Consider the following 115,343-nt stretch of genomic DNA (forward strand, 5'->3'; position numbering starts at 1 on the left):
GGTCTACTACCGGGCGCGAACCGAGGCGCTGGAAAACCTGGCCGCCCTGATCGGGGGCCAGGCGAAGTGACAGTACTGATGCGCAGGGCCGGTGCGGAATTCGTTGGCACGGCGTTCCTGGTCATGGCCGTCGTCGGCTCCGGCGTGATGGCGTCCCGGCTTTCCCCGGACGACGTCGGCCTGCAGCTTTTGCAGAACAGCCTCGCCACGGGTGCCGCCCTGGTGACGCTGATCCTGGCGCTGCAGCCCGTCTCGGCGTCGTTCAATCCGGTGGTGACGCTGGTCGAGCGCGCCCTGGGCATGATCGACACCGGCGCTGCCCTGGGCCTGATCGCCGCGCAGTTCCTCGGCGGCCTGGCCGGGACGGTGCTGGCGAACCTGATGTTCGGCGTCGGCCCCGTCACGTTCGCCAGCCACGAGCGCTCCGGCGCCGGTCTTTGGCTCGGCGAGGTCATTGCCACAGCCGGGCTGCTGCTCATCGTGTTCGGCACGGTCCGCTCCGGCAGGGCGGACCGGGTGGCATTCGCCGTCGGCGGATACATCACCGCCGCGTACTGGTTCACCAGCTCCACCAGCTTCGCCAACCCGGCCGTGACGGTCGCCCGGACCATCACCGATACCTTCGCCGGGATCGCGCCGGCCTCCGCGCCCGGCTTCATCCTGGCCCAGCTCCTCGGCGGCGCCGTCGGTTACGTCCTGGTCCGCCTTCTCTACCCGACACTTGTCCCAGCCACCGCCACGTCCGCCGCGGAAGCGGCCAACCGAAAGGTCCTCTCATGACCGGAAAGCCCTCCGTCCTGTTCGTCTGCGTCCACAACGCCGGCCGGTCCCAGATGGCCGCCGCGTTCCTCACCACGCTGTCGCACGGCGGCATCGAGGTCCGCTCCGCCGGATCCCAGCCGGCGGAGAAGGTCAACCCGTCCGCTGTCGAGGCCATGGCCGAGGTCGGCATCGACATGTCCGCGGAGATACCGAAAGTCCTCACCACCGAGGCCGTCAAGGAGTCCGACGTCGTCATCACCATGGGCTGCGGCGATGAATGCCCGTACTTCCCCGGCAAGCGCTACGAGGACTGGGTCCTGGAAGATCCGGCCGGCAAGGGCGTGGACTCCGTCCGCCCTATCCGGGACGAGATCAAGACCCGTGTGGAGGCCCTGATCGCCTCCCTGATCCCGGCCTCCGCATAAGCAAAACCGTAAGGGGAGGGGGTGACATTGATGAACACAGGCTGCTGCGACGACAACTGCTGCGACGACGATCAGGACTGCTGCTGACCTCCCACTCCGTATCCAACCTGCCCGCCCACCCGGCGGGCAGGTTGGACAGCCGGCCTCGCCCGAACAAGGAAGAATCACCCTCATGACGGCGAATACCCCAAGCCGGTCACCGACGACGTTATCGGCGGCGTGGATGTCGTCGTCGTCCTCGGCACCGAAGCCAGGATCGAACCGCGGGATGGCACCCGGCTTGAACTCTGGGTGCCGGACGAACCCTCAGAACGCGGCATCGACGGCATGGAACGGCGTTGCCGATCCCACTCAGCGCGGCGGCGGGAGTTCAGCTCCGGACCGGACCGGTCCGGCAGTGAGCGCGCCGAGCTGGATGGCGCCCATCTGTAAGGCGCTGGCAACCACGATGAGGAAGATGCCCATGGCCAGCAGCGGCCAGTCGACGGGCAGGAACGGGATGGTCAGGGTTTCCCGGACGTCGGACTGCTCCGGGCCGGGCAGGCCCAGTTCCTGGGCGGTGGTGACCGTGGCGACGGATTCCAGGATCCCGGGGAGCATCCCCGCCAGGAAAACCGCGACGCCGGCCCCCGCCACCGCGTACATGCCGGCCTTTGCCAGGGGCCGGTAGCGGAGCAGTTGACGGCAGAGGAGCGCCATCACCAGGCAGACGGCCACCACGGGCAGGTGGCGCAGCAGCGCGGCGACGGTCAGCATCAGCCGGGCCGGGAGCGGAATGTAGCTGAGGGTCAGGGACGCGGTTTCGTACTGGCCGGCCAGGACGCCGCGGCTGCCCTCGCCAATATCAGGAAAGAAGCTGTTCAGCAGGGAGACGGAGAGGACCGGATCGCCCACCCAGATCCCGTAGATCTGCACTCCGGCCAGGCACCACGCAATAACTGCCACGGTCAGGGCACCCCACAAAATGCCGTGCAGCATCCCGCGTTCGGCCCCGGACAGCCTGCCGGTCGACGTCAGTCCGGCCATGAAATTCCCCCGATAGTCCCGTAGCGTGCGCGGTCGCGCGTACCCACGGGGAAGCATATCCGTTGGGCGGCCGAAAAGTTCGACGGCGGGGCGGTGCCGGCGGCTTTGGGTGCACCACCGCGAATCAGACGGCCGCGGCTCTATCCCCGGACCCGCACAGGCCATAGGCTCCGAGCATGTCATCAGTCATCGTTTGCAGCGGCCCCCACGACGGCCACGTATCGCCCATGCTCGGAGTCGCTGGCCACCTGATTGACTGCGGTCACCGGGTGCGGTTCCTCACCGGCCCCGACTACGAGGCCGCGGTGAAGGCCGTCGGAGCCGAGTTCCTGCCGCTGGGGCCGGGCGCCGAGTACTCGGCCGAGCCCAGCTCGGCCACCGGCGTGCAGGCGATCCGCGAGGGCATCCGCGGGCTGGTGATCGAGCCGGCCCGCGGCCAGTACCTGCCGCTCGAGGCCGCCATCGCCGCGGAGCACACGGACGCCGTCCTGGCAGAAGTCACCTTCATGGGCGCCGCCACGCTGTCCCGGCTTCCGCGCAGCCAGCGCCCCGCCGTCATCGCCTGCGGGATCCTGCCGCTGACGCTGTCCAGTCCGGACTGCGCGCCCTATGGTTCGGGCCTGGCCCCGGGCAAGGGGAAAGCAGCGCGCCTGCGGAACCGCGTGCTGAACTGGATGGTTGAGGATGTGGTGCTGAAGGACAGCCAGCAGCAGGTGGACGACCTCACCCGCGAACTCGTGGGCGTGGGGCTGGACGGGCTGTTCATCCTCGACTGGGCCCGCCGCGCCGAACTCATCGCCCAGTTCACTGTGGAGGAATTCGAGTACCCGCGCTCGGACGCGCCGGACAACCTGCGCTTCTTCGGGCCGATGTCCCGGCACGCCGCGTCCGCCTCCGTGACGCCGAAGCCCGACTGGTGGGGCGAGCTGGATGGCTCCCGCCCGGTGGTCTACGTGACGCAGGGGACCGTCTCCAACGAGGACTTCACCGCGCTGGTGGGTCCCACCCTCGAAGGCCTTGCGGAGGAGGACGTCACCGTCGTCGTCAGCACCGGCCGCCGCCCGCTGTCGGCGCTGCCGCCGCTCCCGGCCAACGCCCGCGCCGCCGAATTCCTCCCGGACGCGGAGCTCCTGCCGAAGGTGGCCGTCTACGTCACCAATGGCGGCTACGGCGGCCTCCACTACGCCATGGAAAACGGCGTGCCCATCGTGGTGGCGGGGGACACCGAGGATAAACCGGAGGGAGCCGCCCGGGTTGCCTGGGCCGGCGTCGGAATCAATCTCAAAACCGGACGGCCCAAGCCGGCGGCCATCCGCCACGCCGTCAAAAAGGTGCTGAGTGACGGCCACTACTGCGACGGGAGCCAGCGGATCGGCAGGGCGATCGCCGCATCGCCGGGCGTGGCCGGCCTCATCGACGAGATGGAAGCGATGCTGCGTAAGGAGTGAACGGTATGGACAGCGGTGCGGACCAGGGCGGCGCCCAGGCGCTGACGCACCTCCAGCATCCGCGCTTCGCCCGTGCCTACGCACGTGCGGTCGGGCGGATGAACAGCCGCGGCGCCACCGAACACCGCCGCCGCCTGCTGGCCGGACTGTCCGGGGCGGTCATCGAGATCGGCGCGGGGGACGGATCGGCCTTCGCGCTCTACCCGCTGGCGGTCACCCACGTCCTGGCCCTGGAGCCCGACGACTACCTCAGAGGCCTCGCCGCGAAACGTGCCGCCACGTCCGCCGTGCCGGTGACCGTGAAGGCTGCCGCCGCCGAACGCATCCCGGCCGACGACGGCAGTGCGGATGCCGTCGTCGCCAGCCTCGTACTGTGCAGCGTCGCGGACCAGGCTGCCGCGCTCGCGGAAATCCGCCGCGTCCTCCGCCCCGGCGGCACCCTTGCCTACTACGAGCACGTCCGCTCCGGCCGCCCCGTCCTGGCCGCCGTCGAAGACCTGCTCACCCCCGCTTGGCAGCGCCTGGCCGGCGGATGCCACCCCAACCGCGACACCCTCGGCGCCATCACCAAGGCAGGGTTCACTGTCCGGGACAACCAGCGTTTCGGCTTTGCCGTCCAGTCGTTGACCCCGCCCGTGGCGCACATCCTGGGCCACGCCACCAGCCCGGGACCGCCCGGGGATTGACGACGGCGGCCGTGGGTTAGGCGCCGCCGCCGGGGTGTCCGTCACTTGTCAGGTGTCAGCGCCAGGAGTGAAGTAGTTGTGCACTTCGTGATAGGTAATTTTCGGTTGCTCCGGTATCCCGGCCTCTGCACTGTAGGGACCGATCTGGTCCCGCGCGAAGGCCTCGTACTGCTCGCGGGATTGCCAGAGGTCCGTGACGAGCAGCCCATCGTCCGTTGCCGCCACCCAGTGCCCAAGGGCGCCGGCCGGACCGGGGCCGCCCTTGGTCAGGTTCATTTTTTCGATGACCTGATCGTATTGCGCCAGCGTGGCGCCCTTGAATTCCATAATGACCGCGACTGCCATCTCCTGCTCCTCATACACCTCGTTGTGCAACGGCCCGCATCTGGACCGATACGGCTGGTTGTACGCGCAGGAGGTAGCCCCGTCAAGAAGCAGTAAGAAGGGGTCAGCCCAGGTTTTCCTTCAGCAGCGCGCGGTGTTCGACGGCGGCTGCCTGGTGGAGCTTGCGGCCCGCCGCCGTGAGCTTGAGGTACAGCGACCGGCGGTCGTCGGCACAGGACTCGCGGGTCAGCAGCCCGGCCTTCTCCAGCCGGTCCACCACCTTGGAGACGGCGCTCTGGCTCATGGGGGTCCGCTCGCCGAGTTCCTTCATCCGGCACGAGGACTTGCTGTTCTCGGCCACCAGGTCCAGGATCTCGAACTCGTTCAGGCCAATGTCGAACTTGGCGTCCAGCGCCCGGTCGAGGGCGCACGAAGTGCGGAAGTACGCGTCCTGGATGCTGCGCCATTGCTCAACCAGCAGGCGGTCCGTCGTCGAAGCCATGCCCCGATTTTACCCGACAGACAAACTCAAGTCCACGTCATAATATTCCGTGTCATATTCCTTGTCATTGAATGACGCGTCATATAGATTTTCAACCATGACATCACCCACCACCCTCGAACGATCTGCCGGCCCCATCGCCACGGCTGTCCGCTGGACCCGCGCCCAGTGGCTCCTGCTCATGGTTGTCTGCACCGTGCTGGCCCTGGACGGCCTGGACGTGTCCATGGTGGGCGTGGCCCTGCCGTCCATCGGGCGCGAACTGAACCTCGGCACGGACGCCCTGCAGTGGATTGTCTCCGCCTACGTCCTCGGCTACGGCAGCCTGCTGCTGCTGGGCGGCCGGCTCGCCGACCTCCTGGGCCGCCGCCGGATCTTCCTCATCGCCCTCTCGGTCTTCGCCGCCGCCTCCCTGCTGGGCGGACTCGTGGACGACCCCGCCATCCTCATCGCCACCCGGTTCGTGAAGGGCCTTGCCGCCGCCTTCACCGCGCCCACCGGCTTTTCCATCATCACCACCAACTTCGCCGAGGGCCGCCACCGCAACAAGGCCCTCTCGATCTTCACCACGTTCGGTGCCAGCGGCTTCTCCCTGGGGCTCGTCGTCGGCGGTCTCATGACCAGCCTCAGCTGGCGCTGGACCTTCCTGGTTTCCGTGCCGATCGCCATCGCGGTGGTCATCCTGGGCGCCCGCTTCATCCCGCGGGACAGGCCCGACGCCGCGGACAGCGGCCATGACATCTGGGGTGCCGTCACCCTGGCGCTGGGCATGCTGGGACTCGTGTACACGCTGGTGTCCGCGCCGGAACGGGGCTGGGGATCTGTGGCAACAATCGCCGGATTCATCATCTCCGCCGCGGTGCTGGCGGCCTTCGCCGTCATCGAAAACAAGGTCAGGCACCCGCTCATCCGCTTCGGCATCCTGCGCGAGGGCTGGGTGGCGCGGGCCAACCTCAGCGCGGTGGGGCTGTTCGGCTCCTACCTCAGCTTCCAGTTCATCGTGACGCTGTTCCTGCAGACCGCCCTGGGCTGGAGCCCGCTGGCCATGGCCCTGGCCCTGCTGCCGACGGGACTGATCGTGGCCACCAGCGCGCCGTTCGCCGACCGCCTGATCAACGTGTTCGGTGCCACCCGGCTGATTCTGGCCGGCCTGGTCTCCATGGGCCTCGGCTACGTCCTGTTCCTCCGGGTGGGCACCATGCCCAACTACGCCCTGGACATCCTGCCCTCGATCATCCTGCTGGGCATCGGCTTCGCCCTGGCCTTCCCGTCCATCAACGTCCAGGCCACCGCGGGCATCAGGGACTCCGAGCAGGGCCTGGCCGCCGGGCTCATCCAGACCAGCACCCAGGTGGGGGCCGCGCTGGTTCTGGCGGTTACCACGGCAATGGTCAGCGGCGGGCATTCCGACGGCGGTACCGTCCGAAGTGCGGCCGCCATGCTTGAGCAGTACCGGCCGGGGCTGGTGCTGAGTGCCGCCGTCGCCATCGCCGCGCTGCTGGTTGCGGCTCTGCCGGCACGACGGCGGGCGGCCGCCCTGCCTGCGTAGGCCACTCAGGCCTGGGCTGACGGGCGCTCATGCCGCCGGCTCCGTGTGGTTCGGCGCATACGCGTCCGGAACCCACGGTGATGCCGGCGGCCTGAGTCGGGGCCTCAACACTATCCGCCCACATACACTCAACACCCTGTGCGCCGTTTTGAAACGAGTGGCCGCTACCTGTTTTTCGCCAGCCGCGGCCACCCGTCTGCACAGGCGAATCAGTTTCGGCGCACCCCCAAAACTGGTGGCCTAGGGCAACTTAAATAGGGAAGTCCGAGGTTTTTCCAAGGGCTGACTATCAGTATTGAAATGTCCCGGTGGTGAGGCCCCGCCAAACCGAACCCCGGGACGGCCGGGCCCGGCAGCTCCCCCTCCAGAAAGCGCCGGGCCCGGCTATCCGCAGGACGGGAACAGGTACCGTCAGCGAACGCGCAGGGTTTGCACAGGATCGCCCTGAGACACCACCGCGGCGGGGCCTTGGACCCTAGCCTTGAAATGTGCCCAGAACACCCGCCACCGCTGCCACTGAGGAACCGGCCCCCAAGGGGGAGGAGCCACACCTTTTCCGTCTGCCCGGACGCCCGGCCGACGTGGCCGGCGGCAGCCGCGCGCCTGGTCCCGTGGTGTGGGTGGACGCGGAGGTACTGCGGGACCTCGAGGAGCAGCTCGCCGGACCCGCGGTTGTCCAGCGCTTCATTCATGACTACGTCTCGCTGTGGCCGCGGCGCCATGAGACCCTGGCTGACGCCATCGAACGGCAGGATGCCGAGGCCGCGCTGGATGCGGCCATCAGCCTGAAAGTCTCGTCGTCCATGGTAGGAGGCACCCCCTTGGCACACCTCGCGCAGACGCTGCAGGAAACCATCCAGGCAGGAAACTTTCCGGCCGGCGGGGAACTGCTGACCGCCGTCGGTGTCTGCGGGCGCGCGACAGTCAACGAGCTCGTCGCCGGCCACGCGAGGCCGGGGGCGATTCGGTCAGCTACACCGCATGGTGAACCGGCCCCGCGGTTCCGGCGGCCAGCATCGCCTCGATCCGGGTCCGCAGCTCACGGGGACGGAACGGCTTCGTGATGTACTCGTCGGCCCCGCAGTGCAGCGCTTCCTCGATGTCCGCTTCGTCGGCGCGACCCGTGAGCATCACGGCCCGGGCGGCGCTGAAGGGCCGGATGCGCCGCAGGACTTCGAAACCGTCGATGTCCGGAAGCCCGACGTCGACAGTCACCACACGGGGAAGCCGGCGCCGCACGAGGTCCACCCCCTCAAGCCCGCTGGCCGCGGTGTAGACGGCAAATCCCGTCTGTTCCAGGACTGCCCGCAGCAGATTGCGCATATCGGCGTCGTCCTCAATGACGACTGCCACTCCCAATCCGGTCATGGTCAAACTCCACGTCTGGCGGGTGCTTGAGCCGGCCCAGCACCAACTCCAAGTTCACCGCCCACACCACACGCTACAAGTCTTGGGGCCGTTTTTCAGCATAAAATTTGCTGGATTCAAGAGAGCGGCCAAATGACGGGTCAGGACAGCACCAGCAACACGCCCAGTGCGCCGAGCGCAACGCAGGCGCCGGCGGTCCAGAAGACGGCCGCGATGTCCGGTGACAGTTGCCCCGCCCGGATGCCTCTAACGCTGCGCCGGTAGCGCCGCCGCTGGGTGGCGTAGATGCCGGTTCCGGCGGCGACGGTGAGGCCGAACATCGCCAGCACGAACGGTCCCTGGTCCGGCAGCCAGCGCAGGCACACTGCGCTGGCGGCGATCAGTGTCAGGACCGTCCGGCCCCATGCCAACGCGGTGCGTTCGGGCTGCAGCCCGGGGTCGCCGTCGAGCGGTCCATGGATTTGCTGGGGGCCGTCGCCGGGCAGGGGAGCGGTGGCCGGGTTTTCGTCCATGGTTCAGGCCAGGACGACGACGGCGATCACCACCGCCGCCGCGACGGCGCAGCCGGCGGCGAGCAGCGGGCCGATCAACGGCAGGGGCAGCGGCCGGTTGGACCGCAGGCTGGCTTCAACCCGCAGCCAGCGGATGGCGGATCCGGCGCTCAGCAGCATTCCCAGGAGAAGGAGCAGGACTGACAGCGCGCGGCGGATGGGCTCGGGAAAGACGTCGGTGGTGAAGGCCTCCACCGCGATGCCGCCGGCGAGCAGCGCCAGGGATGTGCGGATCCAGGCCAGGAACGTCCGCTCATTGGCCAGGGTGAAGCGCGGATCAGGCTCGGTGCCGCCGGGCAGGAGCTTCTCGGCGAACCGGCTTCTGCGGGAGTCGGGGCCGGGCGGCGGGGTGGGGGTGGACGGCACCGTCACAGTCTAGCCAGTGCCGCTGTTAACAGGTTTGTGAAATTCCTGTCACAGACGTGTCAAGACGGCTCAGCTGCGTTTATGATGCATCCGAAGGCAGGAAGTCCAGCCAGCGGCCAGCTGCCCGGAACCAGAGGAGTGCCCCTTGGACAACACCCGGTTCCCTGATGACGACAGCTGGCCGGAGGATGACGGGGCCGCTGCCGAAATACCGCTGGTGCGCGAGCAGGCCTACGAGATTATCGACGCGGTCCTGTCCGGCACGGATCCGGAAGGGGCCGAGATCCGGGACCGGCTGCGGGAGCACGTGGCAGCGCATCCCGGCAACCCGGAAGCAGCGCTCCATGAGCACCTGGTCTTCACCCGCTCCCTGGCCCGGCAAGCCGACAACGGGCCCAACCCCGGAAACCAGGATGTGCACCGGCATCCGGCCGAGGGGCAGATCAGTGTCCCCGGCCACGGCCAGGCGGCCATCGAGGCGGTCCTGCACGGCGGCATGCTGGTCACGGCTTACCAGCCGATCCACGATCTGCGCCGCGGCGGCGTCATCGGCGCTGAAGCCCTGACGCGTTTTTTGTGGGAGCCGGACGGCGACGGTGCGGGTTCCTGGTTCAAGAATGCCGCCGCCGTCGGGCTGGGCGCTGACCTGGAGTTCTCAGCGCTGCAGGCGGCTGTGGCCGCGGCGCAGGATTTGCCGCCCGGGCTGGTTGTGGCGTTGAACCTCTCCCCGGCCGTGTGCCTGGATCCCCGGCTGCCGGGGTTCCTGGCACGCGCGTCCCTGGAACCCTCGGGGATCATGCTGGAACTCACCGAACCGCTCCAGCCCGAGCAACTGGGTCCGCTGCTGGACGTCCTGACGCCGCTGCGCAGTTCCGGCATGGGGCTGGCGGTCGATGAGGCGGGCACGGACGCAGCCTCGATGCGCCACATCCGGTCCCTCCGGCCTGATGTCATCAAGATCGGGCGCTGCCTGGTCACAGGGATCGAGGCCGATCCCAGCCGCCAGTACCTGGTCGCGGACCTGGTTGAATTCGGACGCCAGACCGGGGCCGCGCTGGCCGCCGTCGGAATCGAAACCCCCGACGAACTTGCGGTTCTGACCCGGCTGGCAGTGGCCGCCGGCCAAGGCCATTTCCTGGGCCAGCCCACGGTCGATGTGAAGGAATGGGCCACCTGGGCCGGTCCCGCCTCGGCGAACGGCCAAAGCGGACACGGGCGCCACACGGCAGCCGGGCCGGAACAGCTGAACGGACGTTGACGCTTCCCGGATAGCCGCGGGCCTGGCATGTCCTGCCGGGTCCTGCTGGTGCCGTATGTCAGGACATGCCGCCTTACAGATGGAACCCCAAGATTTCCCTAGGCTGCCCCCGGCACCATCAATGCCTGTCTGAAAATCGCAATTGGGGGCGACATGGACCTGTGTTTCTCATCTAATCCCGGTCTCCAATACACAGGAGGCCGGCAATGGCAGTACTAGACGTGCACATCAACGACGGATTCGTTCCGATGGTGGACGGTTCACTCGTTTACCACCGGGGATTCGGGGACCGCCGCACTGCGGTCAATGATCCGACCCCGGCGCTGGCACTGAGCCCGCGGGTCATCACCGCCAACGGCCGCGTTGTGGCCAGCCGGACCTATCCGCTGGGAGCTCCTGTACCGCCGCACGGCAGGCCCCAGCCGCTGCGGCCGGATCCTGCAATAACCCGGAACGTCCTCGCCCGGCGTGGTTACTGGGCCAGCTTTTTCCCGCCGCGGACGCTGATCGCGGAAACCGGCAGCACCATCGAGATCATGGTGCACAACAACGTCGCCCAGCCGCACGAGATCCGGTTCCACCGTGCCGGACCGGGCGGTGCGGACATCGGCTCCGGTCCGGTGGCACCGGGAAAAACGAAACTGCTGCGCTTTCCGGCACCGCGGCCGGGGACCTACGTGTATACGGACCCGGGCAACCAGCCCGTGGAGCGAACCCTCGGCCTGTACGGCGGCCTGGTGGTGATCGATCCCCGCAACGCGTGGCGGCTTGCCCCGGGCGCGGCGGAGTTCGAACGCCAGTGGCTGTGGCTGTGCCACGACGTGGACTCCAACTGGGCCCGGATCGCATCGAGGGGGCAGACGGTCGATCCCCTCGCCGTCCCGGCGGTGCCGAACTATTTCACGATCAACGGGTTCTCCGGTTTCCAGTCCCTGGCGGTCACCACTGACCCGGCGTTCAACGACCGGCGGCACGAGGACACGCTGCCCTCCGGCCATCCGCGCGAGACGGATGTGCGCAATTTCAGCGCCACGCCTTCCGCCGGGGCCATCCGTACCGGGCACCTCATGCGGATGCTCAACGCAGGCATCGTGGACCACCAGCTCCACTACCATGGCAACCACGTCTGGACGGTCCGGGCGAACGGCATTGACTTTCCCCGCTCCAACGGCCGCGTTTCTCCCCAGGGCGACGTGCAGTTGCAGCAGTGGGAGGACACCATCCAGCTGCAGCCGCTGGAGCGGAAGGAGGCGATGCTTCCGGTCAGGCGGCCGCCGGAAACCGTTGACCAGGTGTGGAACGCAAGGAACGAGGACTGGACTTATCCCATGCACTGCCACGCGGAGCCGTCCCAGACAGCCCGCGGCGGGCTGTACCCGGGCGGGCTCGTGGCGGACTGGGTGCTGGCAGCCCAGCCGGCCCCTGCGGAGGGGACGCCGCCGACGGCCGCTGATCCGCACCACACGTTCCGGAGCCAGGTGGACTTCTCGTCCGACCAGCCGCATGAGGGCAGTCCTAAAACCGAGTTCCCGCTGAAGCCGGACGTCTTCCTCCTGATGGACTTCTTCAACAGGAAGTTCGTGTACCCGGACGGCTCCGAGCATGAGATGTGGAGCTTCGAGGGCAACAAGTTCGGCCGCCAGATCCCCGGAACCACTGTGCGGATGCAGGAGGGGCAGCTGTTCCAGGCCACGATCAAGCCCAGCAAGAGGGTTCACACCATCCACTGGCATGGCATTGAACCGGACCCGAGGAACGACGGCGTGGGCCACACGTCCTTCGAAGTCACGGGGCACTACACATACCAGTGGAGGCCGGACGTCGCCGAGCGGGGCAACCCCAACAGGGGCGCGGCGGGCACCTACTTCTACCACTGCCACGTCAACACCCCGCTCCACGTTCAGATGGGCATGTTCGGCGCGATCGTCGTCGATCCCCGGCCCAATCCCGCTTTGCCGGCGCCCGCCGGAACCCGGCGTCACTCGTTTGAAGGTCCGCTGTATGACGCCGCCACCGAAACGCTGATTGCGCCGTACTCCCTGGATCCGCGGTGGCACGAACTGAACCACGCCGCGGGACTCAACGGTGAGGATGTGGGGCTGAACCGATTCGAGCCCAAGCACTTTTTCCTCCTCGGCGGCAACATCCCCAACCGTCCGCGGGGCGACGACATAGTCTGGGCCGTCTCCCAGATGCGGGCCAACGTTGCTGGAAACGGCAGGTACCCCACGCTGGTGCGCATGGTGAACGTGGACTACTTTCCCACGCTGACCAGGATCACGGATGCAGCGGGAAGGCCGGCCAAGATCGCAGAGTTGATCGCCCATGACGGGCGGCCGTTCTGGACCACGCCGAACCCGACAGGCCCGGCGGTACAGCCGTCCATGGCCGGCCAGCCGCTCCTGACCGACATCATCAAGTCCGGCGCGGCGGAGAAGTTCGACTTCCTGCTGCGTCCGCCGGCGCCGGGGAAGTACACCATCAGCATCAGCTTCCTGCATTGGGTCACTTCGGAGGTGCTCGCCACCCGCACCGTGACAGTCAACGCCGCCTGACCAATACCCGCCGGCCGGCCCGAAAGGGCCGGCCTGGCGGGCCTCTTACCTCGGTGCGGGACGCGAGCCTGCATCCTTGCCGGGCCCGGACGTTGGAACGAAGCCCCAGACAAACGAGCCGTCGTCCCGGAGTGTCATCCGAAGGAAACCATGCGTGTCACTGAACCGCTTCACGATGTACGTCGGACTGCTGGTGAAGGAACGGAGCCCTATGCCTCCGGTGGAAACCTGGAATGCTGTTATCCCGTCGCTGACGCACTGGTCAGCGTTATTCACCGGACATGAGCGTTCGTAGTTGTGTTGTGACCCGGACAGGGTGAACCGCACCCGGTGCTTCCACATCACGTCGATCCACGGCTTGAGTTCGGTGGACCGTCCATGTTCGCTGGTGTCCGACGTGAAGTACGGGTCATGGTGCACCACCGCCAGGTGCCTGCCCGCTGCCTTGGCGGCAGCTAGGTCCCTGTCCAGCCAGGCCGTCAAGGCCCGGGCCTGTGCCGGGTTGTACTGCCACTGCGCGGAGGACAGGAACGCGATGTGCCACTTCCCGAAGTCCTTCGAGTACGGTGTCCCGTTCCCGATTAACCCGCGCTGCTGGTTGATCGCCGCCTTCGCGGGGGCACCCGGGCATTGGCCGTTCATAAAGTTGTCGAGGTCTTCGTTCCGTCCGGGTTGCCAGTCATGGTTGGGCGCGGACACCCAGTACAGCTTGGGCTTCGTGCCGCCCCAAAGCCGCGTCCAGTACTTCACGTAGTCATCGCAGTACCCGGTGTCGTACTGGAAATCCCCGAGCCCCAGGAACGCGTCAACCTGGTTGTTCCGCACCAGCGCGGAAATGGCCGCGCCGTTGCGCCCGGAGTGGCTGTCGGCTGCCAGGTTCGCCGGGCCGTTCATGTCGCCTACAGCCGCGATCCTCACGCCACCCCCACGTGACGTGATGTCGCCGGATGACAGCGTGCGTGACGGAGCCACAGCCGCGGTCGGTTCCGGGACCTCCGCAGCGCTGTTCCCGCCGCTGGCGGCGAGGGTGAAGGCCCAGAGGCCGGCGACGCCCAGGAGGACCGAAGACGTTCCGGCGACAAGACGGTTGCGGCGCATGGGGTGCAGGTCTCCCTTCGCGGGGTGCGGTGTTCCTGCTTCGGGCCAACCGGGGGTCGACGGCCACGGCCGGCCCCATCCAATCGTCGGTCTTCGTCCTTGGAATAAGTATGAAGCAGGGGAGGCTCCCGCGTCAGGGCAGAGTTCAGGGGATTACCCCTGCTGCGCCGCCCACTCCTCGACGCGGCGGTTGCTTTCCTCCTCGGAGAGGTCTTCCACCCGGGTCATGATGGACCATCGGACGCCGAAGGGATCCCGGATGCTGGCGTACCGGTCGCCGGAGACGAAGGTGGTCGGCGGCTCGCGGATGGTGGCTCCGGCCTGTTCGGCGCGGTGCACGAGGGCGTCCACATCCGCGCAGTAGAGGCCGAGGGAGTAGCAGTCGTTTTCACCCTCCGGCGCCGGAACCAGGTGGTACTCGGGGCTGGGTTCGCCGAGCTGGAGGTGGCCGTTGCCGAAGTCGAGTTCGGCGTGGACCACCACTCCGCGCATCTCTGTGGCACCGACAACGCGGGCGCCGAACACGTCCTTGTAGAAGGCGATCGCTTCCCGGGCGCCGGTCACGGCAAGGAACGGCGTGAGGCTCGTCAGGCCGTTCGGAATCCCGTGGGTGGTGTGCTTTCCGTGGGCAGCGGTGGTCGATTGGGTGCTTGTAGTATCTGTCATGTCTATGACGCTACGTGCCCGGCCGGCGGCGGCGCTTGGAGATTCGCGACAGTCTGAGGGGACCGATGGAGAGTTCGTTCAAGGGGATTCTGTACCCCGCCAGGCTTCCCACTTTCCACCGCCTTCCGGCGCCGGCGTCCGTGGCGGACCTGGTCCAGTGGTTCTGGATTCCCGAGTGGGACATCGAGCCCGGCCGCACCTCCCGCCAGCACCTGATCGCGTACCCGGGCTCCAACCTCGTGGTGCAGCCAGGCGGCGTGGTCTTCTCCGGCCCGACCACCCGGGCCGCCCATCAGGACCTGGCCGGACGGGGCTGGGCCGTCGGTGCACTGCTGCGGCCGGCCGCCGTGCGGCTGTTCACAGACAGTCCGGCCAGCCTGCAGGACACGGAAACGCCTGTGGCCGCGGAAGCACTGCACTGTTCCGTCGCGGAGGCCATGAACGCGTACGACGGCGATACCCGCCGTGGGCGGGCAGCGGACGCCTTTGCGGGGTGGCTGGCGTGCCTTGGAGGGCAGGGGGTGTCCGGGGAAGCGCTGCTGGCCAACCGGCTGATGGACGTCATCGGTTCGGACGCCTCGGTGGTCCAAGTGGAGGATGCGGCGTCTCTTCTGGCGGTTTCGCAGCGGACCCTGCAGCGTGTGGCAAAGAAGTACATCGGCCTTAGCCCTGCCGCGCTGATCCGCCGTCGAAGGCTTCAGGACGCTGCCGAACGGACCCGCCTGGACCCGACGGCGGACCTGGCAGCTCTAGCTGCCGAGCTAGGGTACGCCGACCACGCGCACCTGACGAATGACTTTCAGAAGTACCTGGGTTTCACACCGAGCACATACCGGCGGGCGGTTGCCGGGGACGGATCCTAGAATGGGCGCCATGAGTTCCCCTGGTCCCGCCGAAAACCGCAAGCCCAAAACACTGCTGGGCCGCGCCGTTCAGGTGGTGCTGGCCGTTGTCCTGGTCTTGGTGGGGCCGGTGATGATCGGTGTCGGTTCCCGCATGGCTGATGCGCACGAGGACCTCGCGCGGACGGGTGTGCACACCACCGGAACCATTGTTGACTTCAACGACGGGAGGAGGGCTTCGCAGCGGGACATCAGGGTCAGGTATACGTCCGCGGACGGGACGGAGCGCGTCACTTCCGCCACTGTGGGCCATGGCCAGCAACCTGCGGGCGGCACTGAAGTTACGGTGGTGTACCGCGAGGAGGAGCCCGGCAAGGCTATGGTGCTGGGGTATGAGAGTGACGGCGTCACCGTCCGGGGAATTGGCACTGTCCTGACGATGATTTTCATCCCCATCGTTCTCCTCGTCGTATTTTCGAAGCGAGGGAAGGGACCCGGAAACCGGCGTGGCTAGGTTCCTGCTCCGGTGCTGGTGCCGGCGGGGCCGCGATCGCCTGACAACCCTCCAAACGAAGGCGCCGGGTCCGGGGAGAACCCCTCCGGACCCGGCGCCATACCGGCTTCAGCGCTGGCAGGTGCATTAACCGGCAAATCCATTGTCAGCGGAGCAGCTTGAGAAAACCTTGGAAGAGCCGGGGCATGCAGGCGTGAGCGGTGGGATGGGGGGAACGACGGCCCCAAGCAACTCTGGGAATTTCCTAGGAGGCGCCTGTCAGTATGCCGGTACCTGGCCGGGGTTTCCGGCCAAGCCGCCGGTGCCAAGCAACAAGGTAGCCCCTGTTGCAGCGGCAAGGCGGACTGACGGGTGAAGAAGGTAGGTAACTCGCATGCCCATTACAGGCAGCGTGGCGTGGGACGGGCGCCTCGTGTCCTTCAAAGGCAGGGACACCACGCAATACGTCACCAGTGCAGCAGACTTCGCCAAGACGTGCGGTGCTTGCCGGCGCCCGCTGGCAGCGGGTGATCCTCGTTCCCTCATCGTGGAAATCACGCAGAGCATCTCACCCGATGGGGGCGAGCACCTCACCTTCACCGACTACGTCTGCCACCGCCAGTGCAGTGCTCCAGCCCTGACGGTCCAGCAGACACCATGGACGCCGGACGAGTTCCATCCGGTTGCCGCCCGCGTGGTCTTTGCCCGGAAATCCGCCGCCGGCCGTACGCGGGTTGTCCCCGTGCTGGCCTACACCCTGGACCAGGTGGTCAGCTTCCAGGAAGACGGAGGCGAACCGGTCTCGGCCCTGGTCTCACTCCTGCTGACCCATGGCTTCCAACTGGCCATGAGTCCTGACTGCTCCGACATCCTGCACCAGGCCCGGCAAACCCCAGCCCACTGTCAGTTCACCGTCGCAGCCAAGGGTCTACTCCAACTCAGCATTGCCGGCGAAGTCCTCTACCGTGAACAGCTCGACCCCAGCAACGACGACGATGCGGAATGGCTGCACCTGGCAGCCCACAGCGGCCGGATCCTCGTGATCAGCGGAGACAACCTGGAGATCACGCCCGCAGGCCTCGACTTCCGCACTGCCGCCAAGCAAGGCACGCTGGTCGTGGGCACCGTCCCGCTCACCGCCGTCGGGCAGTCATGAGCTGAAACGTTGATCTGCCCGCAGATTCGGTCCAGGGCCTCGTTGAGTGTGGACTCGATCTGGCCGTTCAGGAGCTCCCGTTTGTTCTGGGCGGACTCGTCCTCGAACTCGGTGGGCAGCGGTGGCGTGGTGACGGTCATCGCGGCCTGGTAGCGCCCGTCGCCGCTGCTGACGGCAACGGTCTGGTAGTCCCAGAAGCTGCCGCGGGCCTCGTGCCGCGACTGGACCGAGCATCCGTCCGCGTGCTCCCACAGGCCCAGCCCGTAGGGGGCGAAACCGGGACTCGTCTTCATCTCCCGCAGCGTCGCCGCAGAGAGCGCCCGCCCCTGGAAGAGGCCGGCCATGAAGCGGTTCATGTCCGCCACTGTCGACACGGCCCCGCCCGCCGGATTGCCGACACCGGAGATATTGTCTGTGGTGTCGATGCGTTCACCGCGGAGGGTGACGTAGCCATGCAAAAGACCGGTCTCGTGCAGGTCGATGCGGTCCAGGCTGGTGTTCTTCAGACCGAGCGGCTCGAAGACCTGCTCCTGCATGACTTGGACGAAGGGCTTGTGCCGCAGTGTCTGGACCAGGAGGCCGAGCGCGAGGTAATTCGTGTTCGAGTACTTGAAGGACCCAACACTGAACGCGGTCCAGGGGAGGGTCCCGGCCAACTGCAACCCCCGCTCCATCGTCATCGGCCGGGAGAGAACGGGACGGAAATCAATATCGTGGGGCAGGGCATCATTGACCTCGGGCATCCCGGACGTGTGGCTTAGCAGCTGCCTTACGGTGACCGGCCCCGGAGGCTTGAGCGCGGCTTTGAACCCGGGGATGACGTCGTTGACGGGGTCGTCGAGGCCGATGAGGTGGTCGTCGACGAGCTTCAGCACCGCCACGGCTGTCATCGTTTTGGTGACGCTTGCGATCTGCACCCGGTCAGTCGTTTGCGCCGGGGTTCTTGACTCGAGGTCGCGCACACCGTAAGCCTTGGACCACTCGCCCTGCGGCCACCGGATTTGTACGACGGCGGCCACCGCGCCTTCGTCCATGAACAGCCGGACCTGCGTCTCCAAGGGTGCCAGGGGATCCGGTGAGACTGGCGACGGGGAGGGTTCGTCTGTGGTGTAGGTGCAGCCGGTGGCAGCGAGGACGACGGCGAAGGCCGCTCGCCTCCAGACGTGGTTCTTCGTGCTCATTGCGGGCCGCCCGCTCGGGACGAGATGACAGATGCTTGGCCGCGTGCGGCACCACGTGCGGCCAGACCTGCGACGGCGCCGTCGCCCCAGCACCTCAATGGTAAGGCGGGCTCACCCGGCGGGGAAGGAGCCTGACGGACCTTCCGCAACAGGTGTACTCTGCACCAGAGCGTGGCACTGACCTGCCCCACGTGTGAAAGGAACAGCATGTCTGTTGTGAAGATCAACGCCATCCACGTCCCCGAAGGCAAGGGCGCCGAGCTTGAGAAGCGCTTCGCGGCCCGGGCGCGCGCCGTCGATGGGCACCCCGGATTCGAGGGGTTCCAGCTGCTCCGCCCGGTCAAGGGCGAGAGCCGTTACTTCGTGGTCACCACCTGGGCCACCGAGGAGGATTTCCAGAACTGGCGGAGCGGCCAGGCCCGCGAAGCACACGGCGGCGACCGCCAGCCGGTCGCCACCGGTGCGGACCTCCTCGAATTCGAAGTCGTGGAACTCTGATGCACGCTTCTTAGAGATTTCTTGGCAGTCCCCTTCCACACTGGGATGGCAGGCATAAGGCCTGCCAGGCGACAGAAGGGGCGGCCAATGGGCGGGGCGGAAACAACCAGGGCGGAAACAAGTGGGATAACGGCGGAACGCACGCGGTTGGCGAGGCTGCCGCAGCTGCGCCACTGGATTGCGCTGCCGCTGGTTTTCGCCGTCCTGATTGTGGCCGCGGGGCTGACCATGCGGTCCCAGCCCGCCTTCACGGCAACCGATTTCTCCGTCGATGCCGTGCTAAGCCACCACCACACGCCCCCGCGGACCGCGATCGCGCTCTTCGTCAACGTCGTGTTCAGCCCCGTGGGCGGGGTGGTGATGATCGCCGGGATCTGCCTGTTCCTGCTGCTGGTGCGCCGGAGCCCGGTGAACGCCGTCGCCACGGGGCTGGTGGCGGCCGGCTCGTGGGTCAGCAGTGAACTGTTCAAACTGGTTGTCGCGCGGCACCGGCCCGACGCCGCCGCACTCTTTGATCCAATTACGCCCGAGCCCGGCACGGACAGCTTCCCGAGCGGGCATACAGCCCTCGCCGTTGCCCTGGCCATCGCCCTGTTCCTGCTGGCGCGGGGTACGCGCTGGCAATGGCCCGTCGCGGTGGTGGGAGCGGCCGTGGCCGTAACGGTGGCCCTGTCCCGCATCTACCTGGGCGTTCATTACCCGACTGACGTGGCGGCGTCGTTCCTTACCTCCCTGACCGGGGCCTCCTTCATCACGGGGCTGTGGAACAAAGTGGGGCTGGCGGTGCTGGCACGCCTGCCGTTCCTGGCCCGGCTGGGACCGGTTCCGGCCCAGGCCCCCTGACGCCGCATCCGGAACAGCGCCGCCCTAGACGGATTGGGACAGAATGGCAGTCATGGAGGCGAACCTGAAGAAGCGCGTGCTGCTGGTGGAGGACGACCGGCAGCTCGGACCCCTCATCGCCGAACTCATCGGGGACGACTTCGACGTGACCCTGGCCCGGGACGGCCAGCAGGGACTGCACCTGGGGCTCACGCGGGAGTGGGATGCCCTGGTGGTGGACCGCGGGATTCCTCTTCTCGACGGCGCGGCGCTGGTCACCGCGCTGCGGGACAAGGGCGTTGCCGCGCCGGTGCTGATGCTCACAGCGCTCGGCACCGTCCAGGACAAGGTGGACGGCCTGGACGCCGGCGCCAACGACTACCTGGTAAAACCGTTCGACGCCGCCGAGCTCGCCGCCCGGCTCCGCGCCCTGACCCGGACCTTCCGTCCGCCGCTGCGGACCCTGCCGCTTGGGGATTGGACGTACGACGCCGGCACCCGGCTCCTGCTCTCGCCTTACGGTGAGCGCGTGTCGCTGTCCCCGAGGGAGGGGTCGCTGCTCGAGGTCCTGGCCGCCGAGCCCGAGAGGGTCTTCTCCCGCGCTGAACTCCTTGACAGGGTGTTCTCGGCAGCGGACCAGCCGGGCGCCGTGGACACCTATGTCCACTACCTCCGCCGGAAGGCGGGCCGCGACATCATCCGCACCGTGCACGGCGCCGGCTACCAGTTGGGAGACCCATCGTGAATGCCCCGGACGCCGACCGGCTGATCCTTCGGACCGCCGCCCGGAAGGTGAGCACCCAGATCGCGCTCGTGTGCGCCGCGAGCCTCGCCGTCGTGATCCTGGCGCTGGTGCTGTTTGCGCTCTACCGTTCCCAGCCCGCCGAACTCGTGCAGCACCCCGCCGGGGCCGGTCGGATCTACATTGACGAAGCCGACGGCCTGCTGGCCCTGATCCTTGGCGGCGCCCTTGCCGTCGTGCTGGCCGCAGCCGCCGGCCTGGTCAGCGCCAGGAGCGCCGTGAAGCCGCTGGGCGAGGCACTGGCCGTCCAGCGGCGCTTCGTCCAGGATGCCAGCCACGAGCTGCGGACCCCGCTGGCAGTGCTCGACGCCCGGCTGCAGCTCGCCCAGCGCAAAGCCGGCCCGGACTGCCCCGCCGCCCCGACCCTGGCCCGGCTGCGCCAGGACAGCGCCGGGCTCGCAGAACTGGTGGACGACCTCCTGCTCATGTCCGCGCCGGCATCGGCCGAAAAACTGGACCAGACGGATGTTGCCGCGCTGGTCCCGGCCGTGACGGACGATCTTCGGCTCCTCGCAGCGGATGCCGGCATCGGCCTGGAGTGCTCGGTTGCCGGCGGGGCCGCGCGACCGCCGCGCGTGCGCATTCCCGCGCACCTGCTGCGGCGGATGGTCACGGCGCTCGTGGAGAATGCCATCTCGCACACTCCCGAAGCCGGCCGGATCGACGTCACCGTCTCGGCCGCCGGCCGGAAAGTCCGGATCATGGTCCGGGACACGGGCCCCGGCATCATTGGCATCGATCCCCACCGGGTCTTCGAGCGGTTTGCGCGCGGAGGGGCTGCCGGGGACAACCCGGCACGGACCAGCTACGGAATCGGCCTGGCCCTGGTCAAGGATGCCGCCCTGCGCCACGGCGGGGACGTGACCGTGGCCGAAACCGGGGCCGAAGGAACAGTGCTCAGCCTGGAACTCCCGGCTGCCTGAAAGACCCAGCCGGAACGGAGCCAGGCACATGAGCGGACTCATCGACGGCATTCTGGGCGTCAGCCCGGCACTGGCCTACACCCTGGTGGCCCTTCTCGTGTTCGCCGAGGATGCCCTTTTTATCGGGTTCGTCATTCCGGGCGAAACGGCCGCGGTGCTCGGCGGCGTGGTGGCCAGCCGGGGCCAGGTGCAGCTGGGGCCCATGGTCGGCCTGGTGGTCCTGGCCGCAGTCGTCGGCGACACCGTCGGGTACGAAGTGGGCAAACACGCCGGACCGAAACTGCTGGACACCAAAGGACTGAAGCGCCACCGCGACAAGCTGGGCAAGGCACAGGACTTCCTGCGCCGGCGCGGCGGTTCGGCCGTTTTTCTTGGCCGCTTCATCGCCTTCTTCCGCGCCGTGATGCCAGCTCTGGCCGGCATGTCCCGCATGCATTATCCGCGGTTCCTGGCCTTTAATGCCGCCGGCGGGCTGGCCTGGGGTGTGGGGTTTGTGCTTCTTGGCTACGTGGCCGGCAATTCCTACGAGGCCGTGGCCAAAACCGTTGGCAGGGACATCACCGCCGCCGTGGTGGTCGTCGCGATTATCGGTGCAGCCGTGTGGCACGTCCGGACGGCGCGAAGAAAACGGAGAGCGGCCGCGGACTGATTCCCCGTGAGACGATGTCAACTGTGCGGGTCCTGCTTGTGGAAGACGAGGTCCTGCTGGCTGAGACCATCCGGCAGGGGCTGAAAGCCGCGGGTTTCGTGGTGGACGTTGCCCATGACGGTGTTGATGGGCTCTGGGCGGCGACCGAGAACCCGTATGACGTCGTCGTGCTGGACGTGATGCTGCCGGGCATGCACGGCTACGCGGTGCTGCAACAGCTGCGCGAGCGGCGGAACTGGGTGCCGGTGATCATGCTGACGGCCAAGGACGGCGAATATGACCAGACGGACGCCTTCGACCTGGGGGCGGACGACTACCTGACCAAGCCGTTCAGCTTCCCGGTGCTGATCGCGAGGCTGCGGGCACTTATCAGGCGGGGAGCCCCGGAGCGGCCGGTGGTCCTGACCGTCGGTTCGCTCAGCCTGGACCCGGCAAACCGGCAGGTCACACGGGACGGGCAGGCCATCACGCTGACGGCCCGGGAGTTCGGTCTGCTCGAATACCTGATGCGCCGGCCGGGCCAGGTCGTGTCGAAGGCCCAGATCCTGGACAACGTCTGGGACCCCGATTTCCGCGGCGGCGACAACGTGGTTGAGGTGTATGTCGGGTACCTGCGCAGGAAAATTGATGAGCCGTTCGGCCTCAGCACGCTCGGGACGGTGCGAGGCATGGGGTACAGGCTCAGCCCGGATTAGGGTTTCCGACGACGGACGTCGGCAGGGGAGCGGACGGTCACCATTGGCGGCAGACTGATTTCAAAGCGGCACCAGCCCTGTGGTGTCTCGGTTGCGGTGACGCGGCCGCCGTGGGCCTCCACAATGCCGCGGGTGATCGCCAGGCCCAGGCCGCTGCCGCCCTGCTGGCGTGACCGGCTCCCATCCAGGCGGACGAAACGCCCGAAGATCCGTTCCCTGTCGGCCACCGGGACAGGAGGGCCGTCGTCGTCGATGGTCACCACCACTGCCTGGACCGACGCCGACAGACTCACGGAAACGGTGGTTGCCGCGTGGCGGTCGGCGTTGTCCAGGACGTTCCGGAAGGCCTGTCCAAGCCGGACTTCGTCCCCCAGAATCTTGGCCGGAACGAGGTCCGCGGCGAGGCGGTGCCGGCTGGTCGCTTTGAGCCCGCGCAATTCGGCGGCCAGGACATCATCGACGTCGACTTCCTCACGCCGGACGGGCAGCCCCTGATCGTCCGCTTTGGACAATGTCAGGAGGTCCTCCACGAGGCCCTGCAGCCGGCGCGTCTGTTCGGCGAGGACCGGGCTCATGTCCCGCCACGTCCCGCCGCCGGGGTCGGAGCCGGCGATCTCCAGGCCCGTGCGGAGGGTGGTGATGGGGCCCCGCAGTTCGTGGCTCGCGTCGGAGACGAACTGCCGCTGCCGCTGGTCGGCCTCTTCAATCCGGCCAAGCATCGAATTCATCGTGGTGGCCAGGGCCTGCAGCTCGTCACCCGTGGCGGGGACGTCCACGCGTTGACCCAGCCTTCCGGCGCCGATGTGGCTGACCTGCGTCCGGATCCTTTCCACCCGCCGCAGTGAGCGGCCAACGAGGAAATGCACGGACCACGCCACCACGCCCAGCAGCACCGGCATGGCAACCAGCAGGTACCAGGCGACGATCCGGACGGTGTCCGCCTGGGGCTGAATGGTGCGTCCGGCCAGAACCCAATACTTGCTGCCCTCATCGTCGACGCCGAGCACCACCAGATAACGTTCGTCGCCGTCCCCCAGGAGGGCGGGCGCGGTTGCCTTGTCTGTGGCGCTCTGGCCGGCGGCGGGCCGCAGCGGACTGAGCGGAGTCGTCAAGAGCCTGGGTTCCGAGGCCCCGATCACCTTGCCGGTCCCGTCGAGAATCTGCACCAGAGGGTCTTTTTTGGCGGTCGCTGCCACCGCAATGCTGGCTTCCTCTGCGTCCTGGCTCTGGATCAAGGCTGCGACATCCTGAACCTTGGTCCGCAGGAAGCTGTCTGTTCCGGCAACGAGGTCTGATTCCAGCGTCACGAGCAGCAGCAGCCCGCCGGCCAGCAGGGCGACGGCCACAACGGCGACCGCAGCCAGGGTGGACTGCCAGCGCAGTCCGCGGGGCAGAGGCACCCACCGTCCCGGCTGTGTTTGCTTCGCTGCCTGAACCGGGAGCCCGGCAGCGGACGGCACTTCCGGGTGGTCCATGATTCAAGCATTGAGGCTGAACCTGCCCGGCGCAATGGGGGACGTGCCGGTCTCAGACTCCTCTCAGGAGCCTTACGGCATGATTGAAAGCAGCTGGGTATGGGGTACCACCATGCAACGAAAGCTTCGGACCATGAGCGACATCGGCAATTGGCCAGACCCAATGTGAAGGCACGGCACCGCACCAGCAGGTGCGGCGCCGGCGCCGCACACCCTTGCTGGGAAAACGCTGGAGCAGCGCACCCCCACACCCCCTGATGAAGGGGCTGGATCCCGGTCAGATTCCACGCTTGCGGCAGTGTCACGGGTGGATACTCATCAGGTCCCTGAAGCCGAAGGTTGCCGCGAACCTTAACTTCAGAGCAGCCGGGTCCGGAGCATACTCCCCCTAGAAGTATCCGGACCCGGCCGGACATGGCGCAGCGCAAGGCAATCATGCAGACCGATGATTTCCGTTATTGCCGCCCCCGCCAGGGGCTACTACGATGTGCAGCATCTTGAGGCCAAAGGAGGCCACCGCCATGTCATTCATCACGGTTAAGATTCCCGGTGATACGAACGCCTTCACCAAATCACTCGAGGAACGCGCCGACGAGTACCGCGAGATCTCCGGACGCGGCCGGACGGCGGGCGCCATCCATCATCAGTTCGCCGTCGGGGATGGCTTCATTCTCGTGGTCGACGAGTGGGAGTCCGCGGAGGCATTCCAGAAGTTCTTCAGCGACCCCGAGCTGAAGAACTTCATTGGATCCGTCGGCGGTGACCCCAACGCGGCCCCGGAAGTCACGGTCGGGCAGGCCATCGACTCTCCTGACAAGTTCTGACCGGGCGCCGGTCGCCGGGCGATGAAAGACGTACGACGGCGATAGCCGCCGTGCGCGGTTAGTGGATGCCTTTGAAGGGTGGCTGGCGTGAGCCGCGGGGCGGAGGGTGCACCAGCTCGACGTTCCTCCTGATGGCCAAGCGTCCGATCGCTGCTGCAGCGCCGACGGTGGCCCAGAAGCCCAGCGATTCAATGGTCCAGCCGAACTGCAGCAGGCCTCCGAGAACCCAGAAAACCAGCGTCGGAACGGCAAAAAAGACGGCAACGTGGATCCACTGATTAGGCACGGGCCGCAGCACATAGCCGAGGATCCAGGCCAGCGGGGCTGCGAAGACAAGAGCAATTCCGAAGCCGTACCACAGCACCATGATCGCGATGCCCGGCGCAGGGCTCGGCCCGCTCTCGGACGGGACCGCGGCAGTCAGCTCCTGCACAACCACGATCACGCATACAGGTACGAGCCACAGGACCGTCGAAATGAACCATCCCTTGATGAAGGCAGAGGACCGGAGGACTACTCGATGGCGTTCCTTCGGGTTCGGCGGCGGCGCAGCTTTAATACCTGGGTCGCTGTTGTTCACGTGGAGACACCCCCTTTCGGCTCCCGTGACCACACTAGCCTGACCGACAAAAGGATGGCTTCATTCTCGTGGCCCACGAGTGGGAGTGCGCGGTCAGGGTTCTGACTCAGGAACGAAAGGCGGCGCGGCCTCAAACCATGCCCTGCCGTGCCTATACCGGAACGCGGATCCGGTATAGCCGGCCGCTTGGAGGTCGATGGTGTCCTGTACTCCTGCCTCCGGGCGCAGTGGGTTATCCCACCATGGGCCGAAGTCTTCCGGATCGGCTTCATGGGCGGGGCGGACTCCCGGGAAATCCGCGTCGATCCGGCCTCGGAGTTTCCGGACGGGAATTCCGCCAAAGGTGTGCCCGGCAAAGCTGTACAGGAGCAATCGCTTGGCATCGGGGTCTGCAGGTTCCGGCAAGCGTGTGCCCCCTTCCCACAGCCAGGTTTCCTCACTCATTGTGATGAACTCTGCCGCAGTCAGTTCGTTGATGCGGTCGATGCCATGCGCTCGGCAGTACGCCGACGCGGGCACGCCTTCACCCATCCTGAGATCGCCCTCACCGTCGGGGTAGGCCCGGCGGAACTCCGCCAGGCAACTGCAGCCGGGTGCTTCGGCGGCCTCAATCGGCACCGTCCCGGCGTCGTTTCTCGCGTACGGCCACCACGGCGCTACGCCGCGGCCGGCCGGTATCTCCCAGACCAAGCGCCGACCCACCTGGCCCAGCGCCAACACATGCCACCCCTGTCTGACGGCCTCGGCGACTGTCATGATGCTCGCCGCGATTCCCGCCGCCGCGAAGACGTTCGAGGCCGACTGTTCGCCCAACTCCGCGTAGGTTCGGCCCAGCTCCGAGGGCAGCACCCCGACGGCCATGGCCCAGCCGCCGCATGCCACAGTCAGCAACAGCAGCAGCCTCAGCAGGCCACGCCGAAACGACCGGTTTACCGCCCGGACGGCATTGGGGCCCACCATCGTCGTACGTCCCGTGATGGAAGCCTGCGCGAGGCGCCGGACTGCGCGCAACTGATGCCACAACCGGGCGGCCACACTGACGGCCCACAGGACGGCGACGGCGGTGCCAAGCCACCACACAGCGGCCGACGCATAGCCGTCAAGGGTGTGCGGAATGGCAGCTGCCAGCAGCACCAAGGGTGCAGCCAGAGGCGCATACCTCCGGAGCAGCACGCCGAAAACAGAAAAACCCAGGGCGAGGGCGATGCTCGCCATCCCGAACATGTCGATGACGCGGTAGGCGCCGGTCCAGGCAGGATCATCAAAGCTCTCCCACCCGCGATCCGCGATGAATGCACCGGCCGTCGTCAGCAGTCCGATGAGCCACGCGACGGTTCCTTGCCGACGGACGCCAGCCCGCCGCGGAAGTGCCGCCCACGCCCCGACGCTCGGCCTAACGATGGTGGTGGTCAAAGCCCACTGCTCCTCCTCATCTAGGTTTGTCATTGGCCCGGGCTATTGTCTGTCAGCCGGGTCTTCCACCGATGAAGCTGGTACAGCAGCCAGATGGTGCCGGCGATTGGCAGCAGTGGAATTGCCGTCCGCCCGCTCGCCACGAGGAATCCGAAAGCGGTCCAGACAACGCCGACTATCACCGCATTGCCGATGAGTGATTTGCGGGTGACGGGATAGGACGGAAGGTCAATGCCTTCGGCACGGAGTTGCCGGGTTTCCTGCACAGCTCCGCGGATCAGGGGGCCAAAAACTGCGACCACGGCAATTGCGGTGAGCAGTGAACTCCAGGGCTCCGGGATCCCAGCTGCTTCCAGGACGGTGGCCACCAGCCAGCTCATGAACAGGAACCACAGGAGCCCCCATCCAACCAGCCGCCTGCGCTTGGGCGGCATGCCTTCGAGCGAATCCGGCGGCCAGGATTGCCACTCGTATTCGTTGCTGCCTTGCTCGTCCCCCATAGCCAAAGGGTAGCTGCCTCCCGCGTGGCTCAGGCGGGGCCGATGAGTTGGATGAGGTAGCCGCAGGTGTCATCGAGCACCGCAACCATCAGATCGTCGGTCGGTGACTGTCGCGTTTTAGCGGGTGGGGCGGGGGTCGTTCGCCGGGTCCGGCACAAGGCTGGGACATACTTCCCGGACCCGGCGAGCTGAAGCTGCGGTTAGCGGCTACCTGTGCTTCAGTGACACAACACAGTCTGTGCCGGGCACATTATGAAATACCGGTCGACCTGAGAGCCGGAGCCCAATTTACCCCCCTTTTTGAGGGGGCCGGCGTTTGCCTGCAAGGTTTTCCCAAGCTCGTCCCACCGCCATCTTTCGTGGTGCTTTCCGGTTTCCCAGAGAAGCATCTGCCCTTGGTGACGAGTGTTACTTGCCTGGAGCTAGGCTTTGGTGCGGCGGCGAACCACTGCTGCGGATGCTGCACTGGCGGCCAAGGCGCCTGCACCGACCAGCGCCCACAGAACCAGGTTGGAATCGCCATCGGTGTTGGCATGGCCGGTGCCGGCGGCGGTAACGCTGGAAACGGCAGCGAAATCGGAGTTGCCCTTGCCCTTGCCCAGGCCGTGGTTACCTCCGCCGTTGTTGTTGCCTCCGCCGTTGCCGGAATTCACTACCACGGCTGCCGAGCGGGTGGTGCCGGAGGTGGCACCGACGGCTTTGATAATGTAGTTGCCGCCCTCCGTGAAGGTGATGGTGGTCGAGAAGGCGCCGCTGCGGTCAGCGGACACGCTGAAGTTGGATGGAGCGGGCCGCCGGCCTTCTGAATCCTTCTTGCCGCCGGTCCGCTGGAATGAAATGTTGATCGTTTCGCCGGCGATGTAGCCACTCCCGGAAAACGTGATGGATTCGCCGCGAGCGATGGTGCCGTCGGAAACGAGCCCCTGCTCACTGCCGGGCGCCGGGTAGGTGGTTGCCACGGCCGGAGCGGTGCCAGCCAGTGCGATTATTCCTGCAAGTGCAAGCGCTGCAATAGACTTCTTCATTTGTCCCCCCTGAGACGAAAAACGAAAATTCCCGTGATGATGGGGACTCGGATCCCCCATGCGGTATCGTGCTGAAAATCCCAAATGTCTAGCCAGCGATGACGCTATCACTCACAGCTTGCTCCCAACGAAGCCAGTCCAGAGAAGTAACAAAGGGTTAACCTACGGTCTATCTGACCGGTTGAAATCCAAGGCTAAGGAAAGTCCTGGATAGCGAGGTGACGCCGCTGGCTGAATTTTCCGCGGCGGGAGGGCTCAGGGCGTTGCCTCGGGAGGAGTGCAGATATGTCCGCCGGCGTCTACGGGGTAACCGCAGAGCGGGCATAGGGGACGCCCGGCGTCTACGACCTCACGTGTGCGCTTGGCGAATGCGCGGGCGGCGCCTACCGGCATCCGCACCAACAGCATTTCTGGTACTTCATCGCCGTCCTGATCAACGGATTCGCCGTTGTCACCAGCGTCGACATCGGTGATGGGGTAAGCCTCTATGACCACATGCGCCGTCGTCGGATCCCAACCTAGGCTCATTGCGCCGGTTCGAAACTGCTCCTGAACGGCCTCGAGTGGATCATTGTCGACCAATTCGATGGGAGTCCCGGTGGGAACACTGAAGCGGTTGCCTTCGACGGTGATGAGCTGATCGAGAATCTCGTCAATTTTCTCGGCGAGCAGAGATGACTGCTGCTTCTCCAGAGCGATAGAAACAATTTGCGACCCTGCACGTACCTGCAAATAGAACGTGCGCGCACCGGGAACGCCGACGGTGCCGATAACGACGCGATCAGGCCAGACAAACTCGTGAACACGTGTAGGCATGGCAGTATTTTAGGCGCATTAGACGTTCCATTGGCCCGGTGGGAGTGCAGGGCCCGGTTAAAAGACCGACTCACCCTTGCGCTTGTGGTGCAGGGGTGAGTCGGCTTTACGATGATCGGCTATCGGGTGCGGGAGGAGACAACCTGCTTGGTCATGGCGCCTGCGCTGCCGAGGTAGCCTGCAGGGTCGCAGAGTTGGGCCATGCGCTCTGGTCCGAGGTGGTGGACCACTGATCTCCGAGGACTCCCGGATCGAGCCGCGCGACTGGATGTCGGCCGCCTACCTCAAGACCCTCCTGCGCCAGATCTCACAGCACGCGCACTCGGAGATCATCGGCATGCAGCCGGAGGCAAACTGGATCACCCGCGCCCCTAGCCCGAAGCACAAGGCCAGCCTCATGGCCAAGGTGCAGGACGAGGCCGGCCACGGGCCCTACCTTTACTCGGCCGCGGAAACCCTTGGCCAGACGAGGGACAAGATGATGGACGACCTCATCGCCGGCAAGGCCCGCTACTCCTCGATCTTCAACTACCGGCCCTCAACTGGGAGGACATGGGTGCCAGCGGCTGCCTCGTGAACGGCGCCGCCATCCGCAAACCTGGGGCCCCTGTGACGACTAGATACCGATGCCGTGCCGGGGCGGTCCTCTTCGTCTCTGCGGTCGATGCCGCAGAAACTTACCCTGAAGTAGACCGTAGACGTCCAGACCCCACGTGAAGGACCAGCCGACGACAGTAGGCCCAATTCGTATGGCCTTGGACTGCCTGGCCTGCCGAGGTGAACCTAGCCAGTTACAGGAGGGAAAGCGCCAGCCGCTCGGGGTTTTCCGCAGCGTCCTCGGCGAGCAGGTCCAGCAGGTACTTGCCGTAGCCGCTCTTGCCGAGGGGTTCCGCACGTTCACGCAGCTCATCGTCGCTGAGGAAGCCGAGCCGCCACGCGATCTCTTCGGGGCAGCCAATGGAGAGGCCCTGGCGCTTCTGGACCGTGCGTACAAACTCCGACGCCTCGTTGAGGGAATCGAAGGTTCCGGTATCTAGCCAGGCGGTGCCGCGGGGGAGGATCTCCACCTGGAGTTTGCCCCGCTCCAGGTATTCGCGGTTCACGTCGGTAATTTCGAGTTCGCCACGTGGCGAGGGCTTCAGATTGCGAGCAATTTCGACAACGTCGTTATCGTAAAAGTAGAGCCCGGGGACGGCGTAATGACTTTTCGGTTTCTCAGGCTTTTCCTCGAGGGAAATAACTTTGCCAGTGACGTCGAACTCCACGACGCCGTACGCGGTCGGGTCCGCAACGCGGTACCCGAAGATGGCGCCGCCATCGATGTCGGAGAATCGGCGGAGCTGTGTACCCATGCCCGGGCCATAGAAGATGTTGTCACCGAGGACCAGCGCCACCGGTCCGTCGCCAATGTGATCTGCACCCAGGACGAACGCCTGCGCGAGTCCGTCGGGGGAGGGCTGCTGCGCATAGGTGATGTTGACGCCAAGCTGGCTGCCGTCGCCCAGCAGGCGCTGGAACTGGTCCGCGTCATGTGGAGTGGTGATGATGAGGATGTCCCGGATTCCGGCCAGCATCAGAGTCGACAGCGGATAGTAGATCATCGGCTTGTCATAGACGGGGACTAGCTGCTTGCTGATGCCCTGTGTAATCGGATGAAGTCTTGAACCGGTCCCCCCGGCGAGGATAATCCCGCGCATGGAGTCTAGTTTCGACGTTGTTGCTGGTTCAAACAAATCGGCGCCGCTATGGAAATATGGAAATCATGCAGAAATTCCTCGTGACCGGTGGCGCCGGTTTCATCGGTTCCAATTTTGTGCACTATGTCCTGAACCACACGGACAACGCGGTCACCGTTTTGGACAAGCTGACTTACGCGGGAAACCGGGCCTCGCTTGTCGGGTTGCCAGCGGACCGCTTTCAGCTAGTCGTTGGAGACATCGCCGACCCCGCGCTGGTTGACGGCCTGGTTGCCGACTGTGATGTTGTGGTTCATTACGCAGCCGAGTCACACAACGACAATTCCCTGCATGATCCGCGGCCCTTCCTCGACACAAACATCATCGGCACTTACACGCTGATTGAGGCGGCCCGGAAGCACGCCAAGCGATTCCATCACATCTCCACTGACGAGGTGTACGGCGACCTGGAGTTGGACGATCCGGAGCGTTTCACAGAGAGCACGCCGTACAACCCCTCCAGTCCTTACTCCTCGACAAAGGCCGGTTCTGATTTGCTGGTCAGGGCCTGGGTACGTTCCTTCGGGCTGCAGGCAACCATCAGTAACTGCTCCAACAACTACGGCCCTTACCAGCACGTGGAGAAGTTCATACCGCGCCAGATCACCAACGTCATTGAGGGCATCCGGCCGAAGCTCTACGGCAAGGGCGAAAACGTTCGCGACTGGATCCATGCCAACGACCACTCGTCGGCAGTGCTGGCCATTATCGCCAAGGGCCGCATAGGCGAGACCTACCTGATTGGCGCCGACGGCGAGAAGAACAACAAAGACGTCGTTGAACTGATCCTGAAGCACATGGGCGAGGCTCCGGACTCTTATGACCACGTGGTGGATCGCGCCGGCCATGACCTGCGGTACGCCATCGATTCCTCGAAGCTCCGCACAGAGCTGGGCTGGCAGCCCGAGTTCTCCGATTTCGATGCCGGTATTGAGGACACGATTGCCTGGTACCGGGACAACGAGGCGTGGTGGCGCCCCCAGAAGGCGGCCACCGAGGCGAAGTACAAGGAACAGGGCCAATAGCGTCATGACGATCGAGTTTTCGAAGCCGCTTGGTGTCCGGGAAACGCCAATCCCTGGCGTGGTCCTCTACGACCTTCCGGTGCACGGGGACAACCGCGGATGGTTCAAGGAAAACTGGCAGCGCGAGAAGATGATTGCGTTGGGCCTGCCCGATTTTCGCCCGGTCCAGAACAACATCTCCTTCAACGAGAAGGCAGGAACCACCCGCGGCATACATGCGGAGCCTTGGGATAAGTTCATCTCGGTGGCCACCGGCAGGATCTTCGGCGCCTGGGTCGATCTGCGCGAAGGCCCGTCTTTTGGAGCTGTGTTCACGGCTGAGCTGGACGCCAGTCAGGCCATCTTCATTCCCCGGGGTGTCGGCAACGCATTCCAGACACTTGAGGACAACACGGCCTACACGTACTTGGTGAACGATCACTGGTCGGCAGATGCTCAAGGCCAATACACGTTCCTGAATCTCGCCGACGAAAGCGCCTCCATTCAGTGGCCCATTTCCCTCGACGAGGCAGAGCTTTCGGACAAGGACAAGGCGCACCCTCGGCTGGCTGATGTGGTGCCGATGGCGCCGAAGAAAACGCTGGTGCTGGGTGCCGACGGGCAGCTCGGCAGGGCCTTGCGAGCCGCCTATGACGGCGTGGACTCGGTTGAATTCGCGAACCGCGCGGAGTTCGACCTGGCCAGCGCCGCTTCGTACAGCAGTCGGAACTGGAAGAACTACTCGACGATCATCAACGCGGCGGCTTACACCGCGGTGGATGCGGCTGAAACCGAAGAAGGGCGTGCCGCAGCATGGGAGATTAACGTCAATGCAGTGGCCCGCCTCGCCCGCATCGCCGTCGAGTACGACCTGACACTGGTCCACATCTCGTCGGACTACGTTTTCGACGGCGGTCGGGACGTTCATGACGAGAGCGAGGCGTTCACCCCGCTTGGCGTGTATGGCCAGACGAAAGCCGCCGGCGACGCCGTCGTCAGCGTCGTCCCGAGGCACTACATCGTGCGGACCAGCTGGGTCATCGGAGAAGGAAACAACTTCGTCCGCACCATGGCATCGCTGGCGAAACGCGGGATCAAGCCGTCGGTAGTCAACGACCAGGTTGGACGGCTGTCCTTCACGCAGGACATCGCGGCCGGCATCCAGCACCTCCTTCACAGTGGTGCCGCATATGGCACCTACAACCTCAGCAACAACGGAAACCCTCAATCGTGGGCCGATATTGCTGCCGATGTCTTCGAACTGGCGGGATCATCCAGGGATGACGTGACTGGAGTCAGCACGGCTGAGTACTTCGAGGGTAAGGCCGCTGCTCCCAGGCCCCTGAACAGCGCCCTGGACCTGGGCAAGATCCGCGCTGCGGGATTCTCCCCCCGGCATTCACGCGATGCCCTGAGTGAGTATCTGCAGTAGAAATTCACTGGACACGCAGTCCCAAAAGCGCCGCCGACTTCGCCCGAAGTCGGCGGCGCTTTTCTGTGTGCCCTGCTTGACGTTGGAGTTTTCCTCCGCATATCCTGAACGAACGGTCGGTAAATAATCTTTCCGGTACGGACAGAGGTCCGGTACGGACGTGAATGCATAGGAGCAACCATGGCAGCGCAGAACCTGCAGTCAGTGCCTGACCAGCCGGCAGCCCCCCAGGAAGCCACTAGGGAACAAGTCCTGGAGGCCGAAGGCCAGGCGTATTTTGACCGCGTGATCGCCGACGACTCGCGCATTGAACCCAAAGACTGGATGCCGGCCGCCTACCGCAAGACCCTCCTGCGCCAGATCTCGCAGCACGCGCACTCGGAGATCATCGGCATGCAGCCGGAGGCCAACTGGATCAGCCGCGCCCCCAGCCTGAAGCGCAAGGCCATCCTCATGGCCAAGGTGCAGGACGAGGCCGGCCACGGGCTCTACCTCTACTCGGCCGCCGAAACCCTTGGCCAGACGAGGGACCAGATGATGGACGACCTCATCGCCGGCAAGGCCCGCTACTCCTCGATCTTCAACTACCCGGCCCTGACCTGGGCGGACATGGGCGCCATCGGCTGGCTCGTCGACGGCGCCGCGATCTGCAACCAGGTGCCGCTGTGCCGTGCCTCGTACGGTCCGTACGGCCGGGCCATGGTGCGCATCTGCAAGGAGGAGTCCTTCCACCAGCGCCAGGGCTTCGAGATCCTGCTGGAACTCTCCAACGGAACGCCCGCACAGAAGCAGATGGCCCAGGACGCCGTGACCCGCTGGTACGCCCCGGCCCTGATGATGTTCGGCCCGCCGGACGACGATTCGCCCAACTCCAAGCAGTCCATGGCCTGGAACATCAAGCGCTTCAGCAACGATGAGCTGCGCTCGCGGTTCGTCGGCATGATGGTGGAGCAGGTCAGGGTCCTGGGCCTCACGCTCCCTGACAGCGAGGTCCGCTTCAACGAGGACACCAAGAAGTGGGAGCACGGCCCGCTGGACTGGAACGAATTCAAGGAAGTCCTGGCAGGACGCGGCCCCTGCAACTCGCAGCGGCTTGAGCGCCGCCGGGAAGCGCACGACGACGGCGCCTGGGTCCGCGAGGCAGCCTCTGCTTACGCAGAAAAACAGATGGCGAAACAGGTTAACAAGCAGAAGGAATACGCAGCATGACACCCCATGGCAACCCGGAAGTACCGGCCAGCTCCGGCGGAGCAGTAGAAAGCTCGGCTGCCAAGGTGCCTGTGGCCGATGCACAGGCCAGCGAGACGCCGCACCGCAGCGTCTGGCCGCTCTGGGAGGTCTTTGTCCGGTCCAGCCGCGGGCTCTCCCACGTGCACGCCGGCAGCCTGCACGCGCCGGACGCCGCCATGGCCCTGCGCAACGCCCGCGACCTGTACACCCGCCGCAACGAGGGCGTGTCCATCTGGGTGGTCCCGGCGGACGCCATTGCCTCGAGCGACCCGGACGCCAAGGGCTCGTTCTTCGAGTCGCCGCAGGGCAAGGACTACCGGCACGCCACGTACTACACCAAGAGCGAGGGAGTGAAGCACCTGTGACGGCTCCCGAGACCCAGGAAACAACAGGCCACGGCGACATCTCTGTCGGCGTCGCCGGCGCAGGCGCCTCGGGCGATGGAAGCGCCAGCGCCACCCGCATCACCCCGGGCAACGCGCTTCGCCCGGAGGACATCGCGCTCGAGGTCCGCACCGGCCTGGCCAAGCCCACCGAGGACGTGGCCGAGTACGCGCTGCGCCTGGGCGACGACGCCCTGATCCTCGCCCAGCGTCTGGGCCACTGGATCTCCCGCGCCCCCGAGCTGGAGGAGGACGTGGCCCTGGGCAACATCGCCCTGGACCAGCTGGGCCACGCCCGCAGCTTCCTCAGCTACGCCGGCGGCGCCTGGGACAAGTCCGAGGACGACCTCGCCTACTTCCGCCGCGAGCACGAGTTCCGCTCCGCGCACCTGTTCGAGCAGCCCAACGGGGACTTCGCGGTCACCATCGCCCGGCAGTTCGTGGTGAGCTACTACCAGTTCGAGCTGTACCGCCGGCTCACCGAATCCACGGACGCCACCATCGCCGCCATCGCGGCCAAGGCCGTGAAGGAAGTGGACTACCACCGCGACCACAGCGCCCAGTGGGTCCTCCGTCTCGCGCAAGGCACGGACGAGTCCCGCCGCCGCATGATCAACGGCCTCAAGCTGATCTGGCCGTATGTGGGGGAGCTCTTCGTGGATGACGAGCTGACTACGCGCCTGGCTGAAGCCGGCGCCGCCGTCGAGCCTTCCAGCCTGCGGGCTGACTTTGACCGCCTCACCGGCGAGGTCCTCAAGGAGGCCGAGCTGGAGGTGCCGGACGTCCCGGCAGCGCCGGGCGGCGGCCGCCGCGGCCGGCACTCCGAACACCTGGGCTACGTCCTGGCCGAGATGCAGGTGCTGGCCCGGGAGCATCCCGGAGCGGGCTGGTGACCATGTACGTCGCCGACTTCGAGGCCCGGACGGCGGAGACCGCCGAGCAGAAGGCGTGGGCCGTCGCCGCCACGGTGTGCGATCCCGAGATCCCGGTGCTCACCATCGAGGACCTGGGCATCCTGCGCAGTGTGAACCTGTTCGACGACGGCGGGCCGGTGCCCGCCGTCCAGGTCACCATCACGCCCACGTACTCGGGCTGCCCGGCGATGGACGCCATCCGCGACGACCTCAAAAAGGCCTTCCACAAGGAGGGCTACCCCAGCGTGCACGTGGAACTGGTCCTCGCGCCGGCGTGGACCACGGACTGGATGACCGAGTCCGGCAAGGCCAAGCTGCGCGAGTACGGCATCGCCCCTCCCACCGGCCGCGCGGCCCTGGGCCACAACGGACCGGTCAGGCTGAGCCTGGCCGTGAAGTGCCCGCAGTGCTCGTCGCTGAACACCAAGGAACTCACCCGCTTTGGTTCCACCTCCTGCAAGGCGCTGTACGTATGCCAGGACTGCAAGGAACCGTTCGACTACTTCAAAGTCCTGTAAGGAAAAAGCCCATGCCCGTTGTCCGCCAGACCGCAGCCGAATCGGCGCAGGCCACCGGCCGCCGTCGTCCGTCCTTTCATTCCCTCACCGTGGCCGAGGTGCGCCGGCTGACGGAGGACGCCATTGAGGTGACCTTCGCAGTGCCGGCGGAGCTGGCCGGGCAGTTCGACTACCTGCCGGGCCAGTACGTGGCTCTGCGCACCACGCTCCCGGATGAGACCGGCGAGCCGAAGGAGATCCGCCGCAGCTACTCCATCTGCGCCGAGCCGCGCAGCTTCGCGGATGGCAGCAGCGAGATCCGTGTGGCCGTGAAGAAGGACCTGGGAGGGTTGTTCTCCACGTGGGCCAATGCCGAGCTGAAGGCCGGGGACACCCTGGACGTGATGAGCCCCATGGGCGCGTTCGTGTCCAAGCACGGCCGGGACGGGCAGGCGGTGGAGCAGAACGTCATGAATTCCATGAACCACCCGGAGGACTTGGCGGGGGAGCCGGGGAACTTCGTGGCGATCGCCGCTGGCTCGGGCATCACGCCGGTGATCGCGATCGCCCGGACGCTGCTGGCCGCCAACCCGGACACCCGGTTTGACCTGATCTACGCCAACAAGGCCGCCATGGACGTGATGTTCCTGGAGGAGCTCGCGGACCTGAAGGACAAGTACCCGCAGCGCCTGGCGCTGCACCACGTGCTGTCCCGCGAGCAGCGGATCGCGCCGCTGCTGAGCGGCCGGATCGACGCCGAGAAGCTGCAGAAGCTGCTGGGCACCGCCATCCACGCGGACGACGTGGACGAGTGGTTCCTGTGCGGGCCGTTCGAGCTGGTGCAGCTGTGCCGGGACACCCTGGCCGAGCGCGGCGTGAAGCCGGAGCACGTCAGGTTCGAGCTGTTCACCTCCGGCAAGCCGGACCGGCCCGAGGGCAACGCCGGACGGCCCGTCATTGAGGACGAGTCCCAGGAGACGTACAAGATCACGTTCAAGCTGGACGGCCTGCAGGGCGACGTCGCCAGCCCCACGCACGCCCGCGAGTCCATCCTCAACGCCGCGCTGCGGGTCCGCCCGGACGTGCCGTTCGCGTGCGCCGGGGGAGTGTGCGGCACCTGCCGCGCCAAGGTGGTCACCGGCACCGTGACCATGGACGAAAACTACGCGCTGGAGCAGGATGAGCTGGACAAGGGCTACGTCCTGACCTGCCAGTCGCACCCCACCAGCAAGGAAGTCACCGTCGACTTTGACGTCTAAGTCTTTCCCGGCCTCAACTCTTAGGAGCCTCCATGATCTCCCTCTCCATTGCCGACGGCGTCGCCGAGGTCGTCCTCAACGCGCCGCACAAGCTGAACTCGCTGGACGAACAGGCGCTGGCGGAGCTGTCTAAGGCGTACGACGACGCCGCTGCCGCCGCCTCCCGCGGTGAGGTGCGGGCGCTGCTGCTGAGGGGAGAGGGACGCGCCTTCTGCGCGGGCCGGGACATCGCCGGCGTCACGCCGGAGAACGACGACGCCGGAGCGTACCTGGGCGGGCTGGTCCAGCCGCTGCTGCAGAAGATGAGTTCCTTCCCGGCACCCACCTTCGCGGCGGCGCAGGGGGCCTGCCTCGGGGTGGGGCTCGGGCTGCTGCTGGCCACGGACGTGGTGTACGTGGCGGAGAACGCAAAGTTCGGCTCGCCGTTCGCCAAGCTGGGGGCCACGCTGGACTCGGGCGGGCACTGGTACTTCACCGAGCGGCTCGGGATGCACCGCACGCTGGACCTGATTTACACGGCGGAGCTGATCTCAGGCGCCGAAGCCGTGGCCCAGGGGATGTTCAGCCGGGCTCTGCCTGCGGACGAGTTGCTGGACACCACCCGTTCCATCGTGGCGAAGGTGGCCACCGGTGCGACGGGTGCCTTCAAGGCCAGCAAGGAACTGGTGGCGCACATCCGCGACCAGCGCCTGGGCCTGTGGGCGTCCATGCAGGAGGAGAACGCCGAGCAGGCGCGGCTGTGCAAGAGCGAGGACTACGCGGAGGGCTTCAAGGCGTTCCAGGAGAAGCGGGAGCCAGAATTCAAGGGCTAACCGATCTTCGGAGGCCGGGCTGGTTTACGTGGCAGCCCTGGTTGAGCCTGTCGAAACCACTCCTCCACCATGCCCAGCACCCAGACCCCCAGCATCGCCCCGGCCGAATTGGCCACGATGTCCATCGCGCTGGGAAACCGGTCGTGCAGAAACAGCTTCTGCCCCAGCTCGATGCAACACGAAGCCAAGAAAGCGCTCAGCACGATTCGTCCGCGATGGAAGGCCGGGAAGGCTAGAGCTGCGAGCATGCCAATCGGTGTGAACATCAGGATGTTGGACGCGAATTCCACGAAGCTGTAGTTGATCAGTTCGGGAACTCCCGAGTGGTGAAGGGCAAACAGCACCGCCTGCAGCCGCCCGGCCACAGGACGGTCAACCGGGGTCGGCCAGAATGCCACGAACGCCAGGGCTGACAGATACAGGACCAGCAGGGCACGCGCATGTCCCGCGACGTCGGCCCGGCTCCATTTCCCCATACGGAAAACGCTACGGGAGCCCCTTCCCATCCCGAAATCTGGTCCTGGAAATTTCTCTTTCCGCAAGTCAATTTGTAAGGTTCGATCATGACCATGGGGAAATCAGTACGTAAAGCAGTTATTCCGGCGGCCGGACTGGGCACACGCTTCCTGCCCGCCACCAAGGCGATGCCGAAGGAGATGCTGCCGGTGGTGGATGCGCCGGCCATTCAGTACGTGGTGGAGGAGGCCGTGAACGCCGGCCTGGACGACGTCCTGATGATCACCGGCCGCAGCAAGCGGGCGCTGGAGGACCATTTTGATAGTGCGCCTGCTTTGGAGCGCACACTCGAACTCAAGGGCGATCAGGCGCGCCTGGATTCCGTGCAGCACGCGTCGGGCCTGGGGCCCATCCACTACGTCCGGCAGGGCGAGCCCAAGGGACTTGGACACGCGGTGCTGTGCGGCCGCCAGCACGTCGGTGACGAGCCTTTCGCCGTTCTGCTGGGCGATGACCTCATCGACGAGCGGGACGAGCTCCTGACCACCATGATCGAGGTCCAGGCCAAGACAGGTGGCTCCGTGATTGCCCTCATCGAGGTGGAGCCGTCCCAGATCAGTGCCTACGGCTGCGCGGACATCACGCCGATTGACGGCGAAGGCTACGTCCGGGTGAACAGCCTGGTGGAGAAGCCGTCTGTGGGCGAGGCACCGTCAAACCTGGCTGTTATCGGCCGCTACGTGCTGCACCCGGCCGTGTTCGATGTCCTTGAGAAGACCGAGCCCGGCCGCGGCGGTGAGATCCAGCTTACCGATGCTCTTCAGACCCTCGCTGCGGCTGAGGGGGAGGGGGCCGGCGTTTACGGTGTTGTCTTCCGGGGTCGCCGTTACGATACGGGGGACAAGCTCAGCTACTTGAAGGCTGTCATCACCTTAGCTTCCGAGCGTGCCGAATTCGGTGAAGACCTGAAGAGCTGGATGAAGGAATTCAACGGGTAGCCCTGCTGCAAGCCAAGACAGGAAAGGCCCCTACCTCGGTCGGGGCCTTTCACGTCTGCTCTCGTCCTTCAGAAAACAAGAAAGCGGGCTAGATCCGGATCTCCGGACCTGGCCCGCTTCATTGAAGCGTGGTGCTTAGTGCTTAGGCAGATGCCTCGGCGTTGGCACGGCGGCGAACGACGACCACCGAAGCGGCGCCGGCGGCGAGTGCACCTGCACCAACGAGGGACCACAGCACCAGGCTGGAGTCAGCACCCGTGTTGGCAAGGCCGTTACCGCCGGTGTTAGCCAGACCAGCGCCGTTGCCGCCGGTGTTGGAGAGGCCGGTTCCGGTGCCCGTGCCTGCAGCTTCGGCAACTGTGACGCTCTGTGAGACCGTCTTACCCGAAGTGGCGCCCACTGCGGTCAGTGTGTAGGTGCCCGGCTCGCTGAGGCTCAGCGGGAAGGCGAACGAGCCGTCAGCAGCAGCTGTCGTTGTGAATGTCTGCGGAGCAGCCAGCACATTGATCTTGGACGGAACCGACATTGCAGCACCACCCGAGAAGCCGCCACCCAGAGCCTGAGGAGTGCTGGTGATCGTAACGGTGATGGTGACGAGTTCGCCAGCCAGGAATCCGGTTCCCGAGAAGGTGAACACTTCACCCGGCGTAACGGTGCCGTCGGAGACGGTTCCCGTTCCCGTTCCCGGCGCCGGGTAAGTGGCTAGTGCCGGTGCAGCACCGGCAAGTGCGATGGTTCCTGCAAGCGCGAGCGCAGCAATAGACTTCTTCATTTGTCCCCCCTGAGACCTTTTCAACACGGATGTCACATAATTGTGGAGATTCCCCATCCCCATGTGACCGTGGGGCGAATCTCGTGGTGTTACCCAAGGAGAGATTAGCACCCTCTGAGCTATGTCTCCAAAGTGAATCCAAACACTTTACATACTGTTAATGAGCTGGCTACGAGGAGGGAGCGCATGTCGCCGACTTAGTGTCCAAGACGACGTCACTGAGCTTTTGTACCGTTGGAGTCACGGCCACCACAGGGTCTGTATGCTGCACTATCTTGCCAAACGTAAATTCAACGGTTTTGCTCTGACCTGGAGCTAGACGGACTGTGATGGTACCCACCGGGCGCCCGGCGTGGCGCTGCGAGGCGAAGCCAATCTTTTGGCCCGCCACCGAGGTCGATTCCACGTTCGATTGCACCGGACCGTACGCGGTGATATTGGTCTGCACGCTGCCGGCGGGGACACCGAATACACCCCCTCCTGTCACGTATTCAGGCAAGGAGGTGGCAGCATCTATGGGAGCCGTGTTTGTACTAGTTACTCGAACCCTTATCTCGCCGTAGCCACCTGCCGGACACTCCTCGACAAGCTGCACGGTTCGATGGACGTAATAATCCATTTTGGCGCCGGTGCCGTCGTTAAAATACACGCCGAATTGTGCGGGCGAGATGCTGGCGCCAACGATTGAGCCGCTCAACGGATACTTCGCAATGACCGCTTGTTCCGCTGACTTGCCAGACCAAACCAGCACGCGGCCTTCTTCTGTTCCACGAGCGATGCCTTCGGTGAGAGCTTTGGCATTGCCTGCTCCGCTAGACAGGGTCGCGAAGATTTCTTTTGCGACGCCAGCAAAGTAGGCGTCTTGTAGCCGTGGTTGGTCAATTTTTGCGTACACATCCGAAAGGAGCGTTCGCACGACGTTCTTGCCGGTTAGCTCGGTTGGCAACCCACCGCTGGCCAAGTCAGTACTACCTAATTTCACCGAGCCCGTTGCATCAAGAATGTATCCCAGGGCCACCGGGTCCACTGAGATCACGCCGTCAACGCGCTTTCCGGTCTTTCTCTCCCACATCAGTTGGGCTGTGCTTGCTGTCGTGGGGAAATCAGGGGTCAGATTGACGTCCTGCATAAATTTACCGAGTCGACCAGAGTAGATCTGCTGCTGTTCAACGTCCACGGGCAACACGGGGGACATTACGCCAATGTCCCCAGCGGTGCTTTGCGTGCCTAGCGTTAGCCTGCCCTCGTCCAGAGTAAGTTCCGCAAGCGCTCCGGGAATACCGCCGGACGCGCGGACTTCCGCGTTGTTCTGGATCATGAGCAAGTAACTGCGGGGTCCTTCGGCCCCGAGCATCTCCGGTGCGACCTGTGACATGTCGGCTGCGGCATCTAGCGCTCCCGTCACGGTATGCAGTTGCTCGCGAACTTGTGTTAACGGCCCAGAAATCTGAGGCAGCAGTGCGTTGGAGTCGATTCTCTCTAGTCGCTCTGAAGATTCGCGAACTGCGTGAGCCGCTGCCGTGACGCTAGGGGACGCTTTGCGGAGTGGAGTCAAATTCGACCCGGCATCGTTTGGCAGCAGACTGTCCCACTTGAGAGAACTGAATACCTTGACCAAAGGCGCCACGCCCAAGTTTGAGACATCGTCAGCTGATCGCGCAATCTCAGCGACGGCGCTGAAGTTTGCACCGAGGCCTGGTATCGCTGCCGCCAGTGTCCACAACGGGTCTCCGGCGGCCTCGCGTGCGGCGGCCGTGTGTGAGCGAAGCTTTTCCGCGGACGCGCTTGCCTCTTGGGGCTTATTGCCGGCAATGCTAGCTTTTATGGCCGGAACCAGTTGACTTGCGGATTCGAGGTCGGCCCGGATTGAGGATGCTCGAAAGGCAAGCCATCCGGCACAAGCGGTGGCCGTCAGTGCAAGGGCAGCCACCCAAATGCACGCTAGCAGGCGACGCCGACGGACTCTTCGTTTGGCCGATAAGCCGCCGGACCGATTGCTGTTGTCCGATTTGCTAGGTTCAATCATGAAGCGGCTCTTTCTTTAGCCCATTTGGGACAATGAAACCTTCTACGTTTTTTAATATGCGCCTGTGCTGTGGAAGACGGCGCGGGCAGTCTTCAGGAGGATAACGACGTCGCCGGCCAGCGACCAATTTTCCACGTAGTAAAGATCGAGCCTCACGGAGTCCTGCCACGACAGATTGGATCGACCGCTGACCTGCCAAAGTCCGGTTAGTCCTGGTTTGACCAATAGTCTTCGCCTCACGTCCTTTTCGTATGCTTCAACCTCTCGTGGGAGAGGCGGGCGGGGACCGACGAGACTCATCGAACCGCCAAGGATGTTGAATAACTGCGGCAGCTCGTCAAGGCTGTACTTTCTCAAGAATTTTCCAATTGGAGTGATTCGAGGATCGTTCTTGATCTTGAATAGGACGCCGCTGCCTTCGTTTCGGTCCTCCAGCTCGATTAGGCGTTGCTCAGCGTCCACCACCATCGATCGGAACTTGAGCATCTTGAAATGTGCGCCTTCGATGCCCACGCGTTCTTGTCGGAATAGGATGGGCCCGCGTCCTTCCAGCTTGATTGTCAGTGCGATGACGACCATTACTGGCGCGGCTAGCGCTAGCAAGACGGCGGAAGCGGCAATATCGAAGAGCCGCTTTGCGACGCGCTGGCCCCCCTCAAGAGTTGGCGTGGTCACATGTATGAGCGGGAGTCCTGCGACCTGTTGAGTGTGGATGCGGGGACCTGCGATGTCAGTTAGGGCCGGCGCCATTATCAGACCGACATTGCGCGAAGCCAATGCCCATCCCAAGTGTCGAAGAGTCTGCGGGTGTAATTGAACTCCCGCCGAGACAGCCACCGCATCGGCGCCACATCGGTCTATGGCCTCCATTATGGTCTGTGTTTCTGGGGCATTGCCGAGCACTGGTAGACCAGACTCTGGCTCCGTTGTCTGTCTGTCATCCGCTCCCGGCATGTAAGCAGCGATGGGCAAGTACCCTGCATGTTTGGCTTCGATCAGCGTAGAGGCCAGGTGTGATACTGCGCTGGGCCCTCCCACCAACATCAGGCGTGACATGCTGGCGCCGCTCTGACGGTTGATGCTCAGATGTTGCCTCAGCAGCCAGCGTGCAAGTAGTAGACCGATCAACCCGACGGGCAGTGCAATCCCAACGTAGCCACGTGCAGTTTCAATCCGTAGTACATAGGAAAATATGGCAACAAGACCGAACAACCAGAGCGAGGCCGCGGCGACTCTCTTATATTCGTCACTGCCGGATCCAAGGATTCGGCTCTGCCGACTGTTCCAGGCCTCCAGCATTAGCCACCAGGCCACACACAGGGCACCAGAGAGCCACAAATAATTAGGTTCCTGCCCGGATGCATCAGGTGCAGGCTCCAAGCCGAACCTGATTACGTATGCGCCTGCAACCGCCCAGATCACTACGAAGGCATCTACAAACCGCAAAGTTCGTGAAGTGCGAACCCGCCAATCCACCACGGCGCTCACTCCGATGTCCCCCAAAAAAGTAGTAAATTCATGCAATGGGAGATCCCCGTGGATAGGATACCGCCGGTTGTGAGTTCGCCCGTAATGTGTCAGATTTCCAGCGCGAGCGTCCTCCAGGAGGACCATGCTGCGGAAAACAAGACTTTCACGGAAAAGGATCGTCCGCCAAGTAGCATGAACGTCGATGAGGGTCATCCAACGGCTAATGGACCCCGTTGACCAGCAGCGTCATGGCAGGACCGATTTTTGTGGCCAAGGGACTAGGGCGTGTCTCCTAAAGATGTCAGCCAGATGCTGATTGCCCGGAGAACGGCTCCGCCGCGGTAGGTGAGTGTGAGTTTGTCGTAGCGGGTTGCCAGGGCTCGCCAATGCTTGAAGATGTTGAAGTTGCGTTCGACGACGTTGCGACCTTTGTAGTCCTCCTTATCGAAGGCCGGCGGTCGGCCCCCGGCGGAGCCCCGGCGCTTTCGGTGACCGATCTGATCGGAAGGCTGCGGGATGACCGCCACAATGCCGCGATCGCGGAGGTGGGTCCGGATTGCCCGGGATGAGTAGGCCTTGTCGCCGCGGACTCGATCCGGGCGGGTTCGTGGCCTGCCCGGGCCGGGCCGAGTGATCTTCAATTGGTCCATCAGGTGGGTGAACATTGGCGCATCCCCGCCCTGCCCCGGAGCGACCAGCAGCACTAGTGGCCTGCCCTTACCGTCGACGAGGGCGTGAATCTTGGTGCTCAGTCCCCCGCGGGACCGCCCAATTGCATGGTCGTCTGGTGCAGCAAACAGATTCATGTAATTCGAGCGGGCCCCCTGTGGTGCGGGGAAGGTTGGTGCCGTGCTGGTGGGCGCGGTTCACCCTCGAGTCAACCGAAACAGACCAATCCAATTCACCGCGGGCATCCGCGACCGTGAGCAGTGCCGACAGGATGCTGTCCCAGGTTCCGTCACCGCTGTAGCGGCGGTGACGCTTCCAGATGGTCTGCCAAGGACCGAATTCGGCCGGCACATCCCGCCAGGCGATCCCGCACCGGTACCGGTAGATGATGCCCTCGACCACCCGGTGGTCGTCCCGGAAAGGACGACCCCGGCGCCCGGAAGAGGACGGCAGCAACGGCTGGATGCGGGCCCACTGCCCGTCAAAACAGAAGTACGAGACACCCATCAAGCATCGCGGCTAAGGAACCCAGGATTTAGGAGACACGCCGTAGCCCGAGGGGCGCTTAGTCCGCTGGTACGGACGATCCGCGCTTCTCGCGTCGTCTCGTAGCGGGGTTAAGGACTCCCAATCACGAATGATAATCTCTAGTCCGGCACTGTGTCGGGGCCTGAGGGTGTCAAATGATGGGGGTATACGTGAAGCGTTCTGTGGCGATCATCGGAACAAGGGGCTATCCGAGTTACTATGGCGGGTTTGAAACCGCAGTTCGCAAACTTGCTCCGTTTTTGGCTGAGAACAATTGGGATGTGACTGTGTATGGTCGGTCTGCGGAGCAGAGGGGCGATGAAGGTCGAGATCCTCGTGTCAATGTAGTCACAACCCGTGGAATTGAAAATAAATCCCTCAGCACCTTGTCTTACGGGCTGACGGCCTGCCTGCATGCCGCGTGGAAAAAGCCGGACGTAGCATTAGTAATGAATGTTGCTAATGGTTTCTGGCTTCCCCTACTTGCGATACGTGGGATACCGACCGTTGTGAACGTGGATGGAATCGAATGGGAGCGCGCGAAATGGGGACGAGTCGCAAAACTTGTCTTCCGTGTCGGCGCTAAGTTCACTGCAAAATTTGGAACGGTGCTCATCGCTGATTCGAAAGAAATTGCGCGTCGCTGGCACACCGAATTCGCTCGGTCATCACTGTTCATTCCGTACGGAGGGGACTCTGGACAGGAGCTTGGAACGGACTCCTTCTTACGTCGGAAATATATCCTTGCTGTGGCTCGTTTTGTCCCGGAGAACACCATCCCAGAATTTCTCCAGGCGGCCAAGGCCCTGTCTGCTGATTACGAGATTGTCATCGTAGGTTCCTCCGGATATGGAGGTCCGCTGGAAGATGAGGTCAAGGAACTGGTGGCCGCGAATTCCAACGTCCACTGGCTAGGTCACATCGCCGATGACCAACGACTGCTGGCGCTATGGAAGAACTGCGGCGCCTATTTTCACGGGCACAGCGTCGGGGGAACAAATCCAGCTTTGGTCCAAGCCATGGCAAATGGCGCTCCGGTTGTAGCCCGAGACACAGTGTACAACCGTGAGGTACTCAGCAACGAGGGCTCATTCTGCGAACCGCAACCACAGAGCATCGAAGCTGCAATACGGCAAGTCATGGAATCTTCCCTCGAACAGGATCGGCTAGAGCAGGTCTCGCTTCGACGAGTAGAAGAGGGCTACACATGGCAAGCAGTTTGTGCAGCTTACGACGAGGCTCTGAGCCAGCGGGTCTCGATTGGCAGGGAAGCTGAGGCGCCATTATGAGCCGTGATCGCGGGCATACCCGCGAAGGTGCTGAGGAGGCGATGATTCCTTTATGCCGAGAGTTGCCAGGCGGTATCGTCTTCATGCATTCGTCCAATGAGATGTACGGTGCTGACAAGATCCTTCTTGAGGTTTTGCGTAGCCTATCCGAAAAAGATCGAGCTCGATCCACGGTATGGCTTCCAAACGATTTGCCTGTTGAGCAAAATCGTCTGGGTGACGAGCTCGACGCAAGGGATATAGCCAACCAGGCTTTAACGTTGCCAGTGCTTCGGCGAAGGTATCTATCAGCTTCAGGCATTTTGCCTCTGCTCAGGAGGCTATGGAAAACCTTCCGTAATCTCAGAGAGCGTCGGCCCGGTGTTGTGTACTGCACCACTTCAGCCATGGTCTTATGCCTAGGTCTTGCGCGGGCAGCCGGAGTGCGGCGGGTTGTCCTCCATGTACAGGAAATATGGTCACCCCGTGAGGCGGTTATTCTCGGCTTGTTGGCCAGGGGGGCGCATCGCATTTTTTGTATATCCGCCGCCGCCAGAGACTCCTTACCCGCCCACCTGCGGTCGCGGGCTGAGGTTCTGCTAAACGCGCATCACGAGTCAGGGGCCGAGCTGCTTCCCATCTTAGATGACGGGGGACCACTGAGATTTGTGGTGGCCAGCCGATGGAATTCCTGGAAGGGGCACACTTCTCTGCTCGCTGCATGGAACGAAGACCCTTGCCCGGGGGAGTTGGTGATCTTGGGTGGTCCCCCGGCGATGGGTATCGGCGTCGATGTGCCGGAACTCGTCAGTGGCCTGAAACACCGTAATTGCGTTTCCGTCGTCGGCGAAGTTCAGGAAATTATTCCTCATATAGATGCTGCCGACTTTCTCATTCTGCCCTCAGAAAAACCCGAACCATTCGGGCTCGTCCTTTTAGAGGCATTTGCCAGAGGGCGGGCTGTCGTCGCAAGTGACGCAGGTGGCGTGTTGGATGTTGTGACCGACGGGACAGATGGCCGGCTTTATCCCATTGGCAATGCCGCTTATTTAGGGAAGGTATTGAGGTCAGTAGACAGAAAAATGGCACAGGAATTGGGAATTAACGCCCGGCGCACATACGAGGAGAGATTCTCGATTGATGCGTACCGCGAGCGATTCCAAGATCTCTGGAGATCATTACAAATGGACGTCGACGGGTGCGAACGCGTTTAAAGCTAAAAACTTCTGCTGTTATGACAGGGGCCTGAGATGCCTCGGAACGGTGGTGGACTCGGCGCTCTTGCGTGTCATGACACGTTCACGGACCTCGACTATTTGGCCCAGCGAGCGACGTGGCAAATTTCTTACTCGGCTGTTGACGCGGTCACTGTCCGTATCCAACACAGCGGTGGAATCAAAGTTAAAGCGGTGGAGATGATGGTTCACGGGGCCTGTCTAGGCCACTGACATGTCCGTCGTGGCTTTGACCAGAGCTCTTGGCCATACGTTGGCGGCGTCGATGACTTCATGAACGGACGGGCGGATGGCACGCTCGCGGCTCCACTTGAGGCTATGCAGGCAAAGTTTAGTAAACTGAGTTTCCGGAACAGCGTTCAGGAACTGCTTCGGCGTTCTGGCTTTTAGGCCTCGCCCGATCATCGGGACGTGGCTATTCGAATCTGGCCTCAAGCTCACATGTTGTCATGAAAGGCAAAACTGTGGTGACCGTCGCTCTCATCCTGCTCGCAATCGCCGGATTATACGTATTTCACACTTTCGCTGGAACTGTAAACACCATTATGGCGATTGCCATTTCCACGATGTGCTTCTTGCCGAAGGTACTGTACGGCTCGACGATCGCCGACATGACTCGTAGTGGAATTTCAGGATCCGAGCCGAGAATAATGACCTACACCGTAGGTATTGCTGTTATTGCGGCCATGGGCGCATTGCTAGCCCGGCAGTCTAGGGCTAACCGGCTGCTGTTTCCCTTCGTAGCTTTTTTGGTTTTCTGTTACAGCTTCGTTTGGGAACCAACTGGTGAGGTTCAAGCCGGAATGATTCACTTCCTGACTGCCGCAGCCGCATGGACCGCGGGGCTGTTTGCTTCGACCTGTATTAAAAGAGACGAGCGCTCGGGTCGGCAGTTCATCTATTGGATTTTGGCGGCTGTACTCGTTCAGCTCCTGATCTCACTACTGCAGTTTGCCGGTTTTCCCTTGTTTCCGACCAACACTGTCACTTCGGAGCTTGTAGGAAGTCGTGTCAACGGTTCGTTTGGCCATCCAACAACTTTGGGTAAGGTTCTCTTGCTGTTCCAGATGGTTAGCCTGCCATTCACCAGGTCTTCGGAAGCAGGGACGCGTCGGGTGGCGTGGCTATCCGTGGTTGCGTCTTTCCCGATGTTGGTCCTTTCAGGAGGCCGAGCGAACTTCTTTTCGGCAATCGTAATGGTCCTGCTTTGGACCCTTCTGCTGCCGAGGGGTCGGGCGCTGGCAAGCAAGATCGCAATTCCCCTGATCGTCGCCACCGTGGGTTTTGCATCGGCGGGCGTTTGGATCGCAAGGTTCGAGGAGGATCCAGAGGGGTCGACAAGACAGCATTTTAACGCGGTGGCGATGGCTCTCATCCCAGGAAACCCTATCGCCGGGACGGGACCCAATACGTATATAACAACGGCCGCACCGACGGATGCGCTGACCGCCCAAGGATGGCCTGTGCACAATTCCGTCCTTCTGGCTTCAGTTGAAATCGGTGTCCTGGGCGCTGCCTTGCTTTTCCTGCCGCTGCTTGTGGCGCTCTTTGTTGCTTGGCGCAGGCGGCGGGACGACACGCAAGCAGGCGACTTCGCGAGAGCCTATGTGGCGTCATCACCAGGCATCGCGCTCGTTGCCCTGACCGGTTGGGGCATGATGAGCGATGTCCTCGTACTGTGGCTTTTCCTTGCAGCATTCTCTTATCAACAGCAGTTAGATTTTCCGTTTCGTTCTGGGGCTACCCCGACGGCCGGTGGTTCGCTCTGGAGTCATAGGGATTCAACGGTATATTCAGGTGGCGCTTTTGGTCGATAGAGTGCGCAGGGTGACGCTTTGTCCATCTCTGCGCCACGGAATCGTTATGCGCTCGCTCACTGGGCCTACTCCGGACTTCTCAGCAGTGGTCGGTTTGCCTAGAAACGCGGGCCGTCGCGCCTAGGTATGGTTGAGATAGCTAGTTCAGAATGGGCGCGCGGCTGCCGACCGCGAGTACGTGACCGCGGCCTACTACAAATCCGGCGGGTCATCCGCAGCACCAACGCCATCGTATCCGTCAGCGCCGCAACCGGCGCGCGATCAGGGCACGCGTGTCAATGGCCAGTAGTTTCTGCCGACCGGCTGCCAGTTAATGTGTCCGCTGGTGGCCAGTAAAACTGCCCGGTGATGGCCAACAGATCTGCCCACTGAAGGTTTCGGCGGGTTGGCCATCGTGGGGGTCGTGTCAGTTCAGTTGGGTGACTCCTTTTCCCGCGAGGGCCTGGGTGAGGCGGATGGAATCGCCGCTGATCTGGCAGACATGGGCGTGGTGCAGGAGCCGGTCCACGGTGGCGGTGGCCAGGGTTTTGGGCATGAGCTCGTCAAAGCCTGCCGGGTGCAGGTTCGATGAGATCGCGACGGAGCGCTTTTCGTAGGCTGCGTCCACGACCGGTAGAGGCCTTCGGCGGCGTCGGTGGCCACCGGCAGGAGCCCGATGTCATCGATCACGACGAGTTCGGCGCGCAGAATCCTGGCCACTGCTCGGGTGATGCTATCGTCGGTGCGGTGGGCCCGGATCAGGGCTCCGAGATCCTCGAGCCTGAACCAGGCCACGCGCATGCCGGCTTCGACGGCTTGCTGGCCGAGCGCTTCGAGGAAGAATGTTTTCCCCGTGCCGGACGGTCCGCAGACGACCAGGTTCTCACGCCGGCCGATCCATTCCAGGGTCCGCAGGGCCTGCTGGGTCGGAGCCGGGATCGACGAGACAGCCGGGTCCCAGGCGTCGAAGGTCTTCCCGGTCGGGAAGCCTGCTGCCTTGCGCCGAGTGGCGAGCATGGACCGAGCCCGGCCGGCTGCTTCCTCGGCGAACAGTGCCTTGATGATCTCTGCCTGTTCCCAGCGCTGGGCGCGTGCGGTCGCGATCAGTTCCGGTGCCAGGGCACGGGCGTGGGGCATTTTCAGCTGCCGCATGAGCGCTTCCAGCTCGGCCGGCACCGGCGGTGCGGTGGTGTTTGTGGTGCTGACCGGGCTCATCGGCTCTGCTCCTTCACGGCTGCGGGTTCAGCGCCCAGACCAGCCCAGGCACCGGTGCCCTGGGTCAGGGACCGGGTCTCGTCCGCGGCGTGGGTGGTCGTGCGCCTGACGTTCGCGTTCAGGATCGAGGGCAGGTCCCCGTGGGCGAAGCGGCCATGGAACGCGGCGTCGCCCAGGGCCCGGTCCACCGCCTCGGCGCCGGCGATTTTGGCCAGCGTCACGGCCTCAGCCATTTTCACGTTCATCCGGGCCGTCCCGGTCCCGGCGGCTTCCACGAGCCAGGTCCTCGCGCCCTCGCCGATGGCCAGGAACTCGGCCTCACCGGCGTTGCGGGCCTTCACTGCGTAGTCGCCCGGGATCCTGGTCCTGGCCCCGGGAAAGTGCTCTTCGATGATCGCGGGGCTACCGGCCTGGCCCGGCCGTGGCGGGCGACCTCGACCGGACCGGCGGAGCCGTGGTGGACGATGATGACCTGTCCGTCGGGCCCGGTGCCGTGGGAGCGGACGAACACCCTCGCGCCGAGCAGATGCGCGGGAACGGAGTACTGGGCGTTCTCGAAGGTGACCATCGGGGTGTTCTCCGGGACCGTGCGGGCCCGTCCGAACGCGACCGTGTGCGCGGTCTCCGGGATCCGGTGCAGCCGGAGCTGCTCCTCTGCCAGCACCGCTGCCAACGGGCAGAATCGCCCGCGGCTTCCGCAACTTCATCAACTACAGACTCAGATGCCTGCCGCCGCCGGCGGCCACCGCCTCTACCGGATCAAAACGACAAACCATGCCTAAATGCGAAGGACCCCTTTAGGAGATGCCAGCCAGATGAGCCTGTAAATTGCTACCGACTAAGGTGGCTGGGTATGACGGGCCGGCGCAGGCCGTTACTCGTGCTCGAAGTTGATCTGACAGAGCGCCCGAACGGCAGGCAGGCTTGAACTCACTTTGTCCAGAATTTCCTCACGATTTCTCTCCACTCCCACCAGGAGGCGAGCAATTCGTCGACCAAATCCAACAGTGGGCTCCACGCAATGATCTGGTATACCGAAGAGCTTCATAAGGCCAGATACTTTGCCCTGCGTCGCCAGCACGATCACGGGGGTACACGTGGAGAGAGCGAGGATTGATAGATGCATTCGACCTGTAACTACGACGTCGGCCTTCCGCACGATTTCCAAGACATCGGTCGGAGACATGAGCTCCTCCTGAAACCGAGCCCGACTAGCGACAGCGCTCCGAGCACGGAGGCTTGAAATGGCGGCAATATCGTCTACGTTGGAGTGGCTCACGTGGGGCAATAGCAAGCAGGAATATCCGAGATCCTCCAGTGTCTCGAGCACGTGCTCGTATTCGACGTTCTGCTCGATTCGGCTGCCGATGAGTCCGCTCACGTTCACCACGGCCATCTTCTTCTCAGCATTTGTATCGGTGTTCATGATGGGACGCGAAGAAGACGTGACTGAACTGCTAGGAAAAGCGAAGACCATGTCCGAAGCCTGAGTTACACTCGAAACATTATCTTTCAGCAGGCGTTCGCATGAATCAGGATCGCGGGGAAGGATTCGTACGCCTGATAGACCCGCTTCGCGGGCTTGTCTGACGATTTCAGGGTGGGCCTTTCCATTCCAACTAAAGCCCAGAATACGTGCCGGAATCCCGGCATCTTGAATCGTTCTCGCGATATTCCATTCGACCATTGAAGAGTGGACGCCGTAGCCACCATCCATTATGTCTGCACCCATAACTGAAAAGCTCGTCGCATTCCTTATGGAGCGTCCCAAGATCCAGATGTCGCGGTAATGCGCAGCAAACTTGGAATAAACCAGTCTTGGAAGTACGAGGAAGCTCACTCTCGAACTGAGAGAGGAGCTTGGCAGGGAGTAGGCATCAGTCGACCTAACAATAGCGACGATTTCATCCTGCACATTTGCAATAAAACTTTCGAACATTGCTTGATCGCCGATATTGCCACTACCTGGCGAGTTGAGTATCACGTGCTTCGATCCGGATGTATCGGTCCGATAGAGGGCTAACCGGAGAAGAGCCCGGTCAGCAACCATCATTACCCGAAGAGGAAATGGCTGCTCGAGTAACTTAGACGCGATACCGCGTAGACTTGTTATCAAGTTTTGACCTGATCGCGCTTTCCAGAGCATCTTCATTTAGGTCCCCCGAGGTTTGTTTTCGACTGTCTTATGTTCTTCAAAGTTCTTGTAGTTAGCCGCAGATCAGCTCTTACCTGAGGGAAAGCCAATGCCAGGCTTAGGCCCAATGCCCATCCAAGCGCCGACGCGCCTAGGGGATCTATCGAGACAAATATCCTTGGTGCGAGCAGGCCTGCCGTGGCTCCTGCAGCACCGACGCCGATGAAGCGAATTCCACCATACAACAAGGCTTCGATAGGAACGCCCAGAGTGCGCATCCAAAGTAGGGAAATCGGCCACGATGTGATCAGCCCTACTGAGTATCCCCAGACCATGCCGTGCGCCCCCCATATGGTACCGATGATTGTTAGGGTCAAGACAATTCCCTTGGTCACTAGGTTGTAGCGGAGGAGGGAAGCCGTTCGGCTCGTTGCGAGGAAAACCCAGTAGGAGACGTAGGTTGTGGCCTGGAAGGTCGTACCCACTGCAAGTATTTGCAGTAGCGGGCTCGCCGAACTCCATTGGTCACCAAGCAGCAATTTGACTATATTTGGGGCAAAGACGATGGCGAATGAAAAGCCGATCGATGCCACGTAGCCCAGTAGGAGCTGCATTACGCGTATCGCCCGATTGAACTTGCGGCGGTCTAGCAGTGGAACAAGTGTTGTGAGGGCGACATTCGTTAAAGGGCCGAATACTTGGTTTACAGGTAGGGATGCTATCTGAGAGGCGCGCGAATAAGCTCCTAGGGCCCCGGGCCCAAACGCGTAGCCAATTAAAACGCTGGGAGCATTAGCGCTCAAATAGTTTACAAACTGTGCGAAACCTAGGTTTCCACCGTAGCGAAGAAAGTCCGTGATGGATCCTTGTCTATCGGGTAGCCCCGGAATCCATTTAGTGAACGTGACTCGACTAAGAAGCAGGAAGGCTGCAGTGCTTAGTTGCATGAATATTAGTGACCAATAGCCAGCTCCCAGCATAGCTGTGATTACGGCGATGCACAGGCCGGTCGCATTTGAAGCGACATCTGTGATGGTCAGCGTCTTGAACCGGAGTAGGCGTGTCAACTCAACCTGATACTGCGCTTGGACTCCGTTGAGAATGAAAATACCTGAAAATGCAAGCGTAATTGCCTGCAGTCTGGCATCACCGTAGAAGGCGGCCAGCGGCTGACTAAGAAGAGCGGCAGCGCCAGCCAATAAAAGCCCGAGGGTGACGTTAGTCCAGAACAGATTGTTTTTCTGACTTCGCGATAAATATTTGACCTGAATGCTGGCAGTAGTTATTCCAAAATCGCGAACTAGCTCCGCGACACCTACGACGGCAGTGACCATGGCTACGAGACCGAAATCCAGGGGAGTCAGCAGTCGGCCCAAGACCACGAGATTCAGGAGTAGGAGCGCCAGCTTGGCCGCCTGTCCAGCAAGCGTGATCAGGCCTCCACGAGCAGCTCTGCGGGCTGTTGATACCGTCATTTTTCGGGGCAGTCCCTTTCTTTGCTCGTGGTCGCAGAGCGGCTCGTTCCGACAGAACTTGCTATAACTCCGAAGTAGTCATGAAGGCTGTGCCACTCAGCAGTGCCAATGGTCTCCACCGACCGCCATTGGTCTAAATCTGCAGATAATACGCTACTGGCCTGTTAGTTCCCCAGAGGTGACGGTGATCGCTGCGTTCGGGCACCACCTGCAGTTGCGAGATCTTCACTATCCTAGCCGACGCACTTTAGGGAAGAGCCTCATGGCGGAACCACCGTGTTACCTGGGTGGCAAAATGGACTTGAGGCAGGCATCCGTCGACTAGAATTTACTGTGCCTCAACGTGCAGGCGCAGCTAGCCTAGGGGGAGATTCAGCGTGGCCAATACTAAGCAGCTTTTCAAGAGAGTCGTCCCAAAGGGACTGTATCGTTCACTCAAGATACGCTACCGGCAATACTCGGTACTCCTGGAGGCCAACCTAGACGCTCTTCGGCATATCAAGTACGGCGCTGAGGAGGACGATCTCTTTTCGGGCGCGGGATCGATGCGAAATGTTGAATGTCAGCTGACAAAGGACTATCACCGGATCGAAAAGGGCTTGGCGCTACGGAATCCAAAGCGACCCTTTGGGGAGGCCGTCAAGCAGAGAATTACGTCGGGTTTGGACGTTCCCGCAGTTGCATCCCAGTTGCCTCTGGTTGCCGTTCACGCGCAGACAGCGTTGTCGGCATTGGCCGATTGGAACGATTCGGAGGAGATCGGTGCGCATGTAAGTCCCACCGTCGATGCCCCGTTAGTCTGGGATCCAATCCTTAGCGCCGAATCGCAAGCGCTGTTGGAACACTTCTTCTCGTCGCGCCGGAGCGTTCGGGCGTTTGATTCGGCTCGCGAAGTAAATGTTGAGGATATCCGAAAGTCAGTCGCTACAGCGATTTCGACGCCTTCAGTCTGCAACCGTCAGGCGTGGCGGGTGCATCTCTTTACCCAAAGTGATGACGTCTCCCGAGTTATCGCTCATCAGAACGGCAATGCGGGCTTTGGTGATACCGTTCCGGCCGTTGCCGTGATTACTGTTGACACTAGATTGTTTGCTGGGGCCAACGAGCGACACCAACGGTGGATTGACGGAGGGCTGTTCGCCATGAGCTTCGCTTATGGCCTCCATTCCAGGGGACTTGCCGCGTGCATGCTTAATTGGTCCATGAAGAACGACGCGTCGGAGCGACTTCGAGCAAGTGCCGGCATTGCAGCCTACGAGGACATTGTAATGCTCGTAGCCATTGGCTACACCGAGAAGTCCTTTCGTATCGCGCGATCACCTAGGCGGCCAATTGACACTGTCCTCGAGGTGCACTGACGACAGTGCTGGATCGGCACTGAACTGAGCAAAGGGGCGAACGATGTATGGGGGCAGTCCGGCGTTCGCAGGCTGATGCCATGTCGTCCGGCGATGCTATCACTGCTCGAGGAGGCGGTAGACAACTTCAGGGAGCGGGTAGAGTAGCGTCGCATTTCATTGCTGGTGGGCACCTGCGTTGCTAGCCATGATTTTCTGCCCCGCAGCGACCAGCTGGTCTGTTCGCTGTTGGGCAGTAATACAGTCCGGACATGTGACTTATGGACCCGCACTCGCAGCCTGGCCGCGTAGCCCTCTTCTGCAGTCTTGGGCAAGTGTCCGTGGACCGACGCCCTGCCCCGGCATCCCGCCCCGGCGGGTTCCGCCAGCAGCCGGCTGGCAGGCCGCGCCACGATGTGTCTGGCCGAACTGTGGTGCGAACAGCCCGTGAGGCTGCCGCTGCCCGGAATGATCGGCCGGACCGTACTCAGTGCGACTCTTTGATGATTTTGTCAGGTCACCGGGCGGCCGCGTTCCGAGCTTGGACCCGCATCCCGAGGGCGAGCGTTTCGATGCCGTAGCTGAACAGTTCCGGGTAACCAGGGTCCGTTCGAAGAACCTCGATATGGTCGCGTTTGAGCGAACCGCGCCCGAAAACTCCGGGTAACCCCGCAGGGTGTCCAGATCGGAGACGTTTTCGCCTCCTGCGGCCAGTGTTGCCGCCAGCGAGCCGAACATAAGTCCGGGGCGATGCGTCGCGCAGGAGGGGAACGAACCGACCCAAACCAGCGGCCGGAATCCCACCGCGTCCATGAAGCCGTTAATGTCCTTCAACTCTGCGTGGACGACGAGCGACTGGCCGGTGAAAGCGACTGGAATCCCACCGCGTCCATGAAGCCGTTAATGTCCTTCAACTCTGCGTGGACGACGAGCGACTGGCCGGTGAAAGCGACTGGAATCCACCGACTGCCGGCAGACTCTTGCAGCGAAAGGGTGCTAATTTGTCAATGGCCAGTAGTTTCTGCCGACCGGCTGCCAGTTAATGTGTCCGCTGGTGGCCAGTAAAACTGCCCGGTGATGGCCAACAGATCTGCCCACTGAAGGTTTCGGCGGGGTTGGCCATCGTGGGGTCGTGTCAGTTCAGTTGGGTGACTCCTTTTCCCGCGAGGGCCTGGGTGAGGCGGATGGAATCGCCGCTGGTCTGGCAGACATGGGCGTGGTGCAGGAGCCGGTCCACGGTGGCGGTGGCCAGGGTTTTGGGCATGAGCTCGTCAAAGCCTGCCGGGTGAAGGTTCGATGAGATCGCGACGGAGCGCTTTTCGTAGGCTGCGTCCACGACCGGTAGAGGCCTTCGGCGGCGTCGGTGGCCACCGGCAGGAGCCCGATGTCATCGATCACGACGAGTTCGGCGCGCAGGATTCTGGCCACTGCTCGGGTGACGCTGTCGTCGGTGCGGTGGGCCCGGATCAGGGCGCCGAGGTCCTCGAGCCTGAACCAGGCCACGCGCATGCCGGCTTCGACGGCTTGCTGGCCGAGGGCTTCGAGGAAGAATGTTTTCCCCGTGCCGGACGGTCCGCAGACGACCAGGTTCTCACGCCGGCCGATCCATTCCAGGGTCCGCAGGGCCTGCTGGGTCGGAGCCGGGATCGACGAGACAGCCGGGTCCCAGGCGTCGAAGGTCTTCCCGGTCGGGAAGCCTGCTGCCTTGCGCCGAGTGGCGAGCATGGACCGAGCCCGGCCGGCTGTTTCCTCGGTGAACAGTGCCTTGATGATCTCTGCCGGTTCCCAGCGCTGGGCGCGTGCGGTCGCGATCAGTTCCGGTGCCAGGGCACGGGCGTGGGGCATTTTCAGCTGCCGCATGAGCGCTTCCAGCTCGGCCGGCACCGGCGGGGCGGTCGTGTTCGTGGTGCTGACAGGGCTCATCGGCTCTGCTCCTTCACAGGGGCGGGTTCAGCGCCCAGACCAGCCTAGGCACCGGTGCCCTGGGTCAGGGACCGGGTCTCGTCCGCGGCGTGGGTGGTCGTGCGCCTGACGTTCGCGTTCAGGATCGAGGCCAGGTCCCCGTGGGCGAAGCGGCCATGGAACGCGGCGTCACCCAGGGCCCGGTCCACCGCCTCGGCGCCGGCGATTTTGGCCAGCGTCACGGCCTCAGCCATTTTCACGTTCATCCGGGCCGTCCCGGTCCCGGCGGCTTCCACGAGCCAGGTCCTCGCGCCCTCGCCGATGGCAAGGAACTCGGCCTCACCGGCGTTGCGGGCCTTCACGGCGTAGTCGCCCGGGATCCTGGTCCTGGTTCCGGGAAAGTGCTCTTCGATGATCGCGGGGCTGCCGGGCCTGGCCCGGTGATGACGGGCGACCTCGACCGGACCGGCGGAGCCGTGGTGGACGATGATGACCTGTTCATCGGGCCCGGTGCCGTGGGAGCGGACGAACACCCTCGCGCCGAGCAGATGCGCGGGCACGGAGTACTGGGCGTTCTCGAAGGTGACCATCGGGGTGTTCTCCGGGACGGTGCGGGCCAGTCCGAACGCGACCGTGTGCGCGGTCTCCGGGATCCGGTGCAGCCGGAGCTGTTCCTCTGCCAGCACCGCTGCCGGTTTGCGCCGGATGGTCCGGTGCTCCCGGTTGTTCACCTCGTCCATGAATGCCTCGCAGGCCGCCTCGAGAGCGGTGAAGGAACCGTAGTCCGCCCGCAGGTTGGTCTCTTTTGGGACGATATCGGCCTTGGCTAGCTTCACGGACGCTTCGACGCCTCCCTTCGTGGCGGGGTCCGCCGGCTGGCAGGTCAGCACTGTGACCCCGTAGTGCCGGGCGAAGTCCAGGGTTTGCTGGTTCCGCACCGGCACCCCGGCCACGTGGGCGGTGGTCACGGTTTTCTCGTTGTCCGTCAGGACATAGGTCGGTGCCCCGCCCAGGATCCGGAAGCAGCGGTCCAGGGCGGCGAACACGCTCGGCGCGGTCCGGTCCCGCAACGGGATCACGATCCGGAACCTCGAGAACGCCAGCCAGGCCACGAACAGGATGGTCTTCACCCCGCCGATCCGTGGTCCGTCGCCGAAGTCGTACTGCAGCCACATTCCTGGCTCGGTGATCCACGGTCGGTGAAGGCGGGTGTGGCCCAGCCGCCACGCGGCCTTGACCTGCGCGATCGCCCGGCGGGTGGATCGCTCGGACCCCGCGTAACCCATGGCGAGGAGCTTCGCGTGGGCTTTATCGGCACGGATCCGTCCTTTGGACGCCTCGACCCATTCCTCGATCTTGGGCAGGTAAGTGTCCGTGACCCGGGGCCTGGGCGCGGGTTCGGCGATCGGCCGGCCGGCGTCCCATGCCGCTACATGCCTGGCTACAGTGTGGTGCGAACAGCCCGTGAGCTCGGCCGTGGCGCGCAACGATCCGGTCAGATCGTAGGCAGCAAGAATTTCCATGATTTCTCCGTCATGCTTCATACAGGGCCTCTTCCTGGGACGACATTTGGTGCGACTAGACACCGTCATCAAATCCCGGGGAGAGGCCCCCACCGCTTAAGACGCGGCAGGTTCAGTAAGGAAGTGGGCAGATCTCATGGCCACCAACGGGCAGTTCTACTGGCCGTCACTTGAATTCCAGGGGTCGTTGCAACACCCGTGCTTAGCTGGCTATCAGTAAATCACGAAGACGCTCCGCTGGGGTGTCCCAGCCCAGTGTTTTGCGTGGTCGTCCGTTGAGTTCCTGCGCGACGTGTTCGAGGTCCTCGGGGCTGTAGGCGTTCAGATCGGTGCCTTTGGGGAAGTATTGGCGCAGCAGCCCATTGGTATTCTCGTTGGATCCTCGTTGCCAAGGGCTGGCGGGGTCGCAGAAGTAGACGTCCATATCGGTGGCGATGCTGAAGGCCTGGTGCTTGGCCATTTCAGCGCCCTGGTCCCAGGTGAGAGATCCGCGCAGGTGCGCCGGCAGGGTCGCCATGGTTTTGATCAGCCCGTCATGGACCGATTCGGCGGTGTGGTCCACCGGCAGATGCACCAGCATCACGTAGCGGGTGGTGCGTTCGACCAGCGTTGCGATTGCCGACTGGTTGTAGGCTCCGGTTATCAGGTCCCCCTCCCAGTGGCCCGGGACGGCGCGGTCTTCGATCTCCGCGGGGCGTTCGGAAATGTTGATCATCGGGTCCCGGAAACGACTGGTGCGTTCCTCTGGATTCCTGTGCTGTTTGCGGCGTGTCCGGCCGGTGCGCAGGGCCTCTTTGACCTCGCGTTTGAGTCCGCCGCGGGCTTGGAAGTAGAGGGCCTGGTAGATCGTTTCGGGGCTCACGCGCATCTGCTCGTCATCGGGGAATTCCTTGATCAGCAGCTTCGAAATCTGTTGCGGAGACCATCGTGTCAGGAGCTTGCTCTTGACGTAGTCGTGCAGTTCTCCGGGTTCTGCCAGCTTACTGGCCTTGGGCCGGGCCCGGGCAGCGGTGGCGGCCCGGTGGGCGCCATAGGGCAGGTAGCCGAGTATCGGGTGGCTGTTGCGTTTGATTTCCCGGCTGATGGTTCCCACGGACCGGCCCAGTTCTCTGCCGATCGCCTGCATCGAGGTCCCGTGGGAGCGCAGGTCCGCGATCCTCTCCCGCTCCTGCAGGGACAGGTAGCGGGCACTGACGCGCTGTTCCAGGGCTTCCAGCGCCACCAGGGCGGGTACTGGCTCCGACGCTGCCGGCCGTTCAGGTGCCGCTGCCGGGGCTGAGGGTTCCGCGAGAGTAGTTGTCACTTCCTGTTTATACGGCAGATCCACGCCAGGGACTTCGGCAGCGGCCGTGTCCCTTGCGGCCAGTTGTCGATCCCAAACATAGGAGCTCTGTTTGCTGGCCCCAACGGCGAGAGCGGCGTCCCTCCGGCCGGCTCCTTCTTGACGCAAGCGCAGATACTGGGCCTGTTTCTCTGATGGCCGTCGCAGGCAAGTAGAGGCCATGCCGGCACCGATAGCCCAGTTCGAGCAGGTGGAGCGGTTCAGGCCCAACTGCGCCGCTGCTGCACTCACGCTGCCGACTTCGCGGAGCACGCTGAGGAACTCCTCAACCATCGCCGGTGAGTAGCGCTGCGGCGGACCGGTCTTTACTGACCGGGCGGTCCCTGGCTTCCTCGCCGCCGGATTGATTCGGCCGGCCCAGGTGTGCGCGGTGCCGATATTCAGCCCCAATTCCGTGGCCGTGGCCACGATGCTGCCGGTCCGATCAAGGACGGCATAGAACTGCTCCTTCTCGGCCTGGGTGTACTGGCGCTTGCGCCTAATCCCGGCAGCGTTGGCCCACTTCTGGCACGTGCTCCTGTTCAGTCCGAGTTCCTTGGCCGCCTCGGCGACGGTTCCCAGACGCGCCAGGGCGGAAAGAAAATCCTGTCGTTGAGCCCGGCTATGGGACTGCTGATGGCGCTTCACCACAGCAATAGCCAAAGGCGCGGATCGCTCCGTTGAACGAGACTTTTTCTTTAAGGACGAACTATTTCTTGATGATGCTTCCATGGGTGTTGCAACTCCGGATTGTCGGAGGTGTTGCAACGATCGCTAGAACCCACCCCAGTGGGCATTTCCGTGGCCGCCTACGGGCAGTTTTTCATGGCCGCTAACACTAATTACCACTTCGCAAAATGTAGGTCTCGACAACCACTATTTTCCCAGTTCAGGACCCTTTCCGTGCTTGAACACACGGCATCAACAGCCGCGCACCATGAAATCCCCGGGCAAACGAACACCCCGATGTTAAGGCCACTTCAAGTTCGTGCAGTTTCCAGTTCTCGTGGTCCTGGTGCTGACCGCGAGCGGGTCGTGCCCGCTGCAGAAGAGGAGACTGGTCGTACTGGCAACTTGAGGCTCTTGGCCCTAATGGCCATTAGCTTGCGTCGAGTTAGCAGGTGCAGCCGGGTTCATACGTCAGCGCGGGCGCACGGATCTTTGAGTTGTCCGGCTGCGTTTCGACCACTAGGAAGAGCTGCTCAATGCAACGTCCAGCCCAGTGATTATCTGTCGCCTCCAAGGCCTGATAACGACGTCATATGGCTTAGGTGTCCGGAGGAGAAGACGCGGCCGGCCTTTACTTGCGGAACCGACCAGCAGGAAAGGACTTCGCGGCTGGCTCCTCGCCACCCATCAGCGTTTTCTCGAAGTCACTTACGCTCTCGCTATACCCCATGTCGCGGTCGGGCGTGCGCTTCTTTCGACCGAGCGTCTTCGTCGGAGTTAGAGCGGTGGACTGGGTCTTCTCATCGTGCGAGTAATAGCTGTATGCATATGCGTCTGGCCCTTTGACTGGAAGGCGATTGAGGACCACGCCTAGGAGGTTGGCCCCAACCAGCTCTAGGGCACTGAGCGATTTTTCCAGATCGTGTCGGCGGAGTTTCTGGGAACCGACCACGAGGACGACGCCCCCTACATGTTGTGAGAGGACTGCCGCATCTGTGACAGGGAGAAGAGGCGGTGCATCGATGATGACTGTGTCGAATGCCTGCTCAAGCCTCTGAACGAGGCGCTTCATCTCGTCGGAGCCCAAGAGTTCGCTTGGATTGGGAGGAATTTGCCCTGACGTGAGTACATAAAGATTGTCACTTCCCCACGGCTGAAGTAAGTCGTTAAGGTCTCCAGCCCCAACCAAAGCCGTCGTCAATCCTGCGTTTCGGTCGAGACCCAAGTACTCGTTTACCATGGGGCGCCGAAGATCAGCGTCTACCAAGCATACAGACTGGCCAGCGTGGGCCAGAGCGATTGCCAGGTTAGTTGCAGTCGTGCTTTTTCCTTCACCGGGTACAGAAGAAGTGAGGAGAACGGTTTGTGCTTGCCCTGAGACATTGGCGAATTGCAGATTAGTGCGGAGCTGACGGAATGATTCGGCCCGGGGACTCTGCGGGGCAGCCTGCGTCAATAGAGGCTTCTTTGTTGCATCTTGATCGAATGAGATCCCGCCAAGGAGGGGTGTGTCTGTTACCTGACGCAGATCAGCTTCACCGCGAATGCGACTGTCAAGGGTCGTTCTTAGGATCGACGCTGCCACGCCAAGCGCCAGCCCGACCAGGAAGCCGAGCAGGAGGTTTAGCTTTGTACTTGGCGCAGAAGGTTCTAATGGGGCCTTGGCGGGTTTGATGACTGAAAGACTAACCGGCGAAGACCCTCCCGTCCTCGGTCTTTCCAACGTGTCAACAACTTTAATGAGGCTGTCCGCCACAGCCTGAGACATGGCTGCAGCCTGCACTGCCGAAGTGTCCGACACCGCGATATTGATGAGCACGGTACTGGTTTCTGTCGTGGCTTTTACATGCGTTGCCAGCTCTTCGGCTGTGACCGGTAGGCCAAGAGAGTCAATGGCCGGTTGGAGCACGGCCGGGGACTCGACCGTCTTGACGTATGACTGAACGCGCGCCTGACTGAAGTTGTTACCTAGTTGGAGGTCCTGGGCGGAACCGGAGCTCTGGATTGCAACGAACAACTGTGTTTCGGCGGTATATGTCGGTTTCGTTAGCACGGACGCGGCCCCACTTACAAGTATGCCGGCCAGTGTCGACGCCACAATGAGTATCCAATGACGTCGTACTAGGCGCATGAAATCGCGTAAGTCCAAACCGGTGTCCCCCTGTGTTGTCGCCGGGGCACCTCGACCGTGTGCCACCAGTACGGCAGTTTTCTGTAGTTCAGCTCATTGTACCCGCGAATGACGCGCCTCATTTCGCTCTGAAATATGGGTTTCCTTTTCAGGTAATAGGGTTTAGCCAGCTCGGGTGATGATCGGCGCGTCTCTACCGTCGGACCGCTAGCAGGCAGAATCAACACTCATCGCGTATCAACGTCCTCGAACACCAGAAACGTCTGGGTGTCCAGCACGCCCGGCATGGACTGAAGTTGATCGAAAATAACTCGGCGCAGGTGCACGTTGTCCACAGCGCGCACGAGCAAGATGACATCGAAGTCCCCGCCAACCAAGGCGATGTGGTGAACCTCGGGGATCGCCCGTAGTTGCTCCCGTAGCTCGCGCCAAGAATGTTGCCGTACTTTCAACGTAACGTAGGCCGATGACTTCAGACCGGCCTTAATCGGATCAACCAGGACCGTGAACTTCGTCAGCACCCCCTGGCCAGTGAGCCGGCCAATCCGCGTGTAGGCGTGCGCCCGGGAAATGTGGACGTTCTCGGCAACCTGCGTCACAGACATCCGACCATCCTTTGTCAGCTCCGCAATGATGTTGCGGTCAACATCGTCCAGAGGCACCGCTGACTGCTCCTCGTCGTCCGGTTCAGCCATTCGTCTACAACTCCCACCCTTTTCACAGCTCACAATTGCGGTTTGTCTTTCACGATATGGCAGATGAACGTACTTCTCCACGATTTACGGTGGCACTGGATACGAAACATTGTCCGGGACGATACTGAAAGTGAATAGTGGCGACAGAAGGACGGACCAATGACGATCTCCGCAAACCACACTGGCCCCGGGACGGCGCAGGTTCAACCCGCACCTGAGCAGACCGAGGACGTGCACCTGCCGGGCGCTGCCGCCGAGGCTGTGCGCAAATTCGGCATCACCGCCGAGGACTACATGCTGCCGGCCCGCCACCAGATCCAGATGGTGGACCAAAACGGCAACCTGAAGCACCATTCCGAACAGGGCACTGAATCCGGCCACGAATACCCGCTGCCCGGCGATGAGGAACTCCTCGCCGCCTATGAGCAGCTCGTTGTAGGGCGCCGGGTCAATGACCAGAACTCCGCGCTGGTACGGCAGGGCCGCATGGCTGTCTACCCTTCCAGCCACGGCCAGGAGGCCTGCCAAGTGGCAGCTGCCCTGTGCCTCGCCGCCGGCGACTGGATGTTCCCCACATACCGCGACGCAGTGGCTGTCATGGCCCGCGGGGTGGATCCAGTCGAGGCCATGACCATCTTCCGCGGCGACTGGCACGGCGGCTACGACCCGCTGAAACACAATGTCGGCATCCAATGCACGCCACTCACCACCCAGCTACTCCATGCGGTCGGCGTCGCCCATGCCGCCAAGCTCCGCGGTGAGGACACTGTGGTCCTGGCCATGTGCGGTGACGGTGCCACCAGCGAAGGCGACTTCCATGAGGCCCTGAACTTCGCCGCCGTCTTCCACCTCCCGGTGATCTTCTTCGTGCAGAACAACCAGTACGCCATCTCCGTGCCGCTGGCCCACCAGTCCGTCGCTCCTTCGCTTGCGCACAAGGCAGTCGGTTACGGCATGGCCGGCGAACGGGTGGACGGCAACGACGTCGTCGCGCTCCTCGCCGTCCTGGACCGCGCGGTCAAGCTCGCCCGCGAGGGTTCCGGCCCGCTTCTGGTGGAGGCGCACACTTACCGCGTGCAGGCCCACACCAACGCCGACGACGCCACCCGCTATCGGCAGGACAGCGAAGTGGCCCAGTGGATGGCCCGGGATCCACTCTCTCGGATGAGGACGTACCTCACCGATAAGGGACTGCTGGACGACGACGGCGAAGCCCGCATTGCGGAAAAGGCCGAGTCGGTTGCGGCGCAACTCCGTAACGGCCTCGGCGAAGAGGTTCCAGTCGATCCCCAGGACCTGTTCAAGTACGTCTTCTCCAGCCCGACACCGCAACTCAAGGAACAGTCGGCCCTGCTTGCCGACGAACTCGCCCGCGAAGCCGCCGGCGCATCAATGACAGCGGAGGCCGCAGAATGAGCCCAACAATTACCACCTCGTCAGAGGCCAACGGCAACGTCAGCTCCGCTACGGCCCGGGCAGCCGCTTCGGCTGCGGCCACAGTGGAAGCGGCAGGACCGCAACCGGTCACCATGGCCAAGGCGCTGAACACCGCGATGGCCGATGCCATGCGTACGGATAAGTTAGTTCTGGTGTTCGGTGAGGACGTCGGCAAACTGGGCGGCGTCTTCCGCATCACCGACGGCCTCATGGCCGCCTTCGGAGAGCAGCGCTGCTTCGACACGCCCTTGGCGGAGTCGGGCATCGTCGGAATGGCTGTGGGTATGGCCATCAACGGCATGCGCCCCGTCGTCGAGATGCAGTTTGACGCCTTCGCCTACCCTGCATTCGAGCAGATCGTCAGCCACGTCGCCAAGATGCATAACCGCACCAAGGGGCGGCTGAAGCTGCCCATGGTCATCCGTGTTCCCTACGCCGGCGGCATCGGGGGAGTGGAGCACCACTGCGACTCCTCCGAGTCCTACTACGCCCACACCGCGGGGCTGAAGGTCTACACGCCGGCCACCGTGGCGGATGCCTACCTCATGCTCCGTGAGGCCATAGACTCGGATGACCCCGTGATGTTCATGGAGCCCAAGAAGCTCTACTGGTCCAAGGACCTGGTGGACCTGGACGCACTGCGCGGGGAGTATGAGGCGAAGGCCGACGGTCGGAGCTCCACCGAAGGCCGGGCGGCTGTAGCCCGCTCCGGCACTGATGCGACGCTGATCGCCTATGGACCGTCCGTTCCCGTAGCCCTTGCAGCAGCGGCGGCAGCCGCGGAAGAGGGACGCTCGCTCGAGGTCATCGACATCCGAACCATTGTTCCGTTCGACGACGAAACCGTCGCCGCCTCCGTTCGGAAGACCGGCCGTGCCGTGGTGATCGCCGAGGCGCACGGGTTCGCGTCGGTGTCGTCGGAGATCGTGGCGCGGGTCCAGGAACGCTGCTTCCACCATCTCGCGGCACCTATCCGCCGCGTCACCGGATTCGATGTCCCGTACCCCGCGCCCAAACTTGAGCACTATTACCTACCCGGCGTGGACCGCATCCTCGACGCCGTTGATGACCTCCAGTGGGAAGACTGATCAGATGACCGAAACCAAGGTATTCCGCCTACCCGACCTTGGCGAAGGACTGACCGAAGCTGAACTCGTCAACTGGCTCGTAGCCGTCGGCGACGAGATCCGCGTGGACCAGCCCATCGCCGAAGTGGAGACAGCCAAGTCAGTCGTCGAGGTTCCATCACCATATGCCGGCACTGTAGCCGAGTTGCACGGCGAGCCTGGCCAGACCCTGGACGTAGGCAAGCCGCTCATCTCGGTGACCCTGCTGGTTGAGCTTAGCGAACCTAATGTCCCGGTGGTTGAGCTTGTCGAAACCCCCGTCGAAACTAAAGCCGCAGAAACTGCAGCAGCAGAAGCCTACCGCGCAGAAGAAAAAGCAGGCTCCGGCAACGTCCTCATCGGCTATGGAACGCCGGGAGGGACTGCAACGGTCCGCCGAACCCGTCCCCGACGTGCCTCCGCGGTCTCGATAGGCTCAATCAGCGGCGCGCCTACGGGCGACCCTGTCGAGACCCCGCGAAGCGAAATGAAGGACCAGAGCGCCAAGCTGACCACCTCACCAGACGACCTCCTTCTCCAGAGCACCCGGGTCCCCGGAAAACTAGGCGCCGTTATCTCACCTCTCGTCCGCCGCATGGCTAAGGAACACGGCGTGGACCTCGGCCATTTGCACGGCTCTGGGGAGAGCGGATTGATCATGCGCCGCGACGTTGAAGCGGCGATCACGAAGCCAGCCGAGGTTGAGCCTGCCCAAACAGAGCCACCGCCACTGGCTGAACCCGTCGAAACCGAGCCTGCCGACAGCCATGTCTCGACAAGCTCGACAAGCCGCGGGCTCGACGCCCGCACTGGCCTGGGAATCACCAGCCGCACCCCTGTCCGAGGCGTCCGTAGGGCTGTCGCCGCCAACATGTCCCGTAGTCGCACCGAGATTCCCGAAGCCACCGTCTGGGTGGACGTCGACGCCACTGCCCTCGTTGAGCTGCGCGCAAGCCTCAAGAAATCCGACCCTCACAACACACCCGGACTGCTGGCTTTCATCGCCCGTTTTGTCACCGCAGGCTTGAACAAGTATCCGGCGCTGAACACGCGGTTCGTCAGCGGCGATGACGCCTCAGGCGGGGAGTCTCAGGAGATCGTGGAGTTCGACGGGGTTAACCTCGGATTCGCAGCGCAAACGGATCGAGGATTGGTGGTGCCGTCGATCCGTAACGCAGGCAAGCTCAGTGCTAAGCAGCTGGACACAGAAATCAAGCGGCTGACCGCCCGCGCTCGCGACGGTAAGGCAACACCGACTGAACTGGGCAGCGGCACCTTCACGTTGAACAACTACGGAGTGTTCGGGGTCGACGGTTCCGCGGCGATTATCAATTACCCCGAGGTGGCGATTCTGGGCATCGGGCGGATCATAGACAAGCCGTGGGTGGCCGACGGTGAACTCGCCGTCCGCAAGGTAACGGAACTGACGCTGACGTTTGATCATCGTGTATGTGATGGCGGAACAGCTGCCGGGTTCCTTCGCTTCGTGGCCGGCGCAATCGAGGCACCTACTTCCTTACTGGCCGACTTGTAGACGAAAGCAGCGATATTCCTTCTCGGACCTTCGCCGTCGCATATTGATTCCGGCGGCGAAGGTCGAGGCATCCTATGGCTTTGTATCCGAATGATCACTGCAGTGGACAGAGGCCATCAGTCGGCCGCCGTCGTCGCTATACGACGTGACATGGTTGGTCATCGCGTTGCAGATGTCACAGTAGTGCCTGTGTTGTTTTGTCCCCATGTGCAGACCATACCAAGTAGGGCATTTCCAATGAGTAAATTCCGACTTGGGGCCGGGGGCGCCGGGTAGAGCGGCAAACCAGTTCCCTGATATTCATCTGCCAGATGGGTAGAATCGAGGCCTGAAGACCGCAGATGCTCCCCAGACGTACGGAGAACGAATGTCACGATGGCTCGACGTCGGCACGGACAACTATGTGCTGGTAACTGAAGGTTCCAACCTCAATACAGGCCTCATCGTGGGGACCGAACGGGCCATGGTCATCGATACCGGCTGCGGGCCGCGGCAGGGCCAAGAAGTCCTGGACGCCGTCCGCGAGAAGACGCCGCTTCCCCTCGTCGTGGTCAACACCCACTCCCACTACGACCACTTCTTCGGCAACGCCGTCTTCGCTGACGCCGGTGTCGAGGAGTTCTGGGCGCACGAAAATTGCGCCGAGGAGATCGGCGAAGACGGCGACGCCCAGCGCAGCGAGGTCACGGACATCGAGCCCGAAATGGCCGCCGGTGAGGGGGAGAACGTGGAGCTCGTGGTCCCCAACGCCATTGTCCGCGATCAACCCGTGCTTGTTGACCTCGGCGGTCAGGCCGTCACCCTCTTCTATCTGGGCCGCGGGCACACCGATGGTGACCTCCTGGTGGGAACCACCACGACCCTGTTCGCCGGCGACCTCGTGGAGCAGGGATCGCACCCCTCATTCGAGGACTCCTACCCCGAAGAGTGGGCTGACGTGCTGCGCCACCTCTCCGCCCTCCGGCACCGCTACGAATTCCTGGTCCCTGGACATGGGGAGCCTTGCAGCGACCGGTTCGTCAAAACCATGGCCGACACCATGACCACGGCCGTCCGGCAGGCGCGGCAGTCCATCCGCGATACCCCGGCAGACGCCACCAAGGCCATTCCCGTGCTGCCCTACGGGCCTGAGCAGTCGCGCTGGTTCATCAAGCGGCTGCAGGAAACCCGTCCGCAGCATTAAACCGAGTAGCCCTTGTGCTCTGAGTACCTGGCACCCGAAAAGACAGGTAGTGACTACGCTATTGGCTGCCCCCAGACGTCCCTAGTTTTGGGTCATGAAGACAGGAATCAGCGCCGCCATCCGCCGCTTCATCGAGCAACACATCGTTGCCGATGACCCGATGCCCGAGCGGTCCTGGCTGGACGTGCAGGACATGCCGCGCGTGCAGGACCATTTGAGGTCAGCTGTGGCGGGCCTGCCCGTGGAACCGCTGCCGCCGCTTAGTGGCCCACACCCCGGCCGCGGCAGGCATCCGCAGCGACTTCGCCGCCGGCTCCGTGGTCATAGTGCTGGCACCCACCGCGGCGACGGAAGCTAGAGCTCGCGTAAGCGGATTGTGGGTGTTGTCTTGCGCATTTCTTGAGGAAACGCTGAGCTTTTCTTGATCTGCCGTACATAGCATCTCCCGCATGGGATGTCGTGGGGGAGTCCGGTACCACAGGGACTCGCGGCGGGAGGCCCGCCGCACTCAGATTCGCCTGCTGTCTTATGCAGGGCTCACAGTCCTGGCAGTGACGACTGCTGTGGTGGTGATGCTGGCCCTACGGGTATAGGGGGTAGTAACAAAGCGTACAAGTGAATATGTCGCTGAAGTTGTTAAAGGGCGTGTCCAGTTGGACAGCGCCCTAGACTGCTAAGTAGGCTGGCGATCGATCCAAAACTGGGGGTCCATTTCCAGCCCCTTTGCCGCACCCGGAGCATGGTCGCACTGATGGCGTCGAAGGAGCTGCCGCTTACGGAGGTCTCAACCGTGGCTGTCACCGATTTTGTACTCGCGCTATCCGCCCTGATGGGGAGCCTGCTGGTTCCGTTCGCCGGGCTCTACTGGATGCTGCGGCGCAAGCGCCGGGCCGCCGCGCCTGCCGCAGTTTACGTTCCTGAGGTTGCCCAGGGGCGTGTGAATTAGCGTGCCATACATCGACATCAACCCGCACCGCAGCAGGCCCAAATGGTGGGGATACGTGGTGCTGGCCGTCCTCCTGGTGGCCACCATCGCCGTCGTGTCAGCAGCACTGACGCACAGTTGACGGATGCCGCTCCGGGCACTACGAGGGGTGTCGCAAGGGTGTTGACCGTTCGGGCAGTTGCCAGCATCTAGAATAGATGCTTGAACCAAGCCAATCGACCACCGCAGCGGGACGCCGCTGTGAGTCCCGGGGGACCGAATCATGCCTGAACCAGCGGATAACCGATTAGCCGAGGCCGATATCGACGAGGCGCAGCCCGAGCTGCGCCGCCGCTTCCGTCGTCGCAATGCCGACGGCTCCGACGCTTGGACAGGAACTTTTCCCGCCGTGACACCTGAGCCCACCGCACCGCCCCGTCCCATCCGCAGCTCCTCTTGGGCGGAAGCAGCCGCGGCCGCCGACGCTCTATCCGACTCGCCGCCCGCCGCAGCTGCTCCGCCGACGCCGGAACGCCAACCAGCGGGAGCACCACCGTCGCGCGTTCCGGAAAGCCTCCTGGAACGGGAGGTGCCGGCGGCGCCCGCCACCGCCATGCCGACCTCGTTCGTCCGCGAGCAGAAGCCGCGACCCAAGAAGGGCTTCCGTGGCTTCCTGTACCGGGCCACTGGCGGGGCCTGGAATCTCGGACTGAGCGCGCTGGAACGTGAGGAGGACGAGCTGGCCCGCCGGATCTCGTGCCAGCTGCAAGGCAGCTTCAACACCGCCGTACTCAGCCTCAAGGGCGGCATCGGCAAGACCTCCACCACCGTGGGCGTCGGCCTTACGCTGGCTGAGTTCCGTGGTGACCCGCCCTGTGCCATCGATGCGAACCCGGACTCCGGTGACCTCGTGGAGCGCGCCCTCGGCGAGGGTATCTACCAGAAGGCCACGCCGCGGACCATCACGGACCTGCTGAGAAACATCGACTCCGTCGACTCGCTAACTGAGCTGTCCCGCTACATGCACCACTCGGGCCGGCTGCACCTCATCGCCGGCGAGCAGGACCCCGAGGTGTCCGACTCGCTGACGGCCGAGGAGTACCTGCGGATCCGCAAGCTCATCTCCAGCTACTACTCTGTGGCTCTGACCGACTGCGGCACCGGTGTGACGCACAACGCGATGAGTGGGATCCTGCAGTCCGCCGACAACCTGATCATCGCGGCCGGCTACGCGGTTAGCGGCGCCAAGCGCGCCCGCAGCACCCTGCAATGGCTGGCAGGCCACGGCTACGAGGAGCTGGCGCGCAACGCGATTGTGGTGATCACGGACAAGGACGAGGTATCCAACCGTGTGGACAAGGACGCCATTGAGGAGCACCTGGCCGGGATGTGCCGGGAGCTCATCGCCGTGCCGCACGACAGGGGAGTGGCGGACGGCGACCTGGTGACCTTGGACCACCTGAAGCCGGAGACCCGGCGAGCGTACAAGGAGATAGCGGCTGCGATCGTGGATGGGTACCGGTAGGCGCGAGGTTCGCGAACTGTCCACTGCATTGCGTCTAGCACGGAGGGCCGCGTTCCAGGGCTCATTGCCGGGGGAACTCAACGATCCTTGTGGACCCCTGCACGAGCATAACCTTGCACTATGATTCTCAGGGGAAATGATCGATTTTAGGGGGATGCGTGGGCAGGACCGCGGCCGTTGTTTATTGGTTCGATGAGGCCGGGACCATCCGGGATGGCGGAGGGATACGCGCCTTTGCCTGGCGCGACGCTCTCCACTCCCTCGGATTCGACGTCAACTTCGTCGGTATCCTGCCCGCGCCGGCCGAAGGAGACTCCGCAAAGGGAAGATTGTCGTCGATAAAACGGTCAATCATGCCGCTCCCCTTCGAGCGGAAGCTTCCCGCGTTTGAACGGGCAAACTTAACCGTTCTCACCGTCCCCGGCGTGTTCCGTTCGGGAGCCCGCCAGCTGAGAGGGAGGCCCGTGATCCTTGACTGGATGGACCTTTGGAGCGACTTCGCCGCATCATCAGGCGACGGGCTCCTAGCAAAGGCGGGCGGCTACTATCAGTCAGGCGTGTGGCGAAAGCGCGAGCGGCTAATCCCCGGGTCCGCCACATACAACACGTATGCCGGTCATCATGATTACCTCATGCAGTCAGGGCGTTCTCAGGCAGCGTCGTCTTGGCTGCCGACACCCCAGCCCCTCAGGACCCCACGTGATGTGCACGGGCGTCCCAGGAGGCTTGGATTCATAGGCAACATGAACTACGCCCCGAACGAACTGGACCTCCGCGCTTTCCTTGCAGAGAATGCCGCAAGGCTCACGGCTGCAGGATACGAGATCGTGGTGGCCGGATTCGGTTCCGAAAAGGTTTCCAGATGGGGTTTCCCCATTGAGGTCGTCGGGCCGGTGGCGGATACCGCTTCATTCTACGAAAAGGTCGACGCGGCCATTGTGCCAGTCTCCAGCGGAAGCGGGATCAAGGCCAAGGCCGTAGAGGCGCTGTCCTTCGGGGTCCCAGTTCTCGGTACCCATCACGTCCGCAACGGTTTCGCACCTGAATTCTCGCCGTACATTCTGGACATCAGCATGCTCTTGGATAGCCGCCCGGAGGAACTCCCGGTCGTTCCCCGTGAACTCTATGCCGGGCGGTTATCCCCAGCTGCTTTCACGCGTCACGTGGACATGATCACCCGTTTGATGACGTAGGCCGGATACAGGCTCTCAATAGGTGTCGTAGCCGGTCCGGATAGAATATGCCTTGTCTCGGGTCTCAAAATGGGGGAAATATGGCCGTGTCCATGCTCAAAAGCCGGGCCTCAGTGGTAGCGCCGTCGAAGAAAAACCTACGCGCCGATATCCAAGGCCTTCGGGCCTTCGCTGTCCTCGCAGTCATTGCCAGCCATCTGGTGGGATGGCCAACTGGCGGCTTTGTGGGCGTGGATGTCTTCTTCGTGATTTCCGGCTTCATCATCACTTCCCAGCTCCTGCGTGAGAAGGAGAAGACCGGAAGCATCTCGTTTGCAGACTTTTACCAGCGCCGCGTGCGGCGCATTCTCCCCGCCTCGCTGACTGTTCTGGTGGTCACCGTTGCTGCTGCCTTCGCTTTCCTCCCTAGGGGGCGGGCGGCCGAGACGCTGACAGACAGCGTCTGGGCGCTCCTGTTCTCTGGGAACTGGCGGTTCGCTGTGGCGGGCACAGACTACTTCCAAGAGGGCCAGCCGCCTTCGCCTATCCAGCACTTCTGGTCCCTAGGTGTTGAGGAGCAGTTCTACTTCGTGTGGCCGTGGTTGATGTTGCTGATCTTCTGGGTAGTGTCCAAACGTGGCAACGCTGCTAACGGGCGCGTTTTGGTTGGTTGGGTCATGGTCGCGATCATAATCGGCTCGTTCGCATGGGCCGTTTATGAAACGGCGACCAATCCGGCGTGGGCGTACTTCTCTACGACCTCCCGCGCTTGGGAGCTTGGAGCCGGAGCTTTCGTAGCTGTTGTCTCGCCAGTCCTAACTCGCATTCCTACGGCACTCCGTCCAATCATCGCGTGGACTGGCTTTGCCGGGATGGTGGCTTCCGTCTTCATAGTCACCGCAACTCCGGGATTCCCTGCCCCCTTCGCGGCGCTTCCGGTGCTATCGACGGTGACTGTAATCATCGCCGGCACTGGCGGGCCAACTAGGTTCCTTTGGCCCCTCACGAACCCCATCAGCGGTTACATCGGGGACATTTCGTACTCTCTCTACCTATGGCACTGGCCCGCAATCGTTCTGCTGGTCGCGTTTATCCCGGCGGGAAACCTCACATATTATGTGACAGCGGGAGCCATCAGCCTGGCTCTTTCCGTGGCGTCGTATCACTTCATCGAAAACCGGTTCAGAAATGCACCGAAATCGAAGCGTGGACGCCGCCAAACATCTTTTGACCCAAACGGGCAGGCCGTCGCCATCGCCATGGTTTCTTTAGCCGTACTTGCCGCCGCGGTTTCCGGCGCTGCCCTAGTCAAGAACCAGCCGACTGGTGAACCTCAGGCGGACGTCCCATTTGTACTCAAGTCGGCCGCGGATGCCAAGAGTGCTGAAACCGCAACGACCACCCCCACGGCCAAAGCCGCACCGAAATGCCTGGGAGCTGGCTTCCTGAACCCGTTAAACGGCTGTAAGCCAGGCGTGCTGGGTGGCACCCTCATGCCATCAATAGACACATTCGCCCGCGACAACGGGGACTCCTTCAAATGCTGGCGTGAACAGAGTAAGCCCCTGAACGCGTGCAGTATCGGATCGGTCAAGCCCAACGCAGTTCCGATTGCGCTGATCGGTGACAGTCACGCGGCTTCCCTGATTCCAGCGATCCAAGAATTTGCCGTGGCTAACAACTGGAAAGTCGACGTATTCGTTGGTTACAGCTGCCAGTGGATGGAGCAGCGCCCCGGATATGACTGCTATGACGTGATGAATGAGATACGCGGAAAAGTGGAAGGCGGTAAGCCTTACATGGCGGTGCTCACCACTGCGGCCCGCGGCAAGACGGGCACTGACGTCGGATATGCGGCCAGCATGTTCGCTAACGCTTGGCGGCCAGTGGCTGACCGGGGCACTAAGGTGATTGCCATTGCCGATGTGCCGTCTGTGGATCCCGAGGCGCTCTCCTGTATCACCCGTATCGGCTTCAACGTAGACAACAACGACTGCTCAACGACCCTGGAAGACGCATCTCAGACTGCCGATCCGCTGGTACAGGCCGTGGAACTGGTGCCAGGCGCGGTCCTTGTTGACCTTGCGTCGCAATTCTGTACCGACATCGAATGCCCGGCAGTCATCGGCAACGCCATCGTCTACCGTGATTCGGCAGCCCACATCACTGCCACCTATGCGAAGTCGCTGGCCCCGTACCTGAACAAGCAATTGACGGCGGCGCTTAAGTAATCGCCGCCATCGTGGGCGTCAGGGACTTCAATCGTGGCGGCCGGAACGACGTCCTTGCCATCGAAAAGACGGGCACGCTTGGGTGTACCGGGGAAGCGGAGCCGGCGCCTGGCTCGGACGCTCGCAGGTAGGAACCGGCTCCGATCTGACGGTGGGTCTACTGACGACCCTTTTGTAGTGAAAGGGCTGTTGCGAGGTTCGCAAAGCTCGTCCGGGAGACCGAGAAGCAGATCGGCGACCTGAAAAAGAAAATCGACGGCACCATGCGGTCTCTTGACTGGGATGATCCGATCAAACGCCGTATCGACTCATCGTTGTCGTCGATACTCTCCAGCATCACGGCGTCCTCCAAACAGCTGGACGGCCAGGCCAAAGAGATAGACAAGAAGGCCCAGCAACTGCGTGTATTCCTAGGTAAGTAATGGCGACAGCCCACGCCAGTAGATCGGCGATCGCCGATGCCAACCGGGCCCACAGAAGATACGTGGAAGTCGCCGGGAGGGCAATGGCCGAGTTCCGATCGACCTTGTCCGCACAACTTGCGGCAGCAGAGTCAGACTGCACGAGGCGCCGTTTCGCATTCGAGCGGGCTTGTGATGACTATCGGGAGGCGACAGATGTGGAAAGGCACCATCGGGGCGTTCTGCGCGATGCCGCCTCCCGAAGACTTCAGTCTTCCCGCCAAGCAGTGACGGACATACAGGATGCCATTTCCAGATTCTCAATGGTTTCATCACGCTTCAACGAGACAAACGCCCAGCTTCGGGGTCCGCGCGAACCAAAGATTGACGTTCTTGGATGAGGCCATCGCAGCATATGGAATGGTCGCCAGCGGGGGAAGCGCTGTGGAATCGGCGGTTCCGGGCATTCGAGATTCGGGCACCTCAGAACTCGACTCCTTTCTGGCCCAGAAGGGTATGCGCAAGGTCCAGATAGAAGCCGCGACATTCGCCGATAATCCCATCCTTTCCTGGCGGGCGTCACCTGCTGACTATGCATGGGCGTGCGAGAAATGGGACCGGGTGGTGTCGAAAGCGATATCCCAGGGACAGGGCAGGGACGACCTAGTTCAGCGTGACAACTCAAGCGGTGCGACCCCTGACTCGATGCGTAACCTTGCCGACGTTTGGGACATTTTTCTTGGCTCGGAGGCGATCCGGCTGGATGCCAAAGCCGACGGCAGCTATGAGGTGATTAACGGGCGGCATCGCCTGCAGATCGCCCGGAATCTGGGAATCACGCATCTCCCAGCCCTAGTGAGCGAGCGGGATGCGGCATGAGCGGGTTAGATGCAGTCATTACAGAGCTCGAACAAGCGACCGCCCAGCTGCGCCGCACCTGGGATGGCACGGAACAGCATTGGCAAGACAGCCGCCGTCGACAGACTGAAGTCGAATTTATGGAACCCACATTCGAACTAGCGAAAATACCGTCAACACAATGAACACCATTGCAGAGCAAGTCCATCGCGCATTGGCTTCGCTGCGCCTACCTTGAACATTGGAAAATGAAGTGCCAGAATCTCGAACTCAACGCTATCGGCAACTAGGAAACAACGGCCCGACAGGCGCAAACCCGGAGGAAAGGCGCCGGTATAAGAAGATTTTCTGGATCGTCTTGTGGTCCGCCGTGGGTATTGTTGTACTTTCCCCGATCATCTCCGCAGCCACAGCGCCCAGAATGGGGAGCGTCACAGCACGTCCTCCCGCCACCGCGGAGCCTGCCATTCCCCAACCTCTTCCGGCAATTCAGTCGGACTCGCCAGTGCCAACCCAAGCGGCGGCCCAGAGCAACGGGAATCCAGCCGGCGGTAGCTACTCTTCCGCGGACCTTGCCTACTGCAAGACGAGCGGGAAGGTCGTGAAAGTGGCGGCGTCTGGTTCCTTTAGGGCGGCCATTTGTTTGGAGGGTAGCCAGATGGTCTACTACGGGCTGAGCAAGAAGACAGGGGGCACGATCAAGCTCAGCGCCGTTCAAGACGCAGATGAATTCGTGGCCGCGAACAACGGGACAACCTACCGGCTCGGAAAGACAGTATTCGTAATCACTGACGACGCCGGGAACCACGACAGCGAACCAATGACCTACTGGCTAAGTCCTGGCGATGCAGAATTGGAACATCCGGGGGACTTGGGAATCAGTCGCAGCATCTCTTACCCAGCGTGCGATGGGGCCGGGGTGGTCATTCTTGGAACGGCCTGTGAGCCAAAGAACTATGCCAGGGATGTTGGGGCGCTCTTGGCCGCCAACCCGGTTCCGAGTATCTCCGCACCGATCTGTCCTGGTGTGACAACTTCAGGGGTCCTTCTGTGGAGAATAGTGGTGGGAGCTACATCTACGCCGTCTACCGCGTTGTCGGTCGTGATCAAAGCGATGTCTGTGCGGCGATCAAGGGCGCTGGGACGTACGGAGACTGGCTTGAAAATAACGTCGATCCCGCAGACAGGATCAATTGCTCCTAGCTGCGTGTGGGATTCGGCTGGAATTGACGCCTGCAACTGCAGGATCCTGTGGTCATGAACTGCTGCTGAAGGCACTCGCGTCCCTGCAGCAGCAGTTTCTGCATATGCCGGCACCAAGGTGGGCGCTACCAAAAACTGGCCCACTCGAGGCCCCAAAGGGGCAGAGCGCGCCGTTACCTTTTTGTGATAATTACATTTTTCGTGGGTAGAGTAGACGGTTCATTGCCGTCACCCAAGGAGGAAAAACCATTTCACGCGCCCGGCTCGATTCACTGACAGGACTTCGGTTCATCGCCGCCATGCTCGTGGTCCTGTACCACGCGTCCGTGACGCTGGTGCCCGAGATGTACCCGCTCGTGTCCATGGGACAGACCGGCGTGACGTTCTTCTTCATGCTGTCCGGGTTCGTGCTCGCCTGGTCCATGAACCCCGACACGACCAAACGCCAATTCTACTGGCGCCGGTTCGCCCGGATCTGGCCGCTGCACGCGCTCACGGCGATTGCCGCCGTCGTTCTTGCCCTCATCACGCAGGGCGATCAGTCCCTGCCACGGTTCCTGGCCTCCCTGTTCCTTGCGCAGGCCTGGCTCGGCGACCAGCACTGGGTCTACGCCTACAACGGGGTGTCCTGGTCGCTCTCCTGCGAAGCGTTCTTCTACGCGGTGTTCCCATTCCTGGCGGTACGGCTGTCACGAATTGAACCGGGCAAGCTGTTCCGCGTCGGCGCCGCGGTCTTCGTTGCCGCTGTCACCCTCATTTCCGTCCTGCTTGCATTCCTCCGCGGGTTCGACTGGGGCGCCCTGTTCTACACGTTCCCCGCGTTCCGGCTCGCCGAGTTCATTGTGGGTGTCTGCCTGGCCATCGCCATGAAGAAAGGCTGGAAGCCCAGGTTCGGTGTGGGCACCGGCGCGGCTGCGGCCATCGGCTCCTTCGTCATTCTCGAGGTTGTCGATGCCATCGCGCCCTGGCGCACCGCAGGGCCGCTGGCCGGCGCGCTCTGCATTCCCGGCTACGCCCTTCTGATTGCGGCGTATGCGGTCCGTGACCGCTGCGGAGGCCGACCCACCTTCGCCAGCGCCCCTGCAATGGTGAAACTGGGCGAATGGTCCTTCGCCCTCTACCTGGTCCACGAGCTCGTGCTGCGGACAGCCCTGGAACTCGGCCCGGAGAGCCTTGCGCAGCGCGCCGTGTTTGCCGCCGTCGGAATTGCCATAGCCATACCGCTCGCCGGCGCCGCCTACACCTTCTTCGAGCGTCCCGTTGAGGCGCGGCTGCGGAACCGGGGCTCGCGCGGAGGCCCCGTGGCGGACACGCGACCCGCAGAGGAGATTGGCACCTTCGCCGAGCCGCAGGCAGAGCCGGCTACCGCCGGGGCATCTGCACGAGGGTGACCATTTTCCCTCTATTGCCCCGCTGGGAATGTACGCCCTCTGTCAGGAAGGTTAGAAAGCGATGGGGCTTCCCATGAATCCGACGGGAACATCTGCGACGGCCCCGACGGGACGTCCAGAGTCCGGACCACGGAAAATGATGTCAAAAGCTGTTGCGATGCTGTGCCGGGTGCAGACCTCGTGTCCAAATCTTGATCCAACACGCTGGATTCCTTCTGCGAGGTGCCCGGTTCGCGCGGGTAGTGTCGCCGCAACACAACTGGAAGGTGTGTCCGATGACTATCTTTGAATACGCATCAGCACTAGCACTAATGCTTGGATATCTGGCCGCGGCAAGTGGTCTTTCAGCCGTGATTATCCGGTCCAGGTCCAGACACTAAACGCCGCACGCGGGCAGCCGGCAGGGCCGCTCATGGAAAGCCGCTGGGCTGCCCGCGGTCGGCTGCAACATGGGAGTTGGATTCTCCATCCCGATCAACGTGGCGAAACGCGTGTCCCAGGAGATCAGCGTCAACGGATCGGCACGGCTCGAGCCAGCAGTTTCTCACCGGATATTGAAAAGGATGCTGGGAATCACTGTTCAGGAAGGCCTATGCTGGTGCCAGCCGTCGGGGCCTCTAAACTCCGAAGTTTCCCGATGCGGTGTTTGCCGACGACTGCCGGACAGGTCCGTGAGAGAAGGACACGATGGGCTGGAAGGTCAGGCGGAGGCCGCGCGAAGGGACCCGCCGCGGCGCCCAGTGGCTCGCACTTGCCGTCGCCGTAGCAGTGTCAAGCGGGACCAGCCAGCCGCCGTCGCCGCCGCAGAACGCACCACCTCCCGTCACCACGGCCGCGCCGGCCGTCGCGGCGGCGGTGCCGGATGCAACTGCGGTGACCCGGGCAGCGAGGCCCGGCCACGTCTTTGTGATCAACCTCGAGAACAAGGGCTATGGCACGGTCTGGGGTCCGGCGTCGAAAGCCCCTTATCTGTCCAAGTTTCTGCGCGCCCGGGGTGTCCTGCTGTCCCAGTACTACGCGATCGCCCACCATTCGCTGCCGAACTATCTGGCGCAGATTTCCGGGCAGCCATCGAACGCGAAGACCCGTGCCGACTGCGGGACCTATGCGCGGTTCAGGCCCGCCGGTCCTCCGTACCGCGGCGTCTTCAGGGGCACCGGCTGCCTTTACCCACGGTCCGTTCCCACGGTTGCCGGGCAGCTGACTGCGGCCAGGAAGAGCTGGAGGGCCTACATGGAGGACATGCGTATCCCGTGCCGGCATCCGCGGCCCGGCGCCAAAGACGGGAGCCGAGGGGCCAGGCGCGGTGACCAGTACGCGACGCGTCACAACCCCTTCGTGTATTTCGAAGCGATCACTGCCTCGCCGGACTGCCCGCGGCGGGTGGTTGATTTCAGGGCGCTCGACACCGATCTCAGGTCAGCCGCGACGACGCCCAACCTCTCCTACATCACGCCCAACCTGTGCCACGACGGCCACGACAGCCCCTGCGTCGACGGGCGGCGCGGCGGCCTGGCCACCGCGGACGCCTGGCTCCGGCAACAGGTGCCGGCCATTCTGCGTTCCCCGGCGTTCCAGCGCGACGGGGTCCTGGTCATCACCTTCGACGAAGCCGAAGGGCGAACGGCCGGCCCTCCCGGCAGACCCGGCGGGACCGCCGGCGGACGGGTGGGTGCGCTGGTGCTCTCGCCGTTCGTCCGGGGCGGCACAACCTCCAACCGCTTCTACAACCACTACAGCCTGCTGGCCAGCATCGAGGACATCTTCCGGGTGCCCCGCCTCGGTGTTGCCCGCGCCGCCGGAGTGAACAGCTTCGGACCCGACGTCTTCAACGCCCGGTAGACAAACGGGAGCCCTTTGCCCGAGCCATGAAAACCCGACCGCCTACATGGGGGATAGGCAGCCAAGATGTCCCCAAGGTCTCGCCGCTAGCGTGTATGCATGGAAGACCCATATTCGCCGGCGTCTCCGCCCTAACCGGCCGAATTCCTTGCCCGGGGAGACCCCGGCTGCCACGTCGCGCCTGCATAACTATTTCGGGAAGGCCGGTCCCCTGATACCGTGCCCGAGGCCACTGCCGCTAGACTCGTCCTGAACGCGGCGGGGGCCGCGCCCCACAACTGCGTCCCGGCACCAGCGGCTGAGCGGCGCCGCACAGGATGGTCTCGATGTCTCTTACGCGCCGAACTCGTTTCTCTGCTGCCATCATGTCCGCCGGCATCGCCGGCCTGGTGGCATCGGCCCTCGTAGTGCCTTCCGCGTCGGCGGCCGACGGCGACCCCCACCTGCCGTCCATCCCGCGCCGTCCGTCCGTGGCCAGTCCCGCCACTGACCAGTTCATCGTCAAGTTCAAGGATCCGGCCCGCTCCGGTTCGGCACTCCGCGCCCAGTCCTTCACCCGGGCCGCCGCCAAGCTCGGCGCCACCGCGAAGGACCTGCGCGCCACCACCAGCGGCGCCCGCGTGATCCGCACCAGCAAGGAACTGGGCGATGGCGACACGGCCAAGATGCTCGCCTCGCTGCGCGCCGATCCCGCCGTCGCCTACGCCGAGCCAGACCTGAAGCTGCAGGCCAAGTCCGCCGACCCGAGTGACCAGTTCTTCCCCTGGCAGTGGAACCTGTCCGCCGAAACCGGCGGCATCCGGGCCACCCGCGCCTGGGACGTCACCCAGGGCGCCGGCCAGGTGGTGGCTGTCATCGACACCGGCAAGACCAACCACGTCGACCTCAACGCCAACATGCTCCCCGGGTACGACATGATCACCAACGCCGACGACGCCCGGGACGGGGACGGCCGCGACTCCGACGCCACGGACGAGGGCGACTGGTCCGCCGCGGGCCAGTGCGTGGACGGCTCGGCGGAAATGTCGTCCTCCTGGCACGGCACGTACGTGGCCGGCATCGTCGCCGCCGTCGCCAACAACGGCAGCGAAGGCGTCGCCGGCATCGCCCCGAAGGCCAAGATTCTGCCCGTCCGCGTGCTGGGCCCCTGCGGCGGCCAGCTCTCCGACGTCGCCGACGCCATCGTCTGGGCCTCCGGGGCTCCCGTGGAGGGACTGCCGCTCAACCCGAACCCCGCCCGGGTAATCAACCTGAGCCTTGGCGGCACGGACCCCGAGAACCCCACGTGCCCGCAAACGTTCCAGACCGCCATCGACACGGCAGTCGCCCGCGGCTCGGTCGTGGTGGCGGCCGCCGGCAACGAGATGACGCAGGCCTCCACCTCCAGCCCCGCCAACTGCCGGAACGTCATCGCCGTCGCGGCCAGCGGCCGCACCGGCGCCCTGGCGCCGTACTCCAACTTCGGACCCGCCGTCGACATCACCGCCCCCGGCGGCGACATGACGCCCACCAGCGCAGCAGAACCGGACAGCGGCGTCCAAAACGGCATCCTCTCCACCCTGAACGACGGCCCCCAGACCTTCGGCACGGAAGCCTACTTCTTCGCCGAAGGCACGTCCGCCGCGGCACCCCACGTGTCCGGCGCAGCTGCGCTGCTCATGGCCCAGATGGGCCCGACGGCGACACCCGCCGCCGTCGAAGCCCGCCTTAAGCGCACCGCACGTCCCATGACCGGCGGCTGCCCGCAGGGCTGCGGCGCCGGCCGGCTGGACGCGGCCGGCGCCGTTCTGCACTTCAACGCGGTCCTCGCCGCCGGCGACTTCAACGGCGACGGCAAGGCCGACGTCCTGGCCCGGGAGAACTCCGGCTTCCTCTGGCTGTACCCGGGCAACGGCAAGGGCGGCTGGCTTGCCCGCAGGCAGGTGGGCTCCGGCTGGAACGGCTTCACCTCCCTGATCACCCCCGGCGACTTCAACGGCGACCGGCGCGCGGACGTCCTGGCCCGCGACACCACCGGCGCGCTCTGGCTCTACCCGGGCAACGGCGCCGGCGGTTGGCTGACCCGCGTCAAGGTGGGCTCGGGCTGGAACGGCTTCAACGCCATCACCGGAGCGGGCGACATCAACGGCGACGGCAAGGCTGACGTCCTGGCCCGCGACACCACCGGCACCCTCTGGCTGTACCCCGGCAACGGCCGCGGGGGCTGGCTCGCCCGGACCAAGGTGGGCTCGGGCTGGAACCCGATGACCGCCGTCGTCGGCCCCGGCGACATCACGGGCGACCGCAAGGCCGACCTGCTGGCCCGCGACGCCGCCGGCGTCCTGTACCGCTACCCTGGCAACGGCCGCGGCGGCTTCGGCGCGAAGGTCCCGGTGGGCTCCGGCTGGAATTCCATGTCCACCATCACGGGCCGCGGCGACTACACCGGCGACGCCAAGACGGACGTCCTGTCCGTGGACGGTAATGGCGCGCTCTGGATGTACTGGGGCAACGGCATCGGCGGCTTCTCCGGCCGCACCGCCGCCGGCTCCGGCTGGAACTAACCCTCCACCCCCCGGACCCTCTATCACTACCTGCCGCTTCCACCCGGACGCTCTATCACTACCTGCCGCTTCCACCCGGACGCTCTATCACTACCTGCCGCTTCCACCCGGACGCTCTATCACTACCTGCGGCTGTTAGACCGACGCTCTATCGGGTTCTACCGATTTTTGACGAACGCTCTATCAGGTCCAGCGCGAACGAACAGTTGTGGCCCCAGCCGTGCACGTCTTCCTGAATTAGACGATTTGCGATGTTGCGGTGGGTGGAAGCAGTAAACCCGCTGGTGACGGGGCACACGGGTAGCCAAGTAGCGCGCGCGGCCGAAATTCGAGTACTCCCAAAGGGTGCGCTCACGTTGCACATCCCCTAGGGTTGGTATTCCCAAAAAGTCCTCTAGCCACAGGGGCACAATCGCGGCAGATTGGCTGGGTCCTCTGCACGCCCACCCCCGTTAGGACATTCGCGCCTCTCTCTTTGGCGGTCGCATGCGCACCGAACCGCAGTCACAATCAAAGCAAAAACAGCTGAAATCCTAACTTAGGACAGCTGGGACCTTCTCTCTCTGCCCTGCTTGGGCTACGCGGAAAGTGCGAATGAATTTCTCCGCGTCTAGAATCAGGAATAAACAGGCGGCGAATAGGCTTTTCAGACTTCGCTCCATTGAAATACCCTGTGTCGACCGGTTAATTATGTTCCGCCAGGGTATGTCTTTTTAGTGGCCGGTTGTTTAAGAGCAGCTCCGGACGAGAACGGACGTTCGCAGTCAGCATCATTATCAGCTAAGCGTTGCCTGGTTGGCCCAGCCGGCCGCCTGGTTTGGCTTTATACAGATGCATCCCCTCGGCCGACCAGGCACGAGGCGCTCGGCACGGGCCATCCCTGTCTGTGTCTGGGATTCCTGAGCACATTCTCATGAATTTCTAGTTGATGAGAAATCCCTCATAAATAGCGAGCATTGCCTTAATGGAAATTTCTTCTTTTCAGCATTGATGTAGTTTGATAATGTTGTTGTTATACCGCTTTTACCGAACGAAAACGGAAGGCGTGGGAGCGGAGTGTTTAACCTCATCAATTTGAGCCACTATTGAGCACTCCAGTGCTCTTCACCGGATTCTTGGCCGGGCACACGAGTGCGTCCGTTCGTAGTCGCTGCCCACTACAGCGGGTCGTGAAACAAACAAGCTAATCCCGTCTACCCGCACGACAGGTCTTGCGATCGAACTAGCGGGCGCGGGAGCCATTGGTTCCGAAGGCGTTCTCACCACCGTCTTCCGGGATCAATAAAGGAGCGGTCCCTTGCGCGCCTGCAGGGACCGCTTCCGACGTTCGGATCACCTCAGGAAGGGTCGCAGGGCATGGGATGGTTCTCTGAGGACCGCCAGCACGAAGGTTGGGCCGCGCGCGTGGCTGCGGATGAGCGGTCATCTTCCGCTTCCGGTGACGTACGGATTTTATCCGATGGGGCATCCGCCGGTCGCCCCCGGGATGCATACCCATCCAATCAGAACCTAGAACCCGACAAAGAGATCATAGGCTGGCGGGGAGCATGTACGTGTGGGTGGGTGGGCAGTCTGTGGGATCGAGACGCTAACCCGGTCGACGTAAATTCCCAGGGTAAGCGGGACGGGATTTGTCTTGACGGTGTCGCGAATGCGTCTCCAAAGATTGAGGACGCGATCCACGATGAGTGGCGCGCCCACCTGCCACCGCAGGATCCTACCGCAGCTGCTGCACTCGCCGCTGTGCAGGCGGCCGCGCGAGAATACGAGCAGGCAATCGAACGATTGGATGCAACGGTGGCGGACGCCAGGACAGCAGGTGCGTCCTGGGCCAAGGTGGGCGAAGCGGCCGGCTTCAGCCGCCAGGGCGCGTACAAGCGGTGGGCAGAATCGAATTCCTCGGGGTCCAGCTGAAAATACTTCCGATCGGTTCCCCCGAGCCATCTCTCGTAGACTCCGTCCGCATGTAGCGCAGCGGGACGGCCGACTGTAACGTTCACCTTGGGTCCACAGAGCCGGTGAAGAGGCAGATGCCGAATGCGGAAAATAGTCGTACCCACGGGGTTTATTTCCCTGATCCTGATGGTCTCCGCATGCGAGGGTACGCCGCCCACGCCACCTTCCGGGGAGAAGGTTGTGGCCGATGTGTATATGACGGCCTACACCTGGTTCGACAACACGCCCGCAGGTTCCCCCGACATCAGCCACCCTGTATTGCATCGCGAAGCTGGCGGAACCGGGACCTACGAGGATCCGGTGACGGTCGCCGTCGGGCACTCTTTGGAGACGGGAAAGGATGTCCTGGACATTCCCGCGGGTACGCGGATCTATGTCCCGCATTTACGGCGATATTTCATCGTGGAAGACACGTGCGGTGACGGACCTACTCCGGAGGACGGCCCCTGTCACTCGGGGGCGGAGAAGTACGGTGGGGCGTCTGTCTGGATCGACTTATGGATCAGTGGGGAGGGCGGAAGTAGGTCGGCTGCCCGGAGCTGTGCCCGGAAAGTAACAGGTGTGAGGACTGCGGTGTTTAATCCGCGTGCCGACTACGTCGTGGCCCCCGGAGAGGGCGTGATCCACGATGGAAAATGTGACACAGGCTATGGAGATGAACCGATCACCAAATAGACCAGGCCCACTCTTTGTGGGGACGGTCACCAAAGCTCGCCGCACTGGGCCGAGCCTCGCGCGACACGCCGCCTAATTGGCCTCTCTTTTCCGGACAATGTAACGTTTGGGTCACCGGTTGGCTCACGCGCCCGTCAGAACCTTCTGAATCGAGTTGCATGTGGTAAGTCCCGAGGTCGCATTGCCTTGCTTTGCTTCAGACCGTGACCCACTTCGGGCAGTACTTGTTTCCCTTCGGACTGCCCGTTTCGCACCCCCGAAGAGGATTTAATTCCCATGCGCAGGAAATATCTGCTGTCCGCGGCCATGTTCTCGGTTCTGTTTGCCACCTCGGCGTGTGGAGCAGCAACCGTTGCTCCAAGCTCATCCCCGCAGCCTGCCCGCCTGGCCAACGCCGGCGTTGAGGCCAGCTCCACCAGCGCACCCGAAATCGGCACGTCGCAGAGGGCAGCGGCTGCGGATGCCAAGGCCGCCAAGGCTAAGGCGGGTGCGGCAGCCAAGGCTAAAGCGGTGGCATCAGCCAAGGCCAAAGTGGTGGCCGGAGCCAAAGCCAAGGCCGACGCAGCAGCGAAGGCAGCGGCAAGCAAGGTTGCCGCCGCCGAGAAGGTGGCCGTAGCCAGGGGCGCCGCAATCAAGAAGACAGCGGAGCAGTCCGCGGCAAAGTCGTCTTCAGCGGCCGCCGCAGCGAAGCGTGTCACGCCGGTCCCTGCCGTCCCCAAACCGGCGCCTGCGCCTGTTCAGCCGGCGTCTTCCGAAAAGATTGTCAACACTGCGTACACCACGGCCTACACGTGGCACGACAACACCCCGGTAGGGTCGGCGTCAATCAGTCATCCGGTGCTGCACCGGACCGCCGGTGGAACAGGCACATATGCTGACCCGATCACCATCGCGGTAGGACACTCCTTGGCAACCGGCAAGGACGTTCTCGACTTCCCCGCCGGAACGCGGATCTACCTGCCGGATGTTCGCCGATATTTCATCGTCGAGGACACATGCGGTGACGGTAACGATCCCGAGAATGGCCCCTGCCATCAGGGGACGAACGCTCAGGGTACGAACTCCACTCTCTGGATTGACATGTGGATCGGTGGCCAGAGCGTGGATGCCGCGGGTGCAGACAATTGCGCCGGCCGCGTGACTGACGTCCACACGGCGGTCTTCAACCCGGCGAGCAACTATGTGGTGGCGCCCGGTGCCGGCGTAATCCACGACGGCAAGTGCGACGCCGGATACGGAAACTCACTCGTTAGGAAGTAGCCGCCGGAGGTGCCATCCCCCCAAGATGGGGGGAATTGCACCGCTCATCCCAAGGAAACTCCAAGGAAAACCGGCCACGGTGGATCAGTGAGTTCTGAACATCCCGACTCACCGCTTGGCCCCTTGATTGATTCCCATCCGGTGAAAGTGGCCGTGACCTCCGACGTGGTGGTGGACGTACATCCATTCGACTTCCATGCCCTCGGCCTCGCAGGAGTTATCGATCGACTCGCCGCCAGAATGCGGTCGGTTGGACTCAAGGTTGCGCTCGAGGTGGGGCATGCCGAGGCCGAGATTGATAGGCGAATTGCCATCCTGCTTTACCGTGTCACAGATGAATTGTTCCGCAACATTGTGGCTCATGCCCTCGCGCAAGAGGTGAAGATCCTCTTGCAGGTTGCGCCCGGCGCCATTGAGCTCAGCGTCCAGGACGACGGTACAGGCTTTCATGGGAATCGACTGCTCTCCACAGAAGCCGCGGAAGGCGGCCTTCGCAAGTTGCACCGCGCCGTCGGCCGGGCAGGCGGCTACCTGGACGTGCGGTCTAGTGAGGAAACCGGTACGTGCGTCACTGTCCAGTTGCCTCTCGATTGACTCCTGCGCACATTTGTCGGCACAGCTACGTAGCATATCCGTGTCCCAAAAGTTGTCCGAACATCCCGTTCTTCTGCTGGACTCCGCTGCACGTTGCTGAGGCGGCAGAGGGCGCTTCGTTGTGGTCAGACGGTGTGCAGGCCCTGTCGCGGTTGAGGGACCACATGGACATCCGCCCCAGACCGTGATCCAAGGCAAAGCTGTTCAGTCCTTCGGCATCCTGCAGACTCAGTACCTGTCCGCTGACATCATTTTGGCCCAACATCGGGGTGAGCCCGATCTTTTTCCACAGCAAGGCCGGGTCGAGTTGCCGGCCTGCCCGCCCGTAGAGGGCGGCCATTTGGCGGTGCGTTGCCTCGGCAGCGCTGATGGAGACGTCCAGCATGGTTTGCCCGGATCGGAGCGGCTCGAAGTTCATCGTCATGATGTTGACCCCGGCAAGCTCCACGCCGGCGCCAAGCATGGTGGCAACCGTTGATTCTCCCTCGGGGGTCAGTCCGTTGGCGTCAACCGGGAGGGTGAGCCAGACGTTCAGGGGGTTGCCGGGCTGCCGGCCCGCCTGCAGCCCGGCAACGGCCGCGGCGCGCCTTTTTGCGGCCTTAGAGTCCTGCAGCGCCCCGCCTTCGACGTCCAGGTCAACGACGTCCAGCCCGTAGCGGCTGATGACGGCGGCGTAGGCCTTACGCAGGGCCTGGGTGTCGGTGCAGGCATTGGACAGTTCCTTCCCTAACTGCCCCCCGAAGGAAACGGCAACGTCATTGCCGTCCAGACGGTGACGTTCTACCTGGCCGTCCAGGTCCAGCTTGTCGCTCGCTTGCTCGAGGCTGTAGAGGCCGCCCCAGGAGGCTTCGCAGGGGTGGGCGGGATTGGCGACGATAAAGGAAAGCAGCGTGGTGACCTGGCCGTGCTGGGGCCAATTAGCGAGCCGCTTGGCGGGATCGAGGGTGAGATCGAAATAGGCTCCGAACCACGGCGGATCGGCGCTCTCTACGGGGGACGCTTCAGTGCTGGGACTCGGCTGGCTCACATCCTGTTCCCCACCCCTGATGCCAGAAAGTATCAGCGCAAGGATAATCAACGTAGCCGCGGTTGCCCCCACGGCAAGAAGTTTTAATCCGCTCGCTAGACGCAAGGTGCCTCCGTCCACAGACGTAGGGCCTATCTTAGTGGCTTGGCACTGTTTCGGGGCCGCATTCGGGGATGCGGTCCGGTTCGGCGGCTCCGGTGAATGTGCGGACTTTTTCTATGAAGGCCCTCGCTTGGCCGTCCTTTGCAAGTTGGGCGTATACGGGGCCCACAGCGGCCATGAAGGCCGCCACCTGCTGTTCTGTGGCGTTTACGATCGTGCCGCCGTTCTGGCAGTAGGCCGAGGCTTCGTCCGCGGTGTGCATGGCTCCTTTGGCGGTCTCACGCGTCTGCGAGGCTGCTTCCTGCAGAATTCGTCGCTCATTTGCGGTCAGGCGGCCGTAAGTTGCGCTGTTGATGACGAGCGTATTTATTTTCGGGTACAGCGGCAGGTTGCCGGTGGTTATTGACCCTTTGGGATAGGACGCTGCCCGGAGGAAGGAGGATTCCGCCGCCTGCACCGTGCCACTAGCCAATGCTTCGGCGAACAGGTCTCCTGTCAGAGCCCGAGGATCGGCCCCCAACGAAGTCAGCGTTAGGTACGTGGCCGCGGACCGCGGCGCCCGCACCACCTTCCCTGCCAAGTCGGACGGCGTGAAAACCGGTCCGGCGAAGGAAAACAGCCTCCGCTGCGAATCAGGAAAGAGCGCGAGCCCGGTGACGCCGATTTGCTTGAGGTCGTCCAACATACCACCGGCGGTATCCGGTGCGACCACCTGGGTGACGAGTTCGTCTGATGCGATGAGGAACGGAGCGGACAGCACATCGAATGACGTTATGCCTTCGGACGCCCAAGTCCGTGTGGGAATGAGGCCCATGTCGAAGTCGCCGCCCTCGGTCGACTGCGCAACCGCCTGATTCCATGCGTCTGCCTCGTCAGCAGCGGCTTTCAGCACGGGTTCGACGCGGAGGGCAGCGGAGGACAGGGTGGTGACGCGTCGCGCGAACTCCTGAACTTGGCTGGCGGCGCGGCTACCCGGTCCTGCCGCGGTCGCCACGGTCAGGACTGTCGCCTCGTCCTGGTCCTGCCGGCCACCCTGCACCGGCGGCGCTTGGCATCCGGACGCCCCAAGAAGGACGACTATCGCCGCCGCTGCCGCACTACGCAAATGGGACATTTTCGGCTTCTTCCGACTACTGCGGCCCTCCGCTTCGCGCCGCGTCAAGCTCAAGGATGGTGTCCTCTATTTCGAAAGATACGCCTCGCCGCGGACCCCACAAAGAAAGGCGCCACAACTGACAGGAAATTCGCAGGCTAAGATCCGACGGCGAACGGCCCGCTCTTTGGCAGCGAGGAGCGTGGGTTGCTGTGTAAGCAAGTAGTAGGCAGGTACAGGATTCGAGTAGTCACCACTCGTGCGCTCCCCGCCCCGGCATTCATAGGCTCGAATTACGCAGAAGCCGACAGAAGTCGGTACCTAGGCCGAGGCTGGGGACGGCCCAACTGAAACTCAAATACCGGAAGTCTCATACCGGAACTCTTTAGTTGGGTTGAGTACGCGCATGTCACAACCGAGTTCAAAACCCCTCCATGCCTCCGCGCCCGTTTTCTTCGATCCGAGCGGCAAACGATGGCGACGAATCCTGCACAGCGTTGTGGCAGGGATCATGCTAATCGTCTTTTCCGTCGTCTGGATCCTGCCCGGTGCCACGGCCCCGCTGTGGAAGGCGCAACTGAACCAGTCCCCCGACTACCCGCGCAAGCTCCTGGCCACCGGGGACCTGAAAAACATTCCGACGCTGGGCAACGACACAGATTTCGTCTTCGACCGGATAGCGCTCGTTCAGCACAGCGGCGCCAAGGTTCTGCTCAAAGATCCTTTCAGCGACACCGTGTACCGGGAAGCAAACGCCGAAGAAAAGGAGCTGATCGGGAATTACCCGTACGTCATCGACAGCTACGGCCATCCTGCAGACCGCCAACTAATGTTGACCTTTGACGACGGACCCGACGCCCGCTTCACGCCGGAGCTCCTCGACCTGCTTTCGAAGGAGGCCGTGCCGGCAACGTTCTTCACGATCGGCAGCAACATTGTCAAGAATCCGGACATCCTCAGACGGATAATCCGCGAGGGGCACATGGTTGGCAACCACACCATGTTCCACTCAGACTTCTGGGCGCACGACGATACGTATAACCGGGAAGCAATCATAGGAACCGATCGAGTCCTACGCGCGACGGACAACTACGCCACCAGGCTCTTCCGCATCCCCACAGGGGACCCCGAAAATAACACGCTGGCCCTCCTCCAGGCCCAGCAGCTGGGCTTCCTCCACATCAACATGGACCTGGACACGCGGGACTGGGACCACCCGCCGGGCGAACCGGTGCCTGTGCCTCAACTCGATGGTAAAGGCCACGTGGTCCTCCTGCACGATGGGGGCGGTGACCGCAGCGCAACGATCAACATGCTCAAAACGCTGATACATCAAGCGAAGGAAAAGGGCTACACCTTTACCACCGTCCAGCCACTGCTGCCCAGCGAATACGTGCCGCAGCGGATCACACCCGGCGTGGGCGATCATTTGACCCTGACCACCTATGCCGGCATCCTCGTGGCCCCCAATGTATTGATCACATGGTTGTTCTGGTTCGGTATCGGGTCCCTGACCCTCCTGACGTTCCTCTACGTGGTGTTGGCGCTGATCAACAACCGCCGTCAAAAACGTCGTCAATGGGACACTATCCGGGAGGAGGACTGGCCGTTCGTCAGTGTCGTCCTGCCCGTGTATAACGAGGAGCGCGTAGTAGAAAAGACTTTGGCAGCCCTCCAAGTCAGCGACTACCCGCGCTTTGAGGTGGTTGCTGTTAATGACGGATCCACCGACAACACTCTGGCCGTTCTCAGGGAATACGCCCTGTCCTGGCCGCAACTACGCGTGCTGGACCAACCCAACGGGGGCAAGTCCGAAGCCAGTAATAACGGCATTTTCCACTCCAAAGGCGAGGTCGTAGTTACCTTGGACGGCGATACCCTGTTCGAACGTCAGACCATAAAAATGTTCGCACGGCATTTCTGCGCAGACGGGGGCCGTAAAAAGATTGGCGCCGTTGCTGGCCACGTGAAGGTCGGCAATAGGCGGAGCCTGCTCACCGCTTGGCAAAGCCTTGAATACCTTTCTGGCATTTGCGTCACCCGCATGGCAGAAGGGCTCATGGGAGCGATCGCGATCGTCCCAGGCGCATGTGCTGCCTGGAGAAGGGAAGCGCTCATCCAGGCTGGCGGTTACTCTACCGACACGCTCGCCGAAGACGCTGACTTAACGCTGACGCTGCAACAATTCGGCTACAGGATCGTCCAGGAGAACAAGGCGGTCGCCTGGACGGAAGCCCCGATGACCCTGACAGGTCTGGCCAAGCAGCGGCTTCGATGGACATATGGCAACATCCAGACAATCTACAAACACCGCGGAATGATATTGAATCCTCGGTACGGGGCGCTGGGACTCCTCACCCTGCCATATGCCGTTCTCTCAGTAGTCATTCCTCTGCTGTTCATGCCGATGACGATCGTTGTCGCAGCCATCAACCTTGCCCACGGTGAATGGCAAGCTATCGCCATCTTTGCGGTCATCGTCGCGGGGACCCACATGGTCATCTCGACCGTGGCTGTAATCATGGTCCGGGAAGACCCGAGCCACCTGCTCATCGTCCCGATCTACCGGCTGATCTACGAACCGCTACGTGCCTATGTGATCTTTGGTGCGACGCTCCAGGCCCTGCGAGGGCGGGTCGTCGGCTGGTACAGGCCAGAGCGCACTAACAGTGTGCTGCTCTCCATAACCACCGAAGCAGGCGAGATGGCCGCCGGGGGTTTCCCCTTTGCGGCAGGCCCGGAGCGAACTCCGAGCGCCGTATGACAGGCTGCTGCACTATTTGGTTCGCTCATATGGCGCCCACCGGTCCAGCACTTCAACGAGGGTGGACGCCGCCTCGTCAATTTGATCCACGGCCTTGGCGCAGGGGTCGCTCGTCGCGTCCTGACACAAGGCTGGTGCGTTGGACTTGCTGAGTGGTGCGAGGGCATGGAGCGTGTCAGCTACCAGCACGGTGAGCTCCGGCGGCGGGGACCCAAGCGCAACGATCGCGCTGGTGGCACTCCGGGCCCGGTTTGCGGCATCCTGGGCGTTCTTGATGCACCCCATGGCCTGTATGTAATTGTCCGGTGTGAGACCTTGGGCGGCTTTGTTGCATGAATCAATGTCCGCCTCGTAGTCGCGCCAGGCTTTTTCATTTTCACTGATGATGCCCGCCAACAGATCGGCCGAGGCTGCTACGCGTGGGGAGGGCGGAGGGGTCGGTTTCACCGTCGGCCGGCCCACTGGTTGGTGGGTCGGCGTCGTTTGCGGAGATGGCGATGTGCAGCCGGACAAAAGTAGGGCCGTTATGGCCAGTAGCGTAACGGGCTGCTTCAACAGGTTCACCTCTCATGTCCTGATCCCGCCGGCACCCGGAACCTGGCCGCTCCGGTTCTTCCGGGAACTGTCGAAGCTCCGGGTGTGGGCCGGTGGCCTTTGAGGGGAACCGGCGGGCCACAATTGCGGAGAACGCTGGGCGGCGACGTCTTCGACGCAGCCAATGGTTAGGAACATGATTGCCAGAAGTAGCCACACGGCGATGAACTGAGTCCATTCGCTGTCGAGAATCCAAGGAATGGCCGTGGCGAGTCCATCGACTTCGTAAAGCCTGTTGATTACGACCACCGTGATCACCAGCAGAAGGTTGTGCCAGAGATAGATCGTGATGGCCCGGTTGTTAATGAGGGCGATGGGCTTGTCCAAGAACCGAATCGGCCGAGGCAGTGCCTGCCACGACGGCGAAATCCGGAGCAGCATCGCACAGAAGCCCAGGGACCACAGGGCCTGGGCAAACGGTATGTTATTGAGGTCCCATCCGTTGTCATCCAGATGGTAGGCCGCCCACACCAGTCCAAGCGCCATGAGGACCAGCCCGGCAGGGAAGACCACCCGTCGGGGCATCTTGAACAACAGGCCGTTGTAATGGGCGAAACCGAGGATCCAACAGGAACCGTAGGTGGCGAAGTCGGTGATGCCGCTGTTTGCCCAGTCCGGTAGCGGGATGATTCCCATGCTGAGGACTGCCATTAGGCCCAGCGGCGCCAACAGCGTTGCCCACGGCAGCCGATGAAAGGCTCTGAGTAGCAGCGGAGACAGCAGCATGAACCAGAAATACGCCCGGATGTACCACATTCCCTCTTCCGCCTGCAGCGCCCAAGAAGATTCGACGAGACCCGCATCCGTCCCGATGCTTGGCGGAAAGGGCGGGTCCCCCAAGGGTATAAACCACAAAAGCGGTTCGAACCAAGAACCGCCGGCGCGAACAGCTGGGTTCCAACCTTGCCAGAGGAGTAGGACCAAAACTGTCGCACTGTACACCCACAGCGGCAGCAACAGACGCCGGCTACGACTCTTGAGCACTCCAAACGTGGGGCGCTCCAGGGAGCGTGCCATCAGTGAACCGGCGAGTGCGAACATCACGCCCATCGAAGGGAAAGCCACGCTCAACCAGCCGGCGCTGGCGAACGTATGGTAGGCGACAACACGAACCAGGGCGATCGCACGCAAGAGATCCAAGTACCGGTCTCGGGAGGAAACGCGTGCAGGGAAGTCCGGGGCCACGCGGGAGCCGCTGCCCAGCTTGGCCTTCTCTGCCGTTCCCTCCAAAGGGGACGTACGTGCCACCACGAGTCGCCGCCTTTCCGGAGCGTTTGCGTGTGCGCCAGGAGACAGTCGGGTGAGCGTAATTTGCGCCCTGCACCACCGAGGACACAGGGCAGCACACGCGATTCGTCCCGTGAAAACAACATCGGCAGCACTGAACCAATGCTAGGACGGCCCTCCCGTGAAATCATCCGTGACAATTACTCAGGTTTGGGTAGGAGCGAATACCTAAGTACTTGTAGGGGGAAGAAGCCTGGCCCTGCGTTGCAGTCGCACACGGCCTGGCCGGGGCAGCTGACCCCTCCGCATTTAGCGGGCCCTACACGCCGGCCTTGATCAGTAGCGCATCGACCATCATGAAGAAGTGGTCGCGGTGATCGGTGGCCTTCGGGTCGGTCATGTACTGGAGGACCGCGCCGTCGTAGATCATCAGGAAGGTCCTGGCCAGCGTCGGGATGCTGAGGCGGCACTCCTCACCACTGCTTTCGGCCGCGGCGGAGAACAGGTTGCCCAACTCCACCTCATAGGCGGGATAGATTTTCGCGGCCAGCGGGCTTTCGGACCTGTTGCGCGTTGCCCACAGAATGAGTTCGATTTCGGCGAGCAGGTTGCCCGGCTCTTCCTCCAGCAAACGCCAGTAGTCCTCCGCCACCTGTTCCACGGCCTTGCGAAGGCCCAGGTGGACAGGGACGTCGCCGGACAGGCTGTTCAGGTTCTTCAGCCATGCCTCGGCGGCCGCATCCATGAGCTCGCTCTTGTCGCTGAAGCAATAGTGTGCCGCGGCCAGGGGCGCGTTGGCCTCCTTGGCGATGGCCCGCATGGTCACATACTGGACACCTTCACGCCGCATCAGTTCCACGGTGGCGGCAATCAGCTGTTCTTTTCGATCGGCTGAGGATATCCGCATAGCTCACTCTCCAGGCTCCCGGTTCTGCCCAACAGGGACATTTCCTTAAGACTATTGCTTGGATAAATGTTACACACCATTGTCCAAAACAATTGACTGGAACGGGTGATGCACTGAGGAGTGCGGCACGGGGCGGGTTAAACCGGTACTGCCCGGCCCCTGGCCGCGCCACTCCCTGGGGGAGCGTGCGCGGTCCAGGGCGCCAGGCAGTGCGCCCGTTGGCGGTTCAGCCAGGAATTACCGGGCGGCCATGATGTCCGGGACGGTGGTGCCCTTGTCCACGTCCTGCGACGGGCCGTTGAGGTAGCGCTCCATGGAGTCATCCATGGCGTTCAGCCAGCGGGTGTGGTGCTTGGTGGCCATGGTTCCGGTGACCACGGAGCGGTGCAGCATGTCGCGGTAGCCCAGGATGTCGTCGTGCTTGTGGCGCATCCAGTCCTTGAACAGCTGGGACACGGCGTCCAGGTCGAACGGCGGGTAGTCCGTGGCGGCGATGAGCTCCCGCAGGTAGTCCGTCTGGAAATCGGCTTCCGCGTCGTGGTCCGGCAGGGCTGCCTGGCGCTCGAGCCAGAGCTGGATGTCCGCCTCGCGCTCGGCAAGGGACGGCAGGTCAATCGCCCCGGTCATGACGTCGCGGGCAAACCACGCCTGGCCGTCGAACATGTTGAACGTGTAGTACTGGTCCTGCGCGCCCAAGTAGAACAGGTTGGTGTTCTGCTGCCACACCACGCCCTTGTAGAGGTTGCCCGGGTACAGCACGTTGGGCGACTTCAGCGACAGCTCACTGGGCAGGAACGGGTACTTGTGCTGGTATCCGGTGCAAAGTACGACGGCGTCAAAGTCACCTTGGGTGCCGTCGCTGAAGTGTGCGGTGGGTCCCCGGAAGTGGGTGACAAGCGGGCGCTCCACCGTGTTGTCCGGCCAGTGGTAGCCCATCGGTGCCGAGCGGTAGCTGAGGGTGATGGACGCGGCGCCCATCTTGTGGGCCTGCATGCCGATGTCCTCGGCGGAGTAGCTGCTGCCGATCATGAGCAGGTTCTTCCCGTAGAAGCGCTCGGCTCCGCGGAAGTCGTGGGCGTGCAGGACCTCGCCCGGGAAGGTGTTGATGCCCTTGAATTCGGGGACCGATGGGACGGAGAAGTGGCCGGTGGCCACCACGAGCTTGTCGAACACGTGGGTCTCGGTGCGGTTGGTTTTGAGGTCCTCAACCGTCAGCGTGAATTCCTGCGTGGCCTCGTTGTAGCTGGTGTGGCGGGCAACGCTGTTGAACCGGACATACTTGCGGACGTCGGACTTTTCCACGCGGCCCTTGATGTAGTCGAAGAGGACCTCGCGGGGCGGGAAAGACGAGATGGGGCGGCCAAAGTGCTCGTCGAAGGAGTAGTCCGAGAACTCGAGGCACTCCTTGGGCCCGTTGGACCACAGGTGGCGGTACATGCTGGAGTGGACCGGCTCGCCCTGGGCGTCCAGGCCGATCCGCCAGCTGTTGTTCCACTGGCCGCCCCAGTCCTCACGCTTCTCAAAGCACACGATCTGGGGGATGTCGGCGCCTTTTTGCCGTGCTGATTCGAAGGCCCGCAGTTGTGCCATGCCGCTGGGGCCGGCGCCGATGATTCCTACTCGTAGTGTCATGCTTCTCTCCTCTTCAAATAAGTCTTTTTTTGGGGGCGTCGGGGCCGTGCTTACGGGGCGAAGGAGCGCTCGCCGGTGAAGAAGCCCAGGCCGTACTCGGGGGTCTCGAACTTGACGGTGGTGCCCTTGGGGAAGAACAGAACGTCGCGCTCCTTGGCGTGCGTGACTTCCCCGGTGCTCTCGTCGGTGAGGATGAACTCGCCCTTGATGACCACCTTCATTTCGTCGTAGGTGTACGTGTACACCAGGGGCTCGGAGGCCTTCAGCTCGAAGAAACCGGCGCTCATGACCGAGCCGGTGGGGTTGTGGAGGGAGTCGCCGATCGCGGCGACGGTGCCGGGTTCGTCCATAGGCGGCAGGCCGAGGTAGCCGCCTACAACCTTGTGGATGGATCCGGCCTTGGTGAGGGTTCCGACGAGGGTTTCCATGGGTTTCTCCTATACATGGGGGTGGTGGGGGATTGATCAGGCTGATCGTTGGTGCCGAGGACATTTGGTGCAGCTAAGGCAGAGCCCATTAGGGCGCAGTGCAGACAGTGCGTTAGATAGTGCGTGCTGTGCAGATGACGCTTGATCCAGGTAAAGCGTGGTGCAGGTGGAGCTGCGCTGAGATCGACTGGAACCGCGGGGTGGGGCTCCGGGGATCGTCCGCGAACGCGACATGCTCTGTGTCCAGAGAGTGGGCCTGGCGGGCTCCGCGTCGAGGCCGCCAGTGTGGTGCCGGTCACGTACTTCGTGTTCCAAAACCTTCACATGAACAGCTGTATCAGTCAAGCGTTCAAGATGAAGTTTTTTCTGCCGCTACCCCCAGCGGCCCTATTTCGGGATGGCTCCGGATCTTTCGTTCTGAACCATTGACTCGAACAAGCGTCCCTGTCACTGTATTGAAAGTGCCGTGACGCAGATCACGATGATGCGGTCTGATCCAGATTTTCCCGAAGCAATACCCGCCAAGCAGATTCCCTACTTAAGAAACGGGTAAGACAATGACCACAACCACCCCCCAGCCGCCAGCAACGACCCAGCCCCCGACGTCGACGACGGGGGAAGCGATCGACTTCTGGCCGGCGAAGTCCTTGACGCCTATGAAGGACGAATGGCCGCGACTGCGCTGCAGGTTCATCAACTCCAAGCCCATCGGCGCCTGGGACGATTTCATCCTCTCGGAGTGGGAGCTGGAGTCCTGCGGCTGGCAGGACTTCCACCCGCACTCCGAGACCAACTTCGTGCTGGAAGGCGAACTCCACATCGAGTGTGACGGCCAGACCGTCATCCTCCGGCCGGGCGACTCCGCACGCGTAAATCCTGGACGGACCGGCCGGTACTGGGCGCCCGTCTACGCGCGCATGGTCACCGTGTACGGACCCAACCCCGACGGTGCGGAGTCCCACTCCTTCCGCTACTCCGAAATCTAAGGCGGGTCCAACGTGAGCACTCTTGAAAAGCAGTACGCGGAAGAACTCAACGCCAGACTGGCCGAGTGGCAGTCCAGCACTCTGGAACCGCCCGCCGGGCTCGCTGACATGCGAACGCTCCTCGCAGTGACCATTGCCCTTCCCATCGTGGCTTTGGTCGTGGGGTGGTTCCTGTGAGCACGGCCACGGACGGGATCTCCACCTCGGGAACCGAAGGATCGCTGCCCCTTCTGAGCCACGAGCGGAACTGGAGCCCCAAGGCACTGTTCTTCAGTTCCGCCCAGGCTGCGGTGGCCACATGGTGCTTCATCATCGGCGGCTACGTGGCCTTCTACCTGCCGGCGGTGCAGGGGTCGGTGGTGATGATCGCAGCCATGCTGGCCGGAATGTTTCTGGTGTTCCTGGCCACGGTGCCCATGGCAACGCGGTACGGGCTGGAGGCGGTACGTTCAACGCGGCCTGTCTTCGGCACCCGCGGTTCGCTCTTCACCGTCGCCCTGACCTTCCTCTTCACGATCGGATGGGGCACCACGCTGATGATTTTCAGCGGAAAGTCCGCTGCCCTGCTCCTGGTGACTCTCGGCGTCGTAAGTGAGGCCAACGCGTCCATCGCCCAGACGGTGAGCAGCCTCGTGTGCTGTTTGGTGGTGTGGGCGCTTATCAGCCGGGGCCCCGGCATTCTCCGACGGGTGGGGGTGATTGTTGCCTGCTCGGTCCTTGCGCTCGGGGTGATGGTCGTCGTCGTGATTGTTGCCAAGGTGGGCTGGCATGCCCTCCTGGACGCCAAGCCAAGCGCCGCCACCGGCAACAAGCTCCTGGACTACACGACGGCGATCGAACTCATGCTCGCCACGGCCCTGTCCTGGTGGCCGTACGTCGGCGGCATGACGCGGTTCTCCAAGAGCACCAGGAAGTCGGTGCTGCCGGTGACGCTGGGCCTTGGCCTCGCGCTCGCGGTCATCTGCCTGATTGGCCTGTACACCGGGCTGGTCTTCCCGGATTCCGGCGGGGATCCGCTGCCCGGGCTGCTGGAAATCGGCGGCGTGTGGCTGGCACTGCCGGCGTTCGCGTTCATCATCATTGCCAACGTGGGCACGGCGATGGTGGGCACCTACACCGCAGCGCTTTCCCTCAAGCAGCAGCCGGCCATCGACGCCCGCCTCAGCTGGCGGGGGTCCACCACCGTGGCAGGACTGACCGTAGCCCTGGTGATCGTGTTCCTGGCGGAACCTTTCTATGCCAACTTCGGCACGTTCCTCACCTTCTCCGCCGTCGTCTTCGGACCGCTGTGCGGGCTCCAGATCGCCGACTACTTCATCCTCCGGAAGCAGCGCCTGGACCTGGACGGTCTGTATAACGACGGCGCCGGCTCGGCGTATTGGTACTGGAAGGGTGTGAACGTGGCCGGCTTCGTCAGCATGGCAATCGGCGTCGTGGTGTACCTGCTTCTGCTCGACCCCGTCACGTTTGCCTCGGCCCCGTTGTTCGCCTTCACGACGGCAACGCTGCCGTCAGTGCTGGCCACGGTGGTGGTTTACGTGCTCCTGGCGCGGCTCCAGCCCAGGGCGTTCAGGCCGGCCGCGCTGCCGCTTGATGCCGGCAGGGTGCACTAAAGCGGGCATACGAGTGCGGGAAGGATTTCGGTCTGAACAATTCTTCACACCGAAATCCTTCCCGTCACCCCGCACGCTCTCTCACTACCTGCGGCCTTCACCCTGACGCTCGATCAGTTCCTGCGGCTTTCACCCTGACGCTCGATCAGTACCTGCGGCTTCAGGCCGCACGCTCTCTCACTTCCTGCGGCTTTTGCCCGGACGCGCTATCAGTTCCTGCCGCTTCAGGCCCGACGCGTCCTCAGCGGAAGATGTTGTAGCTGCTCCAGCCTGCGCCGACGATGGTCCGCGCGCCCCAGGTGCCCCTGCTGAACGGGTAGTGGGCGAGGCGGCCATCGGTGAGCCGGGCCAAGAGCCCTGAGCTTCCCGGCGTGAAGCCGGCAACGGCGGTGATGCTGTTGATGCTGTTCCATCCGCTGCCGACCGCGGGCCTTGATTCCGGGATGAAGCCCCCGGATCCGTTGGAGCGGAACAGAACCAGCCTGCCGTCACTGCGTTTGGCAAGGATGTCCTGCGACCCGTTCTGGTCGAAGTCGGTCATGGTGAGGTACAGGCCGCCCCAGCCGGTCCCGGTCTTGACCCGGGGTGACAGCGATGAACCGGCGCTGTTGCCGTAGTACCAGAGGGTCCCGGCGGCGTCGTAAGCAAGGATGCCGGGGTGCTGGTCGGTCTTCCGCCAGCGGCCCACGGTGACGTGGAAGCTGGCCCAGCCTGTGCCGATGGCCCGGGCCGGTGCGAATCCGCCGGTGGGCCGTCCGGGATAGAAGCTCAGCCGGCCGTCCTTCCACTGCGCGATGATGTCGAAAACGCCGTCACCGTTCCAGTCGGCCACGAATCCCTTGGCCAGTCCGGACCAGCCGACGCCGATCTTCACCCGCGTCTGGAGCCCGCCTTTGCCGGTGGCCGGGTAGTTCCACAGAGTGCCGTCCGGGCCGGCAGCCACGACGTCCGCTGCGCTGCGGATGGACGGCGTGGAGGCGGCGCGGGGCGCGGCGTTGATGACGACGTCGTCGATGTAGGTGTCGCCCATTTGGCGGTTGTGTTCCGCACCGAGCTGGACGGTGTCCAGCGTGGTGGCGCTGGTGGCCACCTGGCTGCTGGAGTACACCGTTGTGCCGTCAAACCCCACCTCCACGGTTGACGCGCTGCCATTTGCGGTAACCCGCACGGCCACGTGGTGCCACTCGCTGAGCGTGATGCTTGAACTCATCAGGAGGGTAAAGACAGAGGCACCGTCAGGTGCCGTCGTGCGGAGCCAGAGCTGTCCGTTGTTGTTGAACCGGTAGACATCGGCAACCCGGATGCTGCCCGAGAAGAACCGGAGGTAGGGGACGTCGTTGCCTGCTACCCCGGCCTGGGTGATGTTAAACCAGCCGTCGGCATAGGCCGTCGCCGTGCCCGCCGGGAGAGGCGTGGTGAGGTTGGCGAGCGAGCTCGGATCGGTGGTGACATGCAGGTGTGCGGCGCAGGTTCCAGAGTGGGCCTGGTCCGAGGAGATTTCCGCGATTCCGGTGCCTCCGGTGGAGGACGTGAACCCGTCCAGGCTCCCGGATTCAAAATTGTTGGCCATTACCGCTGTCCCCGGATACGTGCTGGCCGGGGCCGGGGTTCCTGGCTGGCATGTCGCCGCCTGGGCTGGGAGGGCACCACCCGCCAACGCCCAAATCAGGGATACCGAGGTACCGCCCACAACCCCAAACTTTAAATACTTTTTCATCATTCCGCGCTCCGATGTGACTGAACTCCTGGTTCAGGCTGATAGAGCTGTTCGGCGACAGTGGCCACATCTCGACGACCAGTACACGGCAAATTACCCGGGCGACGGGAGGCCGGACAACAGTGGCAGGTACTCGACTTTATTGCCGCATTCCGCCAACTACTTGGATGAAGTACCTGGACCGGATCCGCATGTCAATCAAGACAGCGGAATTTTCCATCGTTCCAGGGTCCGTGCCGGATCCGGTCCTACCGCAGGATGTTGTAGCTGCTCCAGCCAGCGCCGACAATGGTCCGCGCGCGCCAGGTGCGCTTGCTGAAGGGGTAGTGGGCGAGGCGTCCGTCGCTGAGCCGGGTTATGAGGCCTGAACTGCCCGCGGTGAATCCTTCAACGGCGGTGATGCTGTTGATGCTGTTCCACCCGCTGCCCACCGCTGGCCTGGACTCCGCCACGAAGCCGCCGGTTCCGTTGCCGCGGAACAGCACGAGCGTGCCGTTGCTGCGTTTCGCGAGGATGTCCTGTGACCCGTCCTGATCAAAGTCGGTCATGGTGTTGTACAGGCCGCCCCAGCCGGTCCCGGTCCTGACCCGGGCTGACAGCCGTGACCCGGCGCCGTTGCCGTAGAACCAAAGGTTCCCGGCGGCGTCGTACGCAAGAATGCCTGGGTACTGGTCGGTCTTGCGCCAGTGACCCACGGTGATGTGGTAGCCGCCCCAGCCGGCCCCGATGGTCTGTGCCGCGGTGAACCCTCCGCCCGCCCGGCCGGGGTAGAAGCTCAGCCGGCCATCCTTCCACTGGGCGATGATGTCGAAGACGCCGTCGCTGTTCCAGTCCGTCACAAATCCCTTGGCCAGACCGGACCAGCCGACGCCGATCTTCACCCTGGGCTTGAACCCGCCCGTGCCGGTGGCCGGGTAGTTCCACAGCGTGCCGTCGGGACCCGCCGTCACGATGTCTGCGGCGCTGCGGATAGAGGAGGTGGTGCTGGGCGGGTTAGGGACGGGCGGGTTGGGGCTGGACGCAGTGCCGGCCTTGATGACGAGGTCGTCGATGAAGGTGTCGCCCATTTGGCGCAAATGTTCCGCGCCGACCTGGGCCGCGCTCAGCGTGGTGGCGGCACTGGCCACCTGGTTGCTGGAGAACACGGAAGCCTCGTCGAACCACACCTGCACATCGGTTCCCAGACCGTTGGCGGTGACCCGCATGACCACGTGGTGCCAGGTGTCGAGCGGGATGGCTGAAGATTTCAGCCGCGTATAGACAAATTCCCCCGTGGGTGAGGTGACGCGGAGCCAGAGCTGCCCGTTCGAGTTGTACCGGTAGATGTCGGCGACCCGCAGGCTGCCGGAGAAAAACCGGAAGTATGGGACGTCGTTGCCCACCACCCCGGCCTGGGTGATGTTGAACCAGCCATCGGCATAGGAAGTCGCCGTGCCTGCAGGGAGGGGCACTGACAGGTTGGCGATCGAACCGGCGTCAGTGGTGACATGCAGGAAGACGGAGCAGAGGCCGGAATGGGCCTCGTTCGAGGAGACGGCAGCGGTACCGGTGCCGCCGGTTGTGGCGGTGAAGCCGGCAAGCGTCCCGGACTCGAAATTGTTGGCCATGACCGTCGTTCCGGGGTTTGCGTTTGCCGGGGGAGGGGTTCCCGGCTGGCAGGTAGCCGCCTGGGCCGGTACTGCTCCCACCGCCAGGGCCCAAACCAGCGATGCCGCGGCGCCGCCCGCAACCCCAAGCCTGAAGAATCGGTTCCTCATTGCGCGCTCCTATGCCCGGAGTTCAACACGTCGTCGGCGCTGAACACGTGGATGAGACTCGTTGAGGCCGTTCTGGGACAGCTCGCGGTCCGGGGGCGACCTTACACGGCACGGTAATCTTCGCCAGCTTGGCCGGACAAGCGTAGCCGGTACCCGAATTCCCAGGCTCGTGCCTGGCACTACTTGGAAGGTCCGGCCGGTCACAGAAGCCGATCACAGAAGGAGAAGGGGCACAGGTCCGTGCTGCCCTCCGAACGGATCGGTGAGCAGCACCGCGTAACTGTGGTGGGGCCTCGGCCTCAGGGTGAGGCCCGCGGACGCCGGGACCGGGTCTCCCAACGGGCCCGGCTTCGGCGCCAGCCGCAAGAGCTGCATTGTCCACACGGGAGCACCCGGGGGCAGCGCCGGCAGGCCCGTGGCAGTGACGGACACGCCGTCGATGATGAATGAAGTCTTGACTGTCGGCACGGCTCCCCGGAAGTCGATCCAGGCCGGAATGGAGTACGGGCCCCAAGGCGACGGGATTTCTTCATACTGCAGCCCGGCGGCACGGACCTCACCGGTGATGGCGATGTCTCCGGCTGCGAGCGTTGGTTCCGCCGGGTACCGGACACAGGCGGCGACGGCGGTGCGTTGCCAGGGCCGTCCCCGTAATGTGGCTTTGCCTTCGTATACGGGCGGGATGTCGGAGGACTTTTCCAGGTCCAGGATCTTGATCTCATGCCAGTAGACGGGGTCTGCGCCCGCTAGGTACTCGACAAGCCGCGCCTCGATGCGGGCCGCCGGCTTTCCATGGATCTGGAGGCTGGAAAGCAGGTCTGTAGGTGGACGGGTGACGCGGACGGTGACGGTCGACATGCCCTCGTCACCGGGCGATGTTTCTATGTCCGGGACGGGCGGGAATTCGCTGCGGGGCACCACGATGGCGACGGGTTCGGTGCGCTCGAACGGGGTGGACACCGCCTCCGTCGGCGGGGTTCCGGGGATGGTGGTGACGGCGACTGCGCGGGCGAACACCACGCCATCGGTACCGGCGGGGAGCTCGAAGGTGGCTATGGCAGCGCCGTCCTGGACCGGGTAGGTGTTCGCTGATGCCCAGGAAAAGAAGCGCCGCTGGTCGCGGCCGGCCATGGCGCGGCGGACGGTCGCCGCACGCTCGGCGCGCGGTTCGGCGGCGGCCGGTGCAGGCAGGCCGAAAGCGCTTCTGAGTGTTGATTCGGTGGCGACGAGGACGCGGTAGGCGCGGGCATTGGGCGCCGCGGTGATGGCCAGCGCTACTGTCACGGCGGGGCTGTTGCCGCCCCGGGTCGCAGCGATGAGCCGCGGGCTGGCCACGGGTGCCCGGACCGGCCGCGGATCAACGATGCGTGCGGTGACGGTGACGGTAGAGGAGGTTCCGCCGTCGACGTCGGTGCTCTGCAGCGTCAGCGTCTCAACGGCGACTTCACCCGGTGTCGTATCCCGGGCCGGGAATTCGACGGTGCGCGTGATTATTCCGGTGACGTCGCCGGGGCCGATGGGAAGCAGCCGGGGGACCGGCTCCCGGGGCACGGTGACGCGCAATCCATTCAGCGGGACGGCACCGGGCCCGGCCGGCCGGTGCACTGTGATCTCGGCACGCACCGTGGCGGAGGAAGCGGGACCATGGCCGGCGGGGACAGGACCGGGAATGACAAGCGTGCTGCCCTGCGGCGGGGGGACCGGCGGCCGGGCAGGGCGCTCGAGGACGGTTTCGGCCATGTCGCCCCACCGTCCCAGCCAGTCCTGCAGGCATACGCCGACGGTGATGGATTCGTATTCGCCGGGGATCCCGGCGGCCGTGAGCACGTGCCGGCCGTGTGGCCTGGAGTATCCGGCGACCATCGGTGCGGGTGCGCCGGGCTGTCCTGGGTGCAATGTGCCACGCGTTGGTTCTGTTTGTACGAAGGCCACCTCTCCACGGGGAACCACGTGGTCTACGCCTACTGTTGCTGACCACCGATCGGTGGTGACGGCGTTCCACGACGAACCGAGCGAGAGAAGACCGGGCGGCGTGGGCTTGTCCTGCGGCCATTCACGCAAGTACGGCAACGGAACCACGAGCAGGGTGAGCTCCCAGCGGCTGCCGTCTCCGAGCTGAGGGAAGTCGCGCACCGTCTGTTGCAGGTCGAAAAATCCACCGATCTCGTCGTCGTAGAATTTCTCCGCCTCGGCGTCCTGTGGGACAAGGAACTCCCGGGGGCCAAGCAACCGGAACACTGGGACAAGGGCGGCGGCAAGTCCCAACGGCGCTGCGTCGGTCTGTTCCGGTTCCTGGTCGAGCGTTCCGGACAGGCCCTGCCAGCGTGCGACGCCGGGGTCCACTGCGGCCTGCAGGTAGGCCTCGTCCGCGGGCTGGGACACGGTGGTGCCGTCAGCCTCGCCCGCAATGGTTCCGCGTGCCCCGGTGTCGAGGGCTTCGTATGCCTCCCGGCACCATGCTTGGACGCCTTGCAGTGCGAAGCCGGTGTCCGGGGCAGATGGCGGATCAACAAGCGTGCGGATCCGGAAGATCTCGCGGTCCGGGTCGGGCTCCGGCACTCCCGGACGTTCCAAATCTGACGGAAGTCGGCGGAGGGGCGCGGAGCGGCTGACTCGGTCTTCCCATTGGTCGCTCCCGCCCTGGGCGGGGAGGTAGTGCGGAAGGTCGTGTGCGGTCTCGCCTGCCAGAGATGCACGACTGAGCACGCGGTTGTGATCGAGGTCGAACCGGCTGCTGCCAATGTAGGCCGATGGCTCTGTGGCCCTCCCATGTCCGGTCATGCGCACCACTTGGCACTCGGCAGAGGCCACCGCCCACGTGGCCGAGTAGGAGAGGCCAGGCCTTGACTGGGCTGCATTCGTAGACCAAAGGCCCTGCCGGGTGAGCCGGGGGTCCGCCGCCCACAGGGTGAGATCGCCCTCGCCCGGGATAGTAGCCCAGCCCAGTACCTCGGAACGTGACGTCGCGCTTGTGAAGAGCAGGGTGAGGTCGTGACCCTGGTCGGCGTCGATCAGCCAGCCGCTGGATACCGCCTGTCCGATGACAGACACAGGATCGACCCGGCGGAAACTGTCAACGTTTGTTTTCAGATCCACGATCACTGTCGGACCGGCGGGAAGCCCACCGTCCCGCCCCATGCTGACGTGCCAGTGGATGCCCTCGGGGATGTCGGGATCCGCTCCGGCCCCCTGCAGCCAGGCGATGTCGCCGAAGGCTGTGGCACGGTCACAGAAAACGATGTTCATGGCTCCTCCGCTACTGAGAGGATCGCGGTGGTGAAGCGGGGCGGTGCCGTGACCGTCAGTCTGCAGGTGAACTCGGCGAGCCGGTCGGTGGCCCGGACTTCCAGGGTCGCCGCTGCGCCGACATTCAGTGGCGTGGTGGCGAGCCAGAGCACCGTGGTGCCGGCACGGTTCACCATCCGCACCGGCAGGACCGTTCCCGAGAGTTTCGCTGCCCCCAGTCCCATCCGCCGGGATTCATCGCGGATGAGGGGCTCCGTCGATTCGAGCAGCAGGCCGGCCAGCGCCCAACCGTCGCCGTTGGCCGGCGCCCAAAGCAGGCTGGAACGGTTGGACCGGACGGGCCGCAGCGGCGGGAGGCCGAGTGCATCAACCACCCGCTCGAGTTCGGCGTCGTCCCGGATCTGGCCAGCCGCCGTCGGTACTGCCATAGCCGTCACCGGTACGACCGGCAGGTCGCCGTGTGATGCCCCATCCGCACCGGAAGCTAACCCGAACGACTGCAGAAGGTCCGCGGGGCTGGTGTAGTTGGACGTCGTGAAGGTGATGCCGCCTATGGATGGTGTCCACTTGTCCGGATGCATGTTCCCCGCTTCCGGCAGGACGCAGGAAAGCTCGTAGCTCGCCCCTTGTTCCAGGTCCTGCTGCACCGTCAGCGCCGATTCCGTTGGCGGGACCGGGCAGCCCACGATCTCCGCTGCCTTTGCCACTGCCGATGCCAGGGCCCGTTTCGGTGTTGACCTTGCCGGCTGGGGGAACGGGACGGTGTAGATGTCAGGTGTTGCCTTGTCAACGCGGCGGACGAGCAGGCCCACATCCCGGTCATACAGCCCGGCGAGTTCCACGATGTGCATCGCCAGGAACTCGATTCCGGGGCGGTCGGACGGGAAAAGGAACTCGGTGCGATCCGCAAGCGTGAAGCCCTTGACATAACGGGCCAGGTAAGCGGGCTTGAACGTGTCCAGCAGGACGGCTCCGGCGAGGTGGGCCTCAATCTGCGTGCCGCTGGCCGTGAAGACCGGGGCGCCGGATTCGATGAGCTTCCACCGCGAGGAGTACCCGGAGGGAGTCCCCGATTTCACCAGCTGCGAGGCCTCCTGCGGTGTGGCCGGTTTGGCCGGCGGATGCGGGTCCTTGCCCGCGGTGGCGAAGTACCACGACCGGGTGAACGGGCCGGGCCCCGAGCTGGCCGGAGCCGCGGTGATGCCTGCGACGTTCAGCGCGCTGTCCCAGCCCAGTGAGACGCTGATGCGGTACCGGTGCCCCGGCGTCAACAGTTTGCTCAGCTTTGCGGGGTTGACGGTGCCCGCCGCATCGGCGTCGTTTGAGGCCCTCTGCGCGTCCCGGCCCCGCTCGGCAGCGTCGTGGTCCTTGGCGGTGGTGGCTATCAGGCCGAGGACGTATACCGGCCGCCCCCAGCAGTGTTCAAAACCGACGACGGCGATTGGATCGTCGGGTGAGGACGGCAGGGTCAGGGTGACGACGACGCCGGAACCGTCGGGTGTCTTTTCACCGGACTCAATCGACACTGGCTTCTCCGCACCGCCCTGCGTGCGAACCGCCGCCCTGCCGAGGTCCCCCTCGGGGGTCTCATCGCCGGCCAGGGCGAGGAGCAGATGCAGCCGGCCGTCCACCACGGGCTCGTCAAGCGCGACGGTGGTCCGCATCCACGGGGGACGCTCGGGCTGGATGAAGACGGAACCCGTGAGGCGCAGGGCGCTCGCGAACCGCCGCCCGTCAGCCTTCGCTTCTGAGGAAAGGACGGCTGGGCCGGCCGGAATGGTGGCGGCCGGAGGTGTGGGCGACTCACCCATGGCTGTTACACGTACGGTGCGAACGCTGAAGCCGGTGCCGTTGGCGAAGGTCAGCAGGGTGCGGGCATCCCACTCGGAGTGTTCGGCCGGGACATGCCAGCCCGCCCTATCCAGGGGAGCGGCGTCCCTGCCCACGGCCCACCCCGGCCCTTCCGGCGCCGTCCAGAGGCAGGCGCCCCCAATGAGCTGGCCGGGATCCATCATCGGCTTCAGGTGGCTGCCGTCGCCGGCAATGTGGGCCGCCCACGCCAGGAGCGTCCGGCGCAGCAGGACCAGTTCGCGCGCGTTGGACGTCCCGGCCGGCCACGTCCCGGTGCCCGCCGGCGGCTGCCAGCGTGACGTGTCGTAGAGCGGGACGGCGGTGATTGCCTCGGGCCTGGTCACGTCCTCGAGCGCGACGTCCCGGAGGGTCCAGGTGATGGTCGCGCCCCCGGAGCTGACCAGGCCAAGGTTGATCGACGGTGCCGGTGAGGTGACGTTGCCGGTCCCCATCGCCGGCGCGATCGGAAAGCTCAACACAGGTACGACGTCGGGCCAGACCACGGGTGCCTTGGCCCACCCGCCGTCGGGGACCAGTCCGCTGCCCTCGGCCGGGCGTTGCGGGGACGCGGAATCGGGGGCGGCGTCTGCGGCGGGGAGGGAACGGCCGAGGCCGTCGGCGAGGAACACCTCCGGCCAGGGCCAGTCATTGGGGCCCGGAGCAGGCGCCAACGGCGCTGGTGCGGCGTCAAGGGTGTTGATCGTGATGCACTTGCGGAGCGTGTCGAAGAACAGCTCGACTTCACCGCAAACCTGCATCCTGTAGGCGTACTGAACGTCGCCTTGCGGGTCAGTCCAGATCTGGAGGGCCACGTCCGCGGAAATACCGATGTGGAACGGCCCGATCCCCAACGACCCGCCCACCCGCCCGGTGACGCGGACCAGTTCCGGCCTGGTGCTGATGAGCGCGGCCAGGCGTGCCGTGATCTCGGCCCACAGAACGCCCTTGGTTCCAATGACCACCTCGATGCCCGCGCCGACGCCGATGGTGAATCCCGTGGTTGCCGGCATCGCCGGGTCGCCCATCAGGCTCGGCGTGTTGATCCCGGCGCCATGCACCATGAGGAACGCCCAGCCGCTGCACTCGAACGGTGTTTTCGGGAAGACCCTGGCGCTGATGGGACCGGGCGGGCGGTTTGTTGGCGCCAGGATTCCGTCGTCGCTGCCGGTCCGGATCCACCAGTTGGCGCCGCGGAGCGGGAAATGCGCTGCCAGCGGGACTTCCACTGTGACGAGATATTTGATTTTGAGCTCGCCCGCGACGGCGATGTCCAGTGCTTCCGTGGTGGCTGCCACCCCGCCGAAGACGGTGATCCTCCGGGGGTCCGTTGGCGGCGGATCCTGCTCCGCCCGGTGCTTCAGCTGGTCCAGGATTGAGCGGGTTATGGTTTTGCGCTCTGCCAACAGGTTCCCGTCAAGACCAACGCGGAGGTCGAATGCGGGGACGGTGATGCCGAGGACACCCAAGGCACTGAAGAAGAAGCCGTTGTCCGGAGCGGTGCCGATGCTGACGCCGATGCCGATGGTCATGTTGCCTGGTCCGAAATCCAGTGCCTCCCATGGCTTCCACGTCCGGAGCGACTTGAATGGGTTGGCTGGATCGAGGGCAGTCATCCGGGCGTTGTGTCCGAACGTTCCGAGGACCCCGTACAGCCCGAGGCCGGTGGGACCCAGCGGTATGGGGCCGGGCAGGTCGACGGCGAAGCCGAGCTCTGTCTTGCGCCCTTCGGGACGGTCGTCATAACGGAGGAAACCCAGGGCGGCGAGACCCACGGGCGGGACCTCGACCCCCAGGACCACCGAGAACCCGCCCGGCGTGAAGGATACCTGGCCCTCGCCGCTGATCAGGCCGGGCACATCGACGCCGGCGATCAGGCCACGCAAACCAAGCGAGACGTCCCCGTTTTCGAACGTCGCGCGGACCGTGGCGCCGCTGATTGTGACGGGACCAAGTTCCACGACGAACCGCAGGTCGACCTCAAACCAGGTGGACCCGTGCCCTGAACGCGTTCCAACAATGTCCAGGAGAGAGCCGGGCGTGTCGATGGTCCATTCCCCCGGATCCACTACCTCAACCCGCGACCTCGAGAAGTCGAGGGTGAGCATTTCACCGACGGCCGCGGTGGGCTTCACCGCGGCCCCAACGTCCCGCCACCGGACCCGCAGGGGACGGGCGTCGGGGCGCATGCCTACGGCCAGCGGGCCACAGCGCCAGAGGTCCGCCGTCACCAGGCCCTCTATGTCCAGCAGCGCGTTGACCGTGCCGGACCCTTGAACGGAGGCGTCGAGCGTGACTCCGTGCAGGGTGAAGCCGCCCTTGACCGCGAGTTCGCGCCCCACCAGGGCTGCCGTCGCGAACAGAGCGCCGGTGGCGGCGGTAGGCGAGTCGGCAGCAATAGCCGGGGCAACCGCCGTCGTGATTCCCGCAGCGATGGCGCCGGGGGAGTCATCGAAGACACTCAGCAGCCCGGATTGGGCATCAGACTCCACCGTGACGGTCACGTGAAGCGCATCGGGATTTTCAGGCGGACGGGACACCCCGGCACGCACCCGCAACGGCTTGCTCACAGTGGGTCCGACTGCGCCCAGGAGGCCCTCGCCCTCGGGAAGATCGAGCGTGAGGGAGGCAGCAGTCGGGACGAGCTGGTCGAACGATTCGGCGTTGGGCACGTCCCACCGCAGCGTGCCTCCGATTTTGGGGGTATTCCCGCCATCGGCGATGGAAGCCGGTTTAACGGTGACGTCCAGCTTCAGGGGGCCACGGCCGCATTCCAGCTTGGCCTCGCAGGCGACACCGCCGACTACAGGCACTGACCCGGGAAGCACGAACTCGGTTCCTGCCATTTTGAATCTCCCGGCCTCGGCGCCGAAGGTTTCCGGGAGGTTCAGTCCGATGCCGCCGGGCAGCAGCACGCTCCGTGGATGCGGGGATAGTGAGAGTTGCGAGATATCAACCACAGGGGCGTGATTCTTGGCCAGGACGATGCTGATGGCCCCCATCGCCGTGGCCGTCACGCGGTCAGGTCCGCCCACAACTTCTTCATAGCGGATCCGACGGCGCTGGCCTGTTTCCTCCACGTTTCGGGTCGCGGGCCGAACCGTGGAGGGCAGGCTCAACGCCAGCCCGTCGAGCTTCAGTTTCACGCTGGCCTGCGCCGAGTCCGGGGATGCGGCGGCTGAAACCGTCACAGGGCCGGTGAAAGTTGAACCGAGAACCGCCGGCAGTACCGGGGTGGTCGCCACCGTTACCGGGGTTGGCACCGTCAAGGTTGCCGGGGCGGGAAGTGCCCTAAGAAAAGCGACGGTCGTGGAATCGACCACCATGCCCGTGCTGATGCCCTCTCGATCAAGCTTTTCAAGAAGATTCATCTGTGTTCCTTGAATTTGGGCCACACTGCCCGAGAGTTTTGTTCACCGCAGATATGCATCGATGCGGCGTAAACACCCACATGATGAACCCGATAAACACGGCCGTCAATGAGCTATTTGTAAAGTCGCACTGCCGCCATCCACGCTGAATCCCGGCTGCCTTCACAGCCTCATCACAGGGACGGGACAGAAGGGCGAAAGGCCCGGTGGACAGGATTAGGGGGAAAGCTCCGGGAACCGCCGGAGCGTACCGCCTGAGGAGCCACACATGTACACGGAGACCAGCCACAATCCTGTCCCTCATACCGATGTTCCGCAGGGGACCGCCCCTCTGCCCACGCTCCCTCCGGCAGCACCCCACCTGGCGTTCAGCCCTGTCCCGCCGGCGCCACCGGTCCGGCCCCGGGACAGGAGGAGGGTCGGTCCCGCGGTCTTCGTCACGTGCCTCGTGGCGGCGGGGCTGCTGGGCGGCGGGGTGGCATCCGGGGCCGCGGCCCTGTGGCCGGACGCGCCGGCGGCGACGACCGGCACGGGTCAGGCTGCGGTCAGCCCGGTCATCGTCAACAACACGGAGAGCGTCAACGCCGTCACGGCCGCGGCGCAGAAGGCCTCGCCCAGCGTGGTCACGATCAGCGTCAGTTCCGGCAGCTCAGGCGGCACCGGTTCGGGCATCATCCTGGACACCGAAGGCCACATCCTGACGAACACGCACGTGGTGACCCTGGACGGCGCGGCGGCGGATGCCGCCGTCGAGGTCCGCACCAACGACGGGAAGGTGTACACGGCAACCATTGTGGGCACTGACCCGCTTTCCGACCTGGCTGTCATCAAGATCGACGCCGACGGGCTAACCCCGGCGACTCTCGGTGACTCGGGTGCGGTCAACGTGGGCGACAAGGCCATCGCCATCGGCGCGCCGCTGGGACTCAGCGGCACGGTCACGGACGGCATCGTCTCCGCGGTGAACCGCACCATCGAGACGGCGTCCTCCGCCACGTCCGACGGCGGATCCTCCTCCCAGGGCACGTCGCCGTTCGGTTCGCAGCAGGGCCTTTCGGCCTCCGCCCAGGACTCGATCAGCATCAACGTCATCCAGACGGACGCAGCCATTAACCCCGGCAACTCCGGCGGCGCCCTGGTCAACGCGCAGGGCGAGATCATCGGCGTCAACGTGGCCATCGCGTCCGCGGGATCCTCGTCGTCCTCGTCGACCCAGAGCGGGAACATCGGCGTCGGCTTCTCCATCCCCGTCAACCAGGCGAAGCGGGTGGCGGAAGAGATCATCTCCACTGGCAAAGCGACCCATGGCCAGCTGGGACTGTCCGTTCAAGACAAAACGTCAGGGCCGTCGTCGGACTTCACCGCCGGCGCCGAGGTGGCCTCGGTGACCTCCGGCTCCGCCGCGGACAAGGCCGGGCTGAAGGCCGGGGACATGGTGACCGGACTGGCCGGCCGGACCGTGACCGACGCCTCCGAGCTGACCGCCGCCGCCCGCGAACAGGCCGCCGGGGCCACGGTGAAGATCACCTTCCAGCGCGGCGGCCAGGAGCGGACCGCGGACATCACCCTGGACGCGGCCTCCTAAGCCGTCCCTAAATGGGGACATAAATCGGCCGCCGCTTCCACGGGGGAGCGGCGCCCACGTTTACCCAGTTTGCTACGTACGCCGCGAGGGCTGGCTAGGGGCTGGCGGTCCACTTCCAGTCCACGGTTGAGTCGGTCAGATTTGCCCGGCAGAATTTGGTGGCAGTCTGGGAATCGTCGTGTCCCATCTGGTAGCCGAATTCGATGCCGAGTTCGTAACCGGAGGCGCCGTTGGGCAGCGGGACCGCCCTGATATCGCCAAGATACTTGACACTCACCAGGGTCACCTTCGGGGCGGCGCGCAACTGGCCGGGCGCGGCGGCGGACGCCCCCGAGACCTCGGCCTTGAGCCGGTCCAGGCACAGGTTTTTGACGCGCTGCTGCACGCCCTCATCGACGGCTCCTGCGGTCGACGCAGCGGGGTCGGCCCCCGATGATGAGGGCTGCGCCCCCGGCGGGCCGCAGGATGCCAAGGCCGCAGCCGCAGAAAGCGCGAGAATCATCAGGGCCCCACCGGATCGCTTCATGGCGCCCCCCGTTGATCGATCGTGGAAGCCGCGAGCTCCCGTCCAAGCACCACGAATTCTCCGGAAGGCACCTTGGGGAAACCCGGGGCCAGCCCCAAAATGAATGCCCCCCACCCTGCAGCAAGCGCAGGGTTCCTCTAAGGCGGCAGGAATACGCTCCGGGCAGCCGGGGCCGCAGTGGGCTCCCCATAAGTACGGAGAGTTCCATGAGCAGACTCGTCAGGTCTCCCTATGCTGCCCTGTTTATGGCGGTCACCTTTGCCTCCCTGGCTTTCGGAAGCCTGGCTGCCCCCGCGTCGGCGGCCGGCACCACCTACTTCCTCAGCGCCGCGGGCAGCGACACCAACTCCGGGACGTCCAGCGCGGCGCCCTGGAAAACCCTTAACAAGCTCAACACCGCGGTCCTCCAGCCCGGGGACACCATCAGCCTGCGCAAGGGGGACACCTTCACCGGCGGCCTCGTGACGGCCCAGAGCGGGACCTCCACGGCACCGATCACGGTGAACGGTTACGGCACCGGCGCCGCACCCGTGGTCACCGGCGGCAAGTCCGGCAACTGCGTCCGCGTCAACGGGAATTTCACCACCGTTGACGGCCTCCGCGCCGTCTCCTGCGGCTACGCGGGTTTCAGCATCACCGGCGACCGGAACACCGTGCAGAACTCGAGCGCCTCCAACAACGCCGCGGGCATCAAGATCGGGACCGGCTCGGACTTCGGCAAGTACACCGGCAACACGCTGACGAACAACAACATCGAGAACGTCAACACGCAGGGAACCAACTGCGGAACCGCCCAGGCCGTCAACTGCAGCGACGATTCGGGCGCCTTCGGCATCCTCATCAACGGCAATGACAACGAGGTCACCGCCAACACCATCTCCGGTTCGGCCGCCGCATCCTTCGACTTCGCCGTGGACGG

92 protein-coding genes and 4 pseudogenes (2 of these 96 cut by a window edge) are annotated in these 115,343 nt (G+C 63.7%); 54 read left to right on the top strand and 42 right to left on the bottom strand.

What is annotated here, in order from left to right; genetic code table 11:
* The 3 genes in view from ACFTSA_RS01060 to ACFTSA_RS01070 are tightly spaced (each overlapping or abutting the next) and all read left to right on the top strand, a layout consistent with a single transcriptional unit that may run on beyond the window.
* Positions 1-70: the 3' end of a metalloregulator ArsR/SmtB family transcription factor gene (locus ACFTSA_RS01060; protein ID WP_377948823.1), read on the top strand. It extends 281 nt beyond the left edge of the window; the window shows 70 of its 351 coding nt (coding positions 282-351); the start codon falls outside the window, past its left edge; the stop codon is at positions 68-70.
* Positions 67-780, top strand: coding sequence for an aquaporin (locus ACFTSA_RS01065; protein WP_377948824.1), 714 nt, complete (start codon positions 67-69; stop codon positions 778-780). The genes ACFTSA_RS01060 and ACFTSA_RS01065 overlap by 4 nt, the downstream gene beginning before the upstream one ends.
* Positions 777-1,187 carry an arsenate reductase ArsC gene (locus ACFTSA_RS01070; protein ID WP_377948825.1) on the top strand — a complete coding sequence of 137 codons (411 nt, stop codon included), beginning with the start codon at positions 777-779 and terminating at the stop codon, positions 1,185-1,187. The genes ACFTSA_RS01065 and ACFTSA_RS01070 overlap by 4 nt, the downstream gene beginning before the upstream one ends.
* A 351-nt stretch (positions 1,188-1,538) precedes the next feature.
* Here ACFTSA_RS01070 and ACFTSA_RS01075 read toward each other — a convergent pair whose 3' ends face one another.
* A complete protein-coding gene (locus tag ACFTSA_RS01075; RefSeq protein ID WP_377948827.1) occupies positions 1,539-2,213 on the bottom strand; it encodes a hypothetical protein in 675 nt (224 codons plus the stop codon).
* A 176-nt stretch (positions 2,214-2,389) separates the two neighbouring features.
* Here ACFTSA_RS01075 and ACFTSA_RS01080 point away from each other — a divergent pair, with 176 nt between their 5' ends.
* A complete protein-coding gene (locus ACFTSA_RS01080) occupies positions 2,390-3,661 on the top strand; it encodes a glycosyltransferase (RefSeq protein ID WP_377948830.1) in 1,272 nt (423 codons plus the stop codon).
* A gap of 5 nt (positions 3,662-3,666) precedes the next feature.
* Entirely contained in the window at positions 3,667-4,347 is a 681-nt protein-coding gene (locus ACFTSA_RS01085; protein ID WP_377948832.1) for a class I SAM-dependent methyltransferase, read from the top strand.
* Between the two features lie 48 nt (positions 4,348-4,395).
* Here the strand turns inward: ACFTSA_RS01085 and ACFTSA_RS01090 are convergent, their stop codons facing one another.
* Together ACFTSA_RS01090 and ACFTSA_RS01095 are read right to left on the bottom strand one after the other, a co-directional pair.
* Positions 4,396-4,692 carry a hypothetical protein gene (locus ACFTSA_RS01090; RefSeq protein ID WP_377948833.1) on the bottom strand — a complete coding sequence of 99 codons (297 nt, stop codon included), beginning with the start codon at positions 4,690-4,692 and terminating at the stop codon, positions 4,396-4,398.
* Positions 4,693-4,795: 103 nt separating this feature from the next.
* Positions 4,796-5,173, bottom strand: coding sequence for a MarR family winged helix-turn-helix transcriptional regulator (locus ACFTSA_RS01095; protein WP_377948835.1), 378 nt, complete (start codon positions 5,171-5,173; stop codon positions 4,796-4,798).
* Between the two features lie 97 nt (positions 5,174-5,270).
* Here ACFTSA_RS01095 and ACFTSA_RS01100 point away from each other — a divergent pair, with 97 nt between their 5' ends.
* Both ACFTSA_RS01100 and ACFTSA_RS01105 read left to right on the top strand, forming a co-directional pair.
* Positions 5,271-6,722, top strand: a complete 1,452-nt coding sequence (locus tag ACFTSA_RS01100) for an MFS transporter (protein WP_377948837.1) — start codon at positions 5,271-5,273, stop codon at positions 6,720-6,722.
* 488 nt (positions 6,723-7,210) lie between these two features.
* Positions 7,211-7,786 carry an Hpt domain-containing protein gene (locus ACFTSA_RS01105; RefSeq protein WP_377948839.1) on the top strand — a complete coding sequence of 192 codons (576 nt, stop codon included), beginning with the start codon at positions 7,211-7,213 and terminating at the stop codon, positions 7,784-7,786.
* Here the strand turns inward: ACFTSA_RS01105 and ACFTSA_RS01110 are convergent.
* The 3 genes from ACFTSA_RS01110 to ACFTSA_RS01120 form a co-directional block, all read right to left on the bottom strand.
* Entirely contained in the window at positions 7,695-8,090 is a 396-nt protein-coding gene (locus tag ACFTSA_RS01110) for a response regulator transcription factor (protein WP_377948841.1), read from the bottom strand. The two genes, ACFTSA_RS01105 and ACFTSA_RS01110, sit on opposite strands and share 92 nt — an antisense overlap.
* 140 nt (positions 8,091-8,230) lie before the next feature.
* Positions 8,231-8,602 carry a DUF202 domain-containing protein gene (locus ACFTSA_RS01115; protein WP_377948843.1) on the bottom strand — a complete coding sequence of 124 codons (372 nt, stop codon included), beginning with the start codon at positions 8,600-8,602 and terminating at the stop codon, positions 8,231-8,233.
* 3 nt (positions 8,603-8,605) lie between these two features.
* Positions 8,606-9,007: a YidH family protein gene (locus ACFTSA_RS01120; RefSeq protein ID WP_377948845.1), complete on the bottom strand. Its 402-nt coding sequence runs from the start codon at positions 9,005-9,007 to the stop codon at positions 8,606-8,608.
* Positions 9,008-9,152: 145 nt separating this feature from the next.
* Between ACFTSA_RS01120 and ACFTSA_RS01125 the strand changes: the two genes are divergently transcribed.
* Together ACFTSA_RS01125 and ACFTSA_RS01130 are read left to right on the top strand one after the other, a co-directional pair.
* Positions 9,153-10,265 carry an EAL domain-containing protein gene (locus ACFTSA_RS01125; protein WP_377948847.1) on the top strand — a complete coding sequence of 371 codons (1,113 nt, stop codon included), beginning with the start codon at positions 9,153-9,155 and terminating at the stop codon, positions 10,263-10,265.
* A 206-nt stretch (positions 10,266-10,471) separates the two neighbouring features.
* Positions 10,472-12,820 carry a multicopper oxidase domain-containing protein gene (locus ACFTSA_RS01130; RefSeq protein ID WP_377948849.1) on the top strand — a complete coding sequence of 783 codons (2,349 nt, stop codon included), beginning with the start codon at positions 10,472-10,474 and terminating at the stop codon, positions 12,818-12,820.
* Between the two features lie 45 nt (positions 12,821-12,865).
* On the opposite strand, the gene ACFTSA_RS01135 is transcribed toward ACFTSA_RS01130, so the two are convergent.
* Both ACFTSA_RS01135 and ACFTSA_RS01140 read right to left on the bottom strand, forming a co-directional pair.
* Positions 12,866-13,918: a hypothetical protein gene (locus ACFTSA_RS01135; RefSeq protein ID WP_377948851.1), complete on the bottom strand. Its 1,053-nt coding sequence runs from the start codon at positions 13,916-13,918 to the stop codon at positions 12,866-12,868.
* Positions 13,919-14,071: 153 nt separating this feature from the next.
* Positions 14,072-14,584 (bottom strand): VOC family protein, encoded by a 513-nt coding sequence (locus ACFTSA_RS01140; RefSeq protein WP_377948853.1) that lies wholly within the window; start codon positions 14,582-14,584, stop codon positions 14,072-14,074.
* Positions 14,585-14,649: 65 nt separating this feature from the next.
* On the opposite strand from ACFTSA_RS01140, the gene ACFTSA_RS01145 reads away from it, so the two are divergent.
* Together ACFTSA_RS01145 and ACFTSA_RS01150 are read left to right on the top strand one after the other, a co-directional pair.
* Complete coding sequence (locus tag ACFTSA_RS01145; RefSeq protein WP_377948856.1) at positions 14,650-15,447, top strand: helix-turn-helix domain-containing protein; 798 nt, start codon at positions 14,650-14,652, stop codon at positions 15,445-15,447.
* Between the two features lie 10 nt (positions 15,448-15,457).
* Entirely contained in the window at positions 15,458-15,940 is a 483-nt protein-coding gene (locus tag ACFTSA_RS01150; protein WP_377948857.1) for a DUF3592 domain-containing protein, read from the top strand.
* A gap of 939 nt (positions 15,941-16,879) precedes the next feature.
* Here the strand turns inward: ACFTSA_RS01150 and ACFTSA_RS01155 are convergent.
* Positions 16,880-18,256 carry a serine hydrolase domain-containing protein gene (locus ACFTSA_RS01155; RefSeq protein ID WP_377948858.1) on the bottom strand — a complete coding sequence of 459 codons (1,377 nt, stop codon included), beginning with the start codon at positions 18,254-18,256 and terminating at the stop codon, positions 16,880-16,882.
* Between the two features lie 207 nt (positions 18,257-18,463).
* Between ACFTSA_RS01155 and ACFTSA_RS01160 the strand changes: the two genes are divergently transcribed.
* From ACFTSA_RS01160 to ACFTSA_RS01185, 6 genes are all read left to right on the top strand, one after another.
* The gene (locus ACFTSA_RS01160) at positions 18,464-18,754 is read left to right on the top strand and encodes an antibiotic biosynthesis monooxygenase family protein (RefSeq protein ID WP_377948859.1); all 291 of its coding nucleotides are present in this window, start codon (positions 18,464-18,466) and stop codon (positions 18,752-18,754) included.
* An 87-nt stretch (positions 18,755-18,841) separates the two neighbouring features.
* Positions 18,842-19,597: a phosphatase PAP2 family protein gene (locus tag ACFTSA_RS01165; RefSeq protein ID WP_377948860.1), complete on the top strand. Its 756-nt coding sequence runs from the start codon at positions 18,842-18,844 to the stop codon at positions 19,595-19,597.
* Positions 19,598-19,649: 52 nt separating this feature from the next.
* Positions 19,650-20,321, top strand: a complete 672-nt coding sequence (locus tag ACFTSA_RS01170) for a response regulator transcription factor (RefSeq protein WP_377948862.1) — start codon at positions 19,650-19,652, stop codon at positions 20,319-20,321.
* Complete coding sequence (locus tag ACFTSA_RS01175; protein ID WP_377922919.1) at positions 20,318-21,301, top strand: sensor histidine kinase; 984 nt, start codon at positions 20,318-20,320, stop codon at positions 21,299-21,301. The genes ACFTSA_RS01170 and ACFTSA_RS01175 overlap by 4 nt, the downstream gene beginning before the upstream one ends.
* Positions 21,302-21,329: 28 nt before the next feature.
* Positions 21,330-21,950, top strand: coding sequence for a DedA family protein (locus ACFTSA_RS01180; RefSeq protein ID WP_377948864.1), 621 nt, complete (start codon positions 21,330-21,332; stop codon positions 21,948-21,950).
* Positions 21,951-21,973: 23 nt separating this feature from the next.
* Positions 21,974-22,645, top strand: coding sequence for a response regulator transcription factor (locus ACFTSA_RS01185; protein ID WP_377949799.1), 672 nt, complete (start codon positions 21,974-21,976; stop codon positions 22,643-22,645).
* Here ACFTSA_RS01185 and ACFTSA_RS01190 read toward each other — a convergent pair.
* On the bottom strand, positions 22,642-24,120 hold the full coding sequence (locus tag ACFTSA_RS01190; protein WP_377948866.1) for a sensor histidine kinase: 1,479 nt from the start codon (positions 24,118-24,120) through the stop codon (positions 22,642-22,644). The two genes, ACFTSA_RS01185 and ACFTSA_RS01190, sit on opposite strands and share 4 nt — an antisense overlap.
* A 521-nt stretch (positions 24,121-24,641) precedes the next feature.
* Between ACFTSA_RS01190 and ACFTSA_RS01195 the strand changes: the two genes are divergently transcribed.
* Positions 24,642-24,944, top strand: a complete 303-nt coding sequence (locus ACFTSA_RS01195; RefSeq protein WP_377948868.1) for a hypothetical protein — start codon at positions 24,642-24,644, stop codon at positions 24,942-24,944.
* A gap of 58 nt (positions 24,945-25,002) precedes the next feature.
* On the opposite strand, the gene ACFTSA_RS01200 is transcribed toward ACFTSA_RS01195, so the two are convergent.
* The 5 genes from ACFTSA_RS01200 to ACFTSA_RS01220 form a co-directional block, all read right to left on the bottom strand.
* Complete coding sequence (locus ACFTSA_RS01200) at positions 25,003-25,524, bottom strand: hypothetical protein (protein ID WP_377922893.1); 522 nt, start codon at positions 25,522-25,524, stop codon at positions 25,003-25,005.
* Between the two features lie 93 nt (positions 25,525-25,617).
* Positions 25,618-26,970 (bottom strand): hypothetical protein, encoded by a 1,353-nt coding sequence (locus ACFTSA_RS01205; protein WP_377948871.1) that lies wholly within the window; start codon positions 26,968-26,970, stop codon positions 25,618-25,620.
* Positions 26,967-27,437, bottom strand: coding sequence for a hypothetical protein (locus tag ACFTSA_RS01210; RefSeq protein WP_377948874.1), 471 nt, complete (start codon positions 27,435-27,437; stop codon positions 26,967-26,969). Before ACFTSA_RS01210 ends, ACFTSA_RS01205 begins: the two co-directional genes overlap by 4 nt.
* A 422-nt stretch (positions 27,438-27,859) precedes the next feature.
* Positions 27,860-28,462, bottom strand: coding sequence for a hypothetical protein (locus tag ACFTSA_RS01215; RefSeq protein ID WP_377948876.1), 603 nt, complete (start codon positions 28,460-28,462; stop codon positions 27,860-27,862).
* A 255-nt stretch (positions 28,463-28,717) separates the two neighbouring features.
* Complete coding sequence (locus ACFTSA_RS01220; protein ID WP_377948878.1) at positions 28,718-29,278, bottom strand: DUF3090 domain-containing protein; 561 nt, start codon at positions 29,276-29,278, stop codon at positions 28,718-28,720.
* 229 nt (positions 29,279-29,507) lie between these two features.
* Between ACFTSA_RS01220 and ACFTSA_RS01225 the strand changes: the two are divergent.
* Positions 29,508-29,869 (top strand): annotated as a pseudogene (locus ACFTSA_RS01225) (Phenylacetic acid catabolic protein); the annotation flags it as partial.
* Between the two features lie 200 nt (positions 29,870-30,069).
* Here ACFTSA_RS01225 and rfbA read toward each other — a convergent pair.
* The gene (rfbA, locus tag ACFTSA_RS01230; protein ID WP_377948881.1) at positions 30,070-30,975 is read right to left on the bottom strand and encodes a glucose-1-phosphate thymidylyltransferase RfbA; all 906 of its coding nucleotides are present in this window, start codon (positions 30,973-30,975) and stop codon (positions 30,070-30,072) included.
* A 65-nt stretch (positions 30,976-31,040) separates the two neighbouring features.
* Between rfbA and rfbB the strand changes: the two genes are divergently transcribed.
* From rfbB to ACFTSA_RS01270, 8 genes are all read left to right on the top strand, one after another.
* A complete protein-coding gene (gene rfbB, locus ACFTSA_RS01235) occupies positions 31,041-32,039 on the top strand; it encodes a dTDP-glucose 4,6-dehydratase (protein ID WP_377949801.1) in 999 nt (332 codons plus the stop codon).
* A 4-nt stretch (positions 32,040-32,043) separates the two neighbouring features.
* Positions 32,044-33,450: a sugar nucleotide-binding protein gene (locus ACFTSA_RS01240; protein WP_377948884.1), complete on the top strand. Its 1,407-nt coding sequence runs from the start codon at positions 32,044-32,046 to the stop codon at positions 33,448-33,450.
* Positions 33,451-33,630: 180 nt separating this feature from the next.
* Positions 33,631-34,659, top strand: coding sequence for a 1,2-phenylacetyl-CoA epoxidase subunit PaaA (gene paaA, locus ACFTSA_RS01245; protein WP_377948886.1), 1,029 nt, complete (start codon positions 33,631-33,633; stop codon positions 34,657-34,659).
* Positions 34,656-35,045 (top strand): 1,2-phenylacetyl-CoA epoxidase subunit PaaB, encoded by a 390-nt coding sequence (paaB, locus tag ACFTSA_RS01250; protein ID WP_377948887.1) that lies wholly within the window; start codon positions 34,656-34,658, stop codon positions 35,043-35,045. The genes paaA and paaB overlap by 4 nt, the downstream gene beginning before the upstream one ends.
* Positions 35,042-35,956, top strand: coding sequence for a 1,2-phenylacetyl-CoA epoxidase subunit PaaC (gene paaC / locus ACFTSA_RS01255; protein ID WP_377948890.1), 915 nt, complete (start codon positions 35,042-35,044; stop codon positions 35,954-35,956). The genes paaB and paaC overlap by 4 nt, the downstream gene beginning before the upstream one ends.
* Before the next feature lie 2 nt (positions 35,957-35,958).
* Positions 35,959-36,495 (top strand): 1,2-phenylacetyl-CoA epoxidase subunit PaaD, encoded by a 537-nt coding sequence (gene paaD, locus ACFTSA_RS01260; protein WP_377949802.1) that lies wholly within the window; start codon positions 35,959-35,961, stop codon positions 36,493-36,495.
* A gap of 11 nt (positions 36,496-36,506) precedes the next feature.
* Positions 36,507-37,733: a 1,2-phenylacetyl-CoA epoxidase subunit PaaE gene (gene paaE, locus ACFTSA_RS01265; RefSeq protein ID WP_377948891.1), complete on the top strand. Its 1,227-nt coding sequence runs from the start codon at positions 36,507-36,509 to the stop codon at positions 37,731-37,733.
* Between the two features lie 32 nt (positions 37,734-37,765).
* Positions 37,766-38,545, top strand: a complete 780-nt coding sequence (locus ACFTSA_RS01270; protein ID WP_377948894.1) for an enoyl-CoA hydratase/isomerase family protein — start codon at positions 37,766-37,768, stop codon at positions 38,543-38,545.
* On the opposite strand, the gene ACFTSA_RS01275 is transcribed toward ACFTSA_RS01270, so the two are convergent.
* Positions 38,542-39,021, bottom strand: a complete 480-nt coding sequence (locus ACFTSA_RS01275; RefSeq protein ID WP_377948895.1) for a VanZ family protein — start codon at positions 39,019-39,021, stop codon at positions 38,542-38,544. The genes ACFTSA_RS01270 and ACFTSA_RS01275 overlap by 4 nt on opposite strands.
* 87 nt (positions 39,022-39,108) lie before the next feature.
* Between ACFTSA_RS01275 and galU the strand changes: the two genes are divergently transcribed.
* Complete coding sequence (galU, locus tag ACFTSA_RS01280; RefSeq protein ID WP_377948897.1) at positions 39,109-39,999, top strand: UTP--glucose-1-phosphate uridylyltransferase GalU; 891 nt, start codon at positions 39,109-39,111, stop codon at positions 39,997-39,999.
* Positions 40,000-40,141: 142 nt separating this feature from the next.
* Here galU and ACFTSA_RS01285 read toward each other — a convergent pair whose 3' ends face one another.
* From ACFTSA_RS01285 to ACFTSA_RS01300, 4 genes are all read right to left on the bottom strand, one after another.
* Positions 40,142-40,771 (bottom strand): LPXTG cell wall anchor domain-containing protein, encoded by a 630-nt coding sequence (locus tag ACFTSA_RS01285; RefSeq protein ID WP_377948899.1) that lies wholly within the window; start codon positions 40,769-40,771, stop codon positions 40,142-40,144.
* Positions 40,772-40,940: 169 nt separating this feature from the next.
* Entirely contained in the window at positions 40,941-42,146 is a 1,206-nt protein-coding gene (locus tag ACFTSA_RS01290; protein ID WP_377949803.1) for a DUF4012 domain-containing protein, read from the bottom strand.
* A 702-nt stretch (positions 42,147-42,848) separates the two neighbouring features.
* Positions 42,849-44,480 carry a sugar transferase gene (locus ACFTSA_RS01295; RefSeq protein ID WP_377948902.1) on the bottom strand — a complete coding sequence of 544 codons (1,632 nt, stop codon included), beginning with the start codon at positions 44,478-44,480 and terminating at the stop codon, positions 42,849-42,851.
* A gap of 65 nt (positions 44,481-44,545) precedes the next feature.
* A protein-coding gene (locus ACFTSA_RS01300) for an IS5 family transposase (RefSeq protein ID WP_377949804.1) occupies positions 44,546-45,443 on the bottom strand; the annotation gives its coding sequence in 2 pieces (ribosomal slippage) (positions 44,546-45,091 and positions 45,093-45,443; 897 coding nt in all).
* Positions 45,444-45,634: 191 nt separating this feature from the next.
* On the opposite strand from ACFTSA_RS01300, the gene ACFTSA_RS01305 reads away from it, so the two are divergent.
* The 3 genes from ACFTSA_RS01305 to ACFTSA_RS01315 all read left to right on the top strand — a co-directional run bounded on the left by ACFTSA_RS01305 (position 45,635) and on the right by ACFTSA_RS01315 (position 49,784).
* Positions 45,635-46,753, top strand: a complete 1,119-nt coding sequence (locus tag ACFTSA_RS01305; RefSeq protein WP_377948904.1) for a glycosyltransferase — start codon at positions 45,635-45,637, stop codon at positions 46,751-46,753.
* Positions 46,750-47,946: a glycosyltransferase family 4 protein gene (locus tag ACFTSA_RS01310; RefSeq protein WP_377948906.1), complete on the top strand. Its 1,197-nt coding sequence runs from the start codon at positions 46,750-46,752 to the stop codon at positions 47,944-47,946. The genes ACFTSA_RS01305 and ACFTSA_RS01310 overlap by 4 nt, the downstream gene beginning before the upstream one ends.
* 470 nt (positions 47,947-48,416) lie before the next feature.
* Positions 48,417-49,784 (top strand): O-antigen ligase family protein, encoded by a 1,368-nt coding sequence (locus tag ACFTSA_RS01315; protein ID WP_377948907.1) that lies wholly within the window; start codon positions 48,417-48,419, stop codon positions 49,782-49,784.
* A gap of 406 nt (positions 49,785-50,190) precedes the next feature.
* Here ACFTSA_RS01315 and istB (ACFTSA_RS01320) read toward each other — a convergent pair.
* From istB (ACFTSA_RS01320) to ACFTSA_RS01335, 4 genes and pseudogenes are all read right to left on the bottom strand, one after another.
* Positions 50,191-50,978, bottom strand: a pseudogene (gene istB, locus ACFTSA_RS01320) (IS21-like element helper ATPase IstB).
* Positions 50,975-51,642 (bottom strand): annotated as a pseudogene (locus ACFTSA_RS01325) (IS21 family transposase); the annotation flags it as partial. The pseudogenes istB (ACFTSA_RS01320) and ACFTSA_RS01325, both read right to left, overlap by 4 nt.
* A 210-nt stretch (positions 51,643-51,852) precedes the next feature.
* A complete protein-coding gene (locus tag ACFTSA_RS01330) occupies positions 51,853-53,130 on the bottom strand; it encodes a polysaccharide pyruvyl transferase family protein (RefSeq protein WP_377948908.1) in 1,278 nt (425 codons plus the stop codon).
* On the bottom strand, positions 53,127-54,587 hold the full coding sequence (locus tag ACFTSA_RS01335) for a lipopolysaccharide biosynthesis protein (protein ID WP_377948909.1): 1,461 nt from the start codon (positions 54,585-54,587) through the stop codon (positions 53,127-53,129). Before ACFTSA_RS01335 ends, ACFTSA_RS01330 begins: the two co-directional genes overlap by 4 nt.
* A 377-nt stretch (positions 54,588-54,964) precedes the next feature.
* Here ACFTSA_RS01335 and ACFTSA_RS01340 point away from each other — a divergent pair, with 377 nt between their 5' ends.
* The gene (locus ACFTSA_RS01340; RefSeq protein WP_377948911.1) at positions 54,965-55,945 is read left to right on the top strand and encodes a nitroreductase family protein; all 981 of its coding nucleotides are present in this window, start codon (positions 54,965-54,967) and stop codon (positions 55,943-55,945) included.
* Positions 55,946-57,059: 1,114 nt separating this feature from the next.
* Here ACFTSA_RS01340 and istB (ACFTSA_RS01345) read toward each other — a convergent pair.
* The 5 genes and pseudogenes from istB (ACFTSA_RS01345) to ACFTSA_RS01365 form a co-directional block, all read right to left on the bottom strand.
* Positions 57,060-57,847 (bottom strand): annotated as a pseudogene (istB, locus tag ACFTSA_RS01345) (IS21-like element helper ATPase IstB).
* 44 nt (positions 57,848-57,891) lie between these two features.
* Positions 57,892-59,370: an IS21 family transposase gene (gene istA, locus ACFTSA_RS01350; protein WP_377948913.1), complete on the bottom strand. Its 1,479-nt coding sequence runs from the start codon at positions 59,368-59,370 to the stop codon at positions 57,892-57,894.
* A gap of 181 nt (positions 59,371-59,551) precedes the next feature.
* Positions 59,552-60,574, bottom strand: coding sequence for an IS30 family transposase (locus tag ACFTSA_RS01355; RefSeq protein ID WP_377949805.1), 1,023 nt, complete (start codon positions 60,572-60,574; stop codon positions 59,552-59,554).
* Between the two features lie 1,396 nt (positions 60,575-61,970).
* Entirely contained in the window at positions 61,971-63,488 is a 1,518-nt protein-coding gene (locus tag ACFTSA_RS01360; RefSeq protein WP_377948915.1) for a polysaccharide biosynthesis tyrosine autokinase, read from the bottom strand.
* Positions 63,489-63,697: 209 nt separating this feature from the next.
* On the bottom strand, positions 63,698-64,165 hold the full coding sequence (locus ACFTSA_RS01365; RefSeq protein WP_377948917.1) for an Lrp/AsnC family transcriptional regulator: 468 nt from the start codon (positions 64,163-64,165) through the stop codon (positions 63,698-63,700).
* Positions 64,166-64,324: 159 nt separating this feature from the next.
* On the opposite strand from ACFTSA_RS01365, the gene pdhA reads away from it, so the two are divergent.
* From pdhA to ACFTSA_RS01445, 16 genes are all read left to right on the top strand, one after another.
* Positions 64,325-65,581 carry a pyruvate dehydrogenase (acetyl-transferring) E1 component subunit alpha gene (gene pdhA, locus ACFTSA_RS01370; RefSeq protein ID WP_377948919.1) on the top strand — a complete coding sequence of 419 codons (1,257 nt, stop codon included), beginning with the start codon at positions 64,325-64,327 and terminating at the stop codon, positions 65,579-65,581.
* Positions 65,578-66,690, top strand: a complete 1,113-nt coding sequence (locus ACFTSA_RS01375) for an alpha-ketoacid dehydrogenase subunit beta (RefSeq protein WP_377948920.1) — start codon at positions 65,578-65,580, stop codon at positions 66,688-66,690. Before pdhA ends, ACFTSA_RS01375 begins: the two co-directional genes overlap by 4 nt.
* Before the next feature lie 4 nt (positions 66,691-66,694).
* On the top strand, positions 66,695-68,242 hold the full coding sequence (locus tag ACFTSA_RS01380; RefSeq protein WP_377948922.1) for a dihydrolipoamide acetyltransferase family protein: 1,548 nt from the start codon (positions 66,695-66,697) through the stop codon (positions 68,240-68,242).
* A 367-nt stretch (positions 68,243-68,609) separates the two neighbouring features.
* Positions 68,610-69,425 (top strand): MBL fold metallo-hydrolase, encoded by an 816-nt coding sequence (locus ACFTSA_RS01385; protein ID WP_377948924.1) that lies wholly within the window; start codon positions 68,610-68,612, stop codon positions 69,423-69,425.
* A gap of 94 nt (positions 69,426-69,519) precedes the next feature.
* A complete protein-coding gene (locus ACFTSA_RS01390; protein ID WP_377948926.1) occupies positions 69,520-69,783 on the top strand; it encodes a hypothetical protein in 264 nt (87 codons plus the stop codon).
* 393 nt (positions 69,784-70,176) lie between these two features.
* Positions 70,177-70,371 carry a hypothetical protein gene (locus tag ACFTSA_RS01395; RefSeq protein ID WP_377948928.1) on the top strand — a complete coding sequence of 65 codons (195 nt, stop codon included), beginning with the start codon at positions 70,177-70,179 and terminating at the stop codon, positions 70,369-70,371.
* Between the two features lie 262 nt (positions 70,372-70,633).
* Entirely contained in the window at positions 70,634-71,875 is a 1,242-nt protein-coding gene (locus ACFTSA_RS01400; RefSeq protein ID WP_377948930.1) for a MinD/ParA family protein, read from the top strand.
* 158 nt (positions 71,876-72,033) lie between these two features.
* The gene (locus ACFTSA_RS01405) at positions 72,034-73,068 is read left to right on the top strand and encodes a glycosyltransferase family 4 protein (RefSeq protein ID WP_377948931.1); all 1,035 of its coding nucleotides are present in this window, start codon (positions 72,034-72,036) and stop codon (positions 73,066-73,068) included.
* Positions 73,069-73,148: 80 nt separating this feature from the next.
* A complete protein-coding gene (locus ACFTSA_RS01410; protein ID WP_377948932.1) occupies positions 73,149-75,278 on the top strand; it encodes an acyltransferase family protein in 2,130 nt (709 codons plus the stop codon).
* Between the two features lie 794 nt (positions 75,279-76,072).
* Complete coding sequence (locus ACFTSA_RS01415) at positions 76,073-76,558, top strand: ParB N-terminal domain-containing protein (protein WP_377948933.1); 486 nt, start codon at positions 76,073-76,075, stop codon at positions 76,556-76,558.
* Positions 76,559-78,012: 1,454 nt separating this feature from the next.
* Entirely contained in the window at positions 78,013-79,131 is a 1,119-nt protein-coding gene (locus tag ACFTSA_RS01420; protein ID WP_377949806.1) for an acyltransferase family protein, read from the top strand.
* Positions 79,132-79,818: 687 nt separating this feature from the next.
* Positions 79,819-80,973 carry an alkaline phosphatase family protein gene (locus ACFTSA_RS01425; protein WP_377948935.1) on the top strand — a complete coding sequence of 385 codons (1,155 nt, stop codon included), beginning with the start codon at positions 79,819-79,821 and terminating at the stop codon, positions 80,971-80,973.
* Between the two features lie 326 nt (positions 80,974-81,299).
* Positions 81,300-83,516, top strand: a complete 2,217-nt coding sequence (locus ACFTSA_RS01430; protein WP_377948936.1) for a S8 family serine peptidase — start codon at positions 81,300-81,302, stop codon at positions 83,514-83,516.
* Positions 83,517-85,259: 1,743 nt separating this feature from the next.
* Complete coding sequence (locus ACFTSA_RS01435; protein ID WP_377948938.1) at positions 85,260-85,430, top strand: hypothetical protein; 171 nt, start codon at positions 85,260-85,262, stop codon at positions 85,428-85,430.
* Positions 85,431-86,423: 993 nt separating this feature from the next.
* On the top strand, positions 86,424-87,407 hold the full coding sequence (locus ACFTSA_RS01440) for a hypothetical protein (protein ID WP_377948939.1): 984 nt from the start codon (positions 86,424-86,426) through the stop codon (positions 87,405-87,407).
* Between the two features lie 87 nt (positions 87,408-87,494).
* Positions 87,495-88,001, top strand: coding sequence for a sensor histidine kinase (locus ACFTSA_RS01445; RefSeq protein ID WP_377948941.1), 507 nt, complete (start codon positions 87,495-87,497; stop codon positions 87,999-88,001).
* 25 nt (positions 88,002-88,026) lie between these two features.
* On the opposite strand, the gene ACFTSA_RS01450 is transcribed toward ACFTSA_RS01445, so the two are convergent.
* Together ACFTSA_RS01450 and ACFTSA_RS01455 are read right to left on the bottom strand one after the other, a co-directional pair.
* Entirely contained in the window at positions 88,027-89,028 is a 1,002-nt protein-coding gene (locus tag ACFTSA_RS01450; protein WP_377948943.1) for a chitinase, read from the bottom strand.
* 136 nt (positions 89,029-89,164) lie between these two features.
* On the bottom strand, positions 89,165-90,244 hold the full coding sequence (locus tag ACFTSA_RS01455) for a TRAP transporter substrate-binding protein (protein ID WP_377948945.1): 1,080 nt from the start codon (positions 90,242-90,244) through the stop codon (positions 89,165-89,167).
* Positions 90,245-90,629: 385 nt separating this feature from the next.
* On the opposite strand from ACFTSA_RS01455, the gene ACFTSA_RS01460 reads away from it, so the two are divergent.
* A complete protein-coding gene (locus tag ACFTSA_RS01460) occupies positions 90,630-92,987 on the top strand; it encodes a bifunctional polysaccharide deacetylase/glycosyltransferase family 2 protein (RefSeq protein WP_377948946.1) in 2,358 nt (785 codons plus the stop codon).
* Positions 92,988-92,999: 12 nt separating this feature from the next.
* On the opposite strand, the gene ACFTSA_RS01465 is transcribed toward ACFTSA_RS01460, so the two are convergent.
* The 5 genes from ACFTSA_RS01465 to ACFTSA_RS01485 all read right to left on the bottom strand — a co-directional run bounded on the left by ACFTSA_RS01465 (position 93,000) and on the right by ACFTSA_RS01485 (position 97,775).
* Complete coding sequence (locus ACFTSA_RS01465) at positions 93,000-93,272, bottom strand: hypothetical protein (RefSeq protein WP_377948947.1); 273 nt, start codon at positions 93,270-93,272, stop codon at positions 93,000-93,002.
* Between the two features lie 282 nt (positions 93,273-93,554).
* Positions 93,555-94,721: an acyltransferase gene (locus tag ACFTSA_RS01470; RefSeq protein ID WP_377948948.1), complete on the bottom strand. Its 1,167-nt coding sequence runs from the start codon at positions 94,719-94,721 to the stop codon at positions 93,555-93,557.
* A gap of 406 nt (positions 94,722-95,127) precedes the next feature.
* Positions 95,128-95,715: a TetR/AcrR family transcriptional regulator gene (locus ACFTSA_RS01475; RefSeq protein ID WP_377948949.1), complete on the bottom strand. Its 588-nt coding sequence runs from the start codon at positions 95,713-95,715 to the stop codon at positions 95,128-95,130.
* A gap of 237 nt (positions 95,716-95,952) precedes the next feature.
* Complete coding sequence (locus ACFTSA_RS01480; protein ID WP_377948952.1) at positions 95,953-97,347, bottom strand: NAD(P)-binding domain-containing protein; 1,395 nt, start codon at positions 97,345-97,347, stop codon at positions 95,953-95,955.
* Positions 97,348-97,397: 50 nt separating this feature from the next.
* Positions 97,398-97,775 carry a cupin domain-containing protein gene (locus tag ACFTSA_RS01485; RefSeq protein ID WP_377948953.1) on the bottom strand — a complete coding sequence of 126 codons (378 nt, stop codon included), beginning with the start codon at positions 97,773-97,775 and terminating at the stop codon, positions 97,398-97,400.
* A gap of 557 nt (positions 97,776-98,332) precedes the next feature.
* Between ACFTSA_RS01485 and ACFTSA_RS01490 the strand changes: the two genes are divergently transcribed.
* From ACFTSA_RS01490 to ACFTSA_RS01500, 3 genes are read left to right on the top strand one after another with little or no spacing between them, the layout of a single operon-like run.
* On the top strand, positions 98,333-98,761 hold the full coding sequence (locus ACFTSA_RS01490) for a cupin domain-containing protein (protein ID WP_377948955.1): 429 nt from the start codon (positions 98,333-98,335) through the stop codon (positions 98,759-98,761).
* Positions 98,762-98,773: 12 nt separating this feature from the next.
* Positions 98,774-98,938 carry a hypothetical protein gene (locus ACFTSA_RS01495; protein ID WP_377948958.1) on the top strand — a complete coding sequence of 55 codons (165 nt, stop codon included), beginning with the start codon at positions 98,774-98,776 and terminating at the stop codon, positions 98,936-98,938.
* The gene (locus ACFTSA_RS01500) at positions 98,935-100,374 is read left to right on the top strand and encodes a purine-cytosine permease family protein (protein ID WP_377948960.1); all 1,440 of its coding nucleotides are present in this window, start codon (positions 98,935-98,937) and stop codon (positions 100,372-100,374) included. Before ACFTSA_RS01495 ends, ACFTSA_RS01500 begins: the two co-directional genes overlap by 4 nt.
* A 241-nt stretch (positions 100,375-100,615) precedes the next feature.
* On the opposite strand, the gene ACFTSA_RS01505 is transcribed toward ACFTSA_RS01500, so the two are convergent.
* The 4 genes from ACFTSA_RS01505 to ACFTSA_RS01520 form a co-directional block, all read right to left on the bottom strand.
* On the bottom strand, positions 100,616-101,944 hold the full coding sequence (locus ACFTSA_RS01505) for an FG-GAP repeat domain-containing protein (RefSeq protein ID WP_377948962.1): 1,329 nt from the start codon (positions 101,942-101,944) through the stop codon (positions 100,616-100,618).
* Between the two features lie 395 nt (positions 101,945-102,339).
* Complete coding sequence (locus tag ACFTSA_RS01510) at positions 102,340-103,848, bottom strand: FG-GAP repeat domain-containing protein (RefSeq protein WP_377948963.1); 1,509 nt, start codon at positions 103,846-103,848, stop codon at positions 102,340-102,342.
* Between the two features lie 213 nt (positions 103,849-104,061).
* Positions 104,062-107,094 (bottom strand): hypothetical protein, encoded by a 3,033-nt coding sequence (locus ACFTSA_RS01515; protein ID WP_377948966.1) that lies wholly within the window; start codon positions 107,092-107,094, stop codon positions 104,062-104,064.
* Positions 107,091-112,313 (bottom strand): hypothetical protein, encoded by a 5,223-nt coding sequence (locus tag ACFTSA_RS01520; RefSeq protein ID WP_377948969.1) that lies wholly within the window; start codon positions 112,311-112,313, stop codon positions 107,091-107,093. Before ACFTSA_RS01520 ends, ACFTSA_RS01515 begins: the two co-directional genes overlap by 4 nt.
* A 268-nt stretch (positions 112,314-112,581) precedes the next feature.
* Here ACFTSA_RS01520 and ACFTSA_RS01525 point away from each other — a divergent pair, with 268 nt between their 5' ends.
* The gene (locus tag ACFTSA_RS01525) at positions 112,582-113,898 is read left to right on the top strand and encodes a S1C family serine protease (protein WP_377948971.1); all 1,317 of its coding nucleotides are present in this window, start codon (positions 112,582-112,584) and stop codon (positions 113,896-113,898) included.
* A gap of 94 nt (positions 113,899-113,992) precedes the next feature.
* Here the strand turns inward: ACFTSA_RS01525 and ACFTSA_RS01530 are convergent, their stop codons facing one another.
* The gene (locus ACFTSA_RS01530; RefSeq protein ID WP_377948972.1) at positions 113,993-114,424 is read right to left on the bottom strand and encodes a hypothetical protein; all 432 of its coding nucleotides are present in this window, start codon (positions 114,422-114,424) and stop codon (positions 113,993-113,995) included.
* 206 nt (positions 114,425-114,630) lie between these two features.
* Between ACFTSA_RS01530 and ACFTSA_RS01535 the strand changes: the two genes are divergently transcribed.
* Positions 114,631-115,343, top strand: the 5' portion of a protein-coding gene (locus ACFTSA_RS01535) for a hypothetical protein (RefSeq protein ID WP_377948975.1). It continues 619 nt past the right edge of the window; only the first 713 of its 1,332 coding nucleotides appear in the window; it begins with the start codon at positions 114,631-114,633; its stop codon lies beyond the right edge, outside the window.

Source organism: Arthrobacter sp. NPDC057013, assembly GCF_042674585.1.
Classification (GTDB): domain Bacteria; phylum Actinomycetota; class Actinomycetes; order Actinomycetales; family Micrococcaceae; genus Arthrobacter.

Excerpts from the sequence above, each read along its gene's own strand:
- ACFTSA_RS01070 (WP_377948825.1), top strand. The coding sequence starts at position 777 with ATGACCGGAAAGCCCTCCGTCCTGTTCGTCTGCGTCCACAACGCCGGC.
- ACFTSA_RS01075 (WP_377948827.1), bottom strand. The coding sequence starts at position 2,213 with ATGGCCGGACTGACGTCGACCGGCAGGCTGTCCGGGGCCGAACGCGGG.
- ACFTSA_RS01080 (WP_377948830.1), top strand. The coding sequence starts at position 2,390 with ATGTCATCAGTCATCGTTTGCAGCGGCCCCCACGACGGCCACGTATCG.
- ACFTSA_RS01085 (WP_377948832.1), top strand. The coding sequence starts at position 3,667 with ATGGACAGCGGTGCGGACCAGGGCGGCGCCCAGGCGCTGACGCACCTC.
- ACFTSA_RS01090 (WP_377948833.1), bottom strand. The coding sequence starts at position 4,692 with ATGGCAGTCGCGGTCATTATGGAATTCAAGGGCGCCACGCTGGCGCAA.
- ACFTSA_RS01095 (WP_377948835.1), bottom strand. The coding sequence starts at position 5,173 with ATGGCTTCGACGACGGACCGCCTGCTGGTTGAGCAATGGCGCAGCATC.
- ACFTSA_RS01100 (WP_377948837.1), top strand. The coding sequence starts at position 5,271 with ATGACATCACCCACCACCCTCGAACGATCTGCCGGCCCCATCGCCACG.
- ACFTSA_RS01110 (WP_377948841.1), bottom strand. The coding sequence starts at position 8,090 with ATGACCGGATTGGGAGTGGCAGTCGTCATTGAGGACGACGCCGATATG.
- ACFTSA_RS01115 (WP_377948843.1), bottom strand. The coding sequence starts at position 8,602 with ATGGACGAAAACCCGGCCACCGCTCCCCTGCCCGGCGACGGCCCCCAG.
- ACFTSA_RS01130 (WP_377948849.1), top strand. The coding sequence starts at position 10,472 with ATGGCAGTACTAGACGTGCACATCAACGACGGATTCGTTCCGATGGTG.
- ACFTSA_RS01135 (WP_377948851.1), bottom strand. The coding sequence starts at position 13,918 with ATGCGCCGCAACCGTCTTGTCGCCGGAACGTCTTCGGTCCTCCTGGGC.
- ACFTSA_RS01140 (WP_377948853.1), bottom strand. The coding sequence starts at position 14,584 with ATGACAGATACTACAAGCACCCAATCGACCACCGCTGCCCACGGAAAG.
- ACFTSA_RS01145 (WP_377948856.1), top strand. The coding sequence starts at position 14,650 with ATGGAGAGTTCGTTCAAGGGGATTCTGTACCCCGCCAGGCTTCCCACT.
- ACFTSA_RS01150 (WP_377948857.1), top strand. The coding sequence starts at position 15,458 with ATGAGTTCCCCTGGTCCCGCCGAAAACCGCAAGCCCAAAACACTGCTG.
- ACFTSA_RS01155 (WP_377948858.1), bottom strand. The coding sequence starts at position 18,256 with ATGAGCACGAAGAACCACGTCTGGAGGCGAGCGGCCTTCGCCGTCGTC.
- ACFTSA_RS01160 (WP_377948859.1), top strand. The coding sequence starts at position 18,464 with ATGTCTGTTGTGAAGATCAACGCCATCCACGTCCCCGAAGGCAAGGGC.
- ACFTSA_RS01165 (WP_377948860.1), top strand. The coding sequence starts at position 18,842 with ATGGGCGGGGCGGAAACAACCAGGGCGGAAACAAGTGGGATAACGGCG.
- ACFTSA_RS01170 (WP_377948862.1), top strand. The coding sequence starts at position 19,650 with ATGGAGGCGAACCTGAAGAAGCGCGTGCTGCTGGTGGAGGACGACCGG.
- ACFTSA_RS01180 (WP_377948864.1), top strand. The coding sequence starts at position 21,330 with ATGAGCGGACTCATCGACGGCATTCTGGGCGTCAGCCCGGCACTGGCC.
- ACFTSA_RS01190 (WP_377948866.1), bottom strand. The coding sequence starts at position 24,120 with ATGGACCACCCGGAAGTGCCGTCCGCTGCCGGGCTCCCGGTTCAGGCA.
- ACFTSA_RS01195 (WP_377948868.1), top strand. The coding sequence starts at position 24,642 with ATGTCATTCATCACGGTTAAGATTCCCGGTGATACGAACGCCTTCACC.
- ACFTSA_RS01205 (WP_377948871.1), bottom strand. The coding sequence starts at position 26,970 with ATGACAAACCTAGATGAGGAGGAGCAGTGGGCTTTGACCACCACCATC.
- ACFTSA_RS01210 (WP_377948874.1), bottom strand. The coding sequence starts at position 27,437 with ATGGGGGACGAGCAAGGCAGCAACGAATACGAGTGGCAATCCTGGCCG.
- ACFTSA_RS01215 (WP_377948876.1), bottom strand. The coding sequence starts at position 28,462 with ATGAAGAAGTCTATTGCAGCGCTTGCACTTGCAGGAATAATCGCACTG.
- ACFTSA_RS01220 (WP_377948878.1), bottom strand. The coding sequence starts at position 29,278 with ATGCCTACACGTGTTCACGAGTTTGTCTGGCCTGATCGCGTCGTTATC.
- rfbA (WP_377948881.1), bottom strand. The coding sequence starts at position 30,975 with ATGCGCGGGATTATCCTCGCCGGGGGGACCGGTTCAAGACTTCATCCG.
- rfbB (WP_377949801.1), top strand. The coding sequence starts at position 31,041 with ATGCAGAAATTCCTCGTGACCGGTGGCGCCGGTTTCATCGGTTCCAAT.
- ACFTSA_RS01240 (WP_377948884.1), top strand. The coding sequence starts at position 32,044 with ATGACGATCGAGTTTTCGAAGCCGCTTGGTGTCCGGGAAACGCCAATC.
- paaA (WP_377948886.1), top strand. The coding sequence starts at position 33,631 with ATGGCAGCGCAGAACCTGCAGTCAGTGCCTGACCAGCCGGCAGCCCCC.
- paaB (WP_377948887.1), top strand. The coding sequence starts at position 34,656 with ATGACACCCCATGGCAACCCGGAAGTACCGGCCAGCTCCGGCGGAGCA.
- paaD (WP_377949802.1), top strand. The coding sequence starts at position 35,959 with ATGTACGTCGCCGACTTCGAGGCCCGGACGGCGGAGACCGCCGAGCAG.
- paaE (WP_377948891.1), top strand. The coding sequence starts at position 36,507 with ATGCCCGTTGTCCGCCAGACCGCAGCCGAATCGGCGCAGGCCACCGGC.
- ACFTSA_RS01270 (WP_377948894.1), top strand. The coding sequence starts at position 37,766 with ATGATCTCCCTCTCCATTGCCGACGGCGTCGCCGAGGTCGTCCTCAAC.
- ACFTSA_RS01275 (WP_377948895.1), bottom strand. The coding sequence starts at position 39,021 with ATGGGGAAATGGAGCCGGGCCGACGTCGCGGGACATGCGCGTGCCCTG.
- galU (WP_377948897.1), top strand. The coding sequence starts at position 39,109 with ATGACCATGGGGAAATCAGTACGTAAAGCAGTTATTCCGGCGGCCGGA.
- ACFTSA_RS01285 (WP_377948899.1), bottom strand. The coding sequence starts at position 40,771 with ATGAAGAAGTCTATTGCTGCGCTCGCGCTTGCAGGAACCATCGCACTT.
- ACFTSA_RS01290 (WP_377949803.1), bottom strand. The coding sequence starts at position 42,146 with ATGTCACAGGTCGCACCGGAGATGCTCGGGGCCGAAGGACCCCGCAGT.
- ACFTSA_RS01295 (WP_377948902.1), bottom strand. The coding sequence starts at position 44,480 with ATGACCCTCATCGACGTTCATGCTACTTGGCGGACGATCCTTTTCCGT.
- ACFTSA_RS01310 (WP_377948906.1), top strand. The coding sequence starts at position 46,750 with ATGAGCCGTGATCGCGGGCATACCCGCGAAGGTGCTGAGGAGGCGATG.
- ACFTSA_RS01315 (WP_377948907.1), top strand. The coding sequence starts at position 48,417 with ATGAAAGGCAAAACTGTGGTGACCGTCGCTCTCATCCTGCTCGCAATC.
- ACFTSA_RS01330 (WP_377948908.1), bottom strand. The coding sequence starts at position 53,130 with ATGAAGATGCTCTGGAAAGCGCGATCAGGTCAAAACTTGATAACAAGT.
- ACFTSA_RS01335 (WP_377948909.1), bottom strand. The coding sequence starts at position 54,587 with ATGACGGTATCAACAGCCCGCAGAGCTGCTCGTGGAGGCCTGATCACG.
- istA (WP_377948913.1), bottom strand. The coding sequence starts at position 59,370 with ATGAAGCATGACGGAGAAATCATGGAAATTCTTGCTGCCTACGATCTG.
- ACFTSA_RS01365 (WP_377948917.1), bottom strand. The coding sequence starts at position 64,165 with ATGGCTGAACCGGACGACGAGGAGCAGTCAGCGGTGCCTCTGGACGAT.
- pdhA (WP_377948919.1), top strand. The coding sequence starts at position 64,325 with ATGACGATCTCCGCAAACCACACTGGCCCCGGGACGGCGCAGGTTCAA.
- ACFTSA_RS01375 (WP_377948920.1), top strand. The coding sequence starts at position 65,578 with ATGAGCCCAACAATTACCACCTCGTCAGAGGCCAACGGCAACGTCAGC.
- ACFTSA_RS01380 (WP_377948922.1), top strand. The coding sequence starts at position 66,695 with ATGACCGAAACCAAGGTATTCCGCCTACCCGACCTTGGCGAAGGACTG.
- ACFTSA_RS01385 (WP_377948924.1), top strand. The coding sequence starts at position 68,610 with ATGTCACGATGGCTCGACGTCGGCACGGACAACTATGTGCTGGTAACT.
- ACFTSA_RS01390 (WP_377948926.1), top strand. The coding sequence starts at position 69,520 with ATGAAGACAGGAATCAGCGCCGCCATCCGCCGCTTCATCGAGCAACAC.
- ACFTSA_RS01395 (WP_377948928.1), top strand. The coding sequence starts at position 70,177 with ATGGCGTCGAAGGAGCTGCCGCTTACGGAGGTCTCAACCGTGGCTGTC.
- ACFTSA_RS01400 (WP_377948930.1), top strand. The coding sequence starts at position 70,634 with ATGCCTGAACCAGCGGATAACCGATTAGCCGAGGCCGATATCGACGAG.
- ACFTSA_RS01410 (WP_377948932.1), top strand. The coding sequence starts at position 73,149 with ATGGCCGTGTCCATGCTCAAAAGCCGGGCCTCAGTGGTAGCGCCGTCG.
- ACFTSA_RS01425 (WP_377948935.1), top strand. The coding sequence starts at position 79,819 with ATGGGCTGGAAGGTCAGGCGGAGGCCGCGCGAAGGGACCCGCCGCGGC.
- ACFTSA_RS01430 (WP_377948936.1), top strand. The coding sequence starts at position 81,300 with ATGTCTCTTACGCGCCGAACTCGTTTCTCTGCTGCCATCATGTCCGCC.
- ACFTSA_RS01440 (WP_377948939.1), top strand. The coding sequence starts at position 86,424 with ATGCGCAGGAAATATCTGCTGTCCGCGGCCATGTTCTCGGTTCTGTTT.
- ACFTSA_RS01455 (WP_377948945.1), bottom strand. The coding sequence starts at position 90,244 with ATGTCCCATTTGCGTAGTGCGGCAGCGGCGGCGATAGTCGTCCTTCTT.
- ACFTSA_RS01460 (WP_377948946.1), top strand. The coding sequence starts at position 90,630 with ATGTCACAACCGAGTTCAAAACCCCTCCATGCCTCCGCGCCCGTTTTC.
- ACFTSA_RS01465 (WP_377948947.1), bottom strand. The coding sequence starts at position 93,272 with ATGGGGTGCATCAAGAACGCCCAGGATGCCGCAAACCGGGCCCGGAGT.
- ACFTSA_RS01475 (WP_377948949.1), bottom strand. The coding sequence starts at position 95,715 with ATGCGGATATCCTCAGCCGATCGAAAAGAACAGCTGATTGCCGCCACC.
- ACFTSA_RS01480 (WP_377948952.1), bottom strand. The coding sequence starts at position 97,347 with ATGACACTACGAGTAGGAATCATCGGCGCCGGCCCCAGCGGCATGGCA.
- ACFTSA_RS01485 (WP_377948953.1), bottom strand. The coding sequence starts at position 97,775 with ATGGAAACCCTCGTCGGAACCCTCACCAAGGCCGGATCCATCCACAAG.
- ACFTSA_RS01490 (WP_377948955.1), top strand. The coding sequence starts at position 98,333 with ATGACCACAACCACCCCCCAGCCGCCAGCAACGACCCAGCCCCCGACG.
- ACFTSA_RS01505 (WP_377948962.1), bottom strand. The coding sequence starts at position 101,944 with ATGGCCAACAATTTTGAATCCGGGAGCCTGGACGGGTTCACGTCCTCC.
- ACFTSA_RS01510 (WP_377948963.1), bottom strand. The coding sequence starts at position 103,848 with ATGAGGAACCGATTCTTCAGGCTTGGGGTTGCGGGCGGCGCCGCGGCA.
- ACFTSA_RS01515 (WP_377948966.1), bottom strand. The coding sequence starts at position 107,094 with ATGAACATCGTTTTCTGTGACCGTGCCACAGCCTTCGGCGACATCGCC.
- ACFTSA_RS01520 (WP_377948969.1), bottom strand. The coding sequence starts at position 112,313 with ATGAATCTTCTTGAAAAGCTTGATCGAGAGGGCATCAGCACGGGCATG.
- ACFTSA_RS01525 (WP_377948971.1), top strand. The coding sequence starts at position 112,582 with ATGTACACGGAGACCAGCCACAATCCTGTCCCTCATACCGATGTTCCG.
- ACFTSA_RS01530 (WP_377948972.1), bottom strand. The coding sequence starts at position 114,424 with ATGAAGCGATCCGGTGGGGCCCTGATGATTCTCGCGCTTTCTGCGGCT.